Annotated in this window: 109 protein-coding genes and 2 tRNA genes (2 of these 111 running past the window's edge); 55 read left to right on the top strand and 56 right to left on the bottom strand. The window is 60.4% G+C overall.

Annotation, left to right across the window (positions count from 1 at the left end):
* Window positions 1-844: the 5' portion of a L,D-transpeptidase gene (locus tag K7A42_RS06340; RefSeq protein ID WP_004440506.1), read on the bottom strand. The gene continues 71 nt to the left of window position 1, outside the view; only the first 844 of its 915 coding nucleotides appear in the window; it begins with the start codon at window positions 842-844; its stop codon lies off the left edge, out of view.
* Window positions 845-1,010: 166 nt separating this feature from the next.
* On the opposite strand from K7A42_RS06340, the gene K7A42_RS06335 reads away from it, so the two are divergent.
* Together K7A42_RS06335 and K7A42_RS06330 are read left to right on the top strand one after the other, a co-directional pair.
* A complete protein-coding gene (locus K7A42_RS06335; protein ID WP_282454993.1) occupies window positions 1,011-3,761 on the top strand; it encodes a heavy metal translocating P-type ATPase in 2,751 nt (916 codons plus the stop codon).
* A gap of 150 nt (window positions 3,762-3,911) precedes the next feature.
* The gene (locus tag K7A42_RS06330; RefSeq protein WP_282454992.1) at window positions 3,912-4,694 is read left to right on the top strand and encodes a glycosyltransferase family 32 protein; all 783 of its coding nucleotides are present in this window, start codon (window positions 3,912-3,914) and stop codon (window positions 4,692-4,694) included.
* Between the two features lie 73 nt (window positions 4,695-4,767).
* Here K7A42_RS06330 and K7A42_RS06325 read toward each other — a convergent pair whose 3' ends face one another.
* From K7A42_RS06325 to K7A42_RS06310, 4 genes are all read right to left on the bottom strand, one after another.
* Window positions 4,768-5,733: an alpha/beta hydrolase family protein gene (locus K7A42_RS06325; RefSeq protein WP_282454991.1), complete on the bottom strand. Its 966-nt coding sequence runs from the start codon at window positions 5,731-5,733 to the stop codon at window positions 4,768-4,770.
* Window positions 5,734-5,904: 171 nt separating this feature from the next.
* Window positions 5,905-7,530, bottom strand: coding sequence for a cisplatin damage response ATP-dependent DNA ligase (locus K7A42_RS06320; RefSeq protein WP_282454990.1), 1,626 nt, complete (start codon window positions 7,528-7,530; stop codon window positions 5,905-5,907).
* Between the two features lies 1 nt (window position 7,531).
* Entirely contained in the window at window positions 7,532-8,542 is a 1,011-nt protein-coding gene (locus tag K7A42_RS06315) for a ligase-associated DNA damage response exonuclease (protein WP_282455026.1), read from the bottom strand.
* Between the two features lie 227 nt (window positions 8,543-8,769).
* A complete protein-coding gene (locus K7A42_RS06310; RefSeq protein WP_006700017.1) occupies window positions 8,770-10,299 on the bottom strand; it encodes an MDR family MFS transporter in 1,530 nt (509 codons plus the stop codon).
* A gap of 141 nt (window positions 10,300-10,440) precedes the next feature.
* Here K7A42_RS06310 and K7A42_RS06305 point away from each other — a divergent pair, with 141 nt between their 5' ends.
* A complete protein-coding gene (locus K7A42_RS06305) occupies window positions 10,441-10,956 on the top strand; it encodes a MarR family winged helix-turn-helix transcriptional regulator (RefSeq protein ID WP_004440484.1) in 516 nt (171 codons plus the stop codon).
* A gap of 82 nt (window positions 10,957-11,038) precedes the next feature.
* Window positions 11,039-11,698, top strand: a complete 660-nt coding sequence (locus K7A42_RS06300; protein WP_004440482.1) for a glutathione S-transferase family protein — start codon at window positions 11,039-11,041, stop codon at window positions 11,696-11,698.
* A 151-nt stretch (window positions 11,699-11,849) separates the two neighbouring features.
* On the opposite strand, the gene K7A42_RS06295 is transcribed toward K7A42_RS06300, so the two are convergent.
* Both K7A42_RS06295 and K7A42_RS06290 read right to left on the bottom strand, forming a co-directional pair.
* Entirely contained in the window at window positions 11,850-12,470 is a 621-nt protein-coding gene (locus tag K7A42_RS06295) for a glutathione S-transferase family protein (RefSeq protein WP_113382194.1), read from the bottom strand.
* 134 nt (window positions 12,471-12,604) lie between these two features.
* A complete protein-coding gene (locus K7A42_RS06290) occupies window positions 12,605-13,603 on the bottom strand; it encodes an asparaginase (protein WP_113382195.1) in 999 nt (332 codons plus the stop codon).
* A gap of 73 nt (window positions 13,604-13,676) precedes the next feature.
* Between K7A42_RS06290 and K7A42_RS06285 the strand changes: the two genes are divergently transcribed.
* Window positions 13,677-14,429, top strand: a complete 753-nt coding sequence (locus K7A42_RS06285; protein ID WP_072494882.1) for a DUF3750 domain-containing protein — start codon at window positions 13,677-13,679, stop codon at window positions 14,427-14,429.
* Window positions 14,430-14,433: 4 nt separating this feature from the next.
* Here K7A42_RS06285 and K7A42_RS06280 read toward each other — a convergent pair whose 3' ends face one another.
* Window positions 14,434-15,777 (bottom strand): chloride channel protein, encoded by a 1,344-nt coding sequence (locus K7A42_RS06280; protein ID WP_162749701.1) that lies wholly within the window; start codon window positions 15,775-15,777, stop codon window positions 14,434-14,436.
* Window positions 15,778-15,923: 146 nt separating this feature from the next.
* Here K7A42_RS06280 and K7A42_RS06275 point away from each other — a divergent pair, with 146 nt between their 5' ends.
* Entirely contained in the window at window positions 15,924-16,196 is a 273-nt protein-coding gene (locus K7A42_RS06275) for a YlcI/YnfO family protein (RefSeq protein WP_282454989.1), read from the top strand.
* Window positions 16,193-16,492: a type II toxin-antitoxin system RelE/ParE family toxin gene (locus tag K7A42_RS06270; protein WP_006700010.1), complete on the top strand. Its 300-nt coding sequence runs from the start codon at window positions 16,193-16,195 to the stop codon at window positions 16,490-16,492. Before K7A42_RS06275 ends, K7A42_RS06270 begins: the two co-directional genes overlap by 4 nt.
* Window positions 16,493-16,495: 3 nt before the next feature.
* Here K7A42_RS06270 and betA read toward each other — a convergent pair whose 3' ends face one another.
* The 3 genes from betA to betI all read right to left on the bottom strand — a co-directional run bounded on the left by betA (window position 16,496) and on the right by betI (window position 20,490).
* Complete coding sequence (gene betA, locus K7A42_RS06265) at window positions 16,496-18,145, bottom strand: choline dehydrogenase (RefSeq protein ID WP_282454988.1); 1,650 nt, start codon at window positions 18,143-18,145, stop codon at window positions 16,496-16,498.
* Between the two features lie 231 nt (window positions 18,146-18,376).
* Window positions 18,377-19,858: a betaine-aldehyde dehydrogenase gene (gene betB, locus K7A42_RS06260; protein WP_282454987.1), complete on the bottom strand. Its 1,482-nt coding sequence runs from the start codon at window positions 19,856-19,858 to the stop codon at window positions 18,377-18,379.
* Window positions 19,859-19,869: 11 nt separating this feature from the next.
* The gene (betI, locus tag K7A42_RS06255) at window positions 19,870-20,490 is read right to left on the bottom strand and encodes a transcriptional regulator BetI (RefSeq protein ID WP_282454986.1); all 621 of its coding nucleotides are present in this window, start codon (window positions 20,488-20,490) and stop codon (window positions 19,870-19,872) included.
* A 370-nt stretch (window positions 20,491-20,860) separates the two neighbouring features.
* Between betI and K7A42_RS06250 the strand changes: the two genes are divergently transcribed.
* The 3 genes from K7A42_RS06250 to K7A42_RS06240 all read left to right on the top strand — a co-directional run bounded on the left by K7A42_RS06250 (window position 20,861) and on the right by K7A42_RS06240 (window position 24,169).
* A complete protein-coding gene (locus tag K7A42_RS06250) occupies window positions 20,861-21,097 on the top strand; it encodes a ribbon-helix-helix domain-containing protein (protein ID WP_022555776.1) in 237 nt (78 codons plus the stop codon).
* A gap of 168 nt (window positions 21,098-21,265) precedes the next feature.
* Entirely contained in the window at window positions 21,266-23,068 is a 1,803-nt protein-coding gene (locus K7A42_RS06245) for a GGDEF domain-containing protein (RefSeq protein WP_112553415.1), read from the top strand.
* A gap of 87 nt (window positions 23,069-23,155) precedes the next feature.
* Window positions 23,156-24,169 (top strand): NAD(P)H-quinone oxidoreductase, encoded by a 1,014-nt coding sequence (locus K7A42_RS06240; RefSeq protein WP_174150745.1) that lies wholly within the window; start codon window positions 23,156-23,158, stop codon window positions 24,167-24,169.
* Between the two features lie 401 nt (window positions 24,170-24,570).
* Here the strand turns inward: K7A42_RS06240 and K7A42_RS06235 are convergent, their stop codons facing one another.
* From K7A42_RS06235 to K7A42_RS06215, 5 genes are all read right to left on the bottom strand, one after another.
* Window positions 24,571-25,611: a sulfate/molybdate ABC transporter ATP-binding protein gene (locus tag K7A42_RS06235; protein ID WP_006700005.1), complete on the bottom strand. Its 1,041-nt coding sequence runs from the start codon at window positions 25,609-25,611 to the stop codon at window positions 24,571-24,573.
* 11 nt (window positions 25,612-25,622) lie between these two features.
* Window positions 25,623-26,495 carry a sulfate ABC transporter permease subunit CysW gene (gene cysW, locus K7A42_RS06230; protein ID WP_004440450.1) on the bottom strand — a complete coding sequence of 291 codons (873 nt, stop codon included), beginning with the start codon at window positions 26,493-26,495 and terminating at the stop codon, window positions 25,623-25,625.
* Window positions 26,488-27,345 (bottom strand): sulfate ABC transporter permease subunit CysT, encoded by an 858-nt coding sequence (cysT, locus tag K7A42_RS06225; protein WP_282454985.1) that lies wholly within the window; start codon window positions 27,343-27,345, stop codon window positions 26,488-26,490. Before cysT ends, cysW begins: the two co-directional genes overlap by 8 nt.
* Before the next feature lie 199 nt (window positions 27,346-27,544).
* The gene (locus K7A42_RS06220) at window positions 27,545-28,570 is read right to left on the bottom strand and encodes a sulfate ABC transporter substrate-binding protein (RefSeq protein ID WP_004440447.1); all 1,026 of its coding nucleotides are present in this window, start codon (window positions 28,568-28,570) and stop codon (window positions 27,545-27,547) included.
* Window positions 28,571-28,815: 245 nt separating this feature from the next.
* Window positions 28,816-29,256 (bottom strand): RrF2 family transcriptional regulator, encoded by a 441-nt coding sequence (locus tag K7A42_RS06215; protein WP_282454984.1) that lies wholly within the window; start codon window positions 29,254-29,256, stop codon window positions 28,816-28,818.
* Between the two features lie 204 nt (window positions 29,257-29,460).
* Here K7A42_RS06215 and K7A42_RS06210 point away from each other — a divergent pair, with 204 nt between their 5' ends.
* Genes K7A42_RS06210 through cysN form a run of 3 tightly spaced genes read left to right on the top strand, consistent with a single transcriptional unit; the run spans window position 29,461 to window position 32,705 of the window.
* The gene (locus K7A42_RS06210; protein ID WP_282454983.1) at window positions 29,461-30,243 is read left to right on the top strand and encodes a phosphoadenylyl-sulfate reductase; all 783 of its coding nucleotides are present in this window, start codon (window positions 29,461-29,463) and stop codon (window positions 30,241-30,243) included.
* 27 nt (window positions 30,244-30,270) lie between these two features.
* Entirely contained in the window at window positions 30,271-31,224 is a 954-nt protein-coding gene (gene cysD / locus K7A42_RS06205; RefSeq protein ID WP_282454982.1) for a sulfate adenylyltransferase subunit CysD, read from the top strand.
* Window positions 31,224-32,705 (top strand): sulfate adenylyltransferase subunit CysN, encoded by a 1,482-nt coding sequence (gene cysN / locus K7A42_RS06200; RefSeq protein ID WP_282454981.1) that lies wholly within the window; start codon window positions 31,224-31,226, stop codon window positions 32,703-32,705. The genes cysD and cysN overlap by 1 nt, the downstream gene beginning before the upstream one ends.
* Before the next feature lie 731 nt (window positions 32,706-33,436).
* On the opposite strand, the gene K7A42_RS06195 is transcribed toward cysN, so the two are convergent.
* Window positions 33,437-33,513, bottom strand: a tRNA-Pro gene (locus K7A42_RS06195).
* 264 nt (window positions 33,514-33,777) lie between these two features.
* Here K7A42_RS06195 and K7A42_RS06190 point away from each other — a divergent pair.
* Window positions 33,778-34,200 (top strand): hypothetical protein, encoded by a 423-nt coding sequence (locus tag K7A42_RS06190; RefSeq protein ID WP_037090758.1) that lies wholly within the window; start codon window positions 33,778-33,780, stop codon window positions 34,198-34,200.
* Between the two features lie 380 nt (window positions 34,201-34,580).
* Window positions 34,581-36,314, top strand: a complete 1,734-nt coding sequence (gene mqo / locus K7A42_RS06185) for a malate dehydrogenase (quinone) (protein WP_282454980.1) — start codon at window positions 34,581-34,583, stop codon at window positions 36,312-36,314.
* Window positions 36,315-36,552: 238 nt separating this feature from the next.
* Here mqo and K7A42_RS06175 read toward each other — a convergent pair.
* Window positions 36,553-36,627, bottom strand: a tRNA-Gln gene (locus tag K7A42_RS06175).
* Between the two features lie 203 nt (window positions 36,628-36,830).
* Between K7A42_RS06175 and K7A42_RS06170 the strand changes: the two genes are divergently transcribed.
* The gene (locus tag K7A42_RS06170) at window positions 36,831-37,739 is read left to right on the top strand and encodes an MBL fold metallo-hydrolase (RefSeq protein ID WP_282454979.1); all 909 of its coding nucleotides are present in this window, start codon (window positions 36,831-36,833) and stop codon (window positions 37,737-37,739) included.
* 256 nt (window positions 37,740-37,995) lie between these two features.
* Here K7A42_RS06170 and K7A42_RS06165 read toward each other — a convergent pair whose 3' ends face one another.
* Window positions 37,996-38,916 (bottom strand): DUF1499 domain-containing protein, encoded by a 921-nt coding sequence (locus K7A42_RS06165; RefSeq protein WP_282454978.1) that lies wholly within the window; start codon window positions 38,914-38,916, stop codon window positions 37,996-37,998.
* Window positions 38,917-39,500: 584 nt separating this feature from the next.
* Between K7A42_RS06165 and K7A42_RS06160 the strand changes: the two genes are divergently transcribed.
* The 3 genes from K7A42_RS06160 (at window position 39,501) to K7A42_RS06150 (ending at window position 42,183) form a co-directional block, all read left to right on the top strand.
* Window positions 39,501-40,865: a dicarboxylate/amino acid:cation symporter gene (locus tag K7A42_RS06160; protein WP_269842015.1), complete on the top strand. Its 1,365-nt coding sequence runs from the start codon at window positions 39,501-39,503 to the stop codon at window positions 40,863-40,865.
* Window positions 40,866-41,153: 288 nt separating this feature from the next.
* A complete protein-coding gene (locus tag K7A42_RS06155; protein ID WP_282454977.1) occupies window positions 41,154-41,741 on the top strand; it encodes a demethoxyubiquinone hydroxylase family protein in 588 nt (195 codons plus the stop codon).
* Between the two features lie 169 nt (window positions 41,742-41,910).
* The gene (locus tag K7A42_RS06150; protein WP_004440421.1) at window positions 41,911-42,183 is read left to right on the top strand and encodes a hypothetical protein; all 273 of its coding nucleotides are present in this window, start codon (window positions 41,911-41,913) and stop codon (window positions 42,181-42,183) included.
* Here K7A42_RS06150 and ppdK read toward each other — a convergent pair.
* Window positions 42,161-44,887, bottom strand: a complete 2,727-nt coding sequence (gene ppdK / locus K7A42_RS06145) for a pyruvate, phosphate dikinase (RefSeq protein WP_282454976.1) — start codon at window positions 44,885-44,887, stop codon at window positions 42,161-42,163. The two genes, K7A42_RS06150 and ppdK, sit on opposite strands and share 23 nt — an antisense overlap.
* 228 nt (window positions 44,888-45,115) lie before the next feature.
* On the opposite strand from ppdK, the gene K7A42_RS06140 reads away from it, so the two are divergent.
* Window positions 45,116-46,090, top strand: a complete 975-nt coding sequence (locus tag K7A42_RS06140; protein ID WP_142181749.1) for a VOC family protein — start codon at window positions 45,116-45,118, stop codon at window positions 46,088-46,090.
* A gap of 490 nt (window positions 46,091-46,580) precedes the next feature.
* Here K7A42_RS06140 and K7A42_RS06135 read toward each other — a convergent pair whose 3' ends face one another.
* The 4 genes from K7A42_RS06135 to K7A42_RS06120 form a co-directional block, all read right to left on the bottom strand.
* Window positions 46,581-50,048 carry a chromosome segregation SMC family protein gene (locus K7A42_RS06135; RefSeq protein WP_282454975.1) on the bottom strand — a complete coding sequence of 1,156 codons (3,468 nt, stop codon included), beginning with the start codon at window positions 50,046-50,048 and terminating at the stop codon, window positions 46,581-46,583.
* Between the two features lie 84 nt (window positions 50,049-50,132).
* Window positions 50,133-50,813 (bottom strand): DsbA family protein, encoded by a 681-nt coding sequence (locus tag K7A42_RS06130; RefSeq protein ID WP_004440414.1) that lies wholly within the window; start codon window positions 50,811-50,813, stop codon window positions 50,133-50,135.
* A gap of 128 nt (window positions 50,814-50,941) precedes the next feature.
* Entirely contained in the window at window positions 50,942-51,463 is a 522-nt protein-coding gene (locus K7A42_RS06125) for a DUF721 domain-containing protein (protein ID WP_004440412.1), read from the bottom strand.
* 27 nt (window positions 51,464-51,490) lie between these two features.
* The gene (locus K7A42_RS06120) at window positions 51,491-51,955 is read right to left on the bottom strand and encodes a hypothetical protein (RefSeq protein WP_282454974.1); all 465 of its coding nucleotides are present in this window, start codon (window positions 51,953-51,955) and stop codon (window positions 51,491-51,493) included.
* A 128-nt stretch (window positions 51,956-52,083) separates the two neighbouring features.
* Here K7A42_RS06120 and mutY point away from each other — a divergent pair, with 128 nt between their 5' ends.
* A complete protein-coding gene (gene mutY / locus K7A42_RS06115; protein WP_282455025.1) occupies window positions 52,084-53,193 on the top strand; it encodes an A/G-specific adenine glycosylase in 1,110 nt (369 codons plus the stop codon).
* A gap of 82 nt (window positions 53,194-53,275) precedes the next feature.
* The gene (locus tag K7A42_RS06110) at window positions 53,276-53,887 is read left to right on the top strand and encodes an HAD family hydrolase (RefSeq protein WP_282454973.1); all 612 of its coding nucleotides are present in this window, start codon (window positions 53,276-53,278) and stop codon (window positions 53,885-53,887) included.
* 31 nt (window positions 53,888-53,918) lie between these two features.
* Here the strand turns inward: K7A42_RS06110 and K7A42_RS06105 are convergent, their stop codons facing one another.
* From K7A42_RS06105 to K7A42_RS06095, 3 genes are all read right to left on the bottom strand, one after another.
* Entirely contained in the window at window positions 53,919-54,209 is a 291-nt protein-coding gene (locus tag K7A42_RS06105; protein WP_282454972.1) for a type II toxin-antitoxin system RelE/ParE family toxin, read from the bottom strand.
* A 2-nt stretch (window positions 54,210-54,211) separates the two neighbouring features.
* Window positions 54,212-54,463, bottom strand: a complete 252-nt coding sequence (locus K7A42_RS06100; RefSeq protein WP_035209434.1) for a type II toxin-antitoxin system ParD family antitoxin — start codon at window positions 54,461-54,463, stop codon at window positions 54,212-54,214.
* 373 nt (window positions 54,464-54,836) lie between these two features.
* A complete protein-coding gene (locus tag K7A42_RS06095) occupies window positions 54,837-55,982 on the bottom strand; it encodes a site-specific DNA-methyltransferase (RefSeq protein WP_004440405.1) in 1,146 nt (381 codons plus the stop codon).
* 236 nt (window positions 55,983-56,218) lie between these two features.
* On the opposite strand from K7A42_RS06095, the gene K7A42_RS06090 reads away from it, so the two are divergent.
* A complete protein-coding gene (locus K7A42_RS06090; RefSeq protein ID WP_282454971.1) occupies window positions 56,219-57,319 on the top strand; it encodes a hypothetical protein in 1,101 nt (366 codons plus the stop codon).
* On the opposite strand, the gene K7A42_RS06085 is transcribed toward K7A42_RS06090, so the two are convergent.
* Together K7A42_RS06085 and K7A42_RS06080 are read right to left on the bottom strand one after the other, a co-directional pair.
* Window positions 57,279-57,740, bottom strand: coding sequence for a DUF1284 domain-containing protein (locus tag K7A42_RS06085; RefSeq protein ID WP_282455024.1), 462 nt, complete (start codon window positions 57,738-57,740; stop codon window positions 57,279-57,281). The two genes, K7A42_RS06090 and K7A42_RS06085, sit on opposite strands and share 41 nt — an antisense overlap.
* 40 nt (window positions 57,741-57,780) lie before the next feature.
* Window positions 57,781-58,461 carry a GntR family transcriptional regulator gene (locus K7A42_RS06080; RefSeq protein ID WP_004440402.1) on the bottom strand — a complete coding sequence of 227 codons (681 nt, stop codon included), beginning with the start codon at window positions 58,459-58,461 and terminating at the stop codon, window positions 57,781-57,783.
* A gap of 214 nt (window positions 58,462-58,675) precedes the next feature.
* Here K7A42_RS06080 and K7A42_RS06075 point away from each other — a divergent pair, with 214 nt between their 5' ends.
* Window positions 58,676-59,365: an HAD family hydrolase gene (locus K7A42_RS06075; RefSeq protein WP_003520496.1), complete on the top strand. Its 690-nt coding sequence runs from the start codon at window positions 58,676-58,678 to the stop codon at window positions 59,363-59,365.
* A gap of 193 nt (window positions 59,366-59,558) precedes the next feature.
* Here K7A42_RS06075 and K7A42_RS06070 read toward each other — a convergent pair whose 3' ends face one another.
* Complete coding sequence (locus tag K7A42_RS06070; RefSeq protein ID WP_035209497.1) at window positions 59,559-60,098, bottom strand: hypothetical protein; 540 nt, start codon at window positions 60,096-60,098, stop codon at window positions 59,559-59,561.
* 264 nt (window positions 60,099-60,362) lie between these two features.
* Between K7A42_RS06070 and thrC the strand changes: the two genes are divergently transcribed.
* The 4 genes from thrC to K7A42_RS06050 all read left to right on the top strand — a co-directional run bounded on the left by thrC (window position 60,363) and on the right by K7A42_RS06050 (window position 66,685).
* Entirely contained in the window at window positions 60,363-61,760 is a 1,398-nt protein-coding gene (gene thrC / locus K7A42_RS06065; protein ID WP_282454970.1) for a threonine synthase, read from the top strand.
* Window positions 61,761-61,781: 21 nt separating this feature from the next.
* Entirely contained in the window at window positions 61,782-63,080 is a 1,299-nt protein-coding gene (locus K7A42_RS06060) for a M16 family metallopeptidase (protein ID WP_037090775.1), read from the top strand.
* A gap of 93 nt (window positions 63,081-63,173) precedes the next feature.
* Window positions 63,174-63,773: a GNAT family N-acetyltransferase gene (locus K7A42_RS06055; protein WP_004440394.1), complete on the top strand. Its 600-nt coding sequence runs from the start codon at window positions 63,174-63,176 to the stop codon at window positions 63,771-63,773.
* The gene (locus K7A42_RS06050; RefSeq protein ID WP_004440393.1) at window positions 63,770-66,685 is read left to right on the top strand and encodes a sensor domain-containing phosphodiesterase; all 2,916 of its coding nucleotides are present in this window, start codon (window positions 63,770-63,772) and stop codon (window positions 66,683-66,685) included. The genes K7A42_RS06055 and K7A42_RS06050 overlap by 4 nt, the downstream gene beginning before the upstream one ends.
* Before the next feature lie 194 nt (window positions 66,686-66,879).
* On the opposite strand, the gene K7A42_RS06045 is transcribed toward K7A42_RS06050, so the two are convergent.
* From K7A42_RS06045 to K7A42_RS06035, 3 genes are all read right to left on the bottom strand, one after another.
* Complete coding sequence (locus K7A42_RS06045; protein WP_282454969.1) at window positions 66,880-67,983, bottom strand: zinc-binding metallopeptidase family protein; 1,104 nt, start codon at window positions 67,981-67,983, stop codon at window positions 66,880-66,882.
* 170 nt (window positions 67,984-68,153) lie between these two features.
* On the bottom strand, window positions 68,154-68,345 hold the full coding sequence (locus tag K7A42_RS06040) for a CsbD family protein (protein WP_004440389.1): 192 nt from the start codon (window positions 68,343-68,345) through the stop codon (window positions 68,154-68,156).
* A gap of 103 nt (window positions 68,346-68,448) precedes the next feature.
* Entirely contained in the window at window positions 68,449-69,054 is a 606-nt protein-coding gene (locus K7A42_RS06035) for a YqgE/AlgH family protein (RefSeq protein WP_004440387.1), read from the bottom strand.
* 161 nt (window positions 69,055-69,215) lie between these two features.
* On the opposite strand from K7A42_RS06035, the gene K7A42_RS06030 reads away from it, so the two are divergent.
* Together K7A42_RS06030 and K7A42_RS06025 are read left to right on the top strand one after the other, a co-directional pair.
* Complete coding sequence (locus tag K7A42_RS06030) at window positions 69,216-70,064, top strand: protein-disulfide reductase DsbD domain-containing protein (RefSeq protein WP_006699979.1); 849 nt, start codon at window positions 69,216-69,218, stop codon at window positions 70,062-70,064.
* Between the two features lie 196 nt (window positions 70,065-70,260).
* Window positions 70,261-70,746 carry a peroxiredoxin gene (locus tag K7A42_RS06025; RefSeq protein ID WP_006699978.1) on the top strand — a complete coding sequence of 162 codons (486 nt, stop codon included), beginning with the start codon at window positions 70,261-70,263 and terminating at the stop codon, window positions 70,744-70,746.
* 141 nt (window positions 70,747-70,887) lie between these two features.
* Here the strand turns inward: K7A42_RS06025 and K7A42_RS06020 are convergent, their stop codons facing one another.
* The 12 genes from K7A42_RS06020 to coxB all read right to left on the bottom strand — a co-directional run bounded on the left by K7A42_RS06020 (window position 70,888) and on the right by coxB (window position 80,990).
* Complete coding sequence (locus tag K7A42_RS06020; RefSeq protein ID WP_022555741.1) at window positions 70,888-71,196, bottom strand: Dabb family protein; 309 nt, start codon at window positions 71,194-71,196, stop codon at window positions 70,888-70,890.
* A gap of 135 nt (window positions 71,197-71,331) precedes the next feature.
* Window positions 71,332-71,772 (bottom strand): ribonuclease HI, encoded by a 441-nt coding sequence (gene rnhA / locus K7A42_RS06015; protein WP_004440380.1) that lies wholly within the window; start codon window positions 71,770-71,772, stop codon window positions 71,332-71,334.
* Entirely contained in the window at window positions 71,769-72,737 is a 969-nt protein-coding gene (locus tag K7A42_RS06010; RefSeq protein WP_282454968.1) for a homoserine kinase, read from the bottom strand. The genes rnhA and K7A42_RS06010 overlap by 4 nt, the downstream gene beginning before the upstream one ends.
* Window positions 72,738-72,818: 81 nt before the next feature.
* Window positions 72,819-73,865 carry a 4-hydroxy-3-methylbut-2-enyl diphosphate reductase gene (ispH, locus tag K7A42_RS06005; protein ID WP_107341188.1) on the bottom strand — a complete coding sequence of 349 codons (1,047 nt, stop codon included), beginning with the start codon at window positions 73,863-73,865 and terminating at the stop codon, window positions 72,819-72,821.
* Window positions 73,866-73,927: 62 nt separating this feature from the next.
* The gene (locus K7A42_RS06000) at window positions 73,928-74,704 is read right to left on the bottom strand and encodes an SURF1 family protein (RefSeq protein WP_376751458.1); all 777 of its coding nucleotides are present in this window, start codon (window positions 74,702-74,704) and stop codon (window positions 73,928-73,930) included.
* Window positions 74,673-75,059, bottom strand: a complete 387-nt coding sequence (locus tag K7A42_RS05995) for a DUF983 domain-containing protein (RefSeq protein ID WP_004440372.1) — start codon at window positions 75,057-75,059, stop codon at window positions 74,673-74,675. Before K7A42_RS05995 ends, K7A42_RS06000 begins: the two co-directional genes overlap by 32 nt.
* Window positions 75,060-75,339: 280 nt before the next feature.
* Complete coding sequence (locus tag K7A42_RS05990) at window positions 75,340-76,215, bottom strand: cytochrome c oxidase subunit 3 (protein WP_004440371.1); 876 nt, start codon at window positions 76,213-76,215, stop codon at window positions 75,340-75,342.
* Window positions 76,216-76,274: 59 nt separating this feature from the next.
* Window positions 76,275-76,892, bottom strand: coding sequence for a cytochrome c oxidase assembly protein (locus tag K7A42_RS05985; protein WP_004440369.1), 618 nt, complete (start codon window positions 76,890-76,892; stop codon window positions 76,275-76,277).
* 29 nt (window positions 76,893-76,921) lie between these two features.
* Entirely contained in the window at window positions 76,922-77,053 is a 132-nt protein-coding gene (locus K7A42_RS05980) for a hypothetical protein (RefSeq protein WP_003521105.1), read from the bottom strand.
* A complete protein-coding gene (locus K7A42_RS05975) occupies window positions 77,053-78,006 on the bottom strand; it encodes a heme o synthase (protein WP_077986711.1) in 954 nt (317 codons plus the stop codon). The genes K7A42_RS05980 and K7A42_RS05975 overlap by 1 nt, the downstream gene beginning before the upstream one ends.
* A gap of 388 nt (window positions 78,007-78,394) precedes the next feature.
* The gene (gene ctaD / locus K7A42_RS05970) at window positions 78,395-80,110 is read right to left on the bottom strand and encodes a cytochrome c oxidase subunit I (RefSeq protein WP_004440364.1); all 1,716 of its coding nucleotides are present in this window, start codon (window positions 80,108-80,110) and stop codon (window positions 78,395-78,397) included.
* 16 nt (window positions 80,111-80,126) lie between these two features.
* Window positions 80,127-80,990, bottom strand: a complete 864-nt coding sequence (coxB, locus tag K7A42_RS05965) for a cytochrome c oxidase subunit II (protein ID WP_034496285.1) — start codon at window positions 80,988-80,990, stop codon at window positions 80,127-80,129.
* A 431-nt stretch (window positions 80,991-81,421) separates the two neighbouring features.
* Between coxB and K7A42_RS05960 the strand changes: the two genes are divergently transcribed.
* The 5 genes from K7A42_RS05960 (at window position 81,422) to K7A42_RS05940 (ending at window position 85,415) form a co-directional block, all read left to right on the top strand.
* Window positions 81,422-81,946, top strand: coding sequence for an invasion associated locus B family protein (locus K7A42_RS05960; protein WP_022555736.1), 525 nt, complete (start codon window positions 81,422-81,424; stop codon window positions 81,944-81,946).
* 80 nt (window positions 81,947-82,026) lie between these two features.
* On the top strand, window positions 82,027-83,442 hold the full coding sequence (tldD, locus tag K7A42_RS05955; protein ID WP_004440360.1) for a metalloprotease TldD: 1,416 nt from the start codon (window positions 82,027-82,029) through the stop codon (window positions 83,440-83,442).
* 358 nt (window positions 83,443-83,800) lie between these two features.
* A complete protein-coding gene (locus K7A42_RS05950; protein ID WP_037090785.1) occupies window positions 83,801-84,238 on the top strand; it encodes a bleomycin resistance protein in 438 nt (145 codons plus the stop codon).
* A 3-nt stretch (window positions 84,239-84,241) separates the two neighbouring features.
* Window positions 84,242-84,907 (top strand): HAD family hydrolase, encoded by a 666-nt coding sequence (locus tag K7A42_RS05945; RefSeq protein ID WP_282454967.1) that lies wholly within the window; start codon window positions 84,242-84,244, stop codon window positions 84,905-84,907.
* A gap of 145 nt (window positions 84,908-85,052) precedes the next feature.
* Window positions 85,053-85,415: a hypothetical protein gene (locus K7A42_RS05940; protein WP_282454966.1), complete on the top strand. Its 363-nt coding sequence runs from the start codon at window positions 85,053-85,055 to the stop codon at window positions 85,413-85,415.
* A 50-nt stretch (window positions 85,416-85,465) separates the two neighbouring features.
* Here K7A42_RS05940 and K7A42_RS05935 read toward each other — a convergent pair whose 3' ends face one another.
* Together K7A42_RS05935 and pdxH are read right to left on the bottom strand one after the other, a co-directional pair.
* The gene (locus K7A42_RS05935; RefSeq protein ID WP_035209412.1) at window positions 85,466-85,771 is read right to left on the bottom strand and encodes a MazG nucleotide pyrophosphohydrolase domain-containing protein; all 306 of its coding nucleotides are present in this window, start codon (window positions 85,769-85,771) and stop codon (window positions 85,466-85,468) included.
* 168 nt (window positions 85,772-85,939) lie between these two features.
* Entirely contained in the window at window positions 85,940-86,560 is a 621-nt protein-coding gene (gene pdxH, locus K7A42_RS05930; protein ID WP_006699879.1) for a pyridoxamine 5'-phosphate oxidase, read from the bottom strand.
* Between the two features lie 56 nt (window positions 86,561-86,616).
* Here pdxH and K7A42_RS05925 point away from each other — a divergent pair, with 56 nt between their 5' ends.
* The 4 genes from K7A42_RS05925 to K7A42_RS05910 all read left to right on the top strand — a co-directional run bounded on the left by K7A42_RS05925 (window position 86,617) and on the right by K7A42_RS05910 (window position 89,973).
* Window positions 86,617-87,066, top strand: coding sequence for an RT0821/Lpp0805 family surface protein (locus K7A42_RS05925; protein ID WP_004440354.1), 450 nt, complete (start codon window positions 86,617-86,619; stop codon window positions 87,064-87,066).
* Window positions 87,067-87,278: 212 nt separating this feature from the next.
* The gene (locus K7A42_RS05920; RefSeq protein WP_022555730.1) at window positions 87,279-88,394 is read left to right on the top strand and encodes a DnaJ C-terminal domain-containing protein; all 1,116 of its coding nucleotides are present in this window, start codon (window positions 87,279-87,281) and stop codon (window positions 88,392-88,394) included.
* Between the two features lie 131 nt (window positions 88,395-88,525).
* A complete protein-coding gene (gene fabI, locus K7A42_RS05915; protein ID WP_004440350.1) occupies window positions 88,526-89,344 on the top strand; it encodes an enoyl-ACP reductase FabI in 819 nt (272 codons plus the stop codon).
* Between the two features lie 35 nt (window positions 89,345-89,379).
* Window positions 89,380-89,973: a histidine phosphatase family protein gene (locus K7A42_RS05910; RefSeq protein WP_006699881.1), complete on the top strand. Its 594-nt coding sequence runs from the start codon at window positions 89,380-89,382 to the stop codon at window positions 89,971-89,973.
* Between the two features lie 219 nt (window positions 89,974-90,192).
* Here K7A42_RS05910 and K7A42_RS05905 read toward each other — a convergent pair whose 3' ends face one another.
* Window positions 90,193-90,453 carry a DUF1344 domain-containing protein gene (locus tag K7A42_RS05905; protein WP_006699882.1) on the bottom strand — a complete coding sequence of 87 codons (261 nt, stop codon included), beginning with the start codon at window positions 90,451-90,453 and terminating at the stop codon, window positions 90,193-90,195.
* A gap of 13 nt (window positions 90,454-90,466) precedes the next feature.
* On the opposite strand from K7A42_RS05905, the gene K7A42_RS05900 reads away from it, so the two are divergent.
* The 3 genes from K7A42_RS05900 to ribB all read left to right on the top strand — a co-directional run bounded on the left by K7A42_RS05900 (window position 90,467) and on the right by ribB (window position 93,099).
* On the top strand, window positions 90,467-90,790 hold the full coding sequence (locus K7A42_RS05900) for a hypothetical protein (protein ID WP_282454965.1): 324 nt from the start codon (window positions 90,467-90,469) through the stop codon (window positions 90,788-90,790).
* A gap of 98 nt (window positions 90,791-90,888) precedes the next feature.
* On the top strand, window positions 90,889-91,986 hold the full coding sequence (aroC, locus tag K7A42_RS05895; protein ID WP_004440343.1) for a chorismate synthase: 1,098 nt from the start codon (window positions 90,889-90,891) through the stop codon (window positions 91,984-91,986).
* Between the two features lie 12 nt (window positions 91,987-91,998).
* Entirely contained in the window at window positions 91,999-93,099 is a 1,101-nt protein-coding gene (ribB, locus tag K7A42_RS05890) for a 3,4-dihydroxy-2-butanone-4-phosphate synthase (RefSeq protein WP_004440341.1), read from the top strand.
* 269 nt (window positions 93,100-93,368) lie between these two features.
* On the opposite strand, the gene K7A42_RS05885 is transcribed toward ribB, so the two are convergent.
* On the bottom strand, window positions 93,369-94,565 hold the full coding sequence (locus K7A42_RS05885) for a winged helix-turn-helix domain-containing protein (RefSeq protein ID WP_282455023.1): 1,197 nt from the start codon (window positions 94,563-94,565) through the stop codon (window positions 93,369-93,371).
* Window positions 94,566-94,677: 112 nt separating this feature from the next.
* Here K7A42_RS05885 and K7A42_RS05880 point away from each other — a divergent pair, with 112 nt between their 5' ends.
* The 7 genes from K7A42_RS05880 to dxs all read left to right on the top strand — a co-directional run bounded on the left by K7A42_RS05880 (window position 94,678) and on the right by dxs (window position 101,017).
* Window positions 94,678-95,358, top strand: a complete 681-nt coding sequence (locus K7A42_RS05880; protein ID WP_282454964.1) for an energy-coupling factor ABC transporter ATP-binding protein — start codon at window positions 94,678-94,680, stop codon at window positions 95,356-95,358.
* Entirely contained in the window at window positions 95,355-95,960 is a 606-nt protein-coding gene (locus tag K7A42_RS05875; RefSeq protein WP_282454963.1) for an energy-coupling factor transporter transmembrane component T family protein, read from the top strand. Before K7A42_RS05880 ends, K7A42_RS05875 begins: the two co-directional genes overlap by 4 nt.
* Before the next feature lie 31 nt (window positions 95,961-95,991).
* Complete coding sequence (locus K7A42_RS05870; RefSeq protein WP_107339384.1) at window positions 95,992-96,555, top strand: biotin transporter BioY; 564 nt, start codon at window positions 95,992-95,994, stop codon at window positions 96,553-96,555.
* 25 nt (window positions 96,556-96,580) lie between these two features.
* Complete coding sequence (locus K7A42_RS05865) at window positions 96,581-97,516, top strand: histone deacetylase family protein (protein ID WP_282454962.1); 936 nt, start codon at window positions 96,581-96,583, stop codon at window positions 97,514-97,516.
* Window positions 97,517-97,518: 2 nt separating this feature from the next.
* Window positions 97,519-97,773, top strand: a complete 255-nt coding sequence (locus K7A42_RS05860) for an exodeoxyribonuclease VII small subunit (protein ID WP_003503059.1) — start codon at window positions 97,519-97,521, stop codon at window positions 97,771-97,773.
* Between the two features lie 299 nt (window positions 97,774-98,072).
* The gene (locus tag K7A42_RS05855; RefSeq protein ID WP_035209401.1) at window positions 98,073-98,996 is read left to right on the top strand and encodes a pirin family protein; all 924 of its coding nucleotides are present in this window, start codon (window positions 98,073-98,075) and stop codon (window positions 98,994-98,996) included.
* Between the two features lie 101 nt (window positions 98,997-99,097).
* Window positions 99,098-101,017 (top strand): 1-deoxy-D-xylulose-5-phosphate synthase, encoded by a 1,920-nt coding sequence (gene dxs, locus K7A42_RS05850; protein ID WP_037090795.1) that lies wholly within the window; start codon window positions 99,098-99,100, stop codon window positions 101,015-101,017.
* Between the two features lie 42 nt (window positions 101,018-101,059).
* Here the strand turns inward: dxs and K7A42_RS05845 are convergent, their stop codons facing one another.
* Window positions 101,060-101,422 carry a nuclear transport factor 2 family protein gene (locus K7A42_RS05845; protein WP_004440323.1) on the bottom strand — a complete coding sequence of 121 codons (363 nt, stop codon included), beginning with the start codon at window positions 101,420-101,422 and terminating at the stop codon, window positions 101,060-101,062.
* A gap of 107 nt (window positions 101,423-101,529) precedes the next feature.
* Here K7A42_RS05845 and K7A42_RS05840 point away from each other — a divergent pair, with 107 nt between their 5' ends.
* Together K7A42_RS05840 and K7A42_RS05835 are read left to right on the top strand one after the other, a co-directional pair.
* Complete coding sequence (locus K7A42_RS05840) at window positions 101,530-102,324, top strand: helix-turn-helix domain-containing protein (protein WP_282454961.1); 795 nt, start codon at window positions 101,530-101,532, stop codon at window positions 102,322-102,324.
* A 5-nt stretch (window positions 102,325-102,329) separates the two neighbouring features.
* On the top strand, window positions 102,330-102,644 hold the full coding sequence (locus K7A42_RS05835; RefSeq protein WP_282454960.1) for a putative quinol monooxygenase: 315 nt from the start codon (window positions 102,330-102,332) through the stop codon (window positions 102,642-102,644).
* On the opposite strand, the gene K7A42_RS05830 is transcribed toward K7A42_RS05835, so the two are convergent.
* The gene (locus K7A42_RS05830; protein ID WP_037090799.1) at window positions 102,641-103,024 is read right to left on the bottom strand and encodes an ACT domain-containing protein; all 384 of its coding nucleotides are present in this window, start codon (window positions 103,022-103,024) and stop codon (window positions 102,641-102,643) included. The two genes, K7A42_RS05835 and K7A42_RS05830, sit on opposite strands and share 4 nt — an antisense overlap.
* Before the next feature lie 87 nt (window positions 103,025-103,111).
* The gene (locus K7A42_RS05825; RefSeq protein ID WP_153776762.1) at window positions 103,112-103,564 is read right to left on the bottom strand and encodes an Lrp/AsnC family transcriptional regulator; all 453 of its coding nucleotides are present in this window, start codon (window positions 103,562-103,564) and stop codon (window positions 103,112-103,114) included.
* 121 nt (window positions 103,565-103,685) lie between these two features.
* Between K7A42_RS05825 and K7A42_RS05820 the strand changes: the two genes are divergently transcribed.
* On the top strand, window positions 103,686-104,648 hold the full coding sequence (locus K7A42_RS05820; protein WP_077986700.1) for a nucleoside recognition domain-containing protein: 963 nt from the start codon (window positions 103,686-103,688) through the stop codon (window positions 104,646-104,648).
* A 79-nt stretch (window positions 104,649-104,727) separates the two neighbouring features.
* On the opposite strand, the gene K7A42_RS05815 is transcribed toward K7A42_RS05820, so the two are convergent.
* The gene (locus K7A42_RS05815; RefSeq protein WP_022555718.1) at window positions 104,728-106,749 is read right to left on the bottom strand and encodes a methyl-accepting chemotaxis protein; all 2,022 of its coding nucleotides are present in this window, start codon (window positions 106,747-106,749) and stop codon (window positions 104,728-104,730) included.
* A 273-nt stretch (window positions 106,750-107,022) separates the two neighbouring features.
* On the opposite strand from K7A42_RS05815, the gene K7A42_RS05810 reads away from it, so the two are divergent.
* Entirely contained in the window at window positions 107,023-107,775 is a 753-nt protein-coding gene (locus K7A42_RS05810) for a TlyA family RNA methyltransferase (protein WP_282454959.1), read from the top strand.
* Window positions 107,772-109,022 carry a class I SAM-dependent RNA methyltransferase gene (locus K7A42_RS05805; protein ID WP_282454958.1) on the top strand — a complete coding sequence of 417 codons (1,251 nt, stop codon included), beginning with the start codon at window positions 107,772-107,774 and terminating at the stop codon, window positions 109,020-109,022. The genes K7A42_RS05810 and K7A42_RS05805 overlap by 4 nt, the downstream gene beginning before the upstream one ends.
* Before the next feature lie 125 nt (window positions 109,023-109,147).
* Here K7A42_RS05805 and K7A42_RS05800 read toward each other — a convergent pair whose 3' ends face one another.
* From K7A42_RS05800 to K7A42_RS05790, 3 genes are all read right to left on the bottom strand, one after another.
* Window positions 109,148-109,465 (bottom strand): hypothetical protein, encoded by a 318-nt coding sequence (locus K7A42_RS05800; protein ID WP_282454957.1) that lies wholly within the window; start codon window positions 109,463-109,465, stop codon window positions 109,148-109,150.
* Window positions 109,466-109,553: 88 nt separating this feature from the next.
* Window positions 109,554-110,312 (bottom strand): crotonase/enoyl-CoA hydratase family protein, encoded by a 759-nt coding sequence (locus K7A42_RS05795; RefSeq protein ID WP_282454956.1) that lies wholly within the window; start codon window positions 110,310-110,312, stop codon window positions 109,554-109,556.
* A gap of 10 nt (window positions 110,313-110,322) precedes the next feature.
* Window positions 110,323-112,107 (bottom strand): acyl-CoA dehydrogenase, encoded by a 1,785-nt coding sequence (locus tag K7A42_RS05790; protein ID WP_282454955.1) that lies wholly within the window; start codon window positions 112,105-112,107, stop codon window positions 110,323-110,325.
* Window positions 112,108-112,328: 221 nt separating this feature from the next.
* On the opposite strand from K7A42_RS05790, the gene K7A42_RS05785 reads away from it, so the two are divergent.
* A protein-coding gene (locus K7A42_RS05785) for a transporter (protein WP_282454954.1) crosses the window boundary here: on the top strand, window positions 112,329-113,217 show its 5' portion. Its footprint extends 107 nt past the window's final position; the window shows 889 of its 996 coding nt (coding positions 1-889); it begins with the start codon at window positions 112,329-112,331; its stop codon lies off the right edge, out of view.

Here is a 113,217-nt window from a genome sequence, read left to right as displayed (position 1 = left end):
GCACGCAGCCGGAGGACGTCGCTTTACCGACAGACTGCCAGTCCGGCGTGCCGTGCACACGGTACAGCGTGTCCTTGCCATCCTTGAAGATATAAAGCGCACGTGCGCCAAGCGGGTTGTTCAGACCCGGCGTCATGCCGCCATTGGCGGCGGAGATGGAGGCGAGTTCCGGCTGGCGCTTGACCATTTCATCGGGCGGCGTCCAGCGCGGCCACTTGGCCTTCCACTGGATCTTGCCACGGCCCGACCAGGCGTAACCGTCACGTCCCAGCCCGACGCCATAGCGGATGGCCTTGCCGCCGGATTGAACGAGATAAAGGTAATGCTGCTTCGTATCGACCACGATGGTGCCAGGCGCTTCCGCCGTCTGGTAGCTGACTTCCTGCCGGAGATAACGCGGATCGATGCGGCCATAGGGAATGGCCGGCAAGGAGCGATCCTCATCGCGGATCGGGCCATACATGACACGGTGCAGCGGATTGGAGACCGGCAGACCATAGGCCACCGCCTGGCCTTGGCTCTGACCCTGGGGCACATTATAGCCCTGCACCTGCGGGGCCTGCAGCCCCTGGCCGCGCACCGGCGGGCCATATTCCTGATGGAAGCGGGTTCGGAACAGATCCGGCGGGCGCGTCGAAAGCTGGCCCGGCTGCGGCGGCAGTTCCGGCTGGCGATTGGAGCTGACGGAATTGAAATTGAACACTGGCGCCGTTTCCCTGACGAAGACGTCCGGATCCATCCGGGTCGTATCCGTCACGAAAAGGCAGCCGCTCATCAGGGGCAGCAGGGCAAGCCCGACCAGAGAGGCCGCCCGGCGACCGTTTTTCAAAAGGAGTGCTATCATCTGAACCGCTTCATGGAATCCAATCTGAGGCCATGATGGACCGCGCGGCTGGCGCGAAGCTGGCGTCGGTTTTTCAAAAAAAATCGAAGAACTGCATTTTTTCTCTTGAAGCTCTAGTTGCTAGAGGTGCCAGATTGGCTGTCGAGTGGAATTCAGGAGCGAAACCATGAATATTTCGACACGCGGCAGTTTGAACGGGGAACCGGAGGCCCTGACCTTTTCGGTCGGTGGCATGGATTGCGGCAGCTGCGCGGCCAAGATCGAAACCGCGCTGTCGCGCCTGCCGGGCGTTGCCGACGTCAAGGTGTCAGTGGCCCGCGAGCGGCTGAACCTTTCGCTCGCCGAAAACAAAACCCCGGTGGAAAAAATCGAGGATACGTTGCGCAAGCTCGGCTTCAAGCCCGCTCTGCTGCCGCGCGAAAAAGCGCCCGCAGCAAAGGTGGAGGCCGATCATCACGACCATTCCTCCTGCGGCGGTCACCATAATGACACGCCCCAAACGGCTATTGAAAACAACAATGCGCTGACCTTTTCGGTCGGCGGCATGGATTGCGGCAGCTGCGCGGCCAAGATCGAAACCGCACTGTCCCGCCTGCCCGGCGTTGCTGACGTCAAGGTGTCGGTGGCCCGCGAGCGGCTGAACCTTTCGCTTGCCGAAAACAAAACCCCGGTGGAAAAGATCGAGGATACGTTGCGCAAGCTCGGCTTCAAGCCGGCCCTGCTGCCGCAGGAGAAGGCCGCGCGCGAAAAAACGCCGGATCAAAAGCACGAACACGATCATGATCACGCGACATGCGGTGGCCATCACGATCATGATCATTCCGGTCATGATCACTCCGGGCATGATCATTCCGGCCACGACCACGCGGCGCATGACCATTCGGGAGACGAGCAGCATTCCTGCAACGGGCATGACCACGATCACTCCGGCCATGATCATTCAGGTCACGATCACGGACACGACCATGCGGGCCATTCCCACGCTGCCGCACCTGCCGCCGCAAACCAGAGCGCCGAGATAGGGCACGCCCATGGCGCGGACGAAAAAGGTGCATGGTGGCGCACCGCCAAGGCGCGCAACACCTTCACCGGCACCATTCTGGTCGCGATTGCCTATGCGGCGGAACTGACCTTCCCGGCCTGGGGTAGTTACGCCTTCATCGTCGCCACGCTGGTCACGCTCTTCCCGATCGCACGCAATGCCTTTAATGCTGCCCGTTTCGGCGCTGTCTTCACCATCGAGATGCTGATGACCATTGCCGCCATCGGCGCGATCATCATTGGCGAGGCGGAAGAGGCGGCTATCGTCGTGCTGCTGTTCTCTGTCGGCGAATTGCTGGAAGGCTTTGCCGCTGCCCGCGCCCGCTCCGGCATCAAGGCGCTCGGTTCGCTCTTGCCGAAAACGGCGATGGTGGAGGAAAACGGCGCGCTTCGGCAGGTCTCCGCCGATCAGGTGCGCATCGGCCAGGTGGTCGTGGCGCGCCCCGGTGACCGCATCGCCGCCGATGGCGTTGTGATGGACGGCCAGTCCAGCGTCGACGAATCGCCGATGACGGGTGAGAGCATTCCCGTCGCCAAGGACAAGGGCGACCGCGTCTTTGCCGGCTCGATCAACCATGACGGTTCGCTGCGCATCCGCGTCGACCGCGCGCCAGAAGACAACACCATTGCCCGCATCATTACGCTGGTCGAAGAAGCACAGGATGCCCGCGCGCCGACCGAGCGCTTCATCCAGAGCTTCTCGCGTTATTACATGCCGCTGATCGTCGCGATCTCGGTGCTGACCATCATCGTGCCGCCTCTCGCCGGTCTCGGCGACTGGGATACCTGGATTTACCGTGGTCTCGCGCTGCTCCTGATCGGTTGCCCCTGCGCGCTGGTCATCTCGGTTCCCGCCGCCATCGCCTCCAGCCTGTCGGCTGCGGCACGCCACGGCATGCTGGTGAAGGGCGGCGCGGTCATCGAAATGCTGGCGCGCACCGAAACCGTCGCCTTCGACAAGACCGGCACGCTGACGCTTGGTGAGCCTGTCGTGACGGATGTGATCGCTCTCGACGGCAACGAGGCCGAGCTGATTGCGCAGGCCGCGACCATTGAGAGCGAGTCGAGCCATCCGCTCGCCCGCGCCATCGTCAATCATGCCGAAGAGGCTGGCGTGAAGCCCCTGCCCGGCTCCAACATCAAGGCGATTTCCGGTCGCGGCATGCAGGGCAATGTCGGCGGCAAGGACCTGTTTATCGGCGCACCGCGCTTTGCGACTGAAGTCGGAACGCTCTCGAAGGATCTTGCCGATCGCATTTCCGCGCTGGAAAGCGAGGGCAAGACGGTCGCTGTCGTCATGGCCGGCGGCGCGGCAAGCGGCCTCTTCGCCATGCGCGACGAGCCGCGCAAGGACGCGGCCGAAGGCGTCAAGGCGTTGAAGGAAATGGGCATTTCCTCGCTGATGCTGTCGGGTGACAATGCCCGCACGGCGCGTGCCATCGGCAACAAGCTGGGCCTTGAGGCGCGCGGTGAGCTTCTGCCGCAGAACAAGGTCGAGGAAATCCGCAAGCTTGCCGAAAAGCAGACCGTTGTCATGGTGGGTGACGGCATCAACGATGCGCCTGCTCTTGCGGCGGCCAGCGTCGGTGTTGCCATCGGCTCGGGCACAGACGTGGCGATGGAAGCCGCGGATGCGGCGCTGATGCGCAACAATGTCGGCGATGCCGCTCGCCTCATCGGCCTTTCGCGCGCCACCATGAGCAATATCCGCCAGAACGTGACGATTGCGCTCGGCCTGAAGGCGGTGTTCCTGGTCACAACAGTTACCGGCCTTTCCGGCCTGTGGCTTGCCGTCTTCGCCGATACGGGCGCCACGGTTCTGGTGACCGCCAATGCCATGCGGCTGCTTGGATATTTCAACCGTAACAAAGCCTGATCGCAGCCCCTCCCCAACCGGCCGGGCCCCGTTAATCCGGGCTCGGCCGGTCTCATTTTCAGCGTATTGACAAACTAATTGCGTCCAATAAATACCGCGTACCGCCGCTTACGCGCGTGATAATCGATTCCACACGCAGGAGCGCTGGACTTGGCAAAGCATGACTACAACCCCGTTGCGTACCGCGCGATCAAGATCGGCGGCAACATCGTCAAGGTCATCTTTTCAATCGATCTTTTCCTTCGGCCTGGCAGAAGAAAAACGCTTCCCGCGCATCAACCGGCCCGCCGCCATCCGAAATCGGAAAAGGCCATTCCCCGTATCATCTGGCAGACTAATTACTCCAACCGAGTGACAACGCCGATCTATGCGAATTTCCTGTTCAACCGCTGGCTGACGCCGGAATTCGAATATCGCTACCATGATGACGAGGCGTGTCAGGTCTATATCGACCGGCATTTTCCCGGCCGTTACGCCGATGCTTTCCGGCGATTGCAGGTGGGCGCGGCCAAAGCGGATTTCTGGCGTATTCTGGTGCTCCTGCAGGAGGGCGGCATCTATCTGGATATCGATTCCAATTTTGCGGCCCGCCCGGAAGATGTGATCGGCACTGACGAAGAAGCCGTTTTCATTGCCATGAAAGAGGGTGAAATCACCAACTACTTCATGGCATCCAAACCCGGCCATCCGGCGCTGAAGCTGATAGCCGACCGTATCGCCCAGAATATCGAAGAGGGAACGCTCGTCAGCGTGTATGACATGACAGGCCCGACGGTGGTGCATGCCGTCGTCAAGGAGCTTGGTCTGCCAGTGCGCAATTATCGCGAGATGTGCACGCAGGGGCAATTCACCAACAAACGCGCCCAATATGCCGACAAGAAAGACGGCGCATGGTGGGCCGAGCAGGCCAAGACGTCCATCATCAAAAACTAGGCATCATCAAAAACTAGGTGTCGTCAAAAACACGGATGCCCTGCGGCGCTCATCGGCGCCGCAATATTTCATGTCAGACGAAAGCGTTGAAAAGCCGGATGCTCTCTTCCACCGCATGCGGCACCACGCCATTGTGGCTGCCGGGCAGCAGTTTCTTGTCGATCTTGAAGCCGGATGTCAGGGCACGATCCACGAAAAGCTGGTGATCGGCATCGAAAGGCCGCTCCTCCGTGCCGCGCAGAAGCAGCGTCGGACATTTGAGGCTGGGGCCGAAACAGACGGCGGAGCGCATGATGAATTCGCGTTCGTCGGTTTCGTCGAAACAGATCTCCTCGCTATAGCGGTTGAAATAGCGCCATGAATTGACGCCAGCGGATATGGGGGCCGCAGCACGGAATTTACGGCTCATGGCTGCCAGAAGCGTGAGCGTGCCGCCATTGGAATGGCCGGCGATGAAGAAGCGAGCTCTGTCAATGCCGGGAAGATTTTCAAGATAGGTGGCCGCCGCCAGCGCATCCGAGGTTTCGTCGTAGAAGCCTGAATAATTGCCGTTCTGGCCGTTTTCGCCACGAAAGGACGGTAGCAGCACAACGAAGCCCGCTTCCCAATATGGCTTCATCAGCGCCCAATGGCCATCCCCGGTGGCGTTGCCGCCATGCAGGAAGAGGACGGCAGGTTTCAGTGTTTTTGACGGCTGGTAGTGGGAGAGCCAGGCGACAAGTTCGATCGAGCCATCCGGCCCGCCACGATAGGTGACACGCTCCGCCCCGGGCGGTGTGCCAAGCGCCGAGGACTTCTCCGGCGCCGCCATCTTGCGCAGCAGGTGGGTGTGGAAACGTCGGCGAGCCTCCGCATAATCCTGCCGTTCGAGCGGCAAGACTTCAGGTGTCGGAATGCCCGCTTTCACGGCGGGCGGCAGGATAAGCGCTGCTGACAGCCCCATTGCGCCAGCGAGCAATCCGCGCCGCGTCATGCCCGGCGAGATCGTGCCGCTCTCTTCCTGTCCGAAGGGTGAGGAAAGAAAGCGTTTGTCTGCCATATGGTCACCTGACGAGGATGGTTGCATTAGCAGTTCAGCACTGCGGCGGGAGGCTGTCCAATCACGGATTCGCGAATGACAACAATGTATTCGCAGCCATCGTGGCAATTTCTGGACGTCGCCTCGCCCGGACTGTGACGCCCAGGGAAATAAACAGGCGATCGTGCCACCCTACCCTTCCACGCCATCGATCATTGCCACCAGCGTCGAAAGCCGGTCCGCCTCGGCCGGCAACTTGTCGGCGCGCAGCCGGGCAATGCGGGGGAACCGCATGGCGACGCCGGATTTGTGGCGGGTAGAGCGGTTGATGCCTTCGAAGGCAACTTCAAGCACGAAACCGAAATCCGGCGTGGCGCGCACCGCCCGCACCGGGCCGAAACGCTCGACGGTATTGTCGCGCACGAACTTGTCCAGCACCTCCAGCTCCGCATCGGTGAAACCAAAATAAGCCTTTCCGACAGGCACGAGCTGTTCGCCGTCCTCCCCCTCCGCCCAGACACCGAAGGTGAAATCGGAATAATAGCTCGATCTTTTGCCGTGGCCGCGCTGGGCATACATCATGACGGCGTCGATATTGTAGGGATCGCGTTTCCACTTGAACCACGGCCCCTTGGCGCGGCCGGCCTGATAGGCGCTGTCGCGGCGCTTGATCATGACGCCCTCGATGACCGGATCGGGCGGTGCGGCGCGTAGCGCATCGAGCTCCTGCCAGCTGGAAAAGCCGATCAGTGGCGATAGGTCGAAGCGGTCATGCGGTGCATGTTCGATAATGTCAGACAGCCGGCCGCGACGCTGCAGATAGGTCTGCGCGCGGATATCGCTCTCGCCGTCGAACAGCAGGTCATAGGCGCGGATGAAGGCGGGATAGTCGTCCAGCATCTTCGCCGTCACCGTCTTGCGGTTCAGTCGCTGCTGCAGGTCGGAAAAGGTTCGGGTGAGATTGTTGGACCGTGCCGTGCCGCCAATCAGCAGCTCACCATCCATCACACCTTCGAAATCGATCGCGTCAAGAACGTCAGGGAAAGCGCCTGAAATATCGTCGCCTGAACGGGAATAGAGTTTCCGTGTCCCACCGGCGCGGGACAATTGCACACGAATACCGTCCCATTTCCATTCGGCGGCGTAGTCGGCGGGGTCCAGCCCATCGAGGTCGCCATCCGCCACCGGCGTCGCCAGCATCACCGAATGGAAGATGGCGGGCGTTGCCAGCACCGGGCGGTCCGCCTTGCCCTCGAGCCATGCGAAAAGCGGCGTATAGGGCGGCGCCAGCCCGTGCCAAAGGGTTTCGATCTCGATGATGTCTTTCCCCGCAAAATCCGCCAGCGCCTGACGCGCCAGCCGAGCCGAAACACCGATGCGCAGGCTGCCGGTGGCAAGTTTGAGGAAAGCGAAACGAGAGGACGTATCGAGCCGATCCAGGAGATCACGCACCGCACCGCGCACCTCCGTGCGACCGAGCGAATTCATCAGAGTGACGACATTCCCGAGGCGCGGATCCTGTGCCTCGGAGTCGTCCGCGCCGCCGATATTGCCCCAGACCAGCGAGATGGTTTCGGCGAGATCGCCGACATAATCATAGGAATAGCGGAACAACACCTCGTCCATGCGTTCCAGCACCAGCTCGCGCAGCATCGCCGGTTTAACGCTTTTCAGGTCCAGCGTGCCAGCAATCGCCGCCAGACCGTAACCCCGGTCTGGATCGGGCGTATCGCGGAAATAATCGGTCAACAGCTTCAGCTTGCCATTGCGCGACGGGGTGAGGACCAGGCGGTCAAGAAGAGTGGCGAAGGCTTTCATCTCAATCCCCCTCGTCCTCGTAACCAACGAGATGCAGCGGCTTGGCGGCGATGCCCTGCAATTCGCACCAGCGCACCAGCGCCTCCTCCCGGCCATGGGTGACCCAGACGGCCTGCGGGGAAATTTCCTTGATCGTCTCCAGCAGTTCCGGCCAGTCGCAATGGTCCGAGATCACCAGCGGCAATTCCACACCGCCCTGCTTTGCCCTCTGCCGCACCATCATCCAGCCGGACGCGAAGGCAATCAGTGGTTCGTTGAAGCGGCGCGCCCAGCGCTCCTGAAACGCCGAGGGCGGTCCGACGACAATCGCGCCCTTGAAGGCGGAAGGATCGCTTTTTTCCAGTGTTGCGGGCCTGAGATCACCGAGATCGATACCCTGCGAGACGTAATAATCGCAGAGCCGCGCCAGCGCACCGTGGATATAGATCGGCTCGGCATAACCATTATCGCGCAGGAGCCTGATGACGCGCTGCGCCTTGCCCAGCGAATAGGCGCCGACAAGGTGTGTCCGCTCGGGAAACTGTTTGATGGAGGTGAGCAGCTTGGCCGTTTCCACACGCGGCAGCGGATGATGAAACACCGGGAGGCCGAAGGTGGCTTCGGTGATGAAGACATCGCAGGGCACCGACTCGAAGGGGGCGCAGGTGGGGTCGATGCCGCGCTTGTAATCGCCGGACGCCACGATGCGCAGACCGTTCATTTCCACGGAAATCTGCGCCGAACCCAGGACATGGCCCGCCGGATGGAAACCGACGGTGACGCCGTTTACCTCCACCCTCTCGCCGAATGCGACCGCCTGCTCGCTGCCACAGAAATCCTCGCCATAACGGATGCGCATGATATCCAGCGTCTGGCGCGTGGCCAGCACCGCGCCATGGCCAGCGCGGGCGTGATCGGAATGACCATGGGTGATGAGCGCCCGCGCCACGGGCCGCACGGGATCGATATAAAAATCACCCACCGGGCAATAAAGGCCCTTGGACGTGGAATTCAAAAGCTGTTCCGGCTTCATGTTCATTGAGATAGGGCCGCCCGCGCGAATCTAGAGTGCTGCGAGCATAACGCGGAACGGGCGCTAAATTTCCAATGGGGGCGTTTTTGTTTGTGGGACCGTGATAGTGAAACACATTGCACGGCCCGTCCTTTCCCTCATTCCTGTGCTCGTCACAGGAATGAGGGAAAGGTGAGCAACGGGAACAAGGCGCATCAATCCCGTCGAACCGTATTGGGTGACGGTCTTTACTCCCCCGCCACTTCCGCGGGCTTCGCCTCAACCGCCGCCGGTAGCCGCACCGGTTTCAGCATCAGCGCCGCGGCAAGGCCGATGGCAGCGGTTGCGGCGGCCGCGAAGAACAGCGGCGTAAACGCGTCCGAGTAGAGCGAGGCGACGGCGGCCTGGGAGGCTGCGGGCAGTTCCGAGAGGATTTTCGGCGTCAATTCCTCGATTTTGCCGACACCGGGAATATCCACCGCCACACCCTTGAGGCTTGTGGATACGATGGCGCCATAGACCGAGATGGCGATGGCAGCACCACCCATGCGGGTCAGCGTTACCGCTCCGCTTGCCGCACCGATGTCAGCCTTGGGGGCCGAGTTCTGCACGCCGATGATCGGAGCCTGCTGGCCGAGGCCGACGGCGAAACCCTGCGCCAGCATCAGCACCGCGATCAGCCAAAGCGGCGTTCCCGCATGCATCTGCGTGAAGAGCAGCATGGCGATGACGTTGATTGTCAGGCCCGCAACCGAGAAGGGCTTGTAGACGCCGGTGATCGAAATCAGCCGTCCGGCCGAAAGCGAACCCATGACGATGCCGCCGGTGACCGCGATGAAGAACAGGCCGGCATGGGAGGGGGAAAGGCCGGTGGTCGTCTGCAGGAACAGGGCATAATAATTGACCATGCCGATGCCGATGCCGCCGCTGGTCAGCGAAACGATCATCAACAGCGGAAAGGTGCTGTCCTTGAAGAGACGCAGCGGCACCACCGGTTCCGGCGCGCGGCGCTCCACCTGCACCCAGAGGAACGCGGCGATGACGGCGAAGGCGATGATGCCGAGGCTGGGGGCTGCGATGAGCGAGCCAAACAATTCGCTGCTGTCCGCCCAGAAGACCACGCTGGCGATGGTGGCCGCCAAAAGGACCGCACCGAGATAATCGATCTTCGGCTGGCGCGCCGGGCGGCGGTAAGGCAGCATCAGCGCCAGACCGGCAATAACAATGATGCCGAGCGGCAGATTGATCAGGAAGATCGACCGCCAGCCGAAGAGATCACTCATCGTGCCGCCGAGGATCGGGCCGACACTGCCCGACGCCATGATGGTGAGGCTGGAATAGCTCTGGTAACGGGCGCGTTCACGCGGTTCGAACAGATCCGCATTGACGGAAAAGATCGATACCATGATGCCGCCGCCACCAAGGCCCTGCAACACGCGGGCAGCAATCAGACTATCCATCGACCATGCCAGACCGCAGGCCAGCGAACCAAGCGTGAAGATGACGACCGCCGCGATCATCACATATTTCCGGCCGAACAGATCGCCGAGCTTGCCATAGACAGGCATGACCGCGCTGGTCGCCAGCAGATAGGCAGAGCCGATCCAGCCGAAACGCTCCAGCGCGCCGAACTCACCGACGATGGTGGGCAGTGCTGTCGATACGATCTGGTTATCGAGGGTCGCCATGAACATGGCCAGCATCAGAAACAGAAAGACGATGAGCCTGCGGCGATGATCCGACACAAGCGGCGCCACGGGGGCGGTGGACATATCCATGAAAAATCTCGTTGGCTTCAGGCAGATTTGCTGTGACAATTTGTGTGCTATCAGCATATATATGTCAATGGCAAGTTTTTGACATCTGTGCTATTGCCGCTAAACGTGATCGGAAAACAGCATCGAAAGGGACGATGAAGCGTGGCGACTGAGGAAAACTGGAACGAGGATCTGCCCGAGGACATCAAGCGGATCGGCAATACGATGACGCGCATGCGCATCATGATCGGCCGCCGCATCATCGGCCGCATGGCGCTTGCCAGGCTCGCTCCAGGTCTCGAACTTTCCCATATCGACGTGCTCGACATTCTACGCCGGGCGGAGGGCGATGTGACCGTGGGCGCGATTGCCGAGGGCATGCGCATCGATCCCTCACGCGGCAGCCGGGTTGTGGCCGACATGGTCGGGAGAGGGCTGCTGAAACGCGGCGTTTCCCAGCAAGACGCCCGCCGCAGCATCGTAGAGATCACCCCGCTCGGCACCAGTCTCTTGCAGGAAATGCGTCGGACGAAGATGAGCGTCATCGAGGACGTGATGGATGGCTGGCCGGCGGAGGATGTGGAGACATTCGCCCGGCTGTTCGAGCGGTTCATCGACCGTTTCGAATGCCGGCTCTCGCCCGATACAGACCTCCTGCCGGATCAGAAAAAATCATAGTTGGCGCTGCGATCCACAGCTTCACTTTAGGAGGGCTTGACCGTAACTTGCCGCCATCTGACAGGTTGAAGGGGTAATTTCGATGTTGACGATTTACGGTGTCTACCGTTCCCGCGCCACACGCACATTATGGCTGGCGGGCGAACTCGGCATAGAATTCAAGCATGTGCCTGTGATACAGGCCCGCCGTCTTGCCGATCCGCTGGCTGCGGATGCGCCGCTCAACACGCTTTCTCCGGACTTCCTGGCCGTCAACCCGATGGGCACCATTCCCTGCATCGAGGATGACGGCATGGTGCTTTACGAATCCATGGCCATCAATCTCTACCTCGCCCGCAAATATGGCGGACCGCTTGCGCCGATCGATCTGAAGGAAGATGCGGCGATGCTGCAATGGTCCTTCTTTGCCGCGACCGAAGTGGAGACGAATTCGCTGAAGATTTCCTCCGCCATCGCCGAAGGCCTGTCGGAAAGTGATAGCGGCAAGGCCGTGATCGATGTTGCCAGCCGCCTGCTGAAGCGCCCCTTCCGGGTGCTGGAGCAGCATCTGTCCAGTCATGATTATCTGGTGGGCGATCGCTTTACCGTCGCCGATCTCAACGCGGCGGAAATCGTTCGTTACGCACAGGGCCACAAGCCGCTGTTCGACGCCCATCCGGCTCTGAAGGCCTGGCTGGATCGTTGCCAGGCCCGCACGGCGTTCAAGACGATGTGGGATACGCGCGCGGCCGAGGCGGCCTGAGCGGTTTAAGCCCCTTACCCCTCCGTCATGCCAGACCTGATCCGGCATCCAGCCAGCCCAAGTCCTTGGGCTTAAAGGACCCTTCTCGCCGCGCAGATGCGTGTTGGCTGGATTCCGGCTCAGGGCCGGAATGACGGAAATACTGAGCCTTTCAGCCCCTTTCCCCCGCGAGCGCGCGCTGGACCGCCGGCCGGTCGTTCATGCGGCGGAAGTGGTCGTGCACCTTGGGGAAACGGGCAATATCCACGCCGTCGCTTTCCAGCCATCCGGACATGACGAAAAGATAGGGATCGGCCACGGAATAGGCAGTGCCGAGAACCCATGGGCCATGCAGCATGCCATGCTCGATCAGTTCGAAGCACTCGCCCATGGTCTGCGGCACCTTGGCCTTCATATCCTCAAGCGAGCTCTCCTTGCTCGCCCAGCGACTGCCGCGCCGGCCGTGGGCATGGGCGACATGCACCGTCGAAGAAATGAAGGCGTTGAAGGACTGCATCAACGCGAATTCGAAGGGATCGTCCAACGGCGCGAGTTTCTTCTCAGGCGCCATCTGGGCGATAAAGGCGAGGATGGCCGGCGTCTCAGTCAGCACGCCGCTTTCCGTCGCCAGTGCCGGCACGCGGCCCTTGGGATTGATCTTTAAAAATGCCTCGGAGCGTTGCTCGCCTTCCGCGAAATTGACGCGGTGGGCCTTGTAAGGCAGGCCCGATTCCTCCAGCACAATATGGCTGGCGCGGGAGCAGGAACCGGGGGAGAAAAACAATGTGAACATGGATATGCGACCTCCAGAGCAATGAAGCGCCCGCTTCTTCCTCATGCGGACACCGCCCCGCGAGGGCCATGGGGTGGCCGTCACGTGCGGGGCGCGTCATCATCGTGCCGGCAAACGGCCGCGTCAAAGGTTATTTAGAGACCGACGACCCTGATATCGCCGACATGGATGCCGTTCCAGTTCCGCATCTGCCGGTTCGCCATGCCGCTCAGCGCCTGTTGTTCGGCGCTGCCTTCATCGAAATAGCGGGCGAGCAATGCCGAAACCATGGCTTCCGCCGCACGCGTCGTGCCGTCTTCGCATTTCACCGCCATGGCGATGCCCTTTTCCGGCATGGCGGCGACGAAGACGCCCTCCGCGCCGGTCTTGGCGAAAATCTTGCCCGGCGCGATCTGCATCAGCTTCGTGCAGGCGCGGCCGGTGCCTGCCACATAGAAGGGTTCTGCCATGCAGGCCTCCACGAGCCGGCGCGAGGCACTCGCTCGGCCGGCTTCCAGCCCCCTGCCCGTCGCCATCTTTGCGAAACCATGTGCCAGCCCTTTGAGCGGCACCGCATAGGTCGGGATGGAGCAGCCGTCCACGCCGCAATTGTCGTGACCCAGCGCAGCACCCGTCAGGCTCTCCATCGCCGCGCGGATTTCCTGCTGCAGCGGGTGGTCATAACCGACATAGCCCTTGGGGTCGGTGCCGGTATGGCAGCAGGCGCAGATGAAGCCTGAATGTTTACCGGAGCAATTATTGTGAAGCGCCGTCGGCTTTTCCAGCGTGCGGGCCTGATGGATGATGGTTTTCTGGTCGGAAGACCAGTGCGCGCCGCATTCCAGCGTATCCACATCCCTGCCCGCCTTCGCCAGCATCGAAGCGGCGAGCTCCACATGCGCGTCCTCGCCGGAATGGGAGGAGCAGGCAAGCGCCAGTTCGCGGTTGCCGAACTGATAGGCATCCGCAGCACCGCTTTCCACCAGCGGCAGCGCCTGCATGGCCTTGCAGGCGGAACGCGGGAAAATGCCGCGCTCGATATCGCCAGCCGAAAACAGCACGCCGCCATCGCCATCCACCACCACGGCAAGGCCCTGATGGCGGCTTTCCACGAGGTTGCCCCTGACGACTTCGACGGTAACGGAATTGTTCATTCTCTCAGCCTCAAAAAATTCTGATTTTATGTTGTTGATACCGCAATTGATTTTTCGATGCACGGGGCCATCAGTGAAATTTGCAAAACGTCTGCTGCTGGCGATTGCCATTATCTATCTGCTGCCGGCTTTGGCGTCGGCCGGACTGTGGGCCATGAAGGACCATCCGCGCGGCTGGAATGCCGCCAGATGGTCATCGTCAGGCATGCTGCCGGCGGCTTCGAGCGACGGGCAAGCCGCCGTCTACGTCTTTTCCGCCATGACCGGCGGCTTCAAGGGCTCGGTCGCCAGCCACGCCTGGGTCGTGCTGAAAAAGCCGGGCGCTACGAGCTATGACCGCTACGACAAGGTGGGCTGGGGCACGCCGATCCGCCATAATGGATATGCGGCGGACGCCTATTGGTATTCCAACATGCCGCGCCAGGTGGTGGCCATTCACGGCGTAGAGGCGGAAAAGCTGATCCCCAAGATCGAAAAGGCGATTGCCGATTATCCCTATGGCAAGCCGGGCGGCTATCGCATCTATCCCGGCCCCAACTCCAACACCTTTGTTGCCCATGTGCTGCGCAGCGTGCCCGAACTCGGCGTCGTGCTGCCGCCGGACGCGGTCGGCCGCGACTATCTGCCGGACGGTGCATTTTACCACATCGCCGACGACTGGAAGGATGCAAGCGTTTCGCTCGGTGGATTGTTCGGCATTTCGGCGGGTGCGCGCAGCGGCTTCGAGATCAACTTCCTCGGTCTCGTGGCCGGCATCGATTTCGCCCGGCCGGGCGTGAAGATACCCGGGCTCGGTTATTTCGGCGTGGCGGGCGTCAGGGCTTGAGCCATCACGTTTCAGTGGCCTGAGCGGCGCGTCTGGCGCGGATGCTCTGGGCGATGAAGACCCGTGACAGGCCGTGATAAAGCGGTTCGCGAGAGAAAAGCCGAGACGTGAGATATCCGAGCATCGATGCGGTCATGATGGGTATGACGCCTTCATGATTACCGGTCATTTCGAGGATGATGACGAAGGCTGTCATCGGCGCCTGCACAACGCCGGCAAAATAACCCGCCATGCCGACGATGGCGCCAAGGCCGATGCTGGTGCCGAGCAAGCTCGCCATGGTGCTGCCGAAACCCGCACCGACCGACAGAGACGGCGCGAAAATGCCGCCGGGGATGCCCGACATCATGGCAAGGAAAGTCGCCGCCAGTTTTTCGATGAAGAAGAACGACGGTGCGGCTTGCCCCTCTATCGCCGCACGGGCCTGCTCGTAACCGGTTCCGAATGTCGCGCCGCCTGTTGCGATGCCGAGGATGGCGGAAGCAAGGCCGCAGGCGGCGGCAACCGCCAGCATTCGCTTCAGGGGCATGGTCTGGGCGAAACGGCGGATACGTGCAGAGAGGCGCAACGCACCAGCGCTGAAAAGAGCGCCAAATGCACCACCGCCGACACCGCAGACAAGCACGAGCAGCCAGTCCATTGTCGTTTTCGCCATGACCGAGCTGGTGCCGAAATAGGTATAGCTGCCGACCAGAGCCAGCGATGCAAGGCCCGACAGGATGACGGCCGTCAGCACAAGGCCGTTGGCGCGGGATTCATAAGTCTTACTCATCTCCTCGATGGCAAAGACAATGCCTGCGAGCGGCGTGTTGAAGGCCGCCGCAATGCCCGCGGCCGAACCGGCTAGGATGAGACCCTTGGCCTGCGCCATGCCGCCCCAGCGAGCGGCCTGCAGCATGATCGAGGCCCCCACCTGAACCGTCGGCCCCTCACGGCCAATCGACGCGCCGGAGAGCAGACCGGCGACGGTGAGCACCACCTTGCCAAAAGCAAGCTTCAGCGACAGAAGCCGCGAACGATCCGCATCATCCCGCAGGTGCCGGGCGGCGATGGCCTGCGGAATGCCGCTACCGCCAGCATTGGGGAAAACCGTGATCGCGAGCCAGGCGCAGAGCGTAAAGCCGAGCGGCGTGATGATGAGCGGCAGCAGAAACGCCCATTCGCCTGAGGACGTGGCCGCGAAGAAGAGGTGCTGAGCGCGATCCGCTGCCCAAGCGAAACCGACGCTGATAAGGCCGACGGCAATCGCACCAATCCAGAAAACCGCCCTTGGCTTCCAAATCCGCCATGAACCCCAGACAACACGGGAACGGCGGAGCATTTTCAGCTTCTTATAATCGACGGGCATGGGGATCCAGATCGGTGATTTCAGTCATTGTCGGGCGGGAGGCCCTTTTATCGGCCTGCCAGCCGGCGATTGCAAGTTTTGCATTTGACTCGTTACGACAGATGGCAGATGCTGTGCATCGCAAATGCAACGCATGGAGAGACAAGATGAAAACCGCAACTTTGCCTTCGCTGCGTGTAACGGCGGATTTCCGCGAAGCGGCAGAAAGCGTTCTGAAGGACGGCGAGACGCTATCGTCATTTGTCGAGGATTCGGTCCGCAGGCAGGTGGAAATCCGCAAATCGCAGGCGGAGTTCATTGCGCGGGGGCTGGCGTCGCTTGAGGAATCCAGACGCACAGGAATCTTTTATTCAGCTGAGGAAGTGCATGCGGAACTACGCGCTATGCTGGCGGCCAAAAAGGTCGAGCGTAACAAATGACATTCAAGCTCCGGTACACAATTGCAGCCAGAGCGGATATAACGAGACTATACAATTTTCTACTGGAGAAGGATTTTTCGACGGCGGAGAAAGCTATTGATCGGATTATTGCCACCGTCGATGGACTGAGCGAGTTTCCCTTCGCCACACGCAAAGCACCGGGAGAGAACGCGCTCTTAAGGGAACTGCTCATTCCGTTTGGGTCCTCTGGTTACATCGCCCTCATTCAAATCGAAGATGCCGAAACGGTCTCCATCCTCGCGATCCGCCACCAGCGCGAGGACGATTACTATTGACCTTCACCGGTCGCTGACGGCGGCGCGCGGGTTTACCCACGGCTCCTGATTGGAGCGCGGCAGTGGGGTTTTGCCGAGAATGTGGTCCGCGGCCTTTTCGCCCGTCATGATCGAGGAGCCGTTGAGATTACCATAGGTCACGTGCGGGAAGATCGAGCTGTCTGCTACGCGCAGGCCCTCGACACCGATCACGCGGCATTCGGGATCGACAACCGCCATCGGGTCGTTTCTGTCGCCCATGCGGCAGGTGCCGCAGGGGTGGTAAGCGCTTTCCAGATGGTCGCGCAGGAAGGCATCGATCTGCTCATCGGTCTCGATATTTTCACCGGGCTGGATTTCCGGGCCACGGAATTCGTCGAATGCTTTCTGGCCAAAAATTTCGCGCGTGAGGCGCACGCAGTGGCGGAATTTCTCCCAATCCTCGGGGTGGCTCATATAGTTGAAACGAATGACCGGCTCATCTGAGGGATCCGCGGAGCGCAAGGTGACGTTGCCGCGCGATTTCGACAGGTTGTAGCCGACATGCGCCTGGAAACCATGGCTTTTCGCCGCCGCCTTGCCGTCATAGGAGATGGCGACGGGCAGGAAATGATACTGGATGTCAGGTTGCTTGAGCCCGGGGGCGGAGCGCAGGAAGGCGCAGGCCTCGAACTGGTTGGAAGCACCGAGGCCGCCTTTCGACAGCAGCCATTGCGCACCGGCCACACCCTGCCAGAACCACGGAAGCCACGAATAAAGCGAGACCGGCTTGGTGGAGACCTGCTGGAAATAAAACTCCATATGGTCCTGGAGATTGGCGCCGACGCCGGGGCGATCCGCCTTCACCTCGATGCCCATGTCTTTCAGATGGGCGGCGGGGCCGATGCCCGAGAGCATCAGCAGCTTCGGCGAATTGAAGGAGGAGGCCGAGACGATGACCTCGCGACCGGCCTTGATCGTCTCCACCACACCCTTGCGCTCGATTTCGACACCAACGGCGCGGCCGTTCTCGATGACCACCTTGCGGGCAAAACCGTTGACCAGCGTGACATTGCCGCGCTTCAGCGCCGGTTTGAGATAGGCATTGGCGGCGGACCAGCGACGGCCATTGTGAATGGTCTGCTCCATCAGGCCGAAACCTTCCTGTTTGGAGCCGTTATAGTCATCCGTCAGTTCAAACCCCGCCTGGGCGCCGGCCTGAATGAAGGCGTGAAACAGGGGGTTATTGACCGGCCCGCGCTGCACATGCAGCGGCCCATCCGTGCCACGCCAGCCTTCCTCGCCGCCATGGCTGTGTTCCATGCGCTTGAAATAAGGCAGCACATCCGCATAGGCCCAGCCATGCGCGCCGAGCTCTTCCCAGCGATTGAAATCCTCGGCATGGCCGCGCACGTAAACGAGGCCGTTGATGGAGGAGGAGCCGCCGATGACCTTGCCACGCGGGGCGGTGATGCGGCGATTATTGAGATTGGGCTCGGGTTCGGAGAGATAACCCCAATTGTAGCGCTTCATGCTCATCGGCCAGGCGAGAGCCGCCGGCATCTGGATGAAGGGGCCGAAATCGGAACCGCCGGCCTCTATGACGATGACGGAATAGCGACCATCTTCCGACAGGCGGTAGGCGATGGCGGACCCTGCGGAGCCGGAGCCGACGATGACGTAATCTGCTTGCATTGTTTGCTCTCTCCGATGAGCGGTTGTTCCGATCAATTGACTGTCAGGGGGTGGGTTACCCCCCTCTGCCCTGCCGGGCATCTCCCCCTCAAGGGGGGAGATCGGCAAGCGGCGCTACCACCGCTCCATTCGTAAACTTTGAGATGGGCGAGACCTCGCCTCAGGTCGATCTCCCCCCTTGAGGGGGAGATGTCCGGCAGGACAGAGGGGGGTGAACCCACCCACTGAACCTCAATAAGGCGCTTCCACCTTCCCCGTGCTCACATAAACCGTCTTCAACTCGCTATAATGCTCCAGCGCCGCCGCCGAATTTTCGCGTCCGAAGCCGGATTGCTTGGAGCCGCCGAAGGGGATTTCCACCGGGCAGAGATTGTACGTATTGATCCACAGCGTGCCCGCCTCCAGCTGATCCACCACGCGGTGGGCGCGGGCGAGATCGGCGGTGAAGACGCCGCCGGCCAGCCCGAATTCAGTGGCGTTGGCGCGGGCGAGAACCTCTTCCTCGTCATCAAAATCCAGCACACACATGACGGGCCCGAAGATTTCCTCGCGGGCGATCGTCATGTCGTCGGTCACGTCGGCGAACACGGTGGGCTGCACATAGGCGCCCTCGCCCGCGACATTGTTGGGGATGCCGCCGCCGGTGATGAGCGTCGCACCTTCCGCCTTGCCCTTTTCGATATAACCGAGAACCTTCTCCTGCTGGGCCTTGGAGACCAGCGGGCCGAGATGGGTGGCGTAATCGAGGGGATCGCCGAGGATCATTGCTTCCGTGCGGCTTTTCAGGTTTTCGAGGAAGCGGGCCTTTGCCTTTTTCTGCACGAAGACACGCGTTCCGTTAGAGCACACCTGCCCGGAGGAGTAGAAATTGCCGAGCATCGCACCGCCGACGGCGCTTTCGATATCGGCATCATCGAAGACAATCAGCGGCGACTTGCCGCCGAGTTCCATCGTGACATGCTTCAGGTGCCCGGCGGCAGCGGCGGCCACCTTGCGGCCGGTCGGCACCGAGCCGGTAAGCGAGACTTTCGCCACATCCGGGTGATTGACGAGCAGCGGCCCGGTATCACGATCCCCCTGAATGACATTGAACAGGCCCTTGGGAAGACCCGCTTCGATAAGGATTTCAGCAATCTTCAGCGCGCCGAGCGGGGTGTTTTCCGAAGGCTTGAAGACCATGGCATTGCCGGCGACGAGCGCAGGCGCGGCCTTCCAGCAGGCGATCTGCTGCGGATAGTTCCACGCGCCGATACCGACGCAGACGCCGAGCGGCACACGTTTCGTATAGGCGAAATCGCCGCCGAGCGGGATGTAATCGCCATTCAATGCGGAAGGCGCGATACCGCCGAAAAATTCGAAGGCATCCGCACCCGAGGTCGGGTCGGCAACGATGGTTTCCTGAATGGGCTTGCCGGTATCCAGTGTCTCCAGCGTCGAAAGCGCCTCGTTGCGTTCACGCATGATATCGGCGGCGCGTTTGAGGATGCGGCCACGCGCCATGGGGCTCATCGCCGCCCATTCCTTCTGGGCGCGCTTGGCCGAGGCGATGGCACGCTCGACAATCGCCGGCGTTGCGGCGTGAAGCCGGGCGATGATCTCGCCGGTTGCGGGGTAGATGCTCTCGAACGGCGTGCCGGTATTATCCTCGACATAATCGCCGTCGATGAAATGCGAGGCTTTCGGCTGCGCCCTGAGCGGCGTGGCGATGGTCATGTCGAAGTCTCCTAGAGAGTGCGGATGGACGGCTTGACGCGCTGTCCATCGGGAAAGGATCTGAGCTGCATGTCGAAATAATCCTCGACCAGCGCCGGTGCAGAGGCGAGGCCGAGCGGGGCGGAACGCAGGCTGTGCCTGATATAAAGCCCGTCGATGAGGGCCGCGGCCCCTTCTGCAATGCGTGCGGCATCATCGGGCGGGCAGAGCCGATTGAGGCTTGCCATGAGGTTGGAGCGCAGGCGGCGGGAATAAATCACCAGCAGCCGCCGGGTTTCCTCCGAACGCTGCGCCTCGACGTAAAAGGCAAGCCATGCCGCCACCGTCTCCGGCGTGAACTGGTCGCTCTGGAAGGAGACATGGACGATGGCGCTCAGCCTTTCGCGCGGGCCGGAAGCACGGGTCAGCGCCGCCACCGCATCACGCCTGAGATCACGCAGCAGGCTGCGAATGGTCTCCAGCAGGAGCTGCTGCTTGCTGCCGAAATAATGATGCGCAAGCGCCGCCGACACCCCCGCTTCCCGGGCGATGTCAGACATTGTCACATTTAACGAGCCATGATGGCCTATGGTGCGCAGCGCCGCATCCACGAGCGCTTTTCGGCGCAGAGGCTCCATTCCGACCTTGGGCATGACGATCTCCTTGAGGGCGGCAAAATATTCTTGATTGACTGATCAATCAATAAAAAATGCGCCATTCCGTGTCGCTATTTTGCTGTAAATCAATTCTTTCTCATCGGACGGACCCTGGTTTCGGCGATGGCCGGCGCGTGAGCATCATCTTCATGCTCCCGGCGCGGTCACGGGGGAAAAACTAAACCGTGATATACTGCGAATTGGGAATGGAACACGTTCCGTGCTAATATCCCAGCTGATACAAATTTCGCTGGAAGCGGCGCCAGACGAAAGACAATAAGAACGCCCGCCCTAGACCACGACGGCAGCCGATACCCATCCGGGCATCGAATGACCGTTCGCAGTGTTTAAAGAAGGGAGTGATATCATGCCAATGGTGACAGTATCGATTTCCCCGGAACAGGCAGCAAGAATGCGCGAAGCCGTCAATTGCGGGGCTTATGCATCCGGTAGCGAGGTCGTCAGGGAAGCGCTGCGATTATGGGCGGCGTCTGGCGCACACGGTATGGGCGCGAAGTCCAGGGAACCCGTGGAAGCCGACCGGGAGCGGGTGAACGTGGCCGATCTCTACGCCGCGCACTCAGGACATGTCCGCCGGGCGTGAGGCCCGGCTACTACCCCATATATCAAGGGGGTTGCAACAAAACGTTCATCAAAGCTTCACAGACGTGAAAGCTTTTGTTGACCTGTAATCTGCGATTGTTCGCCGCAAAAGAGAAAGGCTCTCCTTACGTCAGCCACGGAAGGAAAGCCGTAATAGCGGAGAACAGAGATGCAGGCCGTTACGCTGGAAAACGATGCCGTAAGGCGATTTGCCTCCGGGCACATGTTTCCCATGGCGAAGCTTGTGCTGGAAACCGCGTTTCAGCCGATCGTCGAGGCGACGACGGGCACTATTTTCGGTTATGAATCACTGATGCGCGGCCACGACCGGCTCGGTTTTTCCGATCCGCTGGCGCTTCTCGACCAGGCGGCGCAGGGCGGCGAACTCAAGGCTTTCGAGCAGATGCTGGCGAGCCGCGCGCTGGCGAAATTCTCCACCCTGCCTGACTTCTCCTCCGCCACCCTGTTTCTCAACCTCGATGTGCGGCTGATCGCGCAGGGCGACGCCATTCTCGACAAGCTTGTGGGCCATCTGGCGCGCGCGGGTATTCCCCCCTCCTCCATCTGCTTCGAGCTTTCCGAACGCTTCGACAATACAAGCGTCCCCGAATTCACGACGCTGATTGCCCGCATGCGGAAAGAGGGCTTCAAGCTGGCGATCGACGATTTTGGCGCGGGACACGGCGAGATGAAGCTTCTGTGCGATTTTCCGCTGGACTATCTGAAGATCGACCGGCACTTCATCACCGGCGTCGATTATCTGCCGCGCAAGCAGCATCTTGTCCGCAGCATCGTCAATATTGCCCATGTTCTGGGGGTGCGGGTCATCGCCGAGGGCATTGAAACGGAAGCGGAGTTCCTGACGTGTCGCGAATTCGGCGTCGACCTGGTGCAAGGCTGGCTGATCGCCAGGCCAACGGTCTTCACCAGCGAGTTGCCGGAGAGCTTTCCCCACATCAACCGCATCGGCGTGGCGCGGCGCAACAGCCAGACTCTGGATGAAATCCTGATCCGCCGTGAAATCGAACGACTTCCCACCGTCTTCGAACATGACAGCGTCGACAGCGTCTTCGAGCTCTTCCGGAGAAACCCGCAGCAGGCGTTTTTTCCGGTTCTCAATGCCAACGGCGAACCGCGCGGCGTCATCAACGAATATCACCTCAAGGAATACATCTACCGACCCTTTGGCCGTGACCTGCTCAAGAACAAGATCTATGAGCGCACCATCTCCCATTTCGTCGACGCCGCGCCGATCGTCGGTCTCGATGCCGATGCCGACCAGTTGATGAACATGTTCGCCAGCATGGGCGGCAGCGCCTGCATCATCCTGACCGAAAACATGCGTTACGCCGGCATCGTTTCCGCCGCTTCGCTGATCAAGGTCATCAATGAAAAACAGCTGAAGATGGCGCAGGACCAGAACCCACTGACGGCATTGCCGGGCAACCGCGCGATTGGCGGCTTCATCGCCGACCGCTGCAGCGACGGCGACGAGACACGCTTCTTCTGCTATTGCGACTTCGACAACTTCAAACCCTTCAACGACAAATACGGCTTCAACGCCGGCGACCACGCCATCACCCTGTTTTCAGCACTGATGCGCCGTTACTTTTTTGCCGGCGACTGCTTCCTCGGACATATTGGCGGTGATGACTTCTTCATCGGCGTGCGCGACTGGGCGGTGGAAGACCTGACGGAAATACTCGAGCGGCTGCTCAGCGATTTTCACGACGATGTCGCGGAACTGTATTCGGCCGAGGATCGTGAGGCGGGCTGCATGAAGGGCCAGGACCGGCACGGCAATGAGCGGGACTTCGCGCTGCTGCGCTGTTCCATTGGCGTTCTGAGCTTGCCCAAAGGATTGATCATCGCCAATCCCGAGCGCATCGGCAGCGAGATCGCGGGTGTGAAGGCGGCTGCGAAGGAAAATGACAGCGGCCTCGTCATCCGGGTCTTCGGCGAGACAAATTGACACCAGTGACAAACGGCCTTCTTCCCTAAGCGGCGCATCTGACCTACATCTTCAGGCGACGCCGATAGTGAGGAGTTGCCCCTGACCATGCCCGACCCCAAGACCCTGCCCGAAAAAATGCGTTTCATCGACCTTCCCTCCCATGGCGGTCCGGAAGTAATGCGTCTTTCGCAAGCGCCTTTGCCGAAGCCCGCGAAAGGCGAGGTTCTGGTGAAGGTCGAAGCAGCAGGCATCAACCGGCCGGATGTCGCGCAGCGCCAGGGAACCTATCCGCCACCGAAGGATGCAAGTCCGATCCTCGGCCTTGAGATCGCTGGCGAGGTGGTGGCGCTGGGCGAAGGCGTCGATGAATTCAAGCTTGGCGACAGGGTCTGCGCGCTCGCCAATGGCGGCGGTTATGCGCAATATTGCGCCGTTCCCGCAGGGCAGGCCCTGCCCTTCCCCAAAGGCTACGACGCCGTCAAAGCCGCAGCCTTGCCGGAAACTTTCTTCACCGTCTGGGCCAATCTCTTCCAGATGGCGGGCCTGACCGAAGGTGAAACCGTGCTCATCCACGGCGGCACCAGCGGCATCGGCACGACGGCGATCCAGCTTGCCAAAGCATTCGGCGCGGAAGTTTATGCCACGGCGGGCTCTGCGGAAAAATGCGAGGCCTGTGTGAAGCTCGGCGCCAAACGGGCGATCAATTACCGCGACGAGGATTTCGCCGAAGTCGTGAAATCCGAAACCGGCGGCAAGGGCGTCGATGTCGTTCTCGACATGATCGGTGCTGCCTATTTCGAAAAGAACCTTGCGGCGCTGGCCAAGGACGGCTGCCTGTCCATCATCGCCTTTCTCGGGGGCGCCGTGGCCGACAAGGTCAACCTCACACCGATCATGGTCAAGCGCCTCACCGTCACCGGCTCCACCATGCGCCCGCGCACGGCGGACGAGAAACGCGCCATCCGTGACGATCTCGTGGATCAGGTCTGGCCGCTGATCGAAAGCGGCCAGGTCGCACCGGTCATCAACCGCGTCTTCACACTGGATGAGGTTGCGGAAGCGCACCGGCTGATGGAAAGCAGCAGCCATATCGGCAAGATCGTGATGCGAGTCGACTAGGTGCTGCAGAGTAAGTTCTCAGTTAGCCCTCTTGCATTACTCACGAATCGTACTACCTTCTAGTTATGTTCAACGTATCGGAAGGAGGTGATCCAATGTCTAGTGAGATTTCGGTCTCTGGTGCAGGCAATGGAAAGGGTGTGTTTTCGACGGGGCAGCCCTCGTTGTAAACCTCTTCTGCCTTCGGAACGTTGAGAAACAGTCCCGGGTCTGTAAACAGGACCAAACTCATGGAAGGGTCGCTCAGGCGGCCCTTTTCCGTTTTTGCTTATTGCTTCGGCTATTGAGAAATCTGCGCTTCGAGTGCAGGTGCGGTTCTCTCGCGACGAGAAAATCTCCTTAATCAGATTGCAGTTCACCGCCGTTGAAACCATCGACCCTAAACGGCGGTCACCTCTTCCTTATTTCTTCCCGAACACCTTCCACCGCGTCGGGCGGAACCGCAGTTCGGCACCCACCGCCACGGCGGCGTTGAGCGGCACTTCGATTTCGAGGTGGTAGGGTTCATGGCCGTTATTGGCGATGTCGATTTCGGCGATGCGGGTGCCGGCCAGGCGGCGACAGGTGGTGACCTTGCCGTAAAGCGCGTCCTTTTCGTCCGTCAGCACCACATCTTCCGGCCGGAAGAACAATTCGCCCTCGCCTGCGCCGCTTTCGTTTACGCCGATGCTTTCGCCCTGGAACAGCACATGGCCATCACGGATGGTGACCGGCAGGCTGGAGGATTCGCCGATGAAAGAGAAGACGAAGGGCGAGTTCGGCGTGTCGTAGACGTCATCGGCGGTGCCGACCTGCTCGATCTTGCCCTGACTCATGACGACGACGCGGTCCGCCAGTTCCAGCGCCTCTTCCTGATCGTGGGTGACGAAGACGGTGGTGTGGCCGGTGCGGTCGTGGAATTCACGCAGCCAGCGGCGCAACTCCTTGCGCACCTTGGCATCCAGCGCACCGAAGGGTTCATCGAGAAGCAGCACCTTCGGTTCGATGGCGACGGCGCGGGCGAGCGCCACCCGCTGGCGCTGGCCACCCGAGAGCTGCGAGGGGTAGCGTTTTTCAAGCCCGGAAAGGTGCACCATGTCGAGAAGCTCGGACACGCGCTTGCGGATTTCCGCTTTTGGCGGACGCTTGGCGGAGGGTCGCACCTTCAAGCCGAAAGCAATGTTGTCTGCCACCGTCATGTGGCGAAACAGCGCGTAATGCTGGAAAACGAAACCGACATTGCGCTCCTGCACGGTGCGGTGCGAGGCGTCTTCGTCGCCGAAGAAAATCTGGCCCGTCGTCGGCTGCTCGAGACCGGCAATCAGACGCAGCAGCGTCGTCTTGCCGGAACCGGAAGGACCAAGCAGCGCGATCAGCTCGCCCGAGCGAATGTTGAGCGATACGTCGTTCAGCGCCGGAAAGCGATCAAACTGCTTGGTGATGCCGGAAACTTTCACTTCCATGAAGATGCCTTTCAATGCTTGCCGGCTGCGTTGCCCGCGCCAAAGCGTATTTCGAGAATGGTTTTGAGAACGAGGGTCACCAGAGCCAGACCGGCAAGCAGCGTCGCAACGGCGAAGGATGCGCCGATATTGTACTCATTATAGAGTATCTCGACATGCAGCGGCATGGTGTTGGTCTCGCCGCGAATATGGCCTGACACCACCGAGACGGCGCCGAACTCGCCCATGGCACGGGCGTTGCAGAGCAGCACGCCATAAAGCAGGCCCCATTTGATATTCGGCAGCGTGACGTACCAGAAGGTCTGCCAGCCGGATGCGCCAAGCGAAATCGCCGCCTCCTCGTCACCATTGCCCTGATCCTGCATCAGCGGGATCAACTCGCGCGCGACGAAGGGAAAGGTGACGAAGATGGTGGCGAGCACGATGCCCGGCACCGCAAAGAGGATCTCGATGCCGTAACTCTTCAGCCATGGGCCGAGCACGCTGTGCGAGGAAAACAGGATGACGTAGACCAGACCTGATATAACCGGAGAGATCGAGAATGGCAGGTCGATCAGCGTGATCAGGAATGCCTTGCCCTTGAACTCGAATTTCGCGATGGCCCAGGCGGCCGCTACTCCAAAAATGAGGTTGAGCGGCACCGAAATAGCGGCGACGAGCAGCGTCAGGCGAATGGCGGAAAGCGCATCCGGCTCGAAAATCGCCTCCCAGAAGCTCTCCGTGCCCTTGCGGAATGCTTCGAAGAATACCGAAACCAGGGGCAGGACGAGAAATGCGGCGAGGAAGACGAAGGCGATGGCGATCAGGGCCAGCCGCGCTGGCAGGCTTTCGCTGGCGGGGTCGCGGAACGGCCGGGATGTGGTGCGGGAAACAGTCTCAGACATAACCGTACCTCTTGCGGCTCCAGGCCTGAATGAGATTGATGAGGAACAGCATGGCAAAGGAGATGATCAGCATGACGGTGGCGATGCCGGTGGCGGCCGCATAATTGAACTCCTCCAGCCGGATGACGATGAGGAGCGGCGCGATTTCCGAGACGTAGGGAATATTGCCGGCGATGAAGATGACCGAGCCGTATTCTCCGACACCGCGCGCGAAGGCCAGCGCAAACCCCGTTAGGATGGCGGGTGTGAGGCTCGGCAACAGAATGCGGGTTATGGTCTGGAAACGATTGGCACCGAGCGTTGCTGCCACCTCCTCCACCTGCCGGTCGATCTCCTCCATCACCGGCTGCACGGTGCGCACCACGAAGGGCAGGCCGATGAAGATCAACGCGATGACGATGCCAGTCGGCGTGAACGCAATCTTGATGCCATAGGGCTCAAACAGCGAACCGACCCAGCCGCGATTGGCGTAAAGCGCCGTCAACGCAATGCCCGCGACCGCCGTTGGAAGCGCAAAGGGAAGGTCCACGATGGCATCCACGAAGCGGCGACCGGGAAAGCGGTAACGTGTGAGAACCCAGGCGACGATGACGCCGAAGACCACATTGACCAATGCGGCGAGGAACGCCGTGCCAAAACTGACGCGCAACGCATTCAGCGTACGGCTATCCGTGGCAATCGCAATGAAATCTGCAAAACCGAGTTTCGCCGTGGACCAGATAAGGCCGCCAAGCGGAATAAGAATGATGAGAAACAGATAGGTGACGGTGTAACCAAACGTCAGGCCGAAGCCCGGTATGACGCTCGACTGCCGCCACTTCCACCTGCTTCCGGAAATATTATTGCTCATCAAGGCTCCGGATAATCTTAGTTTTTGAACATTTCCGGGACAGTCAACCGAGGTCTGCCCGTCCTGGAGGTGCTCTCTGGGAGCCGGTATTCCCCCGGCGCTTATTATAAAGTATCGACCGGCACGGCGTCCGGTCGATCAGGTTCTGATTTGTCTTGTCCCGTGGGACGGGGTGAGTACGTTTCACCCCATCATCCGCTTACTTCGCGGGCTTGTAAATCTGGTCGAAGATGCCGCCGTCACCAAAATGTTCCGGCTGCGCCTTTGCCCAACCGCCGAAGATCGGGTCGTCAATGGTGACGAGCTTGATGTCAGGCAGCTGCTTCAGCAGGTCCTTGGAGACAACGGCCGGGTTGGACGGACGATAGAAGTGCTTGGCCGCAATATTCTGGCCCTCGTCGGAATAGAGATATTGCAGATAGGCTTCGGCTGCCTTGCGGGTGCCCTTGGCGTCGACATTGGCGTCAACCACGGCGACCGGCGGCTCGGCAAGGATCGAGATCGGCGGAACGACTATATCGAAAGCGTCAGCGCCGAATTCCTGGCCGGCCAGATAGGCTTCGTTTTCCCAGGCGAGCAGCACGTCGCCGATCTGGCGCTGTGCGAAGGTTACCGTGGAACCACGGGCGCCGGTGTCGAGAACCGGAGCGCGCTTGTAGAGCTCGCCGACATAGGCCTTGATCTTGTCCTTGTCGCCCTTGAATTCTTCATTCGCCCAGGCCCAGGCCGCGAGATAGTTCCAGCGCGCACCGCCCGAGGTCTTCGGGTTCGGCGTCACGATCTGCACGTCGCCCTTCACCAGATCGCCCCAGTTATGGATGCCCTTCGGGTTACCCTTGCGAACGAGGAAAACGATGGTGGAGGTGTAAGGGGAGGAATTATGCGGCAGGCGGCCGCGCCAGTCCTTGTTGATCTTGCCGGAATTCTGCACGATGGCGTCGATGTCGCTCTGCAGCGCCAACGTCACGACGTCGGCTTCCAGACCGTCGATGACCGAACGGGCCTGCTTGCCGGAGCCGCCATGCGACTGCTGGATGGTGACGTCCTCGCCGGTGTCGGCCTTCCACTTCTTGGCGAAGGCTTCGTTGAAATCCTTGTAGAGTTCACGGGTCGGATCATAGGACACGTTCAGCAGCTTGGTCTGCGCCGCGGCCGAGCCAGCTGCGCCAAGTGCCAGTGAGAGGCTGAGCGCGACAACGCTCAAACCGGACAGAAGCTTGGACATCGGTATTCCCTCCTGATTGCGATGGCTTAACTCTACCGGTTGAGTAGAGTTGGTCAATGAGGCCGAATACGATCGAAAAAGTGTTTCCCTTGAGCGTTTCTCCGGGCAACAAATACAGCGCAGCATAAGCGAAAGGCGCAACAAGCGTCGTGTAAAACTTTGCTGAATGCAAAAGCGTTTCACATTTTTGCCGGTTTTTTGCCGCGATGGCGAAAAATATTGAGGTGTTTTAGACGAATTTTTCGTCAGGCCGTCAAAAGCTCGGGCACTTCGATACCGGCCACCGCATCCGCAACGGTGGTGTTGAACAGGATGTTGCGCGTCGCATCGGCCACACGGGCGAAGACGTGGCGGATCTCGCACTGCTTCTCGCCGTCGCAATCCTCGCAGCGGCGATAGGCGGTCTGGGAGAGGCAAGGCAGAGGAGCAAGGGGGCCATCAATGAGCCGCAGCACCTCGCCGAAAGTAATATCATCCGCCGGGCGAGCCAGAAGATAACCACCCTGCTTGCCGCGCCGGCTTTCGACAAGGCGTTCCTTCTTCATTTCGAGAAGGATCTGCTCCAGGAACTTTTTCGGAATGGCCTGTTCGCGGGCAATGTCGGAAATCTGCACAAGACAGCCGCCGTCGGCCTTGGCCAGCGAGAGAAGCGCCCTCAGCGCATATTTTGCCTTCTGCGAAATCATCGTAAAACCAGTAGATCACAAGCCCGGATACCCGGCAATCAGGGCTTAGCGCAGAAGTTGTCACAATTCAAATACAGGCTGCGAACAAGGTGAACGGGCATCTTTTGCTCATAGCACGCGCGCGAGAGGCATTTTTGCTCTGAAGTGCAGCGCACAAAGACTGTCATTTCTCGTCCAAAGCGCCGATTTCAACAATAATCGGCCATGGAAATCCCGGACGTGACAATGACCATCAATTCAGCAAATGCCTCTGCCGATGCCGATTCCCTCGATGCCACGCTTGCCGGGCTCGATCTGGCGGGTCGGCTTTCGTTTATCGCCGGCCTTGGCGGGCGCGCGGTCTTCACCACCAGCCTCGGCATCGAGGATCAGGTCATCACCGCGGTGATCGGCACCCACCGCCTGCCGATTGACGTTGTCACGCTGGAAACTGGCCGTCTTTTCAAGGAAACCGTCGATCTCATCGATGAAACCGAGGAGCGTTTCGGCATCGAAATCCGTCGTTTCCGTCCCGAACAGGACGATATAGACGCCTACGCCGCAAAATACGGTCTCAACGGCTTCTACGAAAGCGTCGAGGCGCGTCATGCCTGCTGTCATGTCAGAAAACTGATCCCGCTCGGCAAGGCACTTGATGGTGCCGCCTTCTGGATCACCGGCCTCCGTCGCGGCCAGTCGGGCAATCGCGCCACGACGCCGTTTGCCGAATTCGATGCGGATCGCAATCTCATCAAGATCAACCCTTTGGCTGACTGGGATATCGATCTCATCAAGGCGCATGTCGCCCAGGAGAACATCCCCATCAATCCGTTGCATCAGCGCGGTTACCCGTCCATCGGCTGCGAGCCGTGTACGCGCGCCATCAAGCCCGGTGAGCCTGAGCGCGCCGGACGATGGTGGTGGGAAAACGACGAGAAGCGCGAATGCGGTCTTCACGTCGCCGGTGCGGAGCAGACCTCCGCTACCTCCGCCATCCCGCAACGATAATCATTCAGTACATTCCCGGAGTTCACAATGTCCAACGCAGTCCACGAGCCGGACAGCAAGAATACTGTCGCATCCAAGCCGCCGCTCGATCCCCATCTGAAGGCGCTTGAAAACGAAGCTATTCATATCTTTCGCGAAGTCGCAGCCGAATTCGACAAGCCCGTGATGCTCTATTCCATCGGCAAGGACTCGTCCGTGCTGCTGCATCTGGCGCGCAAGGCCTTCTTCCCCGGCCGCATTCCGTTCCCGCTGCTGCACGTCAATACCGGCTGGAAGTTCAAGGAGATGATCGAATTCCGCGACAATATCGTCAAGGAATATGATCTCGAACTGATCTCCCACACCAATCCGCGCGGCGCAGCGGAAAACATCACGCCCTTCACCCACGGATCGGCGCTTTACACCGACATCATGAAGACGGAAGCGCTGCGTCAGGCCCTGGATGCCGGCCAGTTCGATGCCGCCTTCGGCGGTGCGCGCCGCGACGAAGAGGCGAGCCGCGCCAAGGAACGCATCTACTCTTTCCGCACGCCCGACCACAAATGGGACCCGCGCAACCAGCGCCCTGAGCTATGGAACATCTATAACGGCATGGTCCGCAAGGGCGAAAGCGTGCGCGCCTTCCCGCTCTCCAACTGGACCGAAGTGGACATCTGGCGTTACATCGAGGCGGAAAACATTCCTCTGGTGCCGCTCTATTATGCCGCCGAGCGCCCCTATATCGAGCGCGACGGCATGATGATCCTTGCTGAAGATGAGCGCCTGGAGCTTCTGCCCGGCGAAGAGATCAAGCGTGGCTCGATCCGCTTCCGCACGCTCGGCTGCTTCCCTCTCACCGGTGCGATCCGTTCCGAGGCGGCGACGCTTCAGGATGTGATTGCCGAGCTCGAAATCGCCACCGTTTCCGAACGTCAGGGCCGCGCGATTGACCGCGACCAGTCCGGCTCGATGGAGAAGAAGAAGCGCGAGGGCTATTTCTGATGACCGCTTCTGCCACCACCAACGTTTCCACGGCCACCATTTTGCCCTTTGCCGAGCATTCGAAAGCAGCGCGCGACACCCGCCCGCTTCGTCTCATCACCTGCGGCAGCGTGGATGACGGCAAATCGACCCTGATCGGCCGTCTCCTCTGGGACACCAAGGCCGTCAAGGAAGATCAGGCCGCGACCCTGCACCGCGACAGCGGCAAGCAGAACGATCTCGGCCTGCCCGATTTCGCGTTGCTGCTGGACGGTTTGCAGGCAGAGCGCGAACAGGGCATCACCATCGATGTCGCCTATCGTTACTTCGCCACCGACCGACGCGCCTTCATCGTGGCCGACACGCCCGGCCATGAGCAATATACCCGCAACATGGCGACCGGCGCTTCCACAGCCGACCTCGCCGTGCTGCTCGTCGATGCCCGTACCGGCATTCTGGAACAGACGCGGCGTCATGCCACCATCGCGGCGCTGATGGGCATCCGGCAATTCGTGCTGGCCGTCAACAAGATCGACCTGACGCATTACGACAAGGCCGGTTTCGAACTGATCGCCCACGAGTTCCGCGATTTCGCATCCGATCTCGGCATCAAGCAGATAACCGCCATTCCGATGTCGGCGCTGAAAGGTGAAAACGTCGTTCTGTCAGGCAAGGCTTCCATGCCCTGGTATGAAGGCCCGACGCTGGTGGAAACGCTGGAACTGGCGACCGTTCGCTCCGCGCAATCGGGCGGCTTCCGCTTTCCCGTACAACGCGTCTCGCGTCCCGGCGAAAGCTTCCGCGGTTATCAGGGCACGGTTGCCGGCGGTTCGGTGAAGCCGGGCGACAGCGTCGTTATCCTGCCTTCCGGCATGGTCGCCAACGTCAAGCAGATCGTCACTTTCGACCTGGTGCGCAATGCCGCCGTGGCGGGTGATGCCGTCACTCTCGTTCTCGATCGTCAGGTGGACGTGTCGCGCGGCGACATGATCGTCTCCATCGAGGCGCAGCCTCAGACTGGCCTTGCCTTCGACGCGCAGATCGTGGCTTTGCAGCCCGGCGGCATCGAGGCCGGCAAGCGCTACTGGCTTAAAAGCGCCAGCCGCCGCCAGCGCGTTACGGTTCATCCTGTAAGCCAGTTGAACCTGAAAGAGGGTGAGTGGCAGGCGCATGAAACGTCGCTGCCGATGAACGCCATCGGCAAGGTGCGGCTTTCCTTCGATGAGACCGCGATTTTCGATCCCTATGAACAGAACCGCTCAACCGGCTCGTTCATCCTCATCGACCCCGACACCAACAACACGGTGGCGGGCGGCATGATATCGGCCAAGCGCAGCGTCGGCGCGACGGAAGAAAAGGGCGACAGGGTGATCCTTTCGTTGCCCGCCGATCTCGCGGAAAAGCTGCTGGCCGGCGAACTGCTCGCCAAGCATCGCGACGAGATCGACATCCGCCGTACGGATGCGGCGACAGCCTCACGGCTCATCGGCGATCTCGACTGAAAATGCTTACATCAACGACAAAAGGCGACCACGGTGTGGTCGCCTTTTTGTTTGGGTCCAGTCGTCAGATGCGACTTAAAACACGAACATATAAAGCAGAATGATCACGAAGATCGGAACGCCCATAGCCCACAGTGCAATACCCTTCAGCATGTTGTCCTCCATTGTTGTATGTTTGGATAACGGCTGAGAAAGCTTTCCGATCCATCTGCTTTCCGGATTTTTACGGGTTGTTTCTCGGCGGCGCAGAAGGGCACTCGTTCATTCGGCGTTCATGGGCAAAAGGCGAATTTGCCCTCGGTCGCTCCGCCAAGCGGCCGAACAGAGGCTCGTTGCTTGAAAATGCAGCGGGCCTCTTTTTTGATCGCGATAAGTTGATCACGGCGATGGCCCTGAAACTCAGGGCTCGCGACTGTCACGGGTAACTTCTTGGATTGTGGACCTTAATTGACACTTCTAAGACGGTCCGTGTCGCGCGTCCCCTGAAACAGGCCGCGACATTGGGGCCTGGCGCTTGGCGGAGCGACGGGCCTCTTTTATTCGCGCATACGGAAAACTGGAAGCGCAGGAAGTTGCGACAGCCTACCCAACTGGGCTCCGAGGCATGGGCGACGAATGCATTCAAACCGGCTCTGATGCGACCGGCCCGGTTGATGTATGACGATTTGATATGGAGGTTTTCAGCAAGTATCGGGATTTTTTGCAAGCCGCTGATTTATCGGGCTTCTAGCTGGTCGGAGTGAGAGGATTCGAACCTCCGACCCCCACGTCCCGAACGTGGTGCGCTACCAGACTGCGCTACACTCCGTGACCAGCGGCGCTTCTATAGACCAGCCTCCGGCATTCGACAAGCGGCTTATTGCATTTTTTATGACAAGTTTTCCCCACCTGCTGAAACAGCCCCGGCAGGCACCGGCGGCACCGGGCGGAAGGCTTCAAAACGTTACAAAAAAGCAATTGTGGCAGGAAATTTTCATCGGGCCGCACAGCTCCCCTGCCCGCCGCCGCCAAATCTGCTAGGGGAACGGAATGACCGGCGGGATGCCGGACACGGCACAAAGGACATTTCACCATGCTATTTCGCAGCGTAACGCTTGCAGCGTTTGCCATTACGCTCTCGGCCTGCACCACTGCCACCGATGGCTCCACGCCCTCCTTCACCCAGAAGAGCCCGGTTGAGACCCGTTGGGTCGGCCAGTCCGCAGGTATTTTCTTCGCCAAATTCGGCCCGCCGCTGAGCGACACCGAAAGCGGCAGCTCCACCGTCTACAACTGGCGCGGCGGCTACAAGAAGGCGACGATTCCGGCGAAGTTCGAAGAAGGCAAGGATGGCAAAAAAGGCCGGCAGATTTCGCCCGCCCGCACCGCCTCCCTTTCCTGCACGGTGCAGCTGGTCGTCTCCAGCGATTACAAGATCACCGCCGTCCGCACGATCTCCGATCGCCCGGGCGTCAACGGTCCGAGCTACTGCGCGGAATTCCTCGCCGCCAACTGATCGTCAGCCACAAGCTAAAATGCGCGAAGGCCTGCCCGAACCGGTGGGCCTTTTCACTTTTTCGGGATTTCCGTCATTATTCTGAAAAAAATTGTGCCTGAAGCGGCACCTTGCGGATCGTAACTCACTGGAAAGGGTGCTGGCGCTGCGTTTTTGGTAAAATCACGCCAGGGAACGCTTTCAACCGTTTGAAAGCCGCGACTTATCTTAACAATCATCAAAATGATAATCGGCATAACCGTGAGATCGGCCGTCCGCCGCGGCAAAATCCGCAAAAAACCGCTTGAACTGGAGTGGATGAGTCCGGGTTGTGCCGGTTTGCGCTTTGCTATAACGGGGCGGTCGGGAGGAGTGTTTTTAACACAAAACAAGAATCAGGTATGGTCGTGACTCCCATCGATCAAGACAAATCCCAGCTCACTGATCTCTCCGAGGAAACTTCCCTCTTCCACGCATTGCCGATGAACCGCAGACAGGTTCTGGGTGGTGCTCTCGCCGGGCTTGCCGCAGCAGCGCTGCCCTCTTCCGCGCTTCTCGCCAATACGACTGCCAAGAAGGTCGACGTGCTTCTCATCGGTGGCGGCATCATGAGCGCGACGCTCGGTGTGTGGCTGCGCGAGCTGGAGCCCACCTGGTCGATGCAGATGCTGGAGCGGCTGGATGGCGTGGCGCTTGAAAGCTCGAACGGCTGGAACAATGCCGGCACCGGCCACTCCGCGCTTGCCGAGCTGAACTACACGCCCGAAGACGACAAGGGCAACATCAAGATCAGCCAGGCGATCAACATCAACGAATCCTTCCAGATTTCCCGGCAGTTCTGGGCATGGCAGGTGCGCAACGGCGTTCTGAAGAACCCGCGCTCCTTCATCAACCACACGCCGCATATGAGCTTCGTCTGGGGTGACGAGAACGTCGCCTATCTGGAAAAGCGCTATCAGGCGCTGAAGGCGAGCCCGCTTTTCGCCGGCATGGAGTTCTCCACCGATCCCGAGCAGATCAAGAAGTGGGTGCCGCTGATGATGGAAGGCCGCGATCCTTCCCAGAAGATCGGCGCAACCTGGTCGCCGCTTGGCACCGACATGGAATTTGGCGAAATCACCCGCCAGTTCGTATCGCATCTGCAGAGCGACCAGAATTTCGACCTGCAGGTCAATAGCGAGGTTTCCGACATCCAGCGCAACGCCGATGGCAGCTGGCGCGTGACCTATACCAACACCAAGACCGATGCCGAACAGGTGGTGGATGCGAAATTCGTGTTCATCGGCGCCGGCGGCGGCGCGCTGCATCTGCTGCAGATGTCCGGTATTCCGGAAGCGGATGATTATGCCGGTTTCCCTGTCGGCGGCTCGTTCCTCATCAACGAGAACCCCGATGTGACGATGCAGCATCTGGCCAAGGCCTATGGCAAGGCCTCGGTGGGCTCGCCGCCCATGTCGGTTCCGCACCTCGATACCCGCGTGCTGGGCGGCAAACGCGTCATCCTGTTCGGACCTTTCGCCACCTTCTCCACCAAGTTCCTGAAGGAAGGCTCCTATTTCGATCTCGTCTCCTCCGTAACAACCAGCAATGCCTGGCCGATGGTGCGCGTCGGCATCGATGAATATCCGCTGGTCGAATATCTCGCCGGCCAGCTGATGATGTCGGATGACGACCGTTTTGCTGCGCTGAAGGAATATTTCCCGAATGCCAAGCAGGGCGAATGGCGTCTCTGGCAGGCAGGCCAGCGCGTGCAGATCATCAAGCGCGACGAAGAAAAGGGCGGCGTGCTGCGGCTCGGCACCGAAGTGGTTTCCGCTGGAGACGGCAGCATCGCCGGCCTGCTCGGCGCTTCGCCGGGCGCTTCTACCGCAGCGCCGATCATGCTCAGCGTTCTGGAAAAAGTCTTCAAGGACAAGGTGGCAACGCCGGAATGGCAGACGAAGCTGCGCCAGATCGTGCCGAGCTACGGCACCAAGCTCAATGACGACCCGGAAAAGGTACAGCAGGAATGGGCTTATACGGCCGAACACCTGCAGCTGCCGACCCCGCCGCAGATCGATCTTGAGGCGCTGAAGGCAGCTGGCTCGGCCCCTGCGAGTGCGCCGGTGAAGAAGGTGCCAGATATCGCGCTTTAAGGTTTAGGTGAGAGATTTGAGGCTGTACGCCGCCTGTCTTTGGATGGGCGGCGTTTTTTGTTGAAGGCGAGCGCCACCCGAAAATTTTTCCATCCGCCCGCATGCTGGTTGAAGCGCCCTACACCATTCTCTACGAAACCGTGCCGGATACCGATGGCGACAAAATACGCTCCGTGAAGTAGTTCCCGTTATTGACGGTCGCCGGGATCTGCAAACACTGATTTGACTTGGGGATAGTTGGCTGGGGCGCCAGGATTCGAACCTGGGAATGCCGGTACCAAAAACCGGTGCCTTACCGCTTGGCGACGCCCCAACAGGGCAGCGAGAGCGAAACGCCGCTGCCTGAACCGCGCCTGATTAGCAAAGCCTGCCCGGCGCGGCAATGACCCGGCGACCAATTTTTTCACAAAATTCAAGCTTTTTGGGTGCCGTGTCTAAGTTGACATGTTAGGGCTTGGCCGTGACGCGGATGAGGCCGCGGCGCAAGCATGCATGGCATTTTTTCAGGAGGTCTCGATGGCGGACCCGGCATTCGATCTCGATTTCCAGCCGGCCTATGGCGAGGCGGTTCCCGTCGCCCCGCTCATCCAGCGCATCACCGTCAACAATCCTTCCGCCTTCACCTTCCATGGCACCAATTCCTATATCGTCGGTGACCGTTCCGTCGCCGTCATCGATCCGGGCCCGGAGGATGAGGCGCATTTTCGGGCGCTGATGGCCGCGCTCGAAGGGCGCGAAGTCACGCACATCTTCGTCAGCCACACCCATCGCGATCATTCGCCGCTTGCCCGCAGGCTGGCGCAGGCGACCGGGGCGCTGACGGTGGCTGAGGGCCCGCACCGCGCCGCCCGGCCACTGCATGTGGGCGAGACCAATCCCTTTGCCGAAAGTTCCGATACGGCTTTTGCGCCTGACATTGCGCTGGGCGACGGGCAGAGCCTTTCCGGTGACGGCTGGACATTGACGGCGCTGCATACGCCGGGCCACACCGCCAACCACGCCGCCTTTGCGCTTGAGGGCAGCGGCACCGTCTTTTCGGCCGATCACGTCATGGCCTGGGCCACCACCATCGTCGCGCCGCCTGATGGGGCGATGAGCGACTACATGGCTTCACTGGAGCGGTTGCTGACCCGTGACGACCGGTTGTTCCTGCCCGGCCACGGCGGCCCGGTCACCGATCCCGCAGCCTTCATGCGGGGCTTGCGCGCCCACCGCCGCATGCGGGAAAAGGCGGTGTTGAAGCGGATCAGGGACGGCGACAGGCTGATCGCCGATATGGTGAAGGTGATCTATGCCAGCACCGACAAGCGTCTGCATGGGGCGGCGGCACTTTCCGTGCTGGCGCATATCGAGGATCTGATCGAGAAGGGCGAAGTTCGGACGGATGGCGCGCCTTCGCTCACGGGTGAATATTTCCCGGCGTGACGGGGTTTTAACTAGCCAGCTCTCAAGGTGCTTTCGTGATTGCCGCCCCTTCGGTGGGGAGCGAGCGGGTGCCACCTGTTTCTTCTCCCCGCCGGGGAGAAGTCCGCGGCAGCGGGATGAGGGGGCAAGCTCTCCGAAAATCTCCGCCGTTACCCCCCTCATCCGGCCCTTCGGGCCACCTCCTCCCCGGCGGGGAGAAGAAACGAGCGGCGACGTCGCGATCCATTCGGCCGACGTGTAGCTTTGCCTTCTGGCCTCAATTATCGTTCAGACCCTGCATCTCCGCATCCAGAGCATCGAGATAGGCCTCGGCAATCGCCGCACCCATGCCAAGATCGTGCGGGCCGTAGCGGGAGGCGACGCGGACATCGACGATGGTGGTTTCCGCCTCTTCCTTCAGGCGAATGAGGATATCGAAGCGCAGGCCCCAGATGCGGGTGCGGGTTTCACCCTGCATCAGCACCACGCCGCTGCCGTTGAAGAAGGTGGGCAAAGGCGCGTCGGTCGGGCGGGCCATGGGCACGGGCACGATGGAGGGCAGGTCTTCCACCGGCGCATCGTCGGCGGGCTGCTGCCTGTCCTGTGGTGGCACCCCGACGGCAGGAGCATCCTCCGCCCCGATCACACCCTTCGTATGGGTAATGCGGATATTCTGGGAGGCGGCCATTTTTTTGGCGGCGGCGTAGATGCGGTCTATCGCGCCTTCATAACGGCGCCCGGCAAGGCTGGCATAGGCCTCCATCTGCGCATCGCGATCAGCCTTGGTAATGGTCGCGGGCCGCACCAGCCATTGCTGGTTGGCGGCCGGTGTCGCCAGCCACTCCGGCACATCGCTCACGTCAGTGGAGATGTCGTAAATCTTCGGCTGCTGCCAATAAAGAAAGGCGCCGTAGCCGACAACGCCGAGCGGCAGAGCCGAGAGAAGCAGCGCCGCCAGCGCCGAAAGGCCGCCGCGTGCGCCTCTGGTCCACAGCCGCTCAAGGCCCATCAGCGCCAGAAGCACGGCAAGAAAAGCGATGCCTGCGGCAATGAGGAGCAGCCCGACAAGATCAGGCGTCGTCAGCGGCCCGAAACGGTGGATGCCGGCGGCGATGAGAAAAAGCGCCAGCGCCGCCAGGCCCAGGTAGCGGGAAAGATAGGCTGCAACCGAAAAAGGCCGGACGAAACGCACAGTCATGGAAGCGGATATCCGTTAGATCGCATTGGCTAAGAGGCGTTGCACCCGGGTTCTGGCAGGGAATCACCTGCATATGATGTCATAAACCGGAATTGCGGCGAGGAAAACAAAGGAGGGGGCGATCTGCGGGTAAAGCGTGCCCCCCCCCCCGAAGATCTCTCTTCCGTCATGCCGGGTATGATCCACTTCTGTGCGGGTTAAATTTCCGCACAGGTCGCAGTTTCCTTGAGGTCGGTGATTAAGCGTGAAGACCCGCTCAACGTCATGCTCGGCCCTGTGCCGAGGATCTAACCACCTCCAATAAAAATCAATATGTCGGCAGACCTCGGGACAGGCCCGAGGATGACGTCGGCGCAATTGGCATGACTTTCCCTGCGCGACGGACTGAGAGGCCACGCCAACAAGAACCAGGAATATTTTTCCGCATTGCCGCAGCGTCAGGGAATAATTCCCCGACAATGCAACAAATACGCACGTTCATCCCTTAATTGCTGAGGAAATCGGCGTATTCTCGGCGACCTCCCTCGAGAATGCTTGCAAAAAATGCAACATTCTCGCTTTCTTGCACAATAAAGAGACATGTCATGTCACAGGCAACGACCTCTGCCCGCCCTTCGGGGCATAAACCCTTTTATCGCAATTTTGGCTTTCAGGTTCTGATAGCCATGGTCATCGGCCTGCTGCTTGGCCTTGTTGCCCGCAATATCGGCCCCGACGCCGTCGGCAGCCCCAACTGGCTCTCGGTGACGCTGCAGACCATCGGCAGCATATTCGTCCAGCTGCTGCGCGCACTCGTGCCGCCGCTGATCTTTACCGCCATCGTCGCCTCCATCGCCAATCTCAAGAACCTCTCTAATGCGGCGAAGCTTGTCTGGCAGACGCTGCTCTGGTTCGCCATCACCGCTTTGATCGCGGTCGTCATCGGCATCGTACTCGGTCTTGTCATCCAGCCGGGCGTCAACACGGCGATCGCCAATACGGCAGCCGCAGCACCGTCCTCCACCGGTTCTTGGCTGGACTTCCTCAAGGGTCTCGTCCCGGCCAACGTCTTCGGTCTTGAAGCATCTACCAAAATCAGCAATGGCGCGGCCAGCACCTCGTTGAATTTCAACGTCCTGCAGTTGCTGGTGGTGTCGATTGCCTTCGGTGTCGCGGCGCTGAAAGCCGGCAAGGCGGCGGAGCCGTTCCTCGCCTTCAACCAGTCGCTGCTCGCCATCGTGCGTAAAATCCTGTGGTGGGTCATCCGCCTTACCCCCATCGGCACCATCGGCCTGCTTGGCCGCGCAGTTGACCAATATGGCTGGACCACGCTGTCGCAGCTCGGCTGGTATGCAGCGGCCGTCTATATCGGTCTCGCACTGGTGCTTTTCGTCGTTTACCCGGCGCTGCTTCTCGCGCATGGCCTGAAGCCCTCGCGCTTCTTTGCGGGCGCATGGCCGGCCATCCAGCTCGCCTTTGTCTCGCGTTCCTCCATCGGCACACTGCCCGTCACCGAAACCGTGACGGAAAAGAGCCTCGGCGTGCCGCGCGAATATGCCGCCTTCTCCGTGCCGCTCGGCGCCACCACCAAGATGGACGGCTGCGCCGCGATCTATCCGGCAATCTCGGCGATCTTCATCGCGCAGTTCTTCCAGGTGCCGCTCGGCATTCAGGAATATGTGCTGATCGTCTTCGTTTCGGTGCTCGGTTCCGCCGCAACGGCCGGATTGACCGGCGCGGTGGTTATGCTCACGCTGACGCTCTCCACGCTCGGACTGCCGCTCGAAGGTGTGGGCCTGCTGCTCGCCATCGACCCGATCCTGGACATGGGCCGCACTGCGGTCAACGTCGCCGGACAGGCGCTGGTGCCGACTATTGTCGCCAAACGCGAGGGCATTCTCAACGAGGCCGTTTATAACAACGCCAAGGACATCGACGCACTCGATGACCGTGAAGTGGCGACGGCCTGAGCAAAGCAATGAACGTGATTGCTCCCTGCGCATCACGTCCCTGCCTCGATGACGAACGCTACCGATGAAGTCATCATCTTGGCGAACCGTCGTCATTGCAGCCGCCAGCAAAGCTTGCGCGGCTGCAATGAACGCCTAGCCTTGGTCGTCATCACCGATCGTGTAATTTATTTGTTGTTGTGTGAGACTATGGAACTGGACTAAAGGGGCGGCTAGCCCCTACCAAAAATGCAGAAGCGATTTGTGCCGTGTTCGTGTGAACGGGAGTAGGCTGAGGTAGCATTTCACATGTCCGACAGTCTCGGTAAACACGACCCGGCTCTTACCGTTCGGCGTATTCTCAAGGTCAATCACGCCGGAGAGTTTGGCGCTATTCGCATCTACGGCGCGCAGATATGGATGGCTCGCCGGCTGTTTCCGGACATTGTACCCGCTCTGCAGGAGATGCGGGAAGACGAGATCGATCATTGCCGTCTGTTTCGGGACGCCATGCCATCCAGAAACGCAAGACCTTGTCGCGTAATGGCGTTTTGGAGCCTTGGAGGCCTTCTGCTCGGTTTTCTGACCGCGCTCGGCGGACGCAACATGGTCTGGATTTGCACCGAAGCCGTTGAAAGCACCGTTCACCGCCATCTGAAAGATCAATTGGCTTTCCTGCAAACGAAAGACCCCGAGCTTCATAGGCTTATCGCTTCGATTCAGGAACAGGAGTTGGCTCATCTGCACGAGGCCGAGAAAAACCAGACGACGCGCGGTTTGGGCCATATGCTTCTGCTGCCGATTATCGGCTTTCTCACCGATCTGATGATCTGGCTCTCGACGTGGGGAGACTCAAGCTGGATGCGCGCTGAAATGGCGCGTTCCAGACAGTCCTGATGCCCAGGCTCAGGCAAGTGGATGCCGGTTCAAGGCCCGCATGACGGCGAAGAGGTTCGCTTACCAAACGCAACTTTCCGCCCCAACGCGGCTTTTCCCCGTATCAAAACAGGCGTATCAATCGCGCAATAAAAGTGCCGTACGGCTGTCATGTTAAGGGAGAAACAAAATGCGCTTTTCCATCGTCTTCGGTGCGCTTGCCGCCATGCTGGCGCTCACGGCATGCCAGACGCTGACACCGGAAGAGCGCCGGGCTCGGGATGAGGCGACATGCCGGGGTTACGGTTTCCGTCCCGGCACTGACCCGATGGCCGGTTGCCTTCTCGATCTGGAAATGGACCGCCGCGCCGACAACCGTGCCTGGCAGGCGCAGATGAACCGCGACATGTTCTACCGTCCCGTGGTGGTGGAGCGGCGCATCATCGTCCAACAGAACCCCTGACGGGGATAAAGGCGACATTGCTTGCCACCTGCCCTTCTTGCGCCCGCGCGGCAAGCGTCGCCTGCGCGGCGGCTAGGCGGGCGATTGGCACGCGAAAAGGCGAGCACGAGACGTAATCAAGATCGGCATTTTCGCAGAAATGGATCGAGGCCGGGTCTCCGCCATGTTCGCCGCAGATACCGAGCTTCAGTTCTGGCCGCGTCTGGCGGCCGCGTTCGGCGGCGATGCGGATCAATTCACCCACGCCATCGAAATCGAGCGAAATGAACGGGTCGCGTTCGATGATGCCCTTACGTTGATAGGTATTGATGAAACGCGCCGCATCGTCGCGGGAAATGCCGAAGGTCGTCTGCGTCAAATCGTTGGTGCCGAAGGAGAAGAACTCGGCCGCTTCGGCAATGACATGGGCGCGCAGGGCCGCCCGCGGCAGCTCGATCATGGTTCCCGTGAGATATTCGATCTCCATGCCGGTTTCTTTCGCCACCGCAGCGGCGACGCCATCGATGACCGCAGTCACGTAATCCAGTTCCGAACGCAGGCCGACCAGCGGCACCATGATCTCAGGCACGACGGGCGCGCCGGTAATGCGCGCCGCCGCAACGGCCGCTTCGAAAATGGCGCGGGCCTGCATTTCGGCGATTTCCGGGTAGGAGATGGCGAGACGGCAGCCGCGATGGCCGAGCATGGGGTTGAACTCGTGCAGCGCATCAAGCCGCTGGCGGAACACCGTCTGCGGCATGCCCATGGCGGCGGCAACCTCGACGATTTCACCATCCGTCTTCGGCAGGAATTCGTGCAGTGGCGGGTCGAGCAGGCGGATCGTCACCGGCAGGCCGTGCATGATCTGGAAAAGCTCGGTGAAATCCGAGCGCTGCATCGGCAGAAGCTCATCGAGCGCCGCCCGCCTGCCCTTTTCGCTTTCGGCGAGGATCATCTCGCGCATGACATGGATGCGGTCGCCCTCGAAGAACATGTGTTCGGTACGGCAGAGGCCAATGCCCTCAGCGCCAAAGGCGCGCGCGGCGCGGGCGTCGGCGGGCGTGTCCGCATTGGTGCGCACGGTCATCCGGCGCAGCTTGTCCGCCCATTCCATCAGCTTGCCGAAATCGCCCGAGAGTTCCGGCTGCGTCATCGGCACCTCGCCTTTCAGCACCCGGCCGGAGGAACCATCGATGGTGATGACATCCCCCCGCTTCAGCATGCAGCCGACGCCGATCAGCACCCTGTTGCGCATATCGACCCGCATGGAGCCGGCGCCGGTGACACAGGGAATGCCCATGCCGCGCGCCACCACGGCGGCGTGGCTGGTCATGCCGCCGCGCGTCGTCAGAATGCCTTCGGCGGCATGCATGCCGTGAATATCTTCCGGGCTGGTTTCGATGCGTACCAGAATGACGCGACGCCCCTCGGCTTCGGCGGCGACCGCCTCTTCCGCGGTAAAGACGATCTCACCCGTTGCCGCCCCTGGAGAGGCGGGCAGGCCGGAGCCGATGATGGGACGGGATGTGCCGGGATCGATGGTGGGATGCAGCAGCTGGTCGAGCGACGACGGCTCGATGCGGCAGACGGCTTCGTCCTGCGAAATCAGCCCTTCCTCCACCATATCGACCGCAATCTTCATGGCGGCACGGGTGGTGCGCTTGCCGGAGCGGGTCTGCAGCATCCAGAGCTTGCCGCGCTCGATGGTGAATTCAAGATCCTGCATGTCGCGGTAGTGGGTTTCCAGCCGCTTGCAGATCGCCAGGAATTCGGAAAAGGCTTCCGGCATCAGCTTTTCCATGGATGGCTTGTCGGAGCCGGAGGCCAAGCGTGCGGCCTCGGTGATGGATTGCGGCGTGCGGATGCCCGCCACCACGTCTTCGCCTTGCGCATTGACGAGGAATTCACCGTAAAGCTCCGCCTCGCCTGTCGAGGGGTTGCGGGTAAAGGCGACGCCGGTTGCCGAGGACGAGCCGAGATTGCCGAAGACCATGGCCTGAACGTTAACGGCCGTGCCCCAGTCGCCGGGAATATTGTGCAGGTGCCGATAGGTCACGGCACGGTGGTTGGTCCAGCTGGCGAACACGGCGCCAATTGCGCCCCAAAGCTGGACGTGACAATCCTGCGGGAAGGCTTCGCCGAGCTCATCTTCGATCAGCTTCTTGTAGAGCGAAACGACGTGCTGCCATTCGACCGCCGACATGTCCGTATCGTATTCATGGCCAAGCCGGCCTTTTTCATCTTCGAGGATTTCCTCGAACATTTCATGGTCGAGACCCATGACGACATCAGCATACATCTGGATGAAGCGGCGATAGCTGTCCCAGGCAAAACGCGCGTCGCCCGCATCGTGGCCCAATGCCTCGACGGTGCGGTCGTTGAGACCAAGGTTCAACACCGTATCCATCATGCCGGGCATGGAGGCGCGCGCGCCGGAACGGACGGAGATGAGCAGTGGCGACTGGCTGCCGCCGAAGGTCTTGCCGGTCACGATTTCCATACCATGCAGGCCGGCCATGACCTGAAGCTTCAGGTCATCCGGGAGATCGCGGCCGTTCTTGTGATAAAGCGCGCAGGCATCGGTAATGATGGTGAGGCCGGGGGGAACGGGAAGGCCGAGACTTGCCATTTCGGCAAGGTTTGCGCCCTTGCCGCCCAATATCGCAACGTCACCTGCCCGGCCTTCGGCAGCACCGTTGCCGAAGGTATAAACCCATTTTTTCATTCCACGCTCTCCACCCAGAAGCGTTGTCATTTTTCTATCATCTACAGCATTGGCGGCACGTTGGGAACGCCGCAACGCGTAGTTTACATCGCAGTGCAGCATAATTGCGGCGAATTGCGCGCCAGAATTGCCTTAAACAGGACATAACAGCAGCATTGACGCATTCGTGTAGTGCGCTGAAACGGAGTGTTACCTAAGCCATTCAAATCGCCGACAAAGAGATTATTCATGCAATTTACCCGCCGCCACACGCTTAAATTTGCCGGAATTTCCTGCGCCGCCACCGCCCTTGCCGGTGCGCTTAGAGCCGAGGGCGGAGCTTCCGCCGCCGTCGATCCCACCCTGCCCTTTGCGTTGACGACGCCGATGCATATCGGCAAGGCGGCGCTGCGCGTGCGCGAACTCGATCCGATGATCGATTATTACCGTTCGGTGCTGGGTATGAACGAAGTGGAACGCACGGCAAGGGGCGTGACGCTGGGTGTCGGGACCGTGCCGCTGCTCGATCTCGATCACAAGCCGGCAGCGGATTTCGAGAGCCCCACCTCTGCCGGCCTGTTCCACGTCGCCTATCTGATGCCCTCCCGCAAGGATCTGGCGCGCTGGCTGGTGCATGCGGCGCTGAAGCAGGTGCCTCTGACGGGTTTTGCCGATCACAATGTCAGCGAGGCGATCTATCTCAACGATCCCGAAGGTAACGGCATCGAGGTCTACAGCGATCGTCCCACGGACACATGGGTGTGGAGCGGCAACGTGGTTAAAATGGGCACCGAGCCTCTCGATGTCGATGATCTCGTAAAGCTGACCGATACCAAAAACAGTGATTATGACGTCGCCCCCGCGGGAATGCGCATTGGCCACATCCACCTGCGAGTTGGGGACATCGCCGCTGCCCGCGCCTTCTACGAAGAGGCCGTCGGCCTCAAACCGACACAGGATGCGCGTTCCGACGCGTCTTTTCTCTCTTCCGGTGGCTATCACCACCATCTGGCGGTGAATACCTGGAACAGCCGTGGCGCAAAGGAACGCAACGCCATGGAAACCGGCCTCGACTGGTTCTCAATCACCGTTCGCAACCCCACCGATCTCGAGGCGCAGAAAACACGGCTACGGGCCGCGGGTTATGTGCTGGTGGAGATGGAGAATAATGTCGTGGAAGCGATCGACCCCTGGGGCACAAGGTTGCGGCTTGCGCCGGGGTGAGTGATGGTGGCCTCCATGCATCATGGGCCGAGAAACTCGCACACTGCGCGATTGGCAGTTGCAGCATGCCAGTGTTTACAGTGATTGGCTGCGTCGCCTCTCTCCGTCATTCCGGCCTTGAGCCGGAATCCAGTCGACGCGGCTCTCGCGCGACGGGAAGAGTCCTTTCAGCCCAAGGACTTGGGCTGGCTGGATACCGGCTCAAGGCCGGTATGACGGAAAGAGGCTTACTCCCCTGACACAATTGCCAATGCAAACCGCCGCGCAACCCTATGAACCCGGAAAAAGAAAGCCTTGCGAGGCCACGGCAGCGGCCTCGCAAGGCATTCCATCCGGTACAGGAAACCGGATGGTGGGGTCTCAGGAGAACCCTTTGGCTCTTGCGAAAGACATAGCAAACTGCCGCGCAATGTCGCTCACCCGAATGGGTGATATGGCAAGATAAATTGACATTGAGCAAAACCAGAAATTGAATCCCGGAAATGTCGCCTCAGACGGCTTCGCGCAACTGTTCGGCGGTCTGCAAATCAACAGACACCAGTTGCGACACGCCCTGCTCCGCCATGGTTACTCCGAAGAGGCGGTTCATGCGCGCCATTGTGATGGGATTGTGAGTGATGATGACGAAGCGGGTTTCGGTGGAGGCGACCATTTCATCCATAAGGTTGCAGTAGCGCTCGACATTGTGGTCGTCGAGCGGCGCGTCCACCTCGTCCAGCACGCAGATCGGCGCGGGATTGGTGAGAAAGACGGCGAATATCAGCGCCATGGCCGTCAGCGCCTGCTCGCCGCCGGAAAGCAATGTCATGGTCTGCGGCTTCTTGCCCGGCGGGCGGGCGAGGATTTCGAGACCGGCTTCCAGCGGGTCGTCGGATTCGATCAGTTGCAATTCCGCCGTGCCGCCGCCGAAGAGATGGGTGAACAGCCGCTGGAACTGCGAATTGACCACATCGAATGCGGCAATCAGCCGTTCGCGGCCCTCGCGGTTGAGGTTCTGGATACCGGCACGCAGCTTGCGCACGGCGTCGATGATATCGTCCCGCTCCTTGATCAGCGCCTCAAGCTTGGCGGAAAGCTCGGCCTGCTCCTCCTCGGCGCGCAGATTGACGGCGCCAAGCCTTTCGCGCTCGATCTTCAGCCGGTCCAGATCGCGCTCGACATCACGGATATCGGGCTTTGGCTGGTCCGGGCCAAGGCCGGTCAGGCGAAACGCCATATGCGGCTCGGTACTCAGCGTCTCACGGATGCGATGTTCCGCCTCCTGCCGTTTCTCGCGGGCGGAAACCAGCCGCTCTTCGGCGCGACCGCGCTTTTCGCGGGCTTCGGCCAGTTCGGAAAGCGCCGTTGCCGCCAGCCGGTCGGCGGCGCGTTGCAGGTTTTCCGCCTCGGCCAGCCGGTCGGCGGCCGCGCGGCGGGCGTCTTCGGTCTTCTGCAATTCGTTGAGGAGGTTGCGGCGTTTTTCGTCAAATTCCTCGGGCGCAATGTCCAGCTCGGCGATTTCCTCGCGCGCCTCTTCCTCACGTTCGCGCAGCGTGGCGATATGGTCGGCGGCACTTGCCGCCCGCGATTGCCAGGTGGAACGCTCCTGCCCGATTGCCTGAATTCTGCGCTGGCGGCTTTCCGCCTCGCGGCTCACGCCTTCATGGCGGGCGCGTGCTTCCGCCAACAGGCCGCGATCGGTCGCGACTTCCAGCTGGCTTTCACGCAGCTTCAGATCAAGCACGGAAAGATCAGGCGCATCTTCCATCTCGATACGGGCATTTTCTTCCTGAACGGCGATCTCGTCGATCTGCGCTCCGATCTGGTTCAGTGCTTCGGAGACGATATCCCGGCGGCGCAAAAGATCGCCCGAGGCCCGTTCGGCCGATGTCAGCGCCTCGCGTGCCTCGGCAAGATGACGGGTCGCAAGCCGGCTCCGGTCGCGCACGTCCGAAAGCCGCAATTCGCTGCTTCTGATCTCCTCGGTTTTCGCGGAAAGCTGGTCTTCGGCCTCTTCCAGAATGGAGCGGGCTTCATCCAGTTCGGTTTCGATTTCGGCGAGGCGGTTCTTCTGCGACAGGCGAAGTGCCGCAGCGCCCGGCGCATCAGCGCTGGCGACATGGCCATCCCAGCGGAACAGCGCGCCTTCGAGCGTCACCAGCCGCTGGCCGGCCTTCAGCGACGGCAACAGCCGCCGGGCCTCCGTGACGTCTGCAACGACGCCGATCTGGGCGAGAGCACGCCTAAGCGCATCCGGCGCCTGAGCATAATCCAGAAGCGGTTTGGCGCCCTGCGGTAAGGCAGGATCATCAGAACCGTCGCCATTACCGGCCCAATAGGCAGGTGCTGCGGCATCAAGCGGACTTTCGAGATCGTCGCCAAGCGCCGCGCCCAATGCCGCCTCATAACCGCGCTCAACCGTCATTTCTTCCGCCACCGGCGTGAAGCTGCCATTCGCGGCGGCGCTTGAAGCGAGGATTTTGGTGATGGTACGCGCTTCCGTGTCCAACGCGTTCAGGCGGTTTCGCGCCGTTTCCAGCGGCCCGCGCGCCATGGCTTCGGCGGAACGCGCCTCGGCAACGGCAGCCTCGGCCTCCTCCACGACGATCAGCGCATCTTCGACGGCAATCTCGGCTGCCTCAACCGCTTCGCGCCGTTCCGCGGGGTCCGGAAGGCCGGAGAGTTTTTCGTCGATGGCCTCGATCTCGGCCGTTGCTTCCTGCGATTGCCGTTCGAGCCTCAGCTTGCGGTCGGAAAGATCGCGGATCGCCCGCTCCAATTGCTGCCGGGCGGCGGCGGCTTGCGCGCGCTCGGCGGTGATGGCGGTGAAGATGGCTTCGCTTTCCGCCAGCTTGACGGACGCAGCTTCGAAGGCTTCGCGCATTTCGTCGGCATGGCGGCCGGAATCGGACAGGATTTCGAGGAGCTCGGCTTCTTCCTCATCGAGCCGCGCGAGTATCTGGGCATTGTCGGAGACCAGCCGCTCCTCGCGGATAATATCCTCGCCAAGCTGCGACAGACGGCGCGCCAGCTCGTCACGACGGCGCAGCAGGCGGTTGGCCTCGTCGTCCAGCTGGGTGCGGGCAATTTGCAGGCGTTGCAGGGCAGCGGCGACTTTCGCCTCGTCCTCGCGCAGCTCCGGCAGCTTCAGGCTGGCGATGCCCTGCTGCTTTGCCGCTTCCATCTGGGCTTGAGCCTTTTCGGCGACGATGTTCGTTGCCTGATTGAGCGCGCTTTCCGCCTCGCCTTCGGCTTCCTTCGCTTCCACCCAGCGAATGTGCAACAGCGTCGCCTCGCGGGCGCGGATATCGGCCGAGAGCATCTTGAAACGGTTGGCTTGGCGCGCCTGCCGTTTCAGGCTTTCGATCTGGCTCTCCAGCTGGGCGGTCACATCCTCGAGCCGCTCCAGATTGGTCTCGGCGGCGCGCAGGCGAAGCTCGGCCTCATGGCGGCGCGAATGCAGGCCGGAAATGCCGGCCGCCTCTTCCAGCAGCTGGCGGCGGGCCTGCGGCTTGGCGTTGATGAGTTCGCCGATGCGCCCCTGCCCCACCATGGAGGGCGAGCGTGCGCCTGTGGAGGCATCGGCGAAAAGAAGCTGTACATCCTTGGCACGCGCTTCCTTACCGTTGATGCGGTAGACGGAGCCGTTTTCGCGCTCGATGCGGCGCGTCACCTGAATTTCATCGGCATCGTTGAAGGCGGCGGGCGCGGTGCGGTCGGAATTGTCGAGATAAAGGCCGACTTCGGCGGTGTTGCGCGCCGGGCGGTTACCGGAACCGGAGAAGATGACGTCATCCATGCCGGAGGCGCGCATGTTCTTGTAGGAGTTCTCACCCATCACCCAGCGCAGTGCTTCGACAAGATTGGACTTGCCACAGCCATTGGGGCCGACAACGCCGGTGAGGCCCGGTTCGATGATGAATTCCGAGGGCTCGACGAAGGACTTGAAACCGACGAGGCGGAGCTTGTTAAACTTCATGCCGCCCCGCTCCGGACAGAAAAACGGCAATAAAAAACGGGCGTGCGGAAATATCCGCCGCCCGTTTTCTGAAGGCTTCGGTGATCAGAGCAGCTTGTCGATGACAGCCGACATGGTTTCAACCGACATGTCTCCTGCGTATTTCTTGCCGTTGATGATGAAAGTCGGCGTGGAGTTGACGCCGAATTCCGTCGCACCGCGTTGCATGGTTGCGTTCACATCATCCAGAAGTTTCTGGTTCGTCAAGCAGGCCTCGAAAGACTCCTGTGAGAAACCGGCCATTTTCGACATTTGCAGCAGGGCGGCGCGCGCATCCTGCGCAACGGCCCAGCTCTGCTGCTGCTTGAACAGCATGGAAACGAAGGGGAAATACTGACCTTCCGGTGCGCAGCGCGCCAGCATGAAGGCGGCAGCGGCGCGCGGATCGAACGGGAATTCGCGGAGCACGAAATAGACCTTGCCGGTATCGATATACTTCTTCTTGATTTCTTCGAAGGTCTTGTTGTGGAAGTTGGCGCAGTGCGGGCAGGTCATCGACATATATTCGACGATCTTGACGGGTGCGTTGGCATCGCCGAGCGCGGCTTCCGGCAGCGGGCCGGGCTTCATTACCGCAGCCATATCCACATCGCCGGTGGATTCAGGCAATTCCTGCGCCTGGGCAATACCGGGCGTTAAAGCGAACGGCAGGGCCGTGGCGATGGCGGCAAGAGCAACGCCGCCGAGAAGGCTGCGACGGGAAATGGTCAGTTCGGGAAAATGCATGAAAGCACCTGTTGGTAATAGACTCTATTGTCCGTTGATTCCGATATAGCGACGGCCTGTTCATCACAAGCGGGGTTCTGAACTCTTCTTGTCAAAGAATTGTGACCAGTCAAGGACGGCATCTTGCATCAAATCGTCCTGCGCCCCGGCTTCTTCTGCAACACCGCCGTGCCCAGCCTCTCCACCGCCTTGCGCAGCGCCTCGCTTTCAATGCCGTCCATCATGTCATCGAGACGTTTTGCCGCATCGCCGCGCAGGGGCTGCGGTTTGCGCCGGCGGGTGATGGTTTGCGAGACGGGCTTCTGTACGATCCTGATCTGGCGCACGGCCGGGAAGCCGAAAAAGCCGTTGATGCGAGCAATGAGTTCGCCCTGCGCGTGGGTGAGAAATAGCGCGCGCGCGCCTTCGCAGGCGATCGTCAGCACGCCGGGCTGATATCCGCCACGGTCCGGGCCTTCGTCGCGGCGCGGCCAGGTGATCTTTTCGGGGCGGGTGCAATCGGCAAAATCGTCCCCGGCAATCTCGTCCCAGGAGCCGAGCAGCGCCGTGTTGATGCCGGCGCGTTTCGACAGGACCGGGTCCATGATGCCATTGGCGACTTCGGCGATCTGCACGACGCCTTTGCGGAATGAATCTGCGGGTTTCTTCATGCTCTCCTCGACAGAGGCCAAGCGGCCTCAAGCGGTCGCGCCATCGTCATCTTCTTCGCCGCGCAACAGCGCCCGGAATCGCCGCCAGTCCCGGCAGGCGCCCAAGCGTATCATTCTGACCGCCAAACATCCAAAGAGGAAATATCCGCCAGCCAAAATCTTCAGATGCGATATTCCCGGCTTATCCGAGATAGCAGCGATCGCCAACATGCAGATCAGCACGACAGACAGATATATCCACAGGCCGTGGCAGAAAATCGCCCAGAAACCGGATTCGAGAATACGAAAACGGCGGGAGGGCTTTCCCCGCATCTTTTCCAGCTGGCGAATTTCGCGGATCAGGCGCGCCACCACAAAGGCCACGCTGTCCTCATGCCCGAAACACAGCCGGCCGATATGGTTCAGCAACCACCCTATCAGGCACAGGGCCAGCAAAACTCCGATAGTGTACTGGAGTGGCGAGGGTATCATTTCCAGCAGCGCGTTTGGCATGGGTTCGTTCCTCCTAAATCGAATGGAGGAATTCTATGTCAGGGCGCTCATTGCGGGATACGGTTTTCCACGCCGTCGCAACGGGTATCCTGTTGCAGATTGCCGCGCCGTCTCTATGTTCAGCGGCGATGAACACACATACGCGGCAACACATATCACATCCGACAGCCGAACAACTTCTCGCATGGTATGACCGGCACCATCGCGAACTGCCATGGCGCACGTCTCCGGCCATGGCGGCACAGGGAAAACGCGCCGATCCCTATCACGTCTGGCTGTCGGAGGTGATGCTGCAGCAGACGACGGTGCAGGCGGTGAAACCCTATTTCCTGAAGTTTCTCGCCGCCTGGCCAAGCGTCAGCGATCTGGCCGCGGCTCCGGTCGAGGATGTCATGGCGGCCTGGGCGGGGCTCGGTTATTACGCCCGCGCCCGCAACCTTAAAAAATGCGCGGAAGCCGTGGCGCGCGACCATGGCGGGACCTTTCCGGACAGCGAAGAGGGGCTGAAGAAACTGCCCGGCATCGGCGATTATACGGCCGCGGCCGTGGCGGCCATCGCCTTTAACCAGCCGGCGGCGGTGATGGACGGCAATGTGGAGCGCGTCATCTCCCGCCTCTTCGCCATAGACGCTCCCCTGCCCGGCTCAAAGCCCGCCATGAAAGCGAAGGTGGCCGCGCTTACGCCTTCCGACCGGCCCGGCGATTTCGCCCAGGCGATGATGGACCTGGGTGCTACGATCTGTACGCCGAAACGGCCGGCCTGCGCGCTCTGTCCCTTCAACGGCCACTGTCTTGCGCTTGCCCATGACGAGCCGGAGCGTTTTCCGGTCAAGGCGGCGAAGAAAGCAAAGCCGGTGCGACTAGGGGCCGCGTTCGTGGCGGTGAATGCGAGCGGCGAAATCCTGCTCCGGCGGCGCGTCGAAAGCGGGCTTCTCGGCGGCATGACTGAGGTGCCGACAACGGCATGGACCGCCCGCATGGACGGAGGCACGGAGGCGAGCCATGCGCCCTTTGCCGCCGGCTGGCAGGCGGCGGGCGTCATTACGCATGTCTTCACCCATTTCGAACTGCGGCTCACCGTCTACCGCGCGCAGGTACCGGATGGTCTTAAACCCGGTCCGGATGACGGATGGTGGGAGCCGGTTACAAATCTTGACGCGCAGGCGCTGCCAACGGTGATGAAAAAAGTCATCGCCCAAGCTATTCCATCCGCGTATCGGCCCGAAAATCGAAATTGATTTTCGACAGGAACGATGCGCAACTCAAAGATTTAGAGCGTCTTTCGGACGCTCTAACGTTCGATGAAAGCAGGAAATTTCGATGACCAAGATTGAGCATATCGTATTCGACATCGGCAAGGTGCTGATCCATTACGATCCGCATATTCCCTATAGCCGTCTCATTCCCGATGCCGATGAGCGCCAATGGTTCTTCGAGAATGTCTGCACCCATGACTGGAACCTCGAGCAGGATCGTGGCCGCCGCTGGGAGGATGCCGAAGCTTTGCTGGTGGAGCAGTTCCCGGAACGGGAAGAGCACATCCGCTCCTTCCGCAAGTTCTGGCACGAGATGGTCTCGCATTCCTATGACGACAGCGTCGCGATCATGACAGGCCTTATCGAGAGCGGCCACGACGTGACGATGCTCACCAACTTCGCCTCCGACACTTTTCGTGAGGCGCAAAAGATGTTCCCCTTCCTCACCCTGCCGCGTGGCGTCACCGTTTCCGGTGACATCAAGCTGATCAAACCGGATGTGGCGATTTATGAGCTTCATGCGCGCGATTTCGGGCTCAATCCCGCCGCAACTCTGTTCATCGATGATACTGCGATCAATGTCGAAGGCGCAAAGGCCGCCGGCTGGCAGGCGGTGCAGTTCACCGGCGCGGAGAAGCTGAAGCAGGATCTGCAGGCATTTGGGGTGGCGGTTTAGGTTCCGCCCTTAAGTCACCTCGTGGCATGGATTAAGGCTCATTGCCCCAGTCCTCGTGCACATGGCGGACGCGGACGATGAGGACGTCGTCGTCCGCCTCAACGCGATAGACCACCAGATGTGCTCTGAACGGATGAATGCGCACCGACGGCGACAACTCGTTACGCTCGCGTGCGATCCTCGGATTCCGTGATATCAAGTCGAATATTGCGAAAAGTTCGCGATGGTACTTTCGCGCTTGCTGAGGTCCAAATAGGTCGATGCCTTCTTGCGCTATGCGGATGGCGTCTTCTTCCGCAGGCAGAGAAAGGCGAAATCCCATGATCAGCCAATTTTACGTTTCATGGAGCGGGCTTCGGCCTCAGCAAACAAGGCATCTTCAGAACGATGACCGGAGGGAGCCCGCAATCCTTCGTCCACTAGGCCCTGCATGGCAGCGATCTTTTCGCTCCGCTCCTGGTCCTTTCGGATGAGATCTCGCACATAGTCGCTGGCATTGGAGTAACGGCCCGTTTTAGACTGCGCTTCGACCCATTCCTTCATCTGGCCGGGCAGCGAAATATTCATGGTCACCATCTTCATCTCCTATGAAGACAGAGTGCAGATTTTGGCAAGGTTTGTCAAAAAGATCGGGAAAAGAAATTGGCGCAGGCGGAAATGGCGGTCTCCGGCCTGCGCCAGTCCTGCCGCAAGCGGCATTGGACGCAATGTTTTTGTGAGTTGTCCAGACCGGATTTTCACAACCACTGCTTTGATTAGGACAGTAGTTGTCGTCTCTTGCGCGAAACTTGTCTATCTAAAATTTTATATTCGAAAATACCAACGCCCGACACGATGTGCCGGGCGCTGGTCGTTCTCCATCCGGGACTGAAGGTACTAAACCGGACGGAGACGTATTCTGGACAAGGGCGGGCGGTGGATCGTTGCCTTCAAGCCTTTTCGGCTTGGACTATTCGGCCTTTGCCAGTTCACTGCGGATGATGGCTCGGAGATCATCGATCGGCTTCAGGTCGTCGCCGTCTTCGAAGTGCCAGAACGTCCATCCGTTGCATGCGTCGAGACCCTGCACCTTCGCGCCGAGGCGATGGATGGAGCCGGCGGTTCCGGCGGATGCGAGCGTACCATCCGCACGAATAATGGCGCTATAACGGCGCTTTGCATCCGTCAGCACCTGGCCGGGACGGACGAGGCCGCTTTCCAGCAGGGTGTTGAAGGCGACGCGCGGCTCGGCCTTCTTGCCGGTCATGACCGTCAGTTCCGCCTTGCCGAGCGGTTCGACGGCGGCGATGCGGGCGGCGGCGGCATCGATATAATCCTGCTCGCGCTCAATGCCGACGAAGTGGCGGCCGAGGCGTTTTGCCACCGCACCCGTGGTGCCGGAGCCGAAGAACGGGTCGAGCACGACATCACCCGGTTTGGTGGAAGCCATGATGATGCGGGCAAGCAGCGCTTCCGGCTTCTGGGTGGGGTGCACCTTCTTGCCGTCCTCACCCTTCAGCCGCTCATGGCCGCTGCAGATAGGGAACAGCCAGTCGGAGCGCATCTGCACGTCGTCATTGGAGGCCTTCAACGCATCGTAGTTGAAGGTGTAGTTCTTGGCCTTCGGATCGCGGCTCGCCCAGATCATGGTTTCATGGGCGTTCTGGAACCGGCGGCCCTTGAAATTGGGCATGGGGTTGGTCTTGCGCCAGACGATATCATTGAGGATCCAGAAATCGAGGTTCTGGAGCGTGGCGCCGACGCGGAAGATATTGTGATAGGAACCGATGACCCAGATGGTGCCGTTCGGCTTCAGCACGCGGCGGCAGGCGAGCAGCCAGGCGCGGGTGAAGGCATCATAGGCCTCGAAGGAGGCGAACTGGTCCCATTCGTCGTCGACGGCATCAACGAGCGACTGATCGGGCCGGTGCAGCGTGCCGCCAAGCTGGAGGTTATACGGCGGATCGGCGAAAATCGCGTCCACCGACTGGCTCGGGAGGGCATCCAAGGCAGCGACGCAATCACCCTTTATGATGCTGTCTTTCCAGGCGTCACTCTCACCTGCACGATCAAAACCGGCATGCCGAAAATCGGCCAGCGGAAAAACTGCTGCCATTGGTACTCGCTCCATACGCTTACTCTCTACTGAGGCTTATGGTTACCGAAGATGGTTATCAAAGCCTGAACAAGTCACGGAAAATGCGAAATAAATGGCTCTCGCGGCGCACTGGCGCAATTTGCGGAGACCGGCGGGGAACCCGAAGTCCGGCGAAAACGTTGTGCACAATGGGTTCTCCTGTGCCCGCATATTCGCGCGGCAGGAAGAGCCATTATGGCAGGGGGTAGTCCGCAATGGGGTCCGTGATGAAAATGGCGTCTTTTTCCATGAATGTCGTTTGGGCCGCACTTTTCGCGGTCGCGCTGGCAACGCCCTCGCAGGCTCAGCAACCGAACCCGCAATATAACGTCATCACCGATGCGGTTTTGTTTGATGGCGGCCCCTCCCTCGGCAACAGTGACAGGGTGCGCTGGGATTTCTACAAGGCCGACAGCACGGGCGGGCGCACCGACGAGAATGCCGGCGGTTCCTATGACGCCACCTTCGAGGCGAAGCTGCCAGCGGGCAGATATGTGGGCGTGGCGGCGCTGGGCAATGTGACCCGCGAAATAGCGTTCGAGGTGAAGGACGGAAGCGTTGCAAGGCCGAAGGTAAATTTCGATGCGGCCGAACTGACTGTCGTGCCAAAACGCAGCCCCGGCGGCGATGTGGAGACACAGGCGAAAACTGAAATCACCAAGGATGATTTCAAAGACAGCGTCTATGGCCAGGATACCGTCTTCGTGCCGGCGGGCGAAGTGCTTCTCACCGGCAGCGTCGGCCCGGCGCGGGCGCAGGAGAAGCTCACCATGAAGGCCGGCGACAAGATCAGCCACGAACTTGTCATTCCGAGCGGCGTGGTGATCGCCAAGGCCGTGTATGCGGAAGGCGGCAGGGCGGTGGAAACGGATGATATCCGCTTCGAAGCGATGTCGGCCAAGGAAACCCTTGACGGCACGCGGGAGACCATCAACGGCATTTACGGAACCGGCAAGATGATGGAAATGCCGGCCGGTAATTTCGTCATGCGCGCACGCCTCGGCAAGGTGACAGTGGAGCAGCCGTTCACCGTGACCGCCGGAAAACGCACGGAAATAACCATCAATCTCGATGCGGGCGTTCTCGCAATTACCGCCCCCGGCGCGGAACGGATCGACATTGTCGAAACGACCAGGGACCTTCAGGGCACGCAGAAGGAGATTTCCGGCCGTTATGGCACGCAGCATCAGGAAACGCTTCATCCCGGCGATTATTCGGTGAAGGTAAGTTACGACAAGAAGTCGGGCCGCGATCAGAAGGAGATCAAGGCGACGGTCAAGGCTGCCGAGAGAACCGAGACGCGTGTGCCGGAGTAGGCCTTGGCCGCAGCCCTGCTTGAAGCTCCGGCTGTTCGCCGATTTTCACGCCAGCAAAGCCTGAAGCGGCAATGCGGTCGCACAACCTGTTCCACTGGCAGCCTCGACAGGCCTGCCTGATATCTCCCCCTGCAAATGCCAGACGCATCTTGGCAAGGAAGTCCGGCGTCGCCTGCAACCGCTTGCCGGCAGCCAGCGTCTCGCCCAAAAGCACTGACACCGAAACGCGGGCCGTCTCATCCCGCTTCACAACCCCTTCGTTGAAACAGTGGGCATGGCTTTCACACAACAGGCCCTCGCAGATGTCGTCGGGGCCATCCACCAGCTCGATATCCTCTTCCCCGGCATTCAGGCGGTCGGCGACACGGTCGTAATTTTCGACGAAGCCAGATGTGTATCCCTTGCCCACATAGGTGAGCATGCAGAGAAGGTGGTGGGGCCGGAGGCGGACGGTCAAGGGCCTATCCGACAATGGCGAAGGCGTCGCGCACCGAGCCGGACGAGGTGCGGATCGCCTTGCGGCCGATCCATTGCACATGCCCGTCAAGGATGCGCACCGCCTCTTCGGCGCGGCCGCCGCGCAGCGCGTCGATGATCGCCCGGTGATCGGTATCGGTGCGGCGCTCCCAGCCGGCCCGCCAGGCGGAGAACAGGAAACGGGCGCTTGCCGCATGCAGGCCATCGATCGCTTCCATCAGGCGCGGCATGTTGCAGGGCGCGGTGATGAGGCGGTGGAAGCGGCGATTGGCCTCCTCCCAATGCTCGACATCAACGGCGCTGTCGCCTTCGAGCGTGGCTGCCTCCGCCTGATCGAGAATGGCTGACGTCATGTTGGGAATGGCGTGGCGCAAAGCCAGAACCTCAAGAGCGGCACGCATTTCCGCCACCTCGCGCACATCATCGAGACCGAAATCCGCGACCCTGACACCCCGGCGCGGAATGCTGGCGGCAAGTCCCTGCGCTTCCAGCCGGCGGAATGCCTCGCGCACCGGCACATGCGAGGCGCCGAATTCGGCGGCGATGTGATCCTGCCGCAGCCTTTCGCCCGGCGACAGCTCACCGCGAACGATGCGGTCGGCAAGCGTGCGGCTGATGCGGGCGGCAATGGTATCTTCAGGCGAATTTTTTGCTGTCTTGGGCATAACATCCCATAGCGCATATGGCGCGACCGTGTGTAGAGGTTTTTGCAGCAAGCCAGAGCAGACTGTTATGACACGCGGCTCCCTTGCCCGCGGCCTTCAAGCTATGAGCCTGACGGGACTGTCCTTTGCTGGCGAGCCGGTTGAGCTTGGCGCAGACATGGTCTAAAAGCCCGGCATCATTTTCTTCCAGCCAAATCCGATACAGGGAGCGCCCATGAGCGGCTTCGACCTCATTATTTTCGACTGCGACGGCGTTCTGGTCGATTCCGAAATCATCGCGGCACAGGTGGAATCCCGCCTTCTGACCGAAGCCGGTTATCCGATCTCGGTCGAGGAAATGGGGGAGCGTTTCGCCGGCATGACCTGGAAGAACATCCTCCTGCAGGTGGAAAGCGAAGCCAGCATTCCGCTCTCAGCCTCGCTGCTCGACAAATCGGAAAAACTGCTCGACATGCGGCTGGAACGCGACGTGAAGATCATCGAGGGCGTGAAGTTCGCCCTGTCCCGCCTGACGACGCCCCGCTGCATCTGCTCGAACTCTTCGAGCCACCGCCTCGATATGATGCTCACGAAAGTAGGCCTGAAACCCTATTTCGCGCCGCATATCTATTCCGCCAAGGATCTCGGCGCTGATCGCGTGAAGCCGAAGCCCGACATCTTCCTGCACGGCGCAGCGCAATTTGGCGTTTCCCCCGATCGCGTGGTCGTGGTCGAAGATTCCGTGCACGGCATCCATGGCGCAAGGGCCGCTGGCATGCGCGTCATCGGCTTTACCGGCGCGTCCCACACCTATCCCAGCCACGCCGACCGGCTGACAGATGCGGGCGCCGAAACGGTGATCTCCCGCATGCAGGACCTGCCGGCCGTGATTGCAGCGATGGCAGAGTGGGAAGGCGCGTTTTAAGTTGTGGCTTTGTCACAAACGCCACTTCGTCATGCTCGGCCTGTCCCGAGCATCTGCAACGCTTTGATTTTACGATACGTGTTTGGATCCTCGGGACAAGCCCGAGGATGACGTCGCGTGTGAGGAATGGTTTTTCCGCGATCTGACCGAAGCCTGCCGAGCATCCTCCGGCTTTTACATCTAGCCCGTCAAATCACCGGCGCTTCGTCTTGGCCTTCGCGCCTTGCTCTGCAAAGCCGATATAAACGCTGACGGACCTCGGCGCGCCGCCCGGTCCGTTGGGAATGGCGACGTGGTCGTTGTTGAAGATGAACTGCGTGCCGGCCCCGCCTGCGGGAACATCGATGGCGAAATTGGTCGTTTCACCGAAAATCTCGCCGTCGCCGTCCTTCACCGTTACACGGATCGGCACAGTTACACGGCCACCCTTCGACATGGGGCCGGGAACGAGGCGGCCCTGGGCCAGCACGTTGACGGTGAGCGTCGATTCATTGGCGGTGCAGGAGCGCGTCGTATCGGACAGCGAGACCTGATAGGCGAGTTTCTGCGGATCGTCCTTGGCGCCGCCGGCATAGACGCGATGAACGGCATTGGCGTCGAGAACCGTCACGGCCGGGCAATTGGCCTGAACCACGGCAGCCGTTGGCGCGGCCTGCGCCGCCGGCGGGTTGACGGCAAGCGAGTCCGACGGGTTGGAGGAATTGCATCCTGCAACAACGACGAGAAGCGACATCGCGGCGGACAAACGCAAGAAATTCCCTGACACTCTTCTAATTCCCTCTCCATTGTCCCGGAACAGAACCGGAGACGCTGTTTATTGACCTTTCACCCAGGTTGGCGATGGTCTATAGCAGCGACGCCGGAAAAAATCGATTGGCATGTTCGGTTTTGCTTGAATTTTCAAAAAAGCGCTTCATGACCTCGCCAATCGCCTCAATTCGGTGAGACGCTGCGGAAAAGACGCCGATCACATCGGCAACGGATAAGGGACTATCTCGTGGAATATGTATCGACCAGGGGTGCGGCCCCTTCGCTTGGTTTTTGCGACGCGCTTCTGGCAGGCCTTGGCCGCGATGGCGGGCTTTACGTGCCGCGCAAATGGCCGTCCATGTCGAAAAAGGAAATCCGCAACCTGCGCGGCAAGTCCTACCAGGATGTCGCCTTCGAGGTTCTCTACCGTTTCACCGGCGGCGAAATTCCGGCCGACAAGTTCAAGGCGATGATCGACGACGCCTATTCGACCTTCCGCCACCCGGCCGTCGTTCCGCTGACACAGACCGGTCCGAACACCTTCGTGCTGGAGCTGTTCCACGGCACCACGCTCGCCTTCAAGGATGTGGCGATGCAGCTCCTCGCCCGTCTGATGGACTATACGCTGACGGAACGCGGCGAGCGCGCCACCATTGTCGGCGCCACATCCGGCGATACGGGCGGGGCGGCGATCGACGCCTTTGCCGGACGCGAGCGTACCGATATCTTCATCCTTTTCCCGAACGGCAAGGTCTCTCCGGTGCAGCAGCGCCAGATGACGACCTCCACCGCTTCCAACGTGCATGCGCTGGCGATCAACGGCAATTTCGACGATTGCCAGACGCTGGTGAAAGAGATGTTCAACGACGTGAAGTTCCGCGACGGCGTGAAGCTTTCCGGCGTCAACTCCATCAACTGGGCGCGCATCATGGCGCAGGTGGTCTATTATTTCACCGCGTCGCTTTCGCTCGGCGGCCCGGACCGCAAGGTGTCCTTCACCGTTCCGACAGGCAATTTCGGCGATATTTTCGCCGGTTACGTCGCCAAGAAGATGGGCCTGCCGATCGACAAGCTGGTCATCGCGACCAATGACAACGACATTCTGGCGCGCACGCTGAAGACCGGCCGTTACGAGATGCGCGGCGTCAAGCCCACCACCTCGCCCTCAATGGACATCCAGATTTCGTCCAACTTCGAGCGACTGCTTTTCGAAGCCTACGACCGCGATTCCGCTGCCGTTAAGTCATCGATGGATGGCCTCAAGCAATCGGGCGCGTTTGAAATTCCGGAAAAGGCGCTGAAGTTCATCAAGAAGGATTTCCGCGCCGGACGCGCCACCGAAAAGCAGGTGGCGGCGACCATTCGCGACACGCTTGAAAAGACCGGCTACCTGATCGACCCGCACACGGCGACAGGTGTTTTCGTGGCGGAAAAGCACGAAAAGCCCGCAACCCCGATGGTGGTTCTGTCGACCGCCCATCCGGCAAAATTCCCGGCGGCTGTAAAATCCGCTTGCGCAATCGACCCGGCGCTTCCAGTATGGCTCGCTGACATCATGAACCGGGAGGAGCGTTTCGACATTCTGGATGCGGAGCTCAAAGCCGTGGAAAGCTTCATCGGCAAATATGCACGCGCCGGCAAATAGAGACGCGGAAAGACGTTGAGTATGAGAGTAAATTTGACCCGGCTTTCGTCCGGGTTGACCGTTGTCACGGAAAGAATGCCACATCTCGAAAGCGTCGCTCTTGGGGTGTGGATCAAATCCGGCTCCCGCAACGAGACGACTGCCGAACATGGCATCGCCCATCTTCTCGAACATATGGCGTTCAAGGGCACGGCGCGCCGCACCGCCCGTCAGATCGCCGAAGAGATCGAAAATGTCGGCGGCGAAGTCAACGCCGCGACGTCGACGGAAACAACCTCCTACTACGCCCGCGTCCTCAAGGATCACGTTCCGCTCGCGGTCGATATCCTTGCCGACATCCTGACGGAATCGCTCTTCGATGAAGACGAGTTGGAGCGCGAAAAGAACGTCATCCTGCAGGAGATCGGTGCCGCCACCGATACGCCCGACGACGTGATCTTCGACAATTTCTCCGGTGTCGCCTATCGCGACCAGACGATCGGCAGGCCGATCCTGGGCACGCCCGACACCGTGCAATCCTTCACGACAGGCCAGATCAGGCATTATCTCGCCCGCAATTATACGACGGACCGCATCTTCGTCGTTGCGGCCGGCGCAGTCGATCACGAGAGCTTCGTCAAGCAGGTGGAAGAGCGTTTCGCCTCGCTGCCGCAGCTGCCCGTGGCGACACCTGTGCTTGAAAAGGCTGTCTATACAGGCGGAGAAATCCGAGAGACCCGAGACCTGATGGATGCGCAGGTGCTTCTCGGCTTCGAGGGCAAGGCCTATCATGCCCGCGATTTCTATTGTTCGCAGATTCTCGCTAATATTCTCGGCGGCGGCATGTCTTCCCGCCTTTTCCAGGAAGTGCGTGAATATCGCGGCCTGTGTTATTCCGTCTATGCGTTCCACTGGGGTTTTTCCGATACCGGCATCTTCGGCGTGCATGCGGCCACCGGCGGCAACGACCTGCCTGAACTGGTTCCCGTCATTCTGGAGGAGCTGCGCAAGTCCTCGCAGACCATCCACCAGGAGGAAATCGACCGGGCCCGTGCGCAGATCCGCGCGCAACTGCTGATGGGCCAGGAAAGCCCGGCTGCCCGCGCCGGCCAGATCGCCCGCCAGATGATGCTTTACGGCCGACCCATTCCGAATGAAGAGATGATGGAGCGGCTGGGCGACATCACCCGCACGCGCCTGACCGATCTTGCAGGACGGCTGTTTTTCGATACAGTTCCGACATTGTCTGCAATTGGCCCGCTCGAACATCTGCCGCCTCTTTCCGACATCACGGCCGCGCTGTCCGCGCAGCAGCCCGCAAGGATAAAAGCGAACGGATAAACCGATATGAGAGCGGGATTTGAAGGTGAAGACCGCTCATCTTTTTCGCCATCCCATTCGCGGATGGCGATATCTGCCTAACAGGGATCGTGAATGCTGCGTTTTCTTTCCCGACATAATGACACACCCGAACTGCGCAGCGCCAATCACCTTCTCAGACTGCCGCGCTACAGCGATTTCAAGCAGTGGCACGTGCTGCGATCCGAGAGCCGGCAGTTTCTACAGCCGTGGGAACCGACCTGGCGGCCGGACGAACTGACGGAGGGCGCCTTCCGCATGCGCGTGGTGCGTAACGGACAGGAATTTTCTTCCGGCACCGCCGTTTCCTTCCTGCTGTTTGAAAAAGAGACGCTTCTGGTCGGCGGCATCACCATCGGCTATATCCGCCGCGGGGCGGCGCAGAGCTGCATGATCGGATACTGGATCGGTGAACGGCATGCCGCCCAAGGCCATATGTCTGCCGCATTAAAATTGGTAATACCCTACATCTTCAACGGACTTCAGTTGCACCGTATCGAGGCAGCCTGTATTCCGGAAAACTTCAAAAGCATCCGGCTCCTCGAAAATGCCGGGTTCCAGCGGGAAGGTCTCTTGCGGGAATATCTGAAAATCAATGGCCAATGGCGGGATCATATGATGTTTTCCCTTCTTGCCGACAAGCAAAGCTCCGGCGGAACGAAGTACGATACATGACCTACAATCACACTGCGCCTTGCCTTACGAAACGTCTGGCGGCAATCGCGCTGGCTGCGCCGTTTTTTCTGCTTTTCCTGCTTTTTGCCTCCCATTCCTTCGCCTTCGAGCCGGTCAAGATCTCCCGTGACGACACGGCGCTCGATCTCACCGCCACCACGGATATCTATGCCAATCAGGGCGAAGCCTTTCAGGTTTCCACCGCGCCGGGTCCTGACGGCATCCGCCGGCGCATCGAGGTGCGCGCCAGTTCCGACGATCACCAGGGCGACTGGGCCGTGTTCGCGCTTGCCAATGTCTCTGAAGAGCAGCTGGAGCGCGTGATCGTCGCGCCGCATTTCCGTCTCGTCAATTCCAAGCTGTTCTGGCCGGATCTCGGCTCGCAACGCATCATGGCGATAACGCCCAGCGAAGGCTTTGCGCTCGACAGGCAGCCAAGCCCGGACGCCGACGTCTTCCGCATCACGCTCAATCCCGGCTCCGTCATCACCTTCGTCGCCGAGCTTTCCACGCCGCAGCTGCCGCAGCTTTATCTGTGGGAACCGGAAGCCTACAAGGATACGATCAACGCCTTCACGCTCTATCGCGGCATCGTGCTCGGCATTGCCGGCCTGCTTGCCGTGCTGCTGACCATTCTCTTCGTGGTCAAGGGAACTTCGGTCCTGCCCGCATCTGCCGCCCTCGCCTGGGCCGTGCTTGCCTATATATGCGTTGATTTCGGCTTCCTCGAAAAGCTCATCACCGTCACCTCAAGCGATCAGCGAATATGGAGGGCGGGCGCGGAAGTGGCGCTCGCCTCCAGCTTCGTCGTCTTTCTCTTCACCTATCTCAACCTGAACCGATGGCACGCACATCTGGGTTATGCGACCTTTGCCTGGGTGGTGGGGCTGGCGCTGCTGTTTGGCGTGGCGATCTATGACCCTTCCGTCGCATCCGGTATTGCGCGTGTTTCCTTCGCGCTGACGGCGACGGCGGGCATCGCGCTCATCATCTATCTCGGTTTCAACAAATACGACCGGGCTATCCTGCTCGTCCCATCCTGGGCCTTGATCCTCGTCTGGCTGTTTGGCAGCTGGTTGACGGTGACGGGACAGCTGGACAACGACATCGTGCAGCCTGCGCTTGGCGGCGGGCTGGTACTGATCGTCCTTCTGATCGGCTTTACGGTCATCCAGCACGCCTTTGCCGGCAGCGCCTATCAGCAGGGGCTGTTCTCCGATCTGGAACGCCAGTCGCTGGCGCTCACGGGCAGCGGCGATACGGTCTGGGACTGGGACGTGACGCGCGACCGCATCGTCACGACGCCTGATATTTCCAACCGCCTGGGGCTGGAGCCCGGAACCATGCATGGCGCCGCGCGCAACTGGCTGCCGCGCCTGCACCCTGATGACCGCGACCGGTTCAAGGCCACACTCGACGTGCTGCTCGACCATCGCAAGGGCCGCCTGAACCACGAATTCCGTATTCGCGCCGAGGATGGCCATTTCCACTGGCTGCAAATCCGTGCGCGTCCCGTTCTTGGCTCCAACGGCGAAATCATCCGCTGCGTCGGCACCATCACCGATATTACAGAGCAGAGAAATTCGGTCGAGCGACTGCTGCAGGACGCAATGAACGACAATCTGACCGGGCTTCCGAACCGGCAGGTCTTCCTTGACCGCCTGCAATCGATCCTCAACCTCTCGCCGGACAGCGAGGGCGTGCGGCCAACCGTGATGGCGATCGATATCGACCGTTACAAGCTGGTCAATGACACGCTCGGCATTGCTGCCGGCGACAATATTTTGATTGCCCTCACCCGGCGCCTGCGTCGCCTGCTCAAACCGCAGGACACGCTGGCTCGTCTCGGCGGCGACGAATTCGGCCTGATCCTGACCTCGGAGCGCGATCCGCAGCGTGTGGCGGATTTCGCCGATGCGGTGAACAAGGCGATCATGGTGCCGATCAATTTCGCCAATCGCGAAATCATTCTCACCGCTTCTATCGGCCTCGTCTCGTGGATCGACCAACAGGAAAGTGCGGCAGGTCTGCTCAGCGATGCGGAATTGGCCATGTATCGCGCCAAGCGCGCCGGCGGCAATCGTGTCGAGCCTTTCCGTCCCGCCTTCCGCACCTCGGGCACCGACCGGCTGCAGATGGAAAGTGACCTTCGCCGCGCTATCGAGCGCAAGGAGCTGTCACTTGCCTATCAGCCGATCGTCAAGCTCGATGATGGGGAGCTTGCCGGTTTCGAGGCGCTGATGCGTTGGGAGCACCCGAAGCGTGGCAATATCCCGCCAAGCGAGTTCATTCCGATTGCCGAAGCCTCCGGCCTGATCGAGCCGCTCGGCATGTTCGCGCTGGAACGGGCAGCGACCGACCTGATGGACTGGCAACATGCCATCGACAAGATGCCGATCTTCATCTCCGTCAATATTTCCAGTGCCCAACTGCTGAACAACGAACTCTATAACGACGTTCGCGGCATGCTCACCCGCACGCGCTGCAACCCGCAGCAGCTGAAGCTGGAACTGACGGAATCCGTCGTCATGGAAAATCCGGAACAGGCGCGGCTTGTGCTTTCCAAGCTCAAGGAAACCGGCCTTAGCCTCGCAATGGACGATTTCGGCACGGGCTATTCATCGCTCGCCTATCTCACCCGTTTCCCCTTCGATACGATCAAGCTCGACAAGGCGCTGGTGGCCAATACCAGCGACAAGCGTAACGTGCTTCTGCGCTCCGTCATTGCCATGGCGCGGGCGCTCGACATGCAGGTGGTGGCGGAAGGCATCGAAACGCCTGAGGATGCGGCCGAACTGGCCCGCATGAACTGCCATTTCGGCCAGAGCTTCCTGTTTGGCACGCCGGTTTCCGGCGATGCGGCGCTAAAGCTTCTTCGGGAGCGGTTCCAGCCGACGAAGCGGGCTTCGTAAGCGAAGTATTGAAACGCGAGGTATCTACCTCCGTCATTCCGGCCTTGAGCCGGAAATCCAGCCGACGCGCGTCGGCACGGCGGGAAAAGTCCTTTCAGCCCAAGGACTTGGGCTGGTTGTATACGGATCAAGTACGGCACGACCGGAGGAGGAAACACCGCGTTCGCCGGCTTTTACTCCTCGCTTGTCGATATTCACTGAACCACGGCAGCCTGCACCGGTATTGACGCATCCGCCGCCACCCTCCCATGCAGCAGGTCGTGAATGAACTCCATCTTCGCAACCACCGGAGGCGTCAGGACGAAGGGATAGAGGTCCGCCTCCCCCATGCTGCGCTGGATCGAGTTGATCGCAACGCTGAGCGGAATCCAGGCCTTGACCAGCTGTGCAGCGCTGCGGGCATTGTAAGGATCGAAAGTCACCTCCGCCGCCATTTCTTCATGCCCGTCGGGGTCGATCGCCACGCCGAAGGCGCGCGCGGTCTCAAGCGTATCGACGATATGCAGATAATGCGCGAAACACTCGGCAAAATCCTCCCATGGGTGGACGGAGGCATACGAACTGATGAAGCTGTCCTGCCAGTCGGGACGTGGACCCTCCTCGTAATTGCGTTGCAGGGCAGCGCCATAATCTTCTCTGTCGTTGCCAAAGACGGCGCGGCAGGCCTCCAGTCGGTTTGCATCGCGTACAAGCTTGTTCCAGATGAAGTGACCGACTTCGTGGCGGAAATGGCCGAGCATTGTGCGGTACGGCTCGTTCATATTGGCGCGCACCTGTTCGCGCGTAGCATCGTCGGCCTCGGCCGCACGAATGGCGATCAGCCCCTCGTCATGACCGGTCATGGCCGGAATGACGGAACCATCTGGCGCCACCTCATCCACCAGAAAGTCGAAGACAAGGCCGCCAGCGGGATCGGCATCACGGTTGGGATGCGGGAGGCCGAGCCGCAGGATAGAATAAAACAGATGACGCTGCGCCTGGCTGATACGACGCCATTGCTCAATGCCCTGTTGCGTCGCAATGTCGGGCACAAGGCGATTGTGGCTGCAGGCAGGGCAAAATGCGCTTTCGCTTCCCGCGGGCACCGACCAGTTGCAGATATCGTTCACTTCATTGGCGCAAAACCGCACCTGTTTTTGCGGTTCCGCGACGATCTGCCAGTTCGGCTCACCGGCCGGGGCCAGCGCCTCCATGGACAGGCGCTCCGGCACGAAGGCAAGACGATGACCGCAGGAAACGCAAAAACGATTGTCGAAATGCACCGGCTGGCCGCAGGATGCGCAGGAAAAAAGCTTCATCGATGAAACCCTTGCGATGGATCAGTTGCTCGGAGGCAAATCTCGGACGACGGCATGAACGGCGCAACAGGAAGAGCGTTCCGGCGCTCAGACGACAAGAGCGCATGTGCTCTTGAACACATGCGCTCCGCGCGCCCCATCATCAGAGAGGCGCAATCAATACGGCGATATTACATGCGGTCGACGGCGCCCTTTACGGCATCCTTCGCCTTGCCGACGGAGGACTGTACCTTGCCCTTGGTTTCCTGGGCGGCACCCTTGGCGCGCAATTCATTATTGCCGGTCGCTTCGCCGACGTTCTTCTTCACCTTACCAGCAACTTCATTGGCTTTACCGGCGACCTTGTCAGATGTGCTACCCATATTACTGCTCCCTAGTTGAACCGTACTGTCTGTGCGGCTTTCCGGGTAAGTAACGCCAAAGGGAGAAGAATGGTTCCAGCCAAAACGAGCGGGAAGATGAGGCTCAGGCATGCCCCGCATCTGTGGAGAGCATGCGTGCATCAACGCCCATCAGGGCGAGCGCCCGCTCGTATTTATTGTCCAACCCGCGGTCGAAAATCAGCTCCTCCGCAGCCGGGCAGTTCAGCCAGCCATTATTGGCGATCTCGTTTTCCAGTTGTCCTGGCCCCCAGCCGGCATAACCGAGCATCATGGTGGCCCTTTGCGGGCCGCGGCCGTTGGAAATGGCGCGGACGATATCCAGCGTTGCGGTCAGCGAAATGTCATCGCTGACGGGAATGCTGGATTCGCTTAAATAGTCATCCGAATGCAGAACGAAACCGCGGCCGGATTCCACCGGGCCGCCGCACTGGATCGGGAACTCACGGGTGCGGTTGGGCAGCATGATGGCGTCGTTGCTGTCCACCAGTTTCAGGTGGAGCAGTATGTCCGTGAAGGTAATCTGCTGCGGCCGGTTGATGATGAAACCCATGGCCCCGGCGTCCGAGTGGGCGCAGATATAGATCACCGCACGGGCAAAATTGCCGTCGTCCAGCCCCGGCATCGCAATGAGGAACTGGCCGTCGAGAAAGCCACGTTCGCGCTTGTCCATCAGGGTTGAAAAGCTCACAGGCGCCTCCAGCAGGCCGAATTCCGTCGTTTAACGGAAAACGGCGTTCGCACTTCGACAAAGGACAGGATGCGGCATACCGCCCGATCAATCAACCGAAAATGATGAACCCCACGAATTCGTAACTGGTCCGCCGGTCGATGTTGGGTTAGACGGGAAGCATGAGCGTCAGGTTATTCTTTCGATTTTCACATCTTCACCTCGCGGCTGCTTTTGCCGCCCTCCTCGGCGGCATGCAAGCCGCCCGGGCCGACATTACCGACTGGGCCAGAAGCGAGGGCGGCCAGATGCGCGTCGCGAGCCTTGCCGTGGATACAAACGGCGTGGTGCGCGGCGTATTGCAGATCGAGCCGAAGGACGGCTGGATAACCTATTGGCGCGAACCCGGAGAAGCAGGCATACCGCCGCAGATCACGCCTGATCCGACCAGCGGTGCGATGCTGACCGCCATGGCCTATCCGGTTCCGAAGTTGATCGAAAACGGCGATATAACCGATATCGGTTATGACCACGCCGTCAGCCTTCCCTTTCAGCTGAAGGTTACCGATCCGGCAGCTGGCGGGAAGATCGACCTCACCGCATTCATCGGCGTCTGCCAGAATATCTGTATCCCCTTCGAGGCGAAGTTCTCCATCGACCGGGGCACGGCTGGTGATGATGACAGCGAGGAGCGCCGCCTTCTCGAAGAGGCGCGCGAAACACTGCCCGAAGCGGCATCCGACGATTTCAAGGTGATCGATTTCCACATCACGCCCGACAAGACCATGCTCGGCGTGCAGCTGCAGCTTCCGGAAAACGCGCCGAAGGAGACCGAAATCTTCATCGCCGGCCCCTCGGGTTTTGCCTATTACGAGCCGCAGAACCTCGTACGCGACAAGCGCAAGCTCTCCTTCTACATGAACATCAAGGGCCTGCCGAAAACCTATCAGGTGCAGGGCAACAGCTGGCCCATTCTGGTCAAATCGGGCGACCGGGCCATGGAGACGATGCTGAATTTCCCGAAGCCCTGAACGGTGGCTCCGCGGTGGAATCCACCGAAACCGCATGGCGGATTTCATTTCCGTGCTCCTGATACCGTTGGATTCGTTGCGAACCTGCCAGTATCCGGACAGCTTGTTTTCGTTTGTCTTCCAGGGAAAACCGGGTTCCACTTTTCCCTGGCAAACTCTATAGTCGCGCGAACCGAACGGCCATAGGAGCACGGACATGACCATCAAGATCGGCGATAAACTGCCTTCCGCAACCTTCAAGGAAAAGACGGCCGATGGCCCGGTGGAAACCACCACGGACGCGCTTTTCGGCGGGAAGAAGGTTGTTCTCTTTGCCGTTCCCGGCGCTTTCACCCCCACCTGCTCGCTGAACCACCTGCCGGGTTATCTTGAAAACCGCGACACTATTCTGGCCAAAGGCGTTGACGATATCGCAGTCGTTGCCGTCAACGACTGGCATGTAATGGGCGCATGGGCGCAATCTTCGGGCGGTCAGGGCAAAATCCACTTCCTCGCCGACTGGGATGCCTCCTTCACCAAGGCGCTCGGCCTTGATGCCGACCTCTCCGCCGGCGGCCTCGGCGTGCGTTCCAAGCGTTATTCGATGCTGGTGGAAGACGGCGTCGTGAAGTCACTCAACGTGGAAGAGAACCCCGGTCAGGCGACGGTCTCTGCCGCTGCGGCGATGATCGAGCAGCTTTAAGGCCAAATGTTTGGCCACAGGCCGAGCCATAAATCCTCGGGCTTGTCCCGGGGATCCAATCATTTCACCAAAAACGAAATGCTGCAGATCTTTTGGGGCGGGCCCGAGCATGAGGGAAGAGAGCGGCGGGGAGCCGCCTTCTCAAACATTCATATCAAAGACCAGAAGCCCCGCAAGACCGCCATCGGTGAGTGACACGAGGCGCTCCCCCACCTCCATATGCCTGGGGTGGGCAAGATATTCGTCCCGGGCTTCCGGGCTTTCAAGCGTCACGATGAAGCCATCGACAAAACCGCCATTCAGCCCTTCGGGTGAAACGTTCTGTCCGTATTTCACATCGACGATGCCGGGTATCACGTCTTTCAGGGCGGCGATCGCCTCGAAAATTGCATGTTTTTCAGAAGCGGCCGTCGCGGCCTTGAAGCGTAGAAAGACACAGTGCAGGATCATCCGGATTTTTCTCCTCCGTTGGGCACCACCGGAGCACCCCTTGACGACAAGATAGGTCGGGTTTCGGTTTTCACAACCCCGGATGGGGGCGTGCCGGCTCGGATTTTGTCCGGCGGAAAATAGAGCAGTCTTGCATTACCGCCGTTTGAAAGGCTCCATGCCTTTTCGCGCCAATTCATCGGCGCGCTCGTTTTCCGGATGGCCGGCATGGCCCTTCACCCAGTGCAAGGTAACCTTGTGGCGCTCGCGCGCCACTTCCAGTGCCTGCCACAGCTCGACATTCTTGACCGGCTTGTTATCGGCTGTCTTCCAGCCCTTCTTTTTCCAGCCGAAAATCCACTTGGTGATGCCGTCCTTCACATAGGCGCTGTCGGTGTAAAGATCGACTTCGCAGGGGGCCTTGAGCGCATTGAGTGCGGAAATCGCCGCCATCAGTTCCATGCGGTTGTTAGTGGTCTCGGCCTCGCCGCCGCAGAGTTCCTTCTCCACCTCGCCGTAACGCAGCACCGCACCCCAGCCTCCCGGACCCGGATTGCCGGAGCAGGCGCCATCGGTGAAAATATCGACATGCTTCATTCGCCGGCCAGCCCGTATTCGGCGACAGTGGCGATGGAACGGTGGAACCGCAGCTTGCGCAGATATTCCAGCGGGTCTTTTTTCACCACCAGCGCGCCCTCCGGCGTTGTCAGCCAGTCGTAAAGCCGCGTCAGGAAGAAGCGCAGAGCCGAACCGCGCGCCAGAAGCGGCAGGGCTTCCAGCTCCGCTTCACTGAGCGGCCGCACGGACTGGTAACCTTCCAGCAACGCCTTGCCCTTGGTGACATTGTAAGCGCCATCCTTTTCAAAGCACCAGGCATTGAGGCAGATCGACACATCATAAGCGAGCAGATCGTTGCAGGCGAAATAAAAGTCGATCAGACCGGAGAGTTCGTCGCCGAGGAAGAACACATTGTCCTGAAACAAATCCGCATGGATGACACCGGCCGGCAGGTCCTTCGGCCAATGCGCCGCGAGATAATCGATCTCGGGGCGAATCTCCTCCTTCAGCCCCTTCTCCACCTCGTCCGTGCGGTCTTCGGATTTCTCCCACAGCACCTTCCAGCCCTCAACGGAGAGCGCGTTCGGCCGCTTGATCTCGAAGCCTTCGCCCGCCAGATGCATGGCGGCCAGCGCCTTGCCGACTTCGCGGCAATGTTTCGCCTCCGGCTTTCTCAGCCACATTCCTTCAAGGAAGGAGATAAGCGCGGCGGGGCGGCCCGACAGCTCTCCCAGCAACTCGCCATCCTTGCGCGGTAGTGGTAAGGGGCAGGACAGGCCCTTGGCGGCCAGATGCTGCATGAGGCCGAGGAAGAAAGGCAGATCGGATTTTTCCACACGCTTTTCATAAAGCGTCAGGATCAACGGGTCCTTGGTGGTATGCAGCAGGAAATTGGAGTTTTCGACGCCTTCGGCAATTCCCTTGTATGAAGTGAGGCTGCCGACGTCGTACTGCGTGAGGAAATTCCTCAGATCATCTTCGGTGATATCAGTATAAACTGCCAATTTTAAATCTCTTGATGAAGGATGGAGTGGAAATCCGGCAGAGCGGCGCGGGGCGAATACCACCCTTCCCGCCAAACCATGTCAGGCGCCGGCTGCAGCCTTAGGCGGCAGCGCGTTGCTGGCATTGCCGTTGACGAAAGCCATATCATCCGTCGTCAGCTCGATGCTGCGCAACTCGCGATTGACGAGGAAATGTTCCGTTTCCTCAACCGTCACGGCGAGATCGAGCGTGGTGTCGAAACGCGCCTTGAAGGCTTCGATGATTTCATCGACGATGACTTCAGGAGCGGATGCACCGGCCGAGAGACCGACGGTGCGGATATCGCCGATTTCATTCCAGTCGATTTCAGAGGCCCGCTGCACCAGGACAGAGCGCTTCGCACCCGCACGCAGGGCCACTTCCACCAGCCGCTTGGAATTGGAAGAATTGGGGGCGCCGACGACGATAAACAGGTCGCAGCCGGGCGCTGCCTGTTTCACCGCATCCTGACGGTTGGTGGTCGCGTAACAGATGCTGTCGGCGGCGGGCGCCTGAATGGCCGGGAAGCGTTCCTGCAGCCTGGCGATCACGCCTGCGGTGTCATCGACCGACAGCGTCGTCTGGGTGACAAAGCCGAGATTTTCGCGGTCCAGCGGCTCATAACGGTCGGCATCCTCCACCGTTTCGATGAGTGAGACGGTGCCTTCGGGAAGCTGGCCCATGGTGCCGATGACCTCTGGATGACCGGCATGGCCGATCAGCACCACATGGCGGCCGAGGCGCTGGTGGCGCATGGCCTGCTTGTGGACCTTGGAGACCAGCGGGCATGTGGCATCGAGATAAAACAGGTTGCGCGCCTGCGCATCCTCAGGCACCGATTTAGGAACGCCATGCGCCGAGAAAACCACCGGCTGCTCGCGATGTTCGGTCGGAATTTCATGCAGTTCCTCGACGAAGACCGCACCCTTGGCTTCCAGCCCTTCCACCACATAGCGGTTATGCACGATTTCGTGGCGAACATAAACGGGCGCGCCATAGGCCTTCAGCGCCAGCACGACGATCTGGATCGCCCGGTCCACGCCCGCGCAAAAGCCACGCGGTCCGCACAGCCTTATCGTCAAAGGGGGTTTGGAAACGGCGATGTTCATTCCAGCTCCTTAGGCGTGCTCCGTGCCCTGCCGATGGCCAGCCCTGCCGGGCGGCAGGCGCACTATTCATCGCGCGCCTTGTGGTTCCGGAAATAGGCAAAACCGGCGACGATGACAAGGGCTGCAGCCAGACCATACCACGTTATCGCATATTGCAGGTGATTATTGGGCAAATCTATCAGCGTCACCCCGCCCTGCGGCCAGCCGCCGGGATTGGGCGCGGCATCGGCATCCACGAAAAGCTTGACCAGCCGGTCCGGCGGAATATCCGCACTGGAGGCCATGGCCGCCAGATCCTTCCAGTAGAATATGTTCTTGGCGATATCGTTGTCCGGCAACAGCGAGGAAGGCTTGGCGACAAGCGGCGCACGCGCCAGCCCCGTAATCGTCACCTCGCCCGTCACCTGCCCCTCGGATCGCTTGGCCGGATCCTTCATCTCAAAGGGCACAAAACCGCGATTGACGAAGAGGACGCGACCATCGGCAAGCGTCAGCGGCGTATAGATGTAATAGCCGGTTCTGCCTTGGTGGGTGGCGAAGAAATGCCGCTCGCGGGCGTGATCGAAGGTACCGGACAGACTGACCTTGCGATACTCGATATCGCCACCGCTTTTGGCAATCGCCTCTATTTCGGCAACCGTGGCGGGGGCAGCGTTTCGCCGTTCTTCTATATCGGCGAGAAGCGCCTCTTTCCAGTAAAGCCGCTTTACCTGCCAGGTGCCGAGCCCGAGAAGAATGGCAAGCGCCAGCAGAACCAGCGGCGCAGCGAACCAGACCCGCCTTTCCGCCGCCTTCATGTGGGACACGTCATTCACGGTCAAGCCTGCCTTCGCTTGCATTGTTGCGGTATTGCAGCGCAATCATGATGCCCTTCAGCTTGCGCAGCAGCACGAGGGAGACAATCACCGTGAATGGCAACCACAAGATGACATGCACCCAGACGGGCGGCGCAAAATGCTGATCGAACCAGAGCGCCAGCCCGACAACCAGAAAACCGACGATCAGCATGACGAAAACCGCCGGGCCATCACCCGCATCGGCAAAACCGTAATCCAGTCCGCATGCGCTGCAGGCGGGTTTTACCGTCAGAAAACCATCGAAAAGGCGCCCGTTGCCGCAGCGAGGGCAGCAGCCCTTCAAGCCCACCTTGATCGGGTCGACCGGGGCGAACTTGCTGCCTGATGGCTCTGACATGGTGAAACCTCCCGCAAAGTCGGCCAAAGTCCGAGGGTGACGTCGATCTCTTGGAAACCTGCCTCAAAACCCGGGCACTTGTTTCTTGCTCGATCGCGTCGCGTCTTCTTCTCCCCGCCGGGGAGAAGGTGGCCCGAAGGGTCGGATGAGGGGGCTAGCTCTCCGGATATCTCTACCGGAGCCCCCTCATCCCGCTGCCGCGGACTTCTCCCCGGCGGGGAGAAGAAACGATTGCACCCGCTCGCTCCACCGGATGCCTTGCTTTGGCCCCTTGGCCCTATTAGCCGTGAATTGGCGCGCCCCAGCCACCCCAGATATAGATGGCGAAGAACAGGAACAGCCAGACGACGTCAACGAAGTGCCAGTACCAGGCAGCGGCTTCGAAACCGAAATGCTGCGTGGGCGTGAACCCCCCGGCAATGGCGCGGAACAGGCAGACCAGCAGGAACACCGTGCCCACGAAGACGTGGAAACCGTGGAAACCGGTGGCCATGAAGAAGGTCGCGCCGTAGATCGAATTCTTGAAGTCGAACGGGGCGTGCATGTATTCGTAAACCTGCACGGTGGAGAACAGCACGCCAAGCGCAACGGTGAGCACCAGACCCGATATCAGGCCCTTGCGGTCATTGTGCAGCAGAGCATGATGCGCCCAGGTGACACAGGTGCCCGACAGCAGCAGGATGACGGTGTTGTAGAGCGGCAGATGCCATGGATCGATGACTTCGATGCCCTTGGGCGGCCATTGTCCGCCGGTATATTCGAGACGCGACGCCTGAATAGCTTCATGGGGGAAGAGGCTGGCATCGAAATATGCCCAGAACCATGCGACGAAGAACATCACCTCTGAGGCGATGAACATGATCATGCCGTAACGCAGATGCAGCGAAACGACGCGGGTGTGATTGCCTTCGCGGCCTTCCTTGATCGTATCCGCCCACCACGCATACATGGTGTAGAGCACGATGACGAGACCGATATAGAACAGCCAGGGATTGGCGAGTTCCGCGCCGAACAGCTTGAAGGAGCCCCCCGACAGGTAACGCATGTAACAAACGCCACCGAAAGTCAGGATGAAAGCGCCGATCGAGGCCAGAAGCGGCCAGGGGCTTGGATCGATAATGTGGTAATCGTGGTTCTTCTGATGCGTGTCTGCCATTGCGACAATCCCCTGGTGTCTCTTCCCTGATCCGGCCTCGGCAAAGGCCGGATCTCCTCTCACAATTTGCTTTCGCCAGATTCGGTTTTTACCGGCAAGGACGCAACCGGTTTTTCGGTTTTGGCCGGATAAAACGTATAGGACAGCGTTAAAGTATGAATGCTCTTGGTCTCGCGCGCCGTGGCGATGTCAGGATCGACGAAGAACACCACCGGCATTTCCAGCGTTTCGCCGGGCTGCAGCGTCGTTTCGGTGAAGCAGAAGCACTCCACCTTGTTGAAATAGGCGCCGGCTTCCATGGGCGTGACGTTGAAGACCGCCGTGCCCGTGGTCGCCACCGGTGAACGGTTCGTCGCCTTGAAGGTCACCTGCACCGTTTCGCCGATCTTCGGCGTGACCTTCCTGTCGACCGGCTGGAAATCCCAGTTGAGGCCGTTCGACGTATTGGCGTCAAAGGTGACGTTGATGGTCTTGTCGAGGATCACATCGGAATATTGCTCGACGCGCTGGGTCGTGCCGTTGTAACCGGTGACACGGCAGAACAGCGTATAAAGCGGCACGGCGGCGTAGGCCATGCCGATCATGGCGCAGAAAAACACCAGACAGAGCACGAGGATGGAGCGATTGCTCACCCGTTGCCGCTCGGTCCCCGTTGTCTGCGCTTCCATATTCGCCATATCCTCCTCCTTCCCCCTCGATCAGCCCGTCAGTGCGAACCGATCTTGATGATGGTGATGATGTAGAATAGCACCACCAGACCGGCGAGCAGGACGCCGAGCGCAATATTGCGCCCGCGTCTCGATTTTTTCTGCGCCGCGCTCAGTTCCACCGTTTCCATCACAGGACTCCCGACATGACGGCCTTCAGGGCCGGCGCGAAATGATCGGCCAGAAGGCCGGAGAAAATCGCAAAAAGGTAAAGCACCGAATAAGCGAACATTTTCTTGGCCGGCAACATCTTTTCGTCACCCTCCGGCATGCGCCGGACATCGAGCGAACAGTATACGAAGATGGCGCTCAGCACTGCCGCGAAAATACCGTAACCGGCGCTTGCCAGACCAGTGAAATAAGGCGCGACGGCTGCGGCTGTGGTCAACACCGCATAACAGATCATCTGGTTCTTGGTGGAGCGCTCGCCAGCAACATTCGGCATCATCGGAATGCCAACGGCGCCATAATCACGCATCTTGAACAGGGCCAGCGCCCAGAAATGCGCAGGCGTCCACAGGAAGATGATGAGGAACAGGATGATGCTGTCCAGCGAAACGCCGCCGGTGACGCAGGCCCAGCCAAGCATGGGCGGGAAAGCGCCTGCCGCGCCGCCGATCACGATGTTCTGCGGCGTCGAGCGTTTCAGCCACATCGTATAGATGACAGCATAAAAGAAGATGGTGAAGGCCAGAAGACCGGCCGAGAACCAGTTGATCGCAAGGCCGAGAATGACTACCGAGAAGGCCGACAGCGTCAGGCCAAAGGCCAGCGCCTCGCGCGGGGTGATACGGCCGGACGGGATCGGTCGCCTGGCGGTGCGGCTCATGACGGCATCGATATCGGCATCGTACCACATGTTGAGCGCACCGGACGCGCCCGCGCCGACGGCGATGCAGAGAATAGCGATGATGCCGAGTATCGGGTTGATTTCACCCGGCGCCAGCACGAGGCCCGCAAAGGCCGTGAAGACCACGAGCGACATGACGCGCGGTTTCAGCAATTCGAAATAATCGCGCGCGCCGGCTTCCGAGAGTTCGGAGCTTTCCGCGCCCAGCATTTCGCGATTGTCGATAACGGTCATTTCCTGTCCTGCTTCCTTCGAACGCCGCCTGTCGCGACATTCCCTGCATCGGCCGGAAACACGAGTGAGAGTTCCGGAATGCGCGATGCGTCGATCCATGGGTCCCGAACGTCACGGCCTGACCGGCAGCCGGTTCAACCGATGCCATCTGCCCGGCCTTACGCCGTGTCTTGCCGCCATTCGTCTGCGCTTGCCATTCATAAAGGCCAAAACTGGCATTTATCATATCCCGGCGCATGTATCACGCTGGAAGGCAAGCATCGCTTGGACAAAATGTCACGCGGCAGTAAAGGCAGCCCGTTCAGGAAAACGGCACGGGCCTGACCGTGCCGCCCTCTTTCTCAGCGCTCGGGACCCGCGAGCCTTACCGCGCGTCCCGATCCGTGCATCAGCGAATGCGCGGAAGCTGTTCCCACTGGTGGTACGGCGGCGGGGAAGACAGCTGCCATTCGAGCGTCGTCGCGCCTTCACCCCAGGGATTGTTGCCGGCGATCCGCTTCTTGGCGAAAGCTTCCCAGACACCGAAAAGGAAGATCAGCACGCCGACGGCCGAGATATAGGACCCGTAGGACGACACCAGGTTCCAGCCGGCATAGGCATCTGGATAATCGATGTAACGGCGCGGCATGCCGGCAAGGCCGAGGAAGTGCTGCGGGAAGAAGATCAGGTTCACACCGACGAACATGACCCAGAAATGCAGTTTTCCGATGAACTCGCTGTACATGTAGCCGGAAATCTTCGGGAACCAGTAATACCAGCCGGCGAAGATCGCAAAGACGGCGCCGAGCGACAGAACGTAGTGGAAATGGGCCACCACGTAATAGGTATCGTGCAGCGAGCGGTCGAGACCGGCATTGGCGAGCTGGACGCCCGTAACGCCACCGACCGTGAACAGGAAGATGAAGCCGATTGCCCAGACCATTGGTGTCGAGAAGGTCAGCGAGCCGCCCCACATCGTCGCGATCCACGAGAAAATCTTGATGCCTGTCGGCACCGCGATGACCATGGTTGCGAAGACGAAGTAGCGTTGTGCTTCCAGCGACAGGCCAACCGTGTACATGTGGTGCGCCCAGACGATGAAGCCGACCGCGCCGATCGCAACCATGGCGTAAGCCATGCCGAGATAACCGAAGACGGGCTTCTTCGAGAAGGTGGACACGATGTGGCTGATGATGCCGAAGCCGGGCAGGATCAGGATGTACACTTCCGGATGGCCGAAGAACCAGAACAGGTGCTGATAGAGGATCGGGTCACCGCCGCCTTCCGGCGAGAAAAATGCCGTGCCGAAATTGCGGTCCGTCAGAAGCATGGTGATGCCGCCCGCCAGAACCGGCAGCGAAAGCAGCAGCAGGAACGCAGTGACGAGCACCGACCAGGCGAAAAGTGGCATCTTGTGCAGCGTCATGCCCGGGGCGCGCATGTTGAGGATGGTGGTGATGAAGTTGATCGCACCGAGGATCGACGACGCGCCCGAAACGTGCAGCGCAAAGATCGCCAGATCCACGGCCGGTCCGGGCATGCCGTTTGTCGACAGAGGCGGATACATGGTCCACCCGCCGCCGACACCATAAGCACCCGCCGGCCCTTCGACGAAGAGTGACAGAATGAGGAGGATGAAGGCCGGAACGATCAGCCAGAAGGAGATGTTGTTCAGGCGCGGGAAAGCCATGTCCGGCGCACCGATCATGATCGGGATCATCCAGTTGGCGAAACCGCCGATCAGCGCCGGCATGACCATGAAGAAGATCATGATCAGGGCGTGTGCGGTGGTGAACACGTTGAACATGTGCTTGCCGCCATCGATGGCAGCGTCGCCCTCAAAGCCGTAGACCATGGAGGCCAGACCGTGGAAAATCTGGATGCCCGGCTCCTGCAGTTCCATGCGCATGACGACGGAAAGCCCGCCGCCGACGATGCCGGCCATGATCGCAAAGATCAGGTAGAGCGTGCCGATGTCCTTATGGTTGGTGGACAGGAACCAGCGGGCGAAGAAGCCCGGCGTATGAGAATGATGTGCATCATGCGAATGATCGTCATGCGCGTGCCCATCATGTGCGGAATGACCATGCGAGTGATGATCGTCGTGTGCGGAAGGTCCAGCCATTGTCCTCACTCCAGAATCAGTTGGTTTCGTTGGCGGCCACGTCGACTGTGCGCGGAGCGCCATCGACAGAGGCCATCAGCGCCCGGTTCGCGCCGTTCAGGTCAGAACCGGCGGCGGCGAGCCAGGTGTTGTACTGCTGTTCGGAAACCACCCGAATGGCGATGGGCATGAAGGCGTGATCCTTGCCGCAAAGCTCGGAACACTGGCCGTAATAAAGGCCTTCTTTTTCCGCCTTGAACCAGGTTTCGTTCAGGCGGCCCGGAACAGCGTCGATCTTGACGCCGAAAGCCGGCATGGCGAAGGAATGGATCACATCCGTCGGCGCGGCGGTGACGAGCAGGCGAACGGTCTTGCCGACCGGGACAACCATTTCATTGTCTACTGCGAGAAGACGCGGATAGCGGGCCTTGTCCTCCTTGCCGGCGGCGGCGCGATCCTGATCCTTCAGCATGTAGCTGTCGAAGGAGACCGGCTCGGCGCCCTCGGCAGCCGTATATTCGTAGCTCCACAGCCACTGCGTGGCGGTCGCCTTCAGCGTCACGTCGGGGTTTTCCGGCTGCGTGAGCTGCGCGTTCAAAAGATTGAACGACGGGAAAGCAAGGAACAGGAGAATGAGAACCGGCGCCAGCGTCCAGACCACTTCGATTGCCGTGTTGTGGCTGGTCTTCGAAGGCACGGGATTGGCCGAGGCGCGGAATTTCAGAACGACGACGATGAGCAGCGCAAGAACGAAAAGCGTAACCGGAACAATGAACCAGAGCGTATATTGTTCGAACCAGCGTATTTCGTGCATGATCGGCGTGGCGGCCTCCTGCATGCCCATTTGCCAATGCACCGGCTGATCGGCGTGGGCGCCGACAGCCGTGAGCAGACAGGTCATCCCCGCCAGTGCTGCGTAAATCCTATTCCTCACGGTACCCTCTCCCTCACGCGCCTGATCCAGATCAATCACAGGCGCAGAATCCATGCTAATGGTAATAACTTCAAACCACAGTTTGCCCTCTGCCGCAATATGCGTCACGCCACGGATGCGCCCCAATTTTGCCATTGATCAATCCACGCGCGACTTTCCTGCAGCCTGTGCGCCGGCTCGTCTGCCGAAGACGATTTCGCGACGAAAAAATGCGGCAAGCCCCGTCTTCCAGCCGGTTTGATCGCGGGATGACGACCGATGCCGCGAACAAATCCGGCTGCCATCAGGACCGACAGGTCCTATTTCCGCCCAACTCGGCTGGAATTGAAAGCCCGAGGCTTTTTTTTCCGGATTATGGCGTCAAAATAGCCGCACTGATTCGAATCCCAGAGGTATCCATGCGTCTTTCCCCGCTCGCGCGCACTTTTCTTGCCGCCGCCGGTCTTGCCATCATCGCCCCCGCCGCCGCGGCGCTGGCGCAACAGCCGCAGCCCGGAACGCCGAAGTCGACGCATGGCGCATGGTCTGTCATCTGTGACAAGCCGGCGGGCGCTTCGGAAGAACAATGCGCCCTGATGCAGAACGTGATTGCCGACGACCGCCCGGAAGTCGGTCTTTCAGTGGTGGTGCTGAAGACGGCCGACCGCAAGTCGCGCATCCTCCGCATCCTCGCACCGCTGGGCGTGCTTCTGAAGGACGGCATGGAACTCTATATCGACAATAACAATATCGGCCGCGCCTATTTCACCCGCTGCTTCTCCGAAGGCTGCTATGTGGAAGTTGATATTGACGACGAGTTGCTGAAGGTTCTGCGCGCCGGCAAGAACGCCGTTTTTGCACTGCGTGAATCCGTCGATCAGGACCGCGTCGGCATTCCGATCGAACTGACGGGGTTTGCCGAAGGTTACGACGCGCTTCCTTGAAGCCTGCCGTACCGGACAGCCTTGCGTCCGCCCGCTCCAGTGCCTAAATCGGTCATGAACGATATTGACTGGAGCCTCCTATGACCGACGATCTTGTAAAACTCTTCGATTGCGACGAAACGCAATTGCGCAAGCTCGTCGGCGAGGCCCTCGCCGGCGCTGACGATGGCGAGCTTTTCATCGAACATGCGCAGGCCGAGTCGCTGACTTTCGATAATGGCCGGCTCAAGGGCGGTTCCTTCAATACAGACCAGGGTTTCGGCCTGCGGGCGGTCGCCGGCGAGACGGTGGGTTACGCCCATGCGGGCGAGCTTTCGCAAAGCGCGCTGAAACGTGCATCGGATGCGGTCAGCGCAGTGACGAGAGGTTATTCCGGCTCCTATGCCGCCGCACCGCAGCGCACCAACAAGAAGCTCTATGGCGACGAGAACCCCATCGGCAGCCCGAGCTTCGAAGAGAAGGTGAAGCTTCTCACCGATATCGATGCCTATCTGCGTGACAAGAACACCAATGTCCGGCAGGTGACGGCGACGATTTCCGCAAGCTGGCAGGTGGTTGACATTCTGCGCGCCGATGGCCACCGCGTCAGTGACGTCAGGCCGATGACCCGCATCAACATCTCCGTCGTGGCGGGTGAAGGCGATCGGCAGGAAAGCGGCTCCTATGGCATTGGCGGCCGGGTCGGTTTCGGCGATTTCATCACAGAAGAAAACTGGCAGCGCGGCGCCGATGAGGCTTTGCGTCAGGCGCTCGTCAACCTCACCGCCATCGATGCCCCGGCCGGCACGATGGATGTGGTGCTGGGCTCCGGCTGGCCGGGTGTGATGCTGCATGAGGCCGTGGGTCACGGTCTGGAAGGCGATTTCAACCGCAAGAAGACGTCCGCATTCGCCGGCCTAATGGGCGAAATGGTCGCCGCGCCCGGCGTGACCGTGGTGGACGACGGCACTATCGACAGCCGCCGCGGCTCGCTGACCGTGGACGATGAAGGCACCCCTTCCGGTTACAACGTGCTGATCGAGAACGGCAGGCTGGTGGGCTACATGCAGGACCGCCAGAACGCCCGGCTGATGGGTGCGACCCCCACCGGCAACGGTCGCCGTCAGGGTTATGCCTATGTGCCGATGCCGCGCATGACCAATACCTACATGCTGTCGGGCGACAAGACGCCGGAAGAGATCATCGCCTCCGTCAAGAAGGGCATCTATGCCGTCTCCTTCGGCGGCGGCCAGGTCGATATCACCTCGGGTAAATTCGTGTTCGGCTGCACCGAGGCCTATCTCATCGAAAACGGCAAGATCGGCGCGCCGGTGAAGGGCGCCATGCTGATCGGCAACGGGCCGGATGCGATGAAGCGCGTCTCGATGATCGGCAATGATTCGAAACTCGATACCGGCATCGGCAATTGCGGCAAGGCCGGGCAATGGGTGCCTGTTGGCGTCGGCCAGCCGCATCTGCGCATGGACCAGATCACCGTGGGCGGCACGAAGGCGTAAATCTCCCGACCCTGCGTGTAACGACTGTTAATGCGTATCTGTAGCGCGGATAAAGTGATGTAACGGTGCATCCCTACACCCGTCATTCCGGCCTTGAGCCGGAATCCAGCCGATGCGCGTCGGCGCGGCGGGAAGACTCTTTTCAGCCCAAGGACTTGGGCTGGCTGGATTCCGGCTCAAGGCCGAAATGACGGAAGAAAGAGTTGCAGCCACACTGAGCCTGTCGGCGCCTCGTCAGCCCATGACCGCACACATGGCTGCCATGATGCGGTTTCCTCTGGTGTGCAGCCGCGAAGACGGTAAGATCACTCTTACCGCAGGCCTTACGCCCACACTGGGCTGCGTAGCAAAGGAGACCATGACCATCATACGAAATGCCCTCGTTCCTGAACTTGCCGTCAGCGACTGGCAGAAAAGCCGCGCATTTTATTGCGACCTGATCGGTTTTCATGTGGTCTATGAGCGCCCCGAAGAGGGCTTTACCTATCTGGCGCTGGGGGAAGCCCAGCTGATGATCGACCAGATTGGCGCGACGCGGACATTCGTGACTGATAATGCCGTGCTCGAATTTCCGTTTGGCCGCGGCATGAACCTGCAGCTTGCCGTCCCCTCGCTGCAACCCATTCTTTCCCGGCTGGAGCGATCCTCCATCGACCTCGTCATGCCGCTGGAAGAAAAATGGTACAGGCGCGGCACGGTCGAAGTGGGCAACCGGCAGTTCATCGTCGCCGATCCCGATGGTTACCTGATCCGTCCGTTCGAGAGCCTTGGCGAACGCCCTTTCCGGTTCGGTTGAGCCATGCTGCCTTTTCTCCCGCGGGCCGTGGTTTTCGACATGGACGGATTGCTGATCGAGAGCGAGCGGCTCTATCGCGATTCATTTCTGGCGGCTTCGGAAGAAGGCGGCCACGGCATGAGGGTGGAGACCTATCAGAAGGTCTGCGGCAGCCCGTGGGACGTCATCACCAGCACCATTTTTGCTGATTATGGCGCGGATTTTCCCATCGACAGTTTTCGAGACGCCTGGCTCCGGCATCTTGGCGTGATGATGGCTGGTGGCGTGGCGTTGAAGCCGGGCGTCACTGAGATCCTCGACCTTCTCGACAGCCTCGATATCCGCCGCGCCATCGCCACCTCGTCGCGGCACGATTCGGTGACGCGCCATCTTGGGCCCCACGATCTTCTCAAACGCTTCGACACAATTGTCGCGCGCGGCGACTATACGGAGCCGAAACCGGCGCCCATGCCCTATCTGACAGCCGCGCGACGACTGTCCCTCGATCCCGGGCGCTGTCTTGCCCTGGAGGATTCCTACTCGGGTGTACGCTCGGCGACATCGGCGGGCATGATGACGATCATGGTGCCTGACGTTGCACCGCCGACCGAGGAAATGCGGGAGAAATGCGTGGCCGTCGCCAGCGACCTGCATATGGTGGCCGACCTTCTGCAAAAAGCGCAGGCCTGAGTGGAATGAAAATCGGGCTGGGGGCGCGAGACGGCGTCATACGTGCTTCGCGATTTGACGTCATGATGAAACGCATGTCGGGCTGGGGCGCCGCTACTGGGCAAACGGCTCTGCCGGCGTATCCATAACCGGGGTGCCTGTCGCCGTGTCACTCATAACGCTGATACTGCTGGTTCTGTCCCTGTTCCAGATTGCGCTCGCCGCCGGCGCCCCTTTCGGCGGCCTTGCCTGGGGCGGCGCGCACACGGTATTGCCGGGACGGCATAGGATAGCCAGCGCAGCGACACCGCTCATTTATGCGCTTTTCGCGTCCTTCCCGCTACAAAAGGCGGGTTGGGCCGACATCTGGCCGTCTGGCTGGGTTGAACCTGGAATCTGGATCATCGCCTGTTACATGGCGGTGAGCATCGGATTGAACGCCATGTCGAAAAGCCGCCCGGAGCAGCTGGTCATGGCTCCTGTGGCTGCCGCTCTTGCGATCCTGTTCTTTGTCATCGCGTTCTCCTAGCGGATCGCGCAGGCGCGACGCAGCAGGATCGAATGGTCCTCGGCGGAGCGTCAGGCCCCCGGCTTGAAGCGCCACTTGCGTTCTATCGAATTTTCGAGATCGAGACCGTTGCGATGCGCCAGCAGCAGTACGTGGCCGAGCAGATCGGCGGTTTCGTCAGCCAGATCACGCTTCATCTCCTCTTCGCTTCTGCCCCTGCTGCGCCCCCGCCCCGTCAGCCGGTTCCAGGCCTGCGTCACCTCGCCCACCTCCTCCTGAAGCTTCAGCATGAACCAGTCGGGATCACGGGCGATCCCGTTTTCATCGGCATATTTCTGCGAGGCAGCCTCGAACTGGCGCATCATGGACAGAAGCATTTGTTCATCCTTTGTTCGTGATATCCAACTCTAATCACGATTCTCCGGCAGCGTCGATTCGAAAGCGCTTATGGACGGCGGATGGAGCGTCTGCCGGGCCACCCTTGGCCCGGCGCTGTTTGATTTGCTGCTTAAACAGGCAGGCGCCAATGGCGCGGCATGACGCCCTTAGGGGTACATGCGGACCTTGGACCAGGCACCGTCTGGCGTGTCGCGGCGGAATTCGATGCGGTCATGCAGGCGGAACTTGCGGTCATGCCAGAATTCGATGCTGACGGGGCGAATGCGGAAACCGGACCAATGGGACGGGCGCGGAATATCGCCGATCGCATATTTGGCGGTATATTCAGCCACCGCCTTTTCCAGCGCGAAACGGCCTTCCAGCGGCCGTGACTGCTTGGAGGCCCAGGCGCCGATGCGGCTGCCGCGCGGCCGGGAGGCGTAATAGGCATCCGCCTCCTCGTCGCTCACGATCTCCACCTCGCCGCGCAGGCGCACCTGACGTCGCAGGCTCTTCCAGTGAAAACACATGGCCGCTTTTTTCTGGCCGAGGATCTCCCGGCCCTTCTGGCTTTCGAAATTCGTGTAGAACACGAAGCCGCGGTCATCGACGCCTTTCAGCAGCACCATGCGCACATTCGGCAGGCCATTTTCGTCCACGGTGGCAAGTGCCACCGCGTTCGGATCGTTGATCTCGGAAGCCGTCGCATCCTTCAGCCATTCGGCAAAAAGCGTGAAAGGTTCATTTTCTTCCGTGAAGTCACTGGATGTTAACCCCGTTTCCGACATATTGACTAAAATGCTCCCGAGCTGATTTGGACCCCAGAGATGATCTCTGGTGAAAGATGGTGACCGTCATAGCAAAGTCGAACAGTCGAACAAAGAGCCTCCTTTCGTCGGTAGCGGAAGTTTCCGCCGTCGTGTCGATGCTTGCGGTGCTGAGCGGATGCGTCAGCCTCGATCTGTTCGGCGGCGACAAGGTTGACCGCTCGCTTTCCACTGCCTCCGTGCCGAACCAGCAGAATGGCAGCGCCCAGACCGACGATGTGACCATTCGCAATGCGGTGACATCGGCCGATCTCGCCAAACTTGCCGACCAGCCGCTGCCCTGGGCGAATGCCGCCACCGGCAGCGCCGGCGTCGTGACCGCCATTCACGAAGACAAATCAAGCGGTTTCGTCTGCCGCGATTTCAAGACGACGCGCCACTCCTTCGAAGGGGTGGCAGCTTATTCTGGACAGGCCTGCCTGTCGGAAACCGGCGAATGGTTGATGACCCGCTTCGAGCAGAAATAATCTGTTTACCCTTCCATGGGGAATAGGCGCGGCCCCGGTGCGTCGAACCTGCTCCGTAAAGGAGTGATTAGCAACTTATTGCAACAGTCGACGTTGATTAAACCGAGGGCGTGCAGGCGAATGATCGCGGGCACCCCTTTTCGGAGGGGTTAGCTTCAGGATTGCGCCATGACGGGCGGCAGGCGCCTGAGCCAACGTAACTGGTGTTTCGCATGCGCGATCCATATTCGATCCTCGGCGTAAAACGTGACGCCCGCCACGAGGAAATCAAGGCCGCCTGGCGCACGAAGGCGAAAACCGTTCATCCGGACGCCAATCGCGACGACCCCGATGCCTCGGCGCGATTCGCCGAGATCGGACAGGCCTACGACCTTCTGAAAGACCCGAAAAAGCGCGATCTCTACGATCAGGCCCGCAAGGCTGCAGAAAAAAAGCAGCGCGATCAGACCATCATGCAGCAGCGGGAGGCCGCGCGCGAGGCGGCTGAGCGCGCCAGGGCGGCCGAAAAGCTGATGGAAGAACTGGCCCGGGCGGACGCCCGCAACCGGACGCAGACCGGCCAGAAAACCGACGCCAGGACGGAAAGTGCCGAAGACATCGTCGAGCGGATTTTCGGCGCGGAGGCACAGAACGATCCCAAGGTACAGCAGGCGGCGGAAGCGGCAAAGGCTGCCGCAAGCGCCGCAAGAGCCGATGCGCCTGCCGCCGGCGAGGCCGCCCAGTCCGGCGCTGGCGATGACAGGGCGGCGCCCGTCTCGCTTGCCGCCAATCTCTTCAGCGCTCTAGTACGCCGGTTCCGCACGCCGCAACCAGCTCCCGAAAAGGCGCCCGATATCACGGCGGAGGCCATCGTCACGGTCGCCGATCTGCTGGAGCAAAAGTGGATTACCGTATCGCTTGCCGATGAACGAGAGGTTCGCTTCCAGCTGGAAGCCGGCATGACCGACGGACATGTGGTGCGGCTGAAAGGACAGGGGCTGAAGCTTCCGAACATGGCCCGCGGCGATCTCGCCGTGACATTGCTGACCGCGCGCGAGGACGCGTTTTCCCTTCGTGGCTTCGATATCCACACGACGTTGCCGATCTCGCTCAGCGATGCGGTTCTGGGCTGCGAAGCAAAGGTCAAGACGCCGCTTGGCGAGGAAAACATCACCATTCCAGCCTGGTCAGGCTCGGACCGCGCGCTCAGGATTGCCGGCAAGGGTCTTGCCGACGGCAATGGCGGCTCCGGCGATCTCGTCATCGAATTGCGCATCGTCCTGCACGAGAAGCCCGATGAAAAGGTGACGGACCTGATGCGCCACATGCGCGAAGGCCTTTATTTGTGAAAGTTTTGCGAATAACCGGGACAACGCACCCTTTGTTACGTTCCCTAACAGTTGATGATCCTTGGCAATCTTGAACAGGATTGCAGCCTATGCCATAGGCAGGACCGATCAAAAGTACTAGGGAGCATAAAATGGCTCAGGCATCCGGCCTCATGGCTGGCAAACGCGGCCTCATCATGGGTGTCGCCAATAATCGTTCCATCGCTTGGGGCATCGCCAAGGCCTGCGCCGACGCGGGCGCGGAAGTGGCTCTCACCTGGCAGGGCGATGCGCTGAAGAAGCGTGTCGAGCCGCTGGCCCAGGAACTCGGCGCCTTCATGGCCGGTCACTGCGATGTGACCGATCTCGAGACGATCGATGCGGTTTTTGCCAGCCTGGAAAAGCACTGGGGCAAGATCGACTTCGTCGTGCACGCCATTGCCTTTTCCGACAAGGATGAGCTGACCGGCCGTTACCTCGATACCAGCCGCGACAATTTCAACCGCACCATGGACATTTCCGTCTTCTCGCTGGCCGCCGTTGCCAAGCGGGCGGAGCCCGTCATGAATGACGGTGGTTCGATCGTGACGCTCACCTATTACGGCGCCGAAAAGGTGATGCCAAACTACAACGTCATGGGCGTGGCCAAGGCCGCGCTTGAGGCAAGCGTGCGTTACCTCGCCGTCGACCTCGGCAATCGCGGCATCCGCGTCAATGCCGTTTCCGCCGGCCCTATCAAGACGCTCGCTGCTTCCGGCATCGGCGACTTCCGTTACATTCTCAAGTGGAACGAATATAATGCGCCGCTGAAGCGCACCGTTTCGATCGAGGAAGTCGGCAAGTCGGCGCTTTACCTGCTCTCCGACCTTTCGACCGGCGTGACCGGCGAAATCCACCATGTCGATTCCGGTTACCACACCATCGGCATGAAGGCGGTGGATGCGCCTGACATTTCGGTGGTGAAGGACTGACGACAACCGGGAATGCTTGAAACTGGGGTATCGCCTTGCTCGTCTATGTGATCCGGCACGGACAAACGGACTGGAATGCGATACGCCGGCTTCAGGGCCAGAAAGACATTCCGCTCAATGATTTCGGCCGCCAGCAGGCGGTCGGCAATGGTCTGCTTCTCGCCCGCCTCCTGGGGGATCAGGCCGCGGATTTCGATTATGTAGCAAGCCCGCTCGGGCGTACGCGCGAGACAATGGAACTGATGCGCGGCGCGATGGGGCTCGATCCCAAGGCCTATCGCACCGACGACCGCCTCATCGAAGTTTCCTTCGGTGACTGGGAAGGGCAGACGTTGCCCGAGCTCAAGAAGGAATTTCCGGACCGGGTGAAGGCGCGCAAGGCCAACAAGTGGGATTTCATTCCCCCCGGCCAGGATGCCGAAAGCTATGAAATCCTCTCCTGGCGCATCGGCGCATGGCTCTCCTCCGTGGAGCGGCCGACCGTCTGCGTCTGCCATGGCGGCGTCATCCGCTCGATTTTCAGACTTGTTTCAGGCATGGACAAGGATGAGGCGTCGCGGACGCAAATCCCGCAGGACCAGATTTTGAAGGTCGAGATCGACAGGAACAGCGTCGAGTGGATTTCCTAGGGGCTGGCAGCTTTCCTATGATTGGCAGGACGTCGCAGCTTGTTTCTTCTCTCTCCCGGGGAGAAGGTGGCCCGAAGGGTCGGATGAGGGGGCAACGTTGCCGGATTTCGGAAAGCTTGCTCCCTCATCCCGCTGCCGCGGACTTCTCCCCGTCGGGGAGAAGAAACAGGTGGCACCCGCTCGTTTCACAAAGGAGGTTTTGACTTGGTAGGCGGCTGCTTACTCCACAACCTGCAGATCGTCGACCACACGTTTCCCATCCACTTCCGTGTAGAAGACAACGACCTTCACGCCCGCTTTCAGACCTTCGAAATTGAATTCTTCCGGCACACGATAGGTCTTGCCGTCGTTCAGCGTGATACTCAGACCGTTCGCGTCGATCTTGCTGATCGTGCCTTCCACGTCGACGCTCTGGGCGAAGCCGTTGATCGGCATCAGGAGGTTGGCGGTGGCCAGAAGGGCGGCAATCATCATACGCATCGATCTAGCTTTCGTGGATTTGCGTGAAAACCTTACATGCATGAAGAATTGCCTTTCGAATGTGGCGGAAATTGCCCGCAACCATGACATTTTCGGCCCAATTGATGAACGGATTTCAAATCCTGTTCAAGCCGTTAGTGATTTTTACACCGCATTTTCCGGCAATATTGGAAAACTCGGGTTTAGGGTGGAAAACCCCGGCTCTTTTACAATTTCGTCATCTCAAAAAACCGTCGATCCGGTCGAATCACTTTCCGTCGCCCATGGCGGGACTGTCGTTTTTCGTCCTTTCGCAAGTCGTGGACGGTACGTCACCTTCTTATCGCGTTTGCGATGAAAGAAAGGCTTTTGCCTTGCCCGGATTTTCCACTAAGACAAATCCGCTTGTTTTAAACGGCGCTGTCCACAGGCGCCCCGTTTTCCGGTTTGAGAATTATGTCGCATAACAGTTTCGGTCATCTTTTCCGCGTTACCACCTGGGGAGAAAGCCACGGGCCGGCACTTGGCTGCGTGGTGGATGGTTGCCCGCCCGGCATCCGGTTTACCCTTGCGGAGGTGCAGCACTGGATGGACAAGCGCAAGCCGGGCCAGAGCCGCTTCGTCACCCAGCGGCGCGAGGACGATATCGTCAAGGTCCTTTCCGGCGTCATGCTGGATGAGGACGGCGAGACGATGACGACAACAGGCACGCCGATTTCCATGCTGATCGAAAATACCGACCAGCGCTCCAAGGATTATGGCGAGATCGCCAGGCGTTTCCGCCCCGGACATGCGGATTTCACCTATGACCTGAAATATGGCATTCGCGATTATCGCGGCGGTGGTCGCTCCTCCGCGCGCGAGACGGCGGCGCGTGTCGCTGCCGGCGCAATCGCGCGAAAGGTGGTACCCAGCCTCAACGTGCGCGGCGCGCTGGTGCAGATCGGCAAACACAGGATCAACCGCGACAACTGGGATTGGGATCAGGTCGATCAGAACCCGTTCTTCTGCCCTGATGCCGCCATGGTGCCCGTCTGGGAAGAATATCTCGACGGCATCCGCAAGGCCGGTTCGTCCATTGGCGCCGTTGTCGAAGTGATCGCCGAAGGCGTTCCGGCGGGTATCGGCGCACCGATCTACGCCAAGCTTGACCAGGATATTGCCTCCAGCCTGATGTCGATCAACGCCGTCAAGGGCGTGGAGATCGGTGAGGGTTTCGCCTCCGCCGAGCTTTCCGGCGAGGAGAATGCCGATGAAATGCGCATGGGCAATGACGGCAGGCCGATCTTCCTCTCCAATCATGCCGGCGGCATTCTGGGTGGCATTGCGACCGGCGAGCCCGTCATCGCGCGCTTTGCCATCAAGCCGACCTCGTCAATCCTGACCGAGCGCCAGTCGATCGATGCCGATGGCAACAATGTCGACGTGCGCACCAAGGGACGCCACGACCCCTGCGTCGGCATTCGTGCCGTGCCGATCGGCGAAGCGATGGTGGCCTGCACCGTTGCCGACCATTATCTGAGGGATCGCGGCCAGACCGGCCGGTTGAAGTGAGGTATTTCCGCCATGGCCTATGACCAGAAACGCGTTGTCGATGCCATCCGCGCTTTCGAAGCCGGTGAAATCGTTGTCGTGACCGATGATGATGACCGTGAGAACGAGGGCGATCTGATCATTTCAGCGGTCCACTGCACGGCAGAAAAGATGGCTTTCATCGTGCGCCACACGTCAGGCATCGTCTGCGCCCCCATGCCGCGCGAAGAAGCCAAGCGCCTGAACCTCAATGCCATGGTGGCCGAAAATGACAGCGCCCATACCACGGCCTTCACCGTCAGCGTCGATTTCAAGCACGGCACCACAACGGGCATTTCCGCCGATGACCGCACGCTGACGGTGCGCAATCTCGCCAATCCCAATGTCGGAGCCGCCGATTTTACCCGGCCCGGACACATTTTCCCGCTGATTGCCCGTGAGGGCGGCGTCCTGATGCGCTCGGGACATACGGAAGCCGCCGTCGACCTCTGCAAGCTGGCAGGCCTGCCGCCGATCGGTGTCATCTGCGAACTCGTCAATGACGACGGCACCGTGACGCGTGGACCGCAGGTCACTGCCTTTGCGGAAAAACATCAGCTCAAGCAGGTGTCGGTTGCCGATCTCATCGCCTACCGCCAGCGCAAGGAAACGCTGGTGGAGATGGAATCCTCCTTCACCATCGAAACGCCCTTCGGCCCGGCAAGAGCGCAGACCTATTCCCTTCCCTGGGACCGGATGCAGCACATGGCGGTGATTTTCGGCGACATCAGGGACGGTGTCGACATTCCCGTGCGCCTGCACCCGGAAAACGTCGCTGACGACGTGTTCGGCGACCGCCAGCCGGTGCGGCACTACATGCAGAAGATCGCCGAGGAAGGCCGCGGCGTCATCGTCTATCTGCGTGAAGGCTCCGTCGGCGTCGGCCAGGTTGCGGGGCGGCGCAAGGCGCGCGACCCGGACGAGGCACACGCCCAGGCCCGCTCGCGGGAAAACGAATGGCTGGAAATCGGTCTCGGCGCGCAAATCCTCAAAGACCTCGGCATCAGCTCGATCAAGCTGATGACCACGCGCGAACGCCATTATGTCGGTCTCGAAGGATTCGGCATCAAGATTTCCGCGACGGATATCGGGTGAGCTTGGGTTTTGCCTGGTCTCGCCGCGCAATTGTGAGGCGAGCGGGTGAAGCATTTTTCTTCTCCCTGCCGGGGAGAAGTCCACGGCAACGGGATAAGAGGGCTAGCTCTCCGTAAATCTCTACCGTTGCCCCCTCATCCGACCCTTTGGGCCACCTTCTCCCCTGCGGGGAGAAGAAATATGCCGCAACGCCGCGCTACAATGGGGTATCACGGATCGGTAACCTTGAGTCCGAGGGCACCTCTCTCGCAATCATCCGTGCGAAAAACTCAGTTGTCCTCCCGCCAGCCCTCCAGATAGTTCACGCTCTCGACCCCTGTGAACTTCGCAAGCCGCGACAATTCCGCATCGAGCTTTTCCAGCCGCCCGGCCGAAGCGCGCACGCCGGGCTCGAGCCACAGGCGGCGTACATCCAGAGTGCTGCCTTTGCGCTCCGCCTTCATGTCGATGCGACCGATCAGACGGTCGCCTTCCAGAAGCGGAAAAACATAATAGCCATATTGCCGCTTCGGCTCCGGCACGAAGACCTCGATGCGATAATAAAAGCCGAATAGCCGCTCCGTGCGGTTTCGGTCACGCAGCAAAGGGTCGAAGGGGCTCAGCACGCGAACGCGGGAGGACGGTTCCGGTACGTCCGTCAGGTCGGCAGTGAAATCGGCAAAGGCATAGGACTGGCGGGCAGTATCGCCGTCACTTGCGAGAAGCGAGACCTCGCACAATTCATCGCGATGGTTTTTGACCCAGTCTCTCGCCTCCTGCGGCGTCACTAGATCGAAAAACGCGGCGATTTCGCCATGCGTGGCGAAACCCAGCCGCTTCAGCGCCTCGCGGCAGGCCCAGTCGACGAATTCGGCGTGCTCCACTTCGGTCTCGTGATGCTCACCGGGAATGACCCGTTCGGCCAGATCATAGACCTTCTGGAAGTTCACACGGCCGGCAATTGCAAGCTTGCCGGTGTGCCAGAGATATTCGAGTGCGGTCTTGGAGGGATGCCAGTTCCACCAGCCACCGGACTGGTGTCCCTCCTCTTTAAGCTCCCGTGCCAGCACCGGCCCGGTTGCGGCGATGCGCTCCAGCGTTTCGCCGAACGCGGCATCGAAACCCTCACCGTGCCATTTGCGCCAGCGTTCCTGAATGATCGGCTCGCGGCGGCGGAAGCGGTGTTTCCAATAGGGATAAAATTCCGTCGGCAGGATGGAGGCATCATGCGTCCAGTGCTCGAAAAGGGCGTGGTCCTTTTCCAGCAGCGTGGTCAGATGGTTGCGCCTGTAGGTCTGGTTGCGGGAGAAAATAATCTGGTGATGGGCGCGCTCCACCGTGCCGATGCTGTCCACCTGCACGAAGCCGAGATCGGTGATGAGCTGCAGCAGCCCATCCTTGGAAAGCGCCTTGCCGGGCGGGGAGGAAAGGCCCTGCCGCGCCAGAAAAATCCGCCTTGCTGCTTCGTTCGAAACCTTGATCGTCATGGCCCAGAAGGTATGACGGCTTTTTCGCGAATGCAATGTTCTTTTTTTGTTCCTTGTTTCACTTCTGTTGATGACGGGATATAGAACCGGAAACGAGCGCGAGGATGTAAGTTTGGAAATCCGTTTCGATGCCGCCGGTGTCGTTTTCGAGGGCCGGCAGGTCCTGCAGCCGCTGTCTTTGACGTTGACGGAACGGCGTATCGGCGTAATCGGTCTCAATGGTTCCGGTAAGACCACCTTTGCCCGGCTGATCAACGGGCTGAACAAGCCAAGCGAGGGCAAGGTTTCGGTGAACGGTCTCGACACCGTGAGCGACGCCAGGGCCATCCTGCAGATGGTCGGTTTCATCTTCCAGAATCCCCAAAACCAGATCATCCTTCCGATCGTGCGCGACGATGTCGCCTTCGGGCTGAAGCGGCTCGGCCTCGGCAAGGCCGAAACTGAAAATCGGGTGAAGGTCGTTCTGGCCGGACTCGGCATCGCGCAGCTGGAAGACCGGCGCGCGCATGAGCTTTCCGGCGGTGAGCTACAGCTTGCAGCGCTTGCCGCCCTTCTGGTGACCGAACCGCAAATCCTCATTCTCGATGAGCCAACCAACCAGCTTGATCTCAAAAACCGCGCAATCGTGGAAAGAGCCATGGCGGCGCTGTCCCAGGCGCTGATTGTCATAACCCACGATCTGCCGTTGCTTCGGGGTTTCGACCGGGTGCTGGTTTTCCATGAGGGTGCGCTTATTGCAGATGCTGCACCTGAAGAGGCGGTGGCGTGCTATCTGGAGGTTGCGTCACGATGAAATCGCTGCATGTCGAGGGCACCGGCTGGCTTTACCGCGTCTCGCCGCGCCTCAGGCTTCTGACGCTCATGGGCTTCAGCATTGCATTGTTCCTCACCCGTGACTTGCTGGTTCTCGCATGCGCTATGGTTCTGGCCGCGCTAGTTCTGAGCGCGACGCGGCTGCCCCTCAAGGACATCGCCCTGCGGCTGCGGCCGGTGATGCTGACGATCTTCCTCGTCGCCGGCTTCAGCTATCTCCTGCTTCCGGCCCACGATGCCAGTGTCAATCTTATGCGGCTGACGGCACTTGCGTTGCTCGCCACCGCGGTCACCATCACCGTCAGCATTTCGCAGTTCATGGACGAAATTACACGTGCTACCTCCCCCCTGGAAAGGCTGGGGCTGCTCAAGGCCGCCGATATCGGGCTTGCAGTCGGACTGGTGGTGCGCTTCGTGCCTGAGATCGTCAACCGTTACCATGCGGTGCGCGATGCACACCGGGCGCGTGGCCTGCCCGTGCGGATGGCGACCATCATCGTGCCCCTCGTCATTATGACGTTGAAGGATGCCGATGCCATTGCCGACGCCATTGACGCGCGCGGTTTCAGAGGCCAAAGCTGACGGCCAGACAACCATCCGGAGTTTCCGAGCCATGACGACCCGCGACCTTGTGCTGATTTCGCTGTTTTCCGCCATCATCATCGCGCTCGGGCTTTTGCCGCCGATCACGCTCGGTTTCATTCCGGTGCCGATTACCGCGCAGTCGCTCGGCGTCATGCTCGCCGGCGTCGTCCTCGGCGCAAAACGCGGCACACTCGCGGTTCTGCTGACGATCCTGATTGCCGCCATCGGCCTGCCGGTGCTTTCGGGCGGACGTGGTGGTCTTTCGATCTTCACCACGCCGACAACGGGCTTCCTGATCGGCTGGATCGCAGCCGTTTTCGTCACCGGCACGCTCTCGGAAAAATTCGTCAATCGCAGCCAGTCCGCTCTGGCGCAGGGTGTTGGCTTTTTCGTCGCCAGCCTGATCGGCGGCGTGGTCGTGCTTTATGCTTTCGGCATCACCTACCTGGCGGTGGTCGTCGGTCTCGGTTTTGAAAAGGCTTTCATGGGTTCGCTTGCCTTCATCCCGGGTGATGCGCTGAAGGCCGTGCTGGCAGCCCTTGCCGGCCGCGCCGTCATGGCGGGTTATCCGCTGCTGCCGCAGCGCGCCTGAAAACACTTTCTTCGGGAGGAAAAGAATGGCGACGCGTTTATACGAACATCCGATCTTCCTTGAGCATATCACGCCTTCCGGCCATCCCGAGCGGCCGGACCGCCTGCGGTCGCTGAACATCGCGCTCGAACATCCGAATTTCGAGCGCCTTGATCGCAAAGAAGCGCCTCAGGCCAATGAAGACGCGGTGCTGCTGGCGCATCCGGAAGAGCATCTGCTTGCCGTGATGCGACAGATTCCGGAAGAGGATGGCGAGATCAACCGCATTGAGGCCGACACTTACGTTTCGCAAAAAAGCCTGCAGGCGGCGCTGAGCGGCATCGGCGCTGCAATGGCGGCAGTAGACGATGTCTTTACCGGCGCTGCCGACAATGTCTTCGTTGCAGCCCGCCCGCCTGGCCACCATGCCGAGACCGCCAAGGCCATGGGCTTCTGTCTTTTCAACAATGTGGCGATCGCCGCCCGCCACGCGCAGAAGGCGCATGGTGCCGAGCGCGTCGCCATCATCGACTGGGATGTGCACCACGGCAACGGCACGCAGGACATCTTCTGGAACGACACATCCGTGCTGTTCTGTTCCACCCACCAGATGCCGCTTTATCCGTGGAGCGGCGATAAAAACGAAACCGGCGTGAAGAACAACGTCGTCAACGCACCGCTTTCTCCGAACACCGGCAGCGAACATTTCCGCGAGGCATTCAAATCACGCGTTTTGCCGGCGATTGCGGATTTTTCGCCCGATCTCATTCTCATCTCCGCCGGTTTCGACGCGCATCACCGCGATCCGCTGGCGCAGATCAATCTGGTGGGAGAGGATTTCGACTGGGCGACGGGCCGGCTCTTGGAGATGGCGGATAAATACACTTCGAACCGGGTCGTCAGCCTGCTGGAAGGCGGTTATGATCTGGAAGGGCTGGCGGAATCGGCAGCCATGCATATTTTGAGAATGATGAAGGGTTGAACATGACGGAAAATGCCAACACAGCCGATGTCAGCGGTTATTCGTTCGAAAAAGCCGTCGCCGAGCTGGAAAGCATTGTCGCACGTCTGGAACGCGGCGACGTGGCGCTGGACGAATCCATCGCCATTTATGAGCGCGGCGAAGCCCTGAAGAAGCATTGCGAAACGCTGCTGAACGCTGCCGAAAAGCGCATCGAGAAGATCCGTCTCGACCGCGCCGGCAAGCCGCAGGGTGTGGAGCCGCTTGACGGAGAGTGACTGCGTTTAGGGTGAGCGTTCGGACGGGATTCGATAAGGTAGCCACCTCCCGATTTAAACGCTCGACGTCATCCTCGGGCTTGTCCCGAGGATCTGCAATGCATTGATTTTCTTGACGTGTTTAGATCCTCGGGACAAGCCCGAGGATGACGGAGGACAGGTTTGAGAACTTTCCCCGGCCGTAAGGTGTTCTCACAATGTCGTGTTAACAAGGATCGTTGACGCTGCGTTCGATATCGCGATGCTCCCCTCCCCCTCGGTTATGCTAAACTCCCGCCAGACGATACGAGGAGCTGACCATGTCCTTCTTTCCCGGTAACGATCCCGTCGCGGGCGATGCCTTTGCCTGCGACGCCATCGAGAACCTCATCATCCCCCGCACCAGCGATATTGGCGGCTTTGCGGTGCGGCGCGCGCTACCGACGCGGCAGCGGCGGCTTGTCGGTCCCTTCATCTTTTTCGATCGCATGGGTCCGGCGATACTGAAGGCCGGTGAGGCGCTGGATGTGAAGCCGCATCCGCATATCGGGCTTTCCACCGTCACCTATCTGTTCGACGGCGAAATCAAGCACCGAGACAGTCTCGGCACCGAGCTTGTCATCCGCCCCGGCGACATCAACCTGATGACGGCCGGGCGCGGCATCGTGCATTCGGAACGCACGCCGGAAAACCTGCGCGGCCATCCGCTTTCCATGTCGGGCCTCCAGACCTGGCTCGCCCTGCCCGACCATATGGAGGAAATCGACCCGGCCTTTGCCCACACGGCAAAGGAAGAGATGCCGCTGATCGATATCAAGGGCGCGTCGGGTCGTGTAGTGATCGGTGAATTCGAGGGCCTCACCTCCCCCGTTGCGGCCTTCACGGATACGCTTTATGTCGACCTGACGCTGGAGCCGGGGGCGAAGTTTCCCTTTTCCGCCGATCATGAGGAGCGGGCGATCTATATCCTGTCCGGCTCGCTGGATGTGGCGGGCGATATCTTCGCCGCCGACCAGCTGCTCGTCTTCCGGCCGGGTGACGACATCACGCTTCAGGCCGGCAGCAATGGCTGTCACATCATGATCTTTGGCGGGGCAGCGCTGAATGAGCGCCGATACATCTGGTGGAACTTCGTTTCGTCATCAAAAGAACGCATAGAACAGGCCAAACAGGAGTGGAGAACGGGACGCTTCGACATCGTTCCCGGCGACGAAGAAGAGTTTGTCCCTTTGCCGGAAGGTTGAAATTCTATAGAAGTATACGACATGCATGGTTCACCCGGCGGCTTTCGCGATGAAAGACGTTCTCACGCGCCGCGCGGGGACCACCAGAAAAGGCCGAACGATTGACCGGAATGCCACAGACACCATTGCTTGACCGGGTGAATTTTCCCTCCGATCTCAAGGAGATCGATGATCGCGACTTGCCGGAACTGGCAAGGGAACTGCGCGACGAGATGATTGACGCCGTGTCGAAAACCGGTGGGCATCTGGGTGCCGGCCTTGGCGTGGTGGAACTGACGATTGCCATCCACAAGGTCTTCAACACGCCCGAAGACCGGCTGATCTTCGATGTCGGACACCAATGTTATCCGCACAAGATCCTGACCGGCCGGCGTGATCGCATCCGAACGCTGCGGCAGGAAGGTGGCCTTTCCGGTTTCACCCGCCGTGCGGAAAGCGAATATGATGATTTCGGCGCCGGCCATTCTTCCACCTCCATTTCCGCCGGTCTCGGCATGGCGGTGGCGGCGGGCTTGGATGGCAGCGACCGCAAGGTCATTGCTGTCATCGGTGACGGTTCCATGTCTGCCGGCATGGCGTTTGAGGCACTGAACAATGCCGGCGCGCTCGATGCACGACTGATCGTCATCCTCAACGACAACGACATGTCGATCGCGCCGCCGACGGGCGCGATGAGCGCCTATCTGGCGCGTCTCGCCTCCGGCCGCACCTATATGGGTTTTCGCGATTTCGGCAAGAAGCTGACGGCGTATCTCGGCAAGACGATCGACCGCGCCATTACCCGCGCCGTGACGCATGCGCGCGGTTATGTGACCGGCGGCACGCTGTTCGAGGAGCTTGGTTTCTATCACATCGGCCCGATCGACGGTCACTCCTTCGACCACCTTTTGCCGGTGCTGCGCAATGTGCGCGACAACCAGAAAGGCCCTGTCCTCATCCATGTGGTGACGCAGAAGGGCAAGGGTTATGCGCCGGCGGAAGCCGCAGCCGACAAATATCACGGCGTCAACAAGTTCGACGTCATCACCGGCGCGCAGGCGAAAGCCAAGCCGAATGCGCCGAGCTATACCAGCGTCTTTGCCGAGGCGCTGATCCAGGAAGCCACGCTCGATGAGAAAATCATCGGTGTGACGGCCGCGATGCCCAACGGTACCGGCCTCGACAAGATGGCCGAGCTGTTCCCGGCGCGCACCTTCGATGTCGGCATTGCCGAACAGCATGCCGTCACCTTTGCGGCGGGGCTTGCGGCTGACGGTTACAAGCCGTTCTGCGCGCTTTATTCCACCTTCCTGCAACGCGGTTACGACCAGCTGGTGCATGATGTGGCGATCCAGAGCCTGCCCGTGCGTTTCCCGATCGACCGCGCCGGTTTTGTCGGTGCCGACGGGCCGACCCATGCCGGCTCCTTCGACACGACTTTCCTCGCCACCCTCCCCGGCATGGTAGTTATGGCGGCCTCGGATGAGGCGGAGCTGAAACACATGGTCCGCACGGCGGCGGCCTATGACGAAGGCCCGATTTCCTTCCGTTATCCGCGCGGAGAAGGTGTCGGCGTCGAGATGCCCGCACGTGGGGAGATTCTTCAGATCGGCAAGGGTCGCATCATCAAGGAAGGCACGAAGGTTGCCCTGCTTTCCTTCGGAACCCGCCTTGCGGAATGCCTGGCGGCGGCCGAAGACCTGGACGCCGCCGGCCTTTCCACCACGGTTGCCGATGCGCGCTTCGCCAAGCCGCTCGATCTCGATCTCATCCGACAGCTTGCCGCCCATCACGAGGTTCTGGTGACGATAGAAGAAGGCTCGGTCGGCGGTTTTGGCGCACATGTGCTGCATTTCATGGCAAGCGCCGGCCTGCTCGATCACGGCCCCAAGGTGCGGACACTCACACTGCCCGACCAGTGGGTGGAACAGGCCAAGCCAGAGACCATGTATGCCAATGCCGGCCTCGACCGGGCCGGCATCATTTCCACGGTGTTCAATGCGCTCGGCCAGCGTCAGGCCGGAGTCGGTTTCGCCGGCTGACAAAACTGCCGGGACAGGAGTCGGGACTATCCCGCCTTTACCTCAGGATGCCGCGCCGTCGAGAAAACCAACGACATTTTCGATCCGGCCCTCGGCATCGTGGCTCACGACATCGGTGCCACCAGCCACATCGTCCCCGTCAGGCGAGATAAGGCGCCAGGAGAAACGGGTGAATTTGCCGTGTCCGTCCGGGGTGCCGGCAAGAACGAAACGATATCCCGGAAATTTCTGCCGCGCCGCCTCGATCATGGCGGCAATCCCCTGCTGGCCTTCGCCCTGCATCAGCGGATCGACGTAGCGCGTATTTTCTGCCCATGCCTGACCGATGAGGTGCCTGCGGCGTTCATTGTCTTCCTCATTCCAGGCTGCGAGATAGGTTTCGGCGATTGCGAGATGCTGCGTCATGATTGTGCTCCTTGTGGTTGACGGCCCAAACATGCCGGGGGTCGGGAAGCGGAACAATTACCTCCGAGGTAATCGCATCGGCGATATCTTCTGCTAGGCTGCGGGGCATGACACATCATCGAGAACATGTCGGCCAGGTGCTGAAGGAATGGCGAGCCCGCCGCAGATTGAGCCAGCTGGATCTGGCGGTGGAGGCTGAAATATCAGCACGCCATCTGAGCTTCGTTGAAAGCGGGCGATCATCGCCCAGCCGCGACATGCTGGTGAGGCTGGCGGAGCAGCTTTCGATGCCGGCCCGCGCCGCTAACCGGCTGATGCTGGCTGCAGGTTATGCACCCGTTCATTCCGAACGATCACTGGATGCACCTGATATGGCAGCCGCCCGACAAGCCGTCGAAACGGTGGTGCATGGGCATATGCCATTCCCCGCTCTTGCCGTCGACCGGCACTGGAATGTCGTTCTCGCCAATGGGGCGATCACGTCGCTTCTGGCCGGCGTTTCAGAAGAGCTGCTTTACCCGCCGCTCAACGCCTTGAGGCTGAGCCTGCATCCGCTGGGTCTGAGTTCACGCATCGTCAATCTGGCCGAATGGCGCCATCACCTGCTGGAACGCCTGCGCCGTCAGGTCGAGGAAACCGGAGACGAAGTGCTTTCTCGGCTGCATACGGAGCTTGCGGCCTATCCCGCGCCAAAGGTCGCCCCGCATTCCACCGGGGCCGACCCTCTGGCCATACCGCTCCAGCTTCGCGATCCATCTTCGGGCGGCATATTGAGCTTCATTTCAACCACCACGGTTTTCGGGACGGCGACGGACGTCACGCTCTCCGAACTCGTGCTGGAGTGTTTTTATCCCGCCGACGCGGCAACCCGCAACGCACTGATGCAAGGCGCCAAGGAGTAAGACCCGTGCACACCACCTATCTTATCGGCTTTCAGGTCCGTCCAGCCCAGCGCGAACGTTTTCTGGAATTGCTGAATGCGCTGCTCGACGCCATGCGGCACGAAAAGACCTTCGTGAACGCAACCCTGAACCGGGATGGCGAAAACGAGAACCGGTTCCTGCTGCATGAGACCTGGACTGACCATCAGGACGTCATCGACGTTCAGATCCACCGGCCCTATCGGCAGGCATGGCACGATGCCCTGCCCGAGCTTCTGGACGCGCCGCGCGATATTTCCGTCTGGCATCCCATGCGGGCGGATCACGCTCACGGAGCTTAGATGCATGAGTGCCCTGCATTTGCCAGCAGCTCAAACGTTTTCTCCAGATCTTTCGATTTGACCAGCAGGTGATCGCCATCGAAAGTGGAAACCACGAATATCCCGATGTCGTTGGTCGATAGCGGTTCGATCACCGAAAGCACGATGCCGGTCTCATCAAAGGCGAACGGGCCCTGAAGTTTGAGACAGTTCCAGCCGGTGTCGGCCTTAACATCATGAGGGATACGCTCCTGACGGCAAACGACGGAAAGCTCATCATCAGTCCGGCTGATGCTGAGAAAACCTGTGCCATCGGCCCAGGCTGGAATGGATGCATCGGCAGAAAGCCGGGCCACTCCGTAGGTGCCCTCAAGGAGCCTTAACTTAACGCGAGGCGCCATCTGTAAACTGCCTTCCCGAAAGCCAGACGCTTTCCTTGGGTTGAAGGGGAGGATCAAATGCCTCCCCAGAAGGCCATATTATCAGTTTCAAAGCTTGATGGCCGTTTCTTCTTTCGCCGTCTTGATGACGACCATTGTGAAAAAGCGTGCCACATTGTGCTGATCGCGGAACAAGCGGTCGCACAGGGCGTCGAATTCTTCCATATCCCGCAGGCGTAACATCAGTACGACATCGCTTGCGCCGGTGACGGCATAGGCCTGCGACACCGCCTCCTCCGCGCAGGCAATAGCCAGAAAGCGGCGCATCTGCTGCTCACCGTGCAGTTTCAGCTCCACCGTCACCAGAGCCTTGAGCACGCGTCCCGCCTTTGCCGGGTTGAGGATCGCCACGATGCGGTCGATCACGCCCGACTTGCGCAGCCGCTGCAGGCGGCGCAGGCAACTGGACGGCGACAGCCCGACTTCATCAGCCATATCCACATTGGTGCGCGAGGCATCGTTCTGCAAAAGGTTCAGAAGTTTCCGGTCGATCCTGTCCATGCAGGCAGCATATCGCCCGCCGCCATCTTTGCAATAAAATTGCATGAAACTGCAATCTCTGACCGCAAATGCGAACCGGCCTGGAGTAGTGGATGGAAACAACTTTCAGGGGAGCCTTGATATGTCGGTTCTACAGACCGTCTGGCAAAAAACGCGGGAAACGCTTGCAATCTACTGGGTGCTGGTGCGGATCACGGTCCCGATCGCCATACTGACCGAGCTGCTATCAAGGATGGGGGCGATCGAGGCGGTGGCGCCTGCCTTTGCGCCGGTCATGAACCTCATCGGCCTGCCGCCTGAACTTGGCCTTGCCTGGCTGACCGCGATGCTGGTCGGCATATGGGGTGCCGTGCCGCTCATCTTCACGCTGGTTCCCGCGTCTTCACTGACCGTGGCTGATATTACCGTTTTTTCGGCGCTCATCCTGTTCGCCCATGGCCTGCCAATCGAACAGAAAATCATCGAAAAGGCGGGCCCCGGCATGATCGTCACGACGGGGCTGCGCGTCGGCGGCGGATTGCTTTATGCCTTTCTCCTGCACCAGCTTCTGGAATCGACCGGCTGGTTGTCGGGACCGGCGAGCCCGGCCTGGATTGCGATGAGCGCCACGCCTGAATGGTCCGCCTATTTCCTCGGTCTCGGTGAAACCATGGCCTGGATGCTCGCCATCCTCCTTGCCCTTTCCCTTTGCCTTGAAATTCTCAGGCTGACCGGCCTGCTCGCGCTGATGATGAAAGCGCTCTCGCCCCTGCTGCGTCTTGCAGGCATTCGCGGCGAAGCCGAGCATCTCACTGCCATCGGGTTGTTCCTCGGCATTTCCTACGGCGCGGGTTTCCTGATCCGCGAGGCGCAATCGGGGACGATATCACCGCGGCAGGTATTTCTGTCCTGCGTCTTCATGGGTTTTGCCCATAGCGTGATTGAAGACACGCTTGTGGTCATGTCGCTGGGTGCGGATGTCTATGGGGTTCTCGCCGGACGTCTCGTTTTCGCCATTGCCGCAACCGCCGTCATTGCCGCCCTGCTCCACCGCCTGTCGGATGAGCTTTTTTTTGCACGGATGTTCCGGCTACAGCGCGCCTAGGCGGCCTCCCATTTAAAAATGCCGACGCAAAAAGGGGGCCTTTCGGCCCCCGATCCGTAGGTTCAATCTGAAGCCCCGCTCAAAACTCCGTCCAGTCCTGATCCTTCGCGGCCGGCGCTTCGGCAGCACCACCGAAGGCGCGGGCAAGGCTCTGGCCGAGTGCACGGGCCGGCGATGCGACAGGCCTTGCTGTTGCAGAGGCCGATTTTACCGGAGCCTTGCGGATCGGCGCGGCCGGCGCAGGCTGGAAGGCAGGCTTGGCCGAAGATGGGCGCGGAGCGGAATATCCGCCGGCGCTCGCAACGGCGGTGCGTGCGCCGCCCATCCTGAACTGGCCAAGCAGGCTGTTCAGCGCTTCCGCTTCGCGGGCCAGCGAATGGCTGGCGGCGGTCTGCTGCTCCACCATGGCGGCGTTCTGCTGCGTGCCCTGATCCATGGTGTTCACGGCCGTGTTGATTTCCTGCAGGCCGGTGGCCTGTTCGCGGGCAGCGACAACGATGGCGCTGACATGGGCGTTGATCTCTTCGACTTCCGAGACGATGAGTTCCAGCGCCTTACCGGTTTCATCGACGAGATTGACGCCGTTTTCCACCTGCTGGCTGGAAGCGCTGATCAAGGTCTTGATTTCCTTGGCGGCATTGGCCGAACGCTGGGCAAGTTCGCGGACTTCCTGCGCGACCACCGCAAAGCCCTTGCCGGCATCACCGGCACGGGCGGCTTCCACACCGGCATTCAGCGCCAGGAGGTTGGTCTGGAAAGCGATATCGTCGATGACGCCGATGATGTTGCCGATTTCGCCCGAGGACTTCTCGATCTCGCGCATCGCGGCAACCGCCTTGCGGACCACAACACCCGACTTTTCCGCACCGGCGCGGGCGCGCTGGACCAGATTGCCGGCATCTTCCGCACCACGGGCGCTATCACGCACGGTGGTGGTGACTTCTTCGAGCGCCGCAGCGGTCTCTTCGATGGAGGCCGCCTGCTGTTCGGTGCGGCGCGACAGGTCGTCGGCGGCGGAGAGCATTTCCGAAGCGCCGGCATTGATGGCGGCCGCGTTCTCGCCGACCGTGCGCAATGCCTGCTGGAGTTTTTCGACGGCGCTGTTGAAATTCACACGAACCGGATCAATCGCAGGCGCAAAAGGCGTTTCAATGCGATAGGAAAGATCGCCATCCGCGAGAGCCGCAAGGCCCTTGCCAAGCTCGGCGCTGGCAAAAGCGCTGGCGGCTTCGTCCCTGGCTTTTTCTTCCTCGGTGCGGCGACGTTCTGCTTCCGTCGCGGAGCGCATGCGATCGGTCTCACCGGCAAGGCGGGCTTTTTCAAGCCCGGCTTCCTTGAAGACCATTACAGCCTTTGCCATCTTGCCGACTTCGTCGCCACGATCCGTGGCCGGAACTTCCGTCGTCAGATCGCCATCGGCAAGCCGGCTCATCGCCGCCGTCATGCCGACGATGGGCGTAACGATGGAGCGCGAAAGCGCCCAGATCAGGATCACGGCGAGAAGGCCGGCGACGGCGCCACCGCCGAGAAGGGCATATTCCAGCTTGCGGGCAGCGGCCTGCTGTTCTGCAGCGTAAGCGGTGGACAGGCCATTCAGCTGTTCCTTGATCTTGGCGGCCGAGGCACGGAAGCCGTCAAGCTGGCCCTTGGCCTGATTACGGCCGATTTCGATGATTTCGGAAATCGGCGCTTCGGTCGTTTTGCGTGCGGCGATCTGCGGTTCCGCCAGTTCCTTGAAGAACACGGTGGCGGATTTCTGCATGTCGTCGATGGATTTCAGGATGTCCGGCTGGCCGGCAGCAAGGGCGCGCGCTGCATCAAGCTTCTTCAGCATGATATCGCGCTGGGCGAACACGTCATTATAGGTGCTGTCACTGCGAAACAGCAGGAAGCCGCGCTGATTGACGGCCTGTTCCAGCATGGCTGCCGTCGCGCCATCCACGGCTTGGATGATATCCTTGGTGCGGTTGTTTTCAATCGTGACACGCTCGCTCCCCAGCGTCTGCCAGAATACGACCGCGGAAGCGAGCAGGCACACGCCCATCAAGGCACAGAAGGTGGCTATGAGCTTCAGATTAATGGGGAGATTTTTCAGCGACATCGCAAACTCTCTCGGCGACCCGATGCCTCGGAGCAAGCGTCTGCGCTGCAACGGCCGCAATTTCAGAAATGGGAGAAGATGCCATCATGGCGGGTTCCGACCGGCCGCACGGGCCTTGGCACACCCTGCAATACAAGCCTTTATATTGGATTAATCTGATATGCTGATTTTGCGGCGCAAAAGCCTCATAAGGCCGTGGCTCAGGCGCTGTCGGCTCCGCATCGCGATAAATCGCTTGCATCGGCGGAGTTTGGCAGTCATTGACACGGGATCATGTCCAAAACACCTGAAAATGAACGGCTTGACCAGCTTCTCGTGTCGCTCGGCCACTTCGCCAGTCGCTCGCGTGCGCGCGACGCGATTGCGCGCGGCACCGTGAGCGTCAACGGCAAGACCGTCACCAAACCGAGCCAGACCGTCGCCGGCAATGCCGAGATCGCCATCAGCGATCCAGCGCAGGCCTATGTTTCCCGCGCAGCTCTGAAACTCGTGGCCGCACTCGATCATTTCGGGCTCGATCCTTCCGGCCATCAATGTCTTGACGTCGGCGCTTCCACAGGCGGTTTTACCGAGGTGCTGTTGGAACGGGGCGCCAGCCACGTCATCGCCATCGATGTCGGCCACGGGCAGATGCATGCAAGGATCGCAAACGATCCGCGCGTCACCAATCTGGAGGGGCTGAATGCCCGCTTCCTGACGGCGGACGATATCGATGACCAGCCCATCGGCTTCATTGTCTCCGACGTGTCCTTCATTTCGCTGAAGCTCGCGCTCGCCCCGGCGCTCGATCTTGCTGAGCCGGGTGCTCGTGCTGTCCTGTTGGTGAAACCGCAATTCGAGGCAGGGCGTGACGCCATCAGCAAGGCCGGGCTTCTGAAGGAACCCGAAACCGCGCCCGCAGTGGCGGCCGAACTGGAGCGCTGGCTGACGGAGGAGATGGGCTGGAAAAGTCTCGGCCTCATTCCCTCGCCGATTTCCGGCGGTGACGGCAATGTCGAATTTCTTCTCGGAGGCGAAAAGCCATGAGCACACAAACCGTCACCATCAAGAGCCTCGGCGCCCAGGGCGATGGCATTGCGCACTGTCCCGACGGCCCGGTCTATGTGCCTTTCGCGTTGCCCGGCGAGACGGTCGCCATCGCCAAGGTGAAGGATCACGGCACCGTCATGTCGATTACGGAAGCCTCACCCGAGCGCCGTACACCCGCCTGCCGCCATTTCGGCCCGGAGGGCAAGAATGGCACCTGCGGCGGCTGTTCGCTGCAACATCTCGCCGACGAGCCTTACCATGCATACAAGCGGGAACTGGTGATCTCGGCACTGAAATCGAAGGGCTTGACGCCCGATGTGGATAATCTCGTCATCTGTCACCCTGGCGAGCGCCGCCGTGCGGTGTTCGCGGCCCGTAAGACGGAAAAGGGCCTGCTGCTCGGCTTCAGCCAGGCGAACAGCCACCACATCGTCGCCATTGAGGAATGTCCCGTCACCTCGCCCGGCATCGTCTCGCGACTGGATGCCATCCGCGCCATCGGACTTTCAATGGTGGCGAATGCGGAACCCTTCCGGATGACGGTGCTGGAGACCCTTTCCGGCCTCGATATTTCCGTCGACGGCATTAAGTCGGTCAGCGACAAGCAGCGCCGCACGCTCACGGAAACGGTTCTTGCCATGCGCGGCATTGCGCGTGTTTCACTGTCGGGTGAAATATTGATCGAGCCCCAGAAGCCGATCATCGAGTTTGGCAGGGTGGCGGTATCGCCCCCGGCCGGCAGCTTCACGCAGGCGACGAAGCAGGCGGAGGACGCCATGGCGGAGCTGGTGCTTGCCCATGTCGGCAAGTCCAAACGCATTGCCGATCTCTTCTGCGGCTCCGGCACATTTGCGCTGCGGCTTGCGCGCGTTGGCAAGGTGCATGCGGTGGAGGCGGAAGACAAGCCGCTGAAGGCGCTGGATTTCGCCGCCCGCAACACGCAGGGCCTGAAGCCGGTCAGCGTCGAGAAGCGCGATCTCTTCCGCCGCCCCCTGATGACAAGCGAGCTCAAGAATTACGACGCCGTCGTCTTCGATCCGCCACGCGCGGGCGCGGAATTCCAGTGCAAGGAACTGGCACGCAGCACGGTAAAGAAGATCGTGGCCGTGAGCTGCAACCCGCTGACACTGGCACGCGATCTCGCCATCCTGACCGAGGGCGGCTATCGCATCACCCGCGTCACGCCGGTTGACCAGTTCCTGTGGTCGCCGCATGTGGAAGCCGTGGCGACACTGGAGAAATAAGCAATCCGGGCGGAGAGCCGCTCAGCGACGCTGAGGCAACGCAACGATTCATATGCCCGCAATCCCAACAGCCCTCATTCCTGTGCTTGTCACAGGAATGAGAGTGGAGATGAAGCCTGGGAGTCTTACCAGGCCGTATCGACCGTGCCGTTGCCCACCACGCCCGAGCAGCGGCAGGCACCGCCCACACGGCCGCGCTCCAGCGGGCAGATATAGGGCCGACGGCGGTTGGCGCTGTCCGGGGGGGTGATGACGCAGACGAAACGCGCGCGGCGCTGGCGGTCGCGGTTATTGCCGGAATAGAAGTTCGGACTATCGTCGTCCGTGGACTGCGCCAGAATGACATCGTTGGTGGAAGCCGCTGGAGCGCGTGTCATCGCCGCCGCTTCAGCAATCGTCGCGGCGGATAGGAAGACAGTCAGGGCGAAAACGAAGTGACGCATGTGGTGGCCTTCGGACAATGACGGTGCGTTATCTAACCCAAGCCATATTGCCCGGTTTCTTAATCGCAAGGAATTCCTGCCCGCACACTTAACGACGCATGAATGCCTCGAAGGCGGCGCGCGCTTCGGCGCTTTGCAGCTGCGCGATGAAATGACGACCTTCCTCTTCGATGCGGGCGAGAATATCGGCCGGGTTGCCGCGGACCAGATCGCGAGCGATCTTCAGCGCCTGCTGCGGTTTGGCGGCAAGGCGGGTGGCAAGCGCCAGCGTTTCGGCTTCGACATGTTCCGGGGCAACGACTTTCCAGATCAGCCCGGCCTGCAATGCCTGCTCGGCGGAAAAACCCTCACCCATGACGAGCAGCGCAAAGGCGCGCTGGTGGCCGATGAGCCTTGGCACGAGCAGGCTGGAGGCCGCTTCCGGCACCAATGCGAGATCCACGAAGGGCGTCTTGAACAGGCTGCGGCTGGAAGCGACCGTCAGGTCGCAATGCAGGTTCAGCGTGGTGCCGATGCCGATGGCGAGCCCATCGACACCGGATACCAGCGGTTTTTCGAAGGCGACCAGCGCTTTCAGAAGTTCGAGGGCAGCGAGCTTGCCCTTTCCACCTGACATGGCGAAGGCGAGAAAATCAGCCATGTCGTTGCCGGCGGAAAAGCAGCCTTCCGTGCCGAGAAAGGCAACGACGCGGATGTCCGGATCCGTATTGGCGGCGTGCAACGTCTCGGCCATGCGCAGATACATGGCATCGGTGATGGCGTTTTTCTTTTCCGGTCGGTTGAAGCGGATGGTCAGAACGTCAGGCGCATGGCCAACACGCGCGACAAGAATATGGTCGTCCGACATCTGAAGCTCCTCAAGCCAAAACAGTACGGGCGGCGGCAAGGCTTGCCGCGCCTGACACAATGCGGTCCTTCAGCGCCGCCGTTTCCGCCAGCAGGTTTTCCGCCGCGAAACGGCAAAGCGCGGCACGATGCCCGCCTCTGCCATCATCGACAGAGACCAATGCGCCCTTGGCGAGATAAGCGCCCGTCAAGGCAAGACCGAAGAGACGCTGATACGGCGTGGCGCCCGCAAGTGCCATCTCGGTTTCGCCCGCCTTGATGCGGGAGAGCAGCCAGTCGGTTGCCGTTTCCAGATCGGTGAGGCTGGCATCGAGATAACGGGCGGTCTCTCCGAGATCGTCACGGTTCGATGCAGCCGTGCGGGCGGCGATCTCACGCAGTTCGGCGATGAAACCGCGTACCTGCGCGCCCTCGGAGAGCGGCAACTTGCGCAGGACCAGATCGATGGCCTGAATGCCGTTGGTGCCCTCGTAGATCGGCGCGATGCGGGCATCACGCAGATAACGCGCCGCGCCGGTTTCCTCGATAAAGCCCATGCCGCCATGCACCTGAATGCCCATGGATGCGACATCGACACCGGCATCGGTGGAAAAGGACTTGGCGATCGGTGTCAGAAGGGCAGCGCGCTCCTGCCAGTGAGCGCGCTGCCGGGCGTCTTCAGTCGCATGCGCCATGTCGATGGCGTGCGCGCAGCTGAAGGAAATCGCCCGTGATCCTTGCGTCAGCGCCTTCATTGTCAGAAGGGTTCTCACGATATCGGGATGTTCGATGATCGGGCTCATGCCCGAACCCTGCCAGCCGGGCGCCTTGCCCTGCGTGCGTTCCCTCGCGTATTCGATCGCCTTCTGGGTCGCCGCCTCACAGATCGCCACGCCCTGCATGCCAACGGCAAGGCGGGCGTTGTTCATCATGGTGAACATGCAGGCGAGGCCCTTGTTCTCCTCGCCGACCAGCCAGCCGAGCGCACCCTTTTCGTCACCAAATTTGCCGTCACCGAAGATCATGGTGCAGGTGGGCGAACCGTGAATACCGAGCTTGTGTTCGAGAGAGTGGCAGAAAAGATCGTTGCGGCTGCCCGGCGCGCCGTTTTCATCGGGCAGGAATTTTGGCACGAGGAACAGCGAAATGCCACGCGTTCCCGCCGGCGCATCCGGAAGACGGGCGAGAACGAGGTGGATGATATTATCAGCCGCGTCGTGTTCACCCCAGGTGATGAAAATCTTCTGGCCGAAGATGCGGTAGGTGCCGTCACCATTGCGCTCCGCCCGGGTCTTCAGGACACCAAGATCGGAACCCGCATGCGGCTCGGTCAGGTTCATCGTGCCGGTCCATTCGCCGGAGACGAGTTTCGGCAGGTAGCTTCGCTTGAGATCGTTGCTGCCGTGGGCAACGACGGCTTCCACCGCGCCCATTGTCAGCGTCGGTGCCAGCGCGAAGGCCATGGAGCCGGAATTCCACATTTCGAGCGCTGCAACATTCAGCATATGCGGCAGGTTCTGGCCGCCGAATTCTTCCGGGGCAGTCAGGCTGTTCCAGCCCGCCGCCGCCCAGCGACGGTAAAGATCGGCCCAGCCATCGGGCGTCGTCACCTTGCCATCGGCAAGTTTTGCGCCCTGACGGTCCCCGATTTCGGCGAGCGGCGCGACCTCTCCGGTGGCGAAACGTCCGGCTTCCTCCAGAATGGCATCTACGAGATCTTCACTCAGATCTCCCAGCACACCCCTGGAAAGCGCGTCTCCGAGACCCGCTACATGTTTGAGTGTAAAGGCGATATCATCCACCGGCGCGCTATACATGCTGCCTCCTCCCGAAGCTCTTGTATCCTGCTACTGCCTTCGGGCTAAATGATTTTTACGTAAACGTCAATTTGAAAATTCCCGGTATTTCGACGGGCTTGTTATAAAACTGTCATATGAATTTGCTCAGCATGTTGACGGTGCCCTGACGCGCTCCTTTCGCCTCCTCCCGGTGCGACGGGCACCCCTCTCCTCCCATCCCGCCGGTCAGGACTGCCACGATGGACCTCATAACGCCCACCATTCCCGGCCTCGTGTGGGCCTATCAAGTTCAACCCGGGAAGGCCCCATGCCGCAGGCTGGCGCCCGATGCCGGCTTTGACGAGATGGCGGGACGCGACGGGTTCTTCTGGCTGCATCTCAATCTCGCCGATCAGCGCGTGGCGGGTTTTCTGGAGACGGTTGAGGGTCTCGATCCGGCAGCACGGGCAAGCCTCACCACCCACGAAACGCATCCGTCCATTGTTGTCGACGAAAAATCGCTCTACGGCACCCTGGTCGATTTCCAACGGGAATTCGACAAGGAAACGCGCGATTTCGGCTGGCTGCATTTTGCGGTGAGCGACCGTTTCATCATCACCACCCGCCTTCAGCCGCTGCATTCGGTAGACCGGCTAAAGGCGGCGGTCGACAAGAACTCCAACCGCTATCTCACACCTTCCCACGTCTTCGAAGGCCTTGTCGCCGAATTCCAGCGCTCGCTGATCAATCTGGTCATGGAGACGACGGAAGAACTGAACGCCATCGAGGATCTGGTCTATGACAGCGAGACCCGCGACGAAAGGCGACGCCTCGCACCGCTGCGCCGCACGGTGGTGCGCCTGCACCGGCATTTACGCACCGTCCTCACCCTGATGCGACGGGCTTCGGCAGCGGATGACGACGAGATGCCTGACGGTTTCGAGGATGTCGCCTCACGGCTGATGGGGCGCCTCGAGGCTGTCGATCATGACGTCTATGCCCTGCAGGAGCGCGCAAGGCTGCTTCACGAAGAAATCGATTCAAAACTCTCGTCTGAAACCAACCGGCATCTCTATATACTGTCGCTGATGACGGCGTTCCTGCTGCCACCGTCGCTGGTAACCGGCTTTTTTGGCATGAACACGGATG

The organism is Agrobacterium sp. InxBP2 (assembly GCF_026191755.1).
GTDB lineage: Bacteria > Pseudomonadota > Alphaproteobacteria > Rhizobiales > Rhizobiaceae > Agrobacterium > Agrobacterium pusense.
This window is presented reverse-complemented; position numbering and strand designations above follow the sequence as displayed.

Bases quoted from the DNA above. Each gene is read 5' to 3' on its own strand.
- K7A42_RS06335 (WP_282454993.1), top strand. From the start codon at position 1,011: ATGAATATTTCGACACGCGGCAGTTTGAACGGGGAACCGGAGGCCCTG.
- K7A42_RS06325 (WP_282454991.1), bottom strand. From the start codon at position 5,733: ATGGCAGACAAACGCTTTCTTTCCTCACCCTTCGGACAGGAAGAGAGC.
- K7A42_RS06320 (WP_282454990.1), bottom strand. From the start codon at position 7,530: ATGAAAGCCTTCGCCACTCTTCTTGACCGCCTGGTCCTCACCCCGTCG.
- K7A42_RS06315 (WP_282455026.1), bottom strand. From the start codon at position 8,542: ATGAAGCCGGAACAGCTTTTGAATTCCACGTCCAAGGGCCTTTATTGC.
- K7A42_RS06310 (WP_006700017.1), bottom strand. From the start codon at position 10,299: ATGGATATGTCCACCGCCCCCGTGGCGCCGCTTGTGTCGGATCATCGC.
- K7A42_RS06300 (WP_004440482.1), top strand. From the start codon at position 11,039: ATGTTGACGATTTACGGTGTCTACCGTTCCCGCGCCACACGCACATTA.
- K7A42_RS06295 (WP_113382194.1), bottom strand. From the start codon at position 12,470: ATGTTCACATTGTTTTTCTCCCCCGGTTCCTGCTCCCGCGCCAGCCAT.
- K7A42_RS06290 (WP_113382195.1), bottom strand. From the start codon at position 13,603: ATGAACAATTCCGTTACCGTCGAAGTCGTCAGGGGCAACCTCGTGGAA.
- K7A42_RS06280 (WP_162749701.1), bottom strand. From the start codon at position 15,777: ATGCCCGTCGATTATAAGAAGCTGAAAATGCTCCGCCGTTCCCGTGTT.
- K7A42_RS06275 (WP_282454989.1), top strand. From the start codon at position 15,924: ATGAAAACCGCAACTTTGCCTTCGCTGCGTGTAACGGCGGATTTCCGC.
- K7A42_RS06270 (WP_006700010.1), top strand. From the start codon at position 16,193: ATGACATTCAAGCTCCGGTACACAATTGCAGCCAGAGCGGATATAACG.
- betA (WP_282454988.1), bottom strand. From the start codon at position 18,145: ATGCAAGCAGATTACGTCATCGTCGGCTCCGGCTCCGCAGGGTCCGCC.
- betB (WP_282454987.1), bottom strand. From the start codon at position 19,858: ATGACCATCGCCACGCCGCTCAGGGCGCAGCCGAAAGCCTCGCATTTC.
- betI (WP_282454986.1), bottom strand. From the start codon at position 20,490: ATGCCCAAGGTCGGAATGGAGCCTCTGCGCCGAAAAGCGCTCGTGGAT.
- K7A42_RS06250 (WP_022555776.1), top strand. From the start codon at position 20,861: ATGCCAATGGTGACAGTATCGATTTCCCCGGAACAGGCAGCAAGAATG.
- K7A42_RS06245 (WP_112553415.1), top strand. From the start codon at position 21,266: ATGCAGGCCGTTACGCTGGAAAACGATGCCGTAAGGCGATTTGCCTCC.
- K7A42_RS06240 (WP_174150745.1), top strand. From the start codon at position 23,156: ATGCCCGACCCCAAGACCCTGCCCGAAAAAATGCGTTTCATCGACCTT.
- K7A42_RS06235 (WP_006700005.1), bottom strand. From the start codon at position 25,611: ATGGAAGTGAAAGTTTCCGGCATCACCAAGCAGTTTGATCGCTTTCCG.
- cysW (WP_004440450.1), bottom strand. From the start codon at position 26,495: ATGTCTGAGACTGTTTCCCGCACCACATCCCGGCCGTTCCGCGACCCC.
- cysT (WP_282454985.1), bottom strand. From the start codon at position 27,345: ATGAGCAATAATATTTCCGGAAGCAGGTGGAAGTGGCGGCAGTCGAGC.
- K7A42_RS06220 (WP_004440447.1), bottom strand. From the start codon at position 28,570: ATGTCCAAGCTTCTGTCCGGTTTGAGCGTTGTCGCGCTCAGCCTCTCA.
- K7A42_RS06215 (WP_282454984.1), bottom strand. From the start codon at position 29,256: ATGATTTCGCAGAAGGCAAAATATGCGCTGAGGGCGCTTCTCTCGCTG.
- K7A42_RS06210 (WP_282454983.1), top strand. From the start codon at position 29,461: ATGGAAATCCCGGACGTGACAATGACCATCAATTCAGCAAATGCCTCT.
- cysD (WP_282454982.1), top strand. From the start codon at position 30,271: ATGTCCAACGCAGTCCACGAGCCGGACAGCAAGAATACTGTCGCATCC.
- cysN (WP_282454981.1), top strand. From the start codon at position 31,224: ATGACCGCTTCTGCCACCACCAACGTTTCCACGGCCACCATTTTGCCC.
- K7A42_RS06190 (WP_037090758.1), top strand. From the start codon at position 33,778: ATGCTATTTCGCAGCGTAACGCTTGCAGCGTTTGCCATTACGCTCTCG.
- mqo (WP_282454980.1), top strand. From the start codon at position 34,581: ATGGTCGTGACTCCCATCGATCAAGACAAATCCCAGCTCACTGATCTC.
- K7A42_RS06170 (WP_282454979.1), top strand. From the start codon at position 36,831: ATGGCGGACCCGGCATTCGATCTCGATTTCCAGCCGGCCTATGGCGAG.
- K7A42_RS06165 (WP_282454978.1), bottom strand. From the start codon at position 38,916: ATGACTGTGCGTTTCGTCCGGCCTTTTTCGGTTGCAGCCTATCTTTCC.
- K7A42_RS06160 (WP_269842015.1), top strand. From the start codon at position 39,501: ATGTCACAGGCAACGACCTCTGCCCGCCCTTCGGGGCATAAACCCTTT.
- K7A42_RS06155 (WP_282454977.1), top strand. From the start codon at position 41,154: ATGTCCGACAGTCTCGGTAAACACGACCCGGCTCTTACCGTTCGGCGT.
- K7A42_RS06150 (WP_004440421.1), top strand. From the start codon at position 41,911: ATGCGCTTTTCCATCGTCTTCGGTGCGCTTGCCGCCATGCTGGCGCTC.
- ppdK (WP_282454976.1), bottom strand. From the start codon at position 44,887: ATGAAAAAATGGGTTTATACCTTCGGCAACGGTGCTGCCGAAGGCCGG.
- K7A42_RS06140 (WP_142181749.1), top strand. From the start codon at position 45,116: ATGCAATTTACCCGCCGCCACACGCTTAAATTTGCCGGAATTTCCTGC.
- K7A42_RS06135 (WP_282454975.1), bottom strand. From the start codon at position 50,048: ATGAAGTTTAACAAGCTCCGCCTCGTCGGTTTCAAGTCCTTCGTCGAG.
- K7A42_RS06130 (WP_004440414.1), bottom strand. From the start codon at position 50,813: ATGCATTTTCCCGAACTGACCATTTCCCGTCGCAGCCTTCTCGGCGGC.
- K7A42_RS06125 (WP_004440412.1), bottom strand. From the start codon at position 51,463: ATGAAGAAACCCGCAGATTCATTCCGCAAAGGCGTCGTGCAGATCGCC.
- K7A42_RS06120 (WP_282454974.1), bottom strand. From the start codon at position 51,955: ATGCCAAACGCGCTGCTGGAAATGATACCCTCGCCACTCCAGTACACT.
- mutY (WP_282455025.1), top strand. From the start codon at position 52,084: ATGAACACACATACGCGGCAACACATATCACATCCGACAGCCGAACAA.
- K7A42_RS06110 (WP_282454973.1), top strand. From the start codon at position 53,276: ATGACCAAGATTGAGCATATCGTATTCGACATCGGCAAGGTGCTGATC.
- K7A42_RS06105 (WP_282454972.1), bottom strand. From the start codon at position 54,209: ATGGGATTTCGCCTTTCTCTGCCTGCGGAAGAAGACGCCATCCGCATA.
- K7A42_RS06100 (WP_035209434.1), bottom strand. From the start codon at position 54,463: ATGGTGACCATGAATATTTCGCTGCCCGGCCAGATGAAGGAATGGGTC.
- K7A42_RS06095 (WP_004440405.1), bottom strand. From the start codon at position 55,982: ATGGCAGCAGTTTTTCCGCTGGCCGATTTTCGGCATGCCGGTTTTGAT.
- K7A42_RS06090 (WP_282454971.1), top strand. From the start codon at position 56,219: ATGGGGTCCGTGATGAAAATGGCGTCTTTTTCCATGAATGTCGTTTGG.
- K7A42_RS06085 (WP_282455024.1), bottom strand. From the start codon at position 57,740: ATGCTCACCTATGTGGGCAAGGGATACACATCTGGCTTCGTCGAAAAT.
- K7A42_RS06080 (WP_004440402.1), bottom strand. From the start codon at position 58,461: ATGCCCAAGACAGCAAAAAATTCGCCTGAAGATACCATTGCCGCCCGC.
- K7A42_RS06075 (WP_003520496.1), top strand. From the start codon at position 58,676: ATGAGCGGCTTCGACCTCATTATTTTCGACTGCGACGGCGTTCTGGTC.
- K7A42_RS06070 (WP_035209497.1), bottom strand. From the start codon at position 60,098: ATGTCGCTTCTCGTCGTTGTTGCAGGATGCAATTCCTCCAACCCGTCG.
- K7A42_RS06060 (WP_037090775.1), top strand. From the start codon at position 61,782: ATGAGAGTAAATTTGACCCGGCTTTCGTCCGGGTTGACCGTTGTCACG.
- K7A42_RS06055 (WP_004440394.1), top strand. From the start codon at position 63,174: ATGCTGCGTTTTCTTTCCCGACATAATGACACACCCGAACTGCGCAGC.
- K7A42_RS06050 (WP_004440393.1), top strand. From the start codon at position 63,770: ATGACCTACAATCACACTGCGCCTTGCCTTACGAAACGTCTGGCGGCA.
- K7A42_RS06045 (WP_282454969.1), bottom strand. From the start codon at position 67,983: ATGAAGCTTTTTTCCTGCGCATCCTGCGGCCAGCCGGTGCATTTCGAC.
- K7A42_RS06040 (WP_004440389.1), bottom strand. From the start codon at position 68,345: ATGGGTAGCACATCTGACAAGGTCGCCGGTAAAGCCAATGAAGTTGCT.
- K7A42_RS06030 (WP_006699979.1), top strand. From the start codon at position 69,216: ATGAGCGTCAGGTTATTCTTTCGATTTTCACATCTTCACCTCGCGGCT.
- K7A42_RS06025 (WP_006699978.1), top strand. From the start codon at position 70,261: ATGACCATCAAGATCGGCGATAAACTGCCTTCCGCAACCTTCAAGGAA.
- K7A42_RS06020 (WP_022555741.1), bottom strand. From the start codon at position 71,196: ATGATCCTGCACTGTGTCTTTCTACGCTTCAAGGCCGCGACGGCCGCT.
- rnhA (WP_004440380.1), bottom strand. From the start codon at position 71,772: ATGAAGCATGTCGATATTTTCACCGATGGCGCCTGCTCCGGCAATCCG.
- ispH (WP_107341188.1), bottom strand. From the start codon at position 73,865: ATGAACATCGCCGTTTCCAAACCCCCTTTGACGATAAGGCTGTGCGGA.
- K7A42_RS06000 (WP_376751458.1), bottom strand. From the start codon at position 74,704: ATGCAAGCGAAGGCAGGCTTGACCGTGAATGACGTGTCCCACATGAAG.
- K7A42_RS05995 (WP_004440372.1), bottom strand. From the start codon at position 75,059: ATGTCAGAGCCATCAGGCAGCAAGTTCGCCCCGGTCGACCCGATCAAG.
- K7A42_RS05990 (WP_004440371.1), bottom strand. From the start codon at position 76,215: ATGGCAGACACGCATCAGAAGAACCACGATTACCACATTATCGATCCA.
- K7A42_RS05985 (WP_004440369.1), bottom strand. From the start codon at position 76,892: ATGGCGAATATGGAAGCGCAGACAACGGGGACCGAGCGGCAACGGGTG.
- K7A42_RS05980 (WP_003521105.1), bottom strand. From the start codon at position 77,053: ATGGAAACGGTGGAACTGAGCGCGGCGCAGAAAAAATCGAGACGCGGG.
- K7A42_RS05975 (WP_077986711.1), bottom strand. From the start codon at position 78,006: ATGACCGTTATCGACAATCGCGAAATGCTGGGCGCGGAAAGCTCCGAA.
- ctaD (WP_004440364.1), bottom strand. From the start codon at position 80,110: ATGGCTGGACCTTCCGCACACGACGATCATCACTCGCATGGTCATTCC.
- coxB (WP_034496285.1), bottom strand. From the start codon at position 80,990: ATGACCTGTCTGCTCACGGCTGTCGGCGCCCACGCCGATCAGCCGGTG.
- K7A42_RS05960 (WP_022555736.1), top strand. From the start codon at position 81,422: ATGCGTCTTTCCCCGCTCGCGCGCACTTTTCTTGCCGCCGCCGGTCTT.
- tldD (WP_004440360.1), top strand. From the start codon at position 82,027: ATGACCGACGATCTTGTAAAACTCTTCGATTGCGACGAAACGCAATTG.
- K7A42_RS05950 (WP_037090785.1), top strand. From the start codon at position 83,801: ATGACCATCATACGAAATGCCCTCGTTCCTGAACTTGCCGTCAGCGAC.
- K7A42_RS05945 (WP_282454967.1), top strand. From the start codon at position 84,242: ATGCTGCCTTTTCTCCCGCGGGCCGTGGTTTTCGACATGGACGGATTG.
- K7A42_RS05935 (WP_035209412.1), bottom strand. From the start codon at position 85,771: ATGCTTCTGTCCATGATGCGCCAGTTCGAGGCTGCCTCGCAGAAATAT.
- pdxH (WP_006699879.1), bottom strand. From the start codon at position 86,560: ATGTCGGAAACGGGGTTAACATCCAGTGACTTCACGGAAGAAAATGAA.
- K7A42_RS05925 (WP_004440354.1), top strand. From the start codon at position 86,617: ATGGTGACCGTCATAGCAAAGTCGAACAGTCGAACAAAGAGCCTCCTT.
- K7A42_RS05920 (WP_022555730.1), top strand. From the start codon at position 87,279: ATGCGCGATCCATATTCGATCCTCGGCGTAAAACGTGACGCCCGCCAC.
- fabI (WP_004440350.1), top strand. From the start codon at position 88,526: ATGGCTCAGGCATCCGGCCTCATGGCTGGCAAACGCGGCCTCATCATG.
- K7A42_RS05905 (WP_006699882.1), bottom strand. From the start codon at position 90,453: ATGCGTATGATGATTGCCGCCCTTCTGGCCACCGCCAACCTCCTGATG.
- aroC (WP_004440343.1), top strand. From the start codon at position 90,889: ATGTCGCATAACAGTTTCGGTCATCTTTTCCGCGTTACCACCTGGGGA.
- ribB (WP_004440341.1), top strand. From the start codon at position 91,999: ATGGCCTATGACCAGAAACGCGTTGTCGATGCCATCCGCGCTTTCGAA.
- K7A42_RS05885 (WP_282455023.1), bottom strand. From the start codon at position 94,565: ATGACGATCAAGGTTTCGAACGAAGCAGCAAGGCGGATTTTTCTGGCG.
- K7A42_RS05875 (WP_282454963.1), top strand. From the start codon at position 95,355: ATGAAATCGCTGCATGTCGAGGGCACCGGCTGGCTTTACCGCGTCTCG.
- K7A42_RS05870 (WP_107339384.1), top strand. From the start codon at position 95,992: ATGACGACCCGCGACCTTGTGCTGATTTCGCTGTTTTCCGCCATCATC.
- K7A42_RS05865 (WP_282454962.1), top strand. From the start codon at position 96,581: ATGGCGACGCGTTTATACGAACATCCGATCTTCCTTGAGCATATCACG.
- K7A42_RS05860 (WP_003503059.1), top strand. From the start codon at position 97,519: ATGACGGAAAATGCCAACACAGCCGATGTCAGCGGTTATTCGTTCGAA.
- K7A42_RS05855 (WP_035209401.1), top strand. From the start codon at position 98,073: ATGTCCTTCTTTCCCGGTAACGATCCCGTCGCGGGCGATGCCTTTGCC.
- K7A42_RS05845 (WP_004440323.1), bottom strand. From the start codon at position 101,422: ATGACGCAGCATCTCGCAATCGCCGAAACCTATCTCGCAGCCTGGAAT.
- K7A42_RS05840 (WP_282454961.1), top strand. From the start codon at position 101,530: ATGACACATCATCGAGAACATGTCGGCCAGGTGCTGAAGGAATGGCGA.
- K7A42_RS05830 (WP_037090799.1), bottom strand. From the start codon at position 103,024: ATGGCGCCTCGCGTTAAGTTAAGGCTCCTTGAGGGCACCTACGGAGTG.
- K7A42_RS05825 (WP_153776762.1), bottom strand. From the start codon at position 103,564: ATGGACAGGATCGACCGGAAACTTCTGAACCTTTTGCAGAACGATGCC.
- K7A42_RS05820 (WP_077986700.1), top strand. From the start codon at position 103,686: ATGTCGGTTCTACAGACCGTCTGGCAAAAAACGCGGGAAACGCTTGCA.
- K7A42_RS05815 (WP_022555718.1), bottom strand. From the start codon at position 106,749: ATGTCGCTGAAAAATCTCCCCATTAATCTGAAGCTCATAGCCACCTTC.
- K7A42_RS05810 (WP_282454959.1), top strand. From the start codon at position 107,023: ATGTCCAAAACACCTGAAAATGAACGGCTTGACCAGCTTCTCGTGTCG.
- K7A42_RS05805 (WP_282454958.1), top strand. From the start codon at position 107,772: ATGAGCACACAAACCGTCACCATCAAGAGCCTCGGCGCCCAGGGCGAT.
- K7A42_RS05800 (WP_282454957.1), bottom strand. From the start codon at position 109,465: ATGCGTCACTTCGTTTTCGCCCTGACTGTCTTCCTATCCGCCGCGACG.
- K7A42_RS05795 (WP_282454956.1), bottom strand. From the start codon at position 110,312: ATGTCGGACGACCATATTCTTGTCGCGCGTGTTGGCCATGCGCCTGAC.
- K7A42_RS05790 (WP_282454955.1), bottom strand. From the start codon at position 112,107: ATGTATAGCGCGCCGGTGGATGATATCGCCTTTACACTCAAACATGTA.